Raw genomic sequence first — 91,002 nt, 5'->3', positions numbered from 1 at the left:
GTTCAATCTGAGCCATGATCAAACTCTTCAATTTAAGTTTGATGCTCGTGAATTAAACTTCGTAATGAATTACGCATGTTCACTCAGAGACTTGGCATTCATTTTTCGTCCGAGGACGTTAAGAATCCATGTCACTTTGAGTGCCCACACAGATTGTCTGATAAATTGTTAAAGAGCAGTGCCGCTTCGTTTTCGCTACGGCGCGGGGTATGCATATTACGCTTTCCCGCTTCAGAGTCAAGCGTTTATTTTCGCTATTCCCTGCTGACCCGGCGGCGTGTGTGCCGTTGTTCCGTGTCAGTGGAGGCGCATTATAGGGAGTAATTCTGATGTGACAAGAGGAAATTTAAAAAAAGTTTCCATCCGCGTTTTTTTTCACCAATAGAGGTGAAATCAAGCTACAAATTGTTCTATTTGATGTATCTGCAACCACAATCACATTCGCGGTGGCATAATTATCAGCATGAATCTTTAAGGAATAAAAGCGATGCCATTAAGCGCGCAACAGCTGGCCGCCCAAAAAAACCTGTCTTATGTGCTGGCCGAAAAGCTGGCTCAGCGGATTTTAGCGGGTAAATATGCCCCGGGAAGCATCCTGCCGGGTGAAATGGAGCTGGGTGAGCAGTTTGGGGTGAGCCGTACCGCCGTGCGCGAAGCGGTGAAAACCCTGACGGCAAAAGGTATGGTGCTTCCGCGCCCTCGTATTGGCACGCGCGTGATGCCACAAAGTAACTGGAATTTTCTCGATCAGGAGCTGCTCTCCTGGTGGATGACGGAAGACAACTTTCATCAGGTGATCGATCACTTTCTGGTAATGCGCAGTAGCCTTGAGCCTCAGGCATGTCTGCTTGCTGCCACGCTTGGAACAGCAGAGCAGAAAGCGCAGCTTAACGCGTTGATGGAAGAGATGGTGTTCCTGAAAAAACACTTCAACCGCGAACGCTGGGTTGAGGTCGATATGGCCTGGCATGAACATATCTATATGATGAGCGCCAATCCGTTCCTCACCTCTTTTGCCTCTTTATTCCATTCGGTGTACCACACTTACTTTACCTCTATTACACAAGACGACGTGGTAAAACTGGAATGGCACCAGGCGATAGTGGATGCCATTCAGGAAAGCGACGGGCAGCGAGCCCTGAGTGCGTGCCAGGCATTGCTGGCAGCGCCAACCCACCAGCAGGTAAATAAATGACAAAGAAAAAAGCGCGCAGCATGGCCGGATTGCCGTGGATTGCAGCCATGGCGTTTTTTATGCAGGCACTGGATGCCACCATCCTCAACACCGCGCTTCCCGCTATTGCGCAAAGCCTCAACCGTTCCCCGCTGGCGATGCAGTCCGCCATCATCAGCTATACCCTGACGGTCGCGATGCTGATCCCTGTTAGCGGCTGGCTGGCCGACCGCTTCGGCACCCGCAGAGTTTTCATGCTGGCCGTAACGCTCTTTACGCTCGGTTCACTGGCCTGTGCGCTCTCCTCGTCCTTAACGGAGCTGGTTATCTTCCGCGTATTACAGGGCATTGGCGGCGCGATGATGATGCCCGTGGCGCGCCTTGCCCTGCTGCGAGCCTACCCTCGAAGCGAACTGCTTCCCGTGCTCAACTTCGTCACCATGCCGGGTTTGGTAGGGCCGATACTTGGCCCGGTACTCGGTGGCGTGTTTGTCACCTGGGCAAGCTGGCACTGGATCTTCCTGATTAATATTCCGATTGGCGTAGCGGGGCTGCTGTATGCCCGCAAATATATGCCGAACTTCACCACGCCAAGGCGCAGCTTCGATATGGGCGGCTTCTTCCTGTTTGGCCTGAGCCTGGTGCTCTTCTCCAGCGGGATGGAGCTGTTTGGCGAGAAGATCGTCGCGACGTGGATGGCGCTCTCCGTTATCCTCGCCGGGATTCTGCTTTTCCTTCTTTATATACGTCACGCGCGCCGCCATCCGACGCCGTTAATCTCTCTTGGGCTCTTCAACACCCGAACGTTTTCCGTCGGGATCGCGGGAAACATTGCCTCGCGTCTGGGGACGGGCTGCGTACCGTTCCTGATGCCGCTGATGCTGCAGGTTGGTTTCGGCTATCCGGCACTGATTGCCGGCTGCATGATGGCGCCCACGGCGATGGGCTCGATTCTGGCAAAATCGACCGTGACGCAGGTGCTACGCTGGTTTGGCTATCGCAAAACGCTGGTTGGCGTGACGGTCTTTATCGGTCTGATGATTGCGCAGTTCTCGCTGCAGTCCGCCTCGCTTCCCGTCTGGATGCTGATCCTGCCGCTGTTTGTGCTGGGCATGGCGATGTCGACGCAGTTCACATCGATGAACACCATCACCCTTGCGGATCTGACCGACGAGAACGCCAGTAGCGGCAACAGCGTGCTGGCAGTCACACAGCAGCTGTCGATCAGTTTAGGGGTTGCCGTGAGCGCGGCGGTACTGCGGTTTTATGAAGGTTTCGACAGCGCGAACACCGTCGAGCAGTTCCACTATACCTTTATCACCATGGGCGCACTCACCGTCGTTTCAGCGCTGGTCTTTATGCTGTTAAAACCGAAAGACGGCCGAAACCTGATTAAAGAGCGTCACAAAGAGAAAGCTAAACCGAACCGCGTTCCATCAGAACAGGAGTAAGCTGCAGGCGCTGCTGCTGCAGCGTGGGCTGAGCCATTCGGTGGATCAACACATCGATGGCCAGCTCGCCCAGTTCATCTTTTGGCTGATGAATGGTGGTGAGCGGCGGCGTCATATAGCTGGCCAGCTCGATATCATCGTAGCCGATTACCGCCATATCATGGGGAACGCGCAAACCGGCCTGATATAACGCCTGATAGGCGCCAAACGCCATGGCGTCGTTGCCGATAAACACCGCCTGCGGACGCTGCGGTTGCGCCAGCAGCGTCTGCATCGCTTCAAAACCACCGTGAAACTCAAAATCACCGGTAATACGATACCCTTCCGGCACGGAAAGTCCCGCCCGCGCCATCGCGGCGAGATATCCTTCCAGACGCAAACGCGCCGGGGTTTTGTCCAGCGGACCGGTAATACAGGCAATGCGGGTATAGCCTTTATCGATCAGATACTGGGTGGCCATATCCCCCCCCAGCAGAGAATTATCCTGAATGAGGTCGCTGGTGCCGTCGAACGGCGCCCAGTCCATCATCACCGTAGGAATGGAGGGATAGCGCTGGATAATCTCTTTCGACGGCTGGTGCGTTTCGGTACACAGCAGCAGTAGCCCGTCGACGCGTTTTTGCATCAGCGTTTCCAGGTTTCGGTTCATGCGCTGCTCGTCCCCTTCGGTATTGCACAGCACCAGGCTGTAGCCACGCTCGAAGCAGCTGCGCTCCACGCCGCGAACCAGCTCAGAATAAAAGGGGTTGGTACTGGCGGTGATCAGCATACCGATCGTACGCGTCTGGTTGAGCTTAAGGCTGCGCGCCAGTGCAGACGGCGCATAGTTGAGATCTTTTACTGCCGCTTCGACTTTTTCCCGAATCGCCTCGCTGACGAAGCGATCGTTATTAATGACGTGAGACACCGTCGAGGTAGAAACGCCCGCCAGGCGGGCGACATCTTTCATTGTGGCCAAGCGTTACCCCTGCTGACTTAAGAATTCATCGATCTCTTTACGCCACGGAACGGAAGGCTGAGCGCCCTTGCGCGTCACCGCAATCGCGGCAGCGGCATGCGCGAAGCGGATCGCATCATCCATTTTCTTGCCTTCCAGCAGCGCGGTCACCAGCGCACCATTGAAGGTGTCTCCCGCTGCGATGGTATCAATCGCCTTCACCTTAAAGCCCGGCACGCGACGGCCTTCACCGTTTACGCTTGCCCATACCCCACGGCTGCCCAGGGTGATGATCACGGTTCCGATGCCTTTGTCGTGCAGCGCACGCGCGGCTCTCGCGGCATCGTCATCGTTTTCTACGCGAATGCCCGTCAGCTTTTCGGCTTCGGTTTCGTTCGGCGTGATGATATCCACCAGCGCCAGCAGCTCGTCTGATAATACACGGGCTGGGGCCGGGTTAAGTACGACAGTGGTATGATTTTCATGCGCAATTTTGGCCGCGGCCAGCACGCTTTCAACCGGCGACTCCAGCTGCATCAGCAGGGCCTCGGCGCCGCCAATGATTGCACGTTGCGCTTCCACGCGCTCCGTCGTCAGCGCTGCGTTAGCGCCAGCATGAATACCGATGACATTCTCACCTTCTGCGTTGACGAAAATCAGCGCCACGCCGGTAGATTCCCCTGCAACAACGCTGACCGGTGCGATATCGATGTTGTCGCTCGCCAGCTGCTTGCGTACGCGCTCGCCGGTATCGTCATCACCCGTGCAGGCGATAAACGCAATATTCGCCCCGCTGCGACCGGCAGCGACGGCCTGGTTTGCCCCTTTACCGCCGAATGCGACCTGATACTGGTTGCCCGTGACGGTTTCGCCCGGTGCAGGGAACGATTCAAGGTTAAGAATGTGATCGGCATTGATACTGCCAAGGACGACGAGGTTGCCTGCGGTTTTCATGGTTGGGTTGTCCATCTGAGAGCGCCACCGGTGTTACCCGGTGGCGTATGCCACACTTTTCTTTATTGGTGTCCCTCAGGCCGCCAGTGACGGCCTGATTCGCCTTTTACTGCTTGATAACCAGCTTCAGGTCAACAGGGTATTTAGCCTGAACTTTTTCGCCCTTCAGCACTTTGTCGGCAGTTTCAACGCCAGTCGCGCCAATCTGCTCAGGCAGCTGAGCGATGGTCGCAGCCAGTTTGCCATCGTTTACTGCTTTTTCACCATCCGGCGTGCCGTCAAATCCGACAACCATCACATCAGATTTACCTGCAGTCTGCAGAGCGCGCAGCGCACCCAGCGCCATTTCGTCGTTCTGCGCGAATACCGCCTGCACGTCAGGATGTGCGGTCAGCAGGTTCTGCATGACGTTCAGACCTTTAGTACGGTCGAAGTCTGCCGGCTGGCTAGCCAGCACGTTGAATTTGTGCGCTGCAACCGCCTGCTGGAAGCCTTCGCCACGCTCGCGGGCGGCAGACGTACCGGCAATCCCCTGCAGTTCGATGACTTTCGCGCCTTCGCCGGCTTTCTTCGCAATGTAGTCACCCGCGATTTTGCCGCCCAGCACGTTGTCAGATGCGATATGGCTCACCACGTCGCCTTTCGTTGCCTGACGGTCCAGAGTGATCACCGGGATCTTCGCCTGGTTTGCCATTTTCACGGCGTTGCCTACGGCATCGGAATCGGTTGGGTTGATCAGCAGAATTTTGGTGCCACGAACGGTTAAGTCCTGAACGTTAGCCAGCTCTTTCGCCGGGTTGTTCTGTGAATCCAGTACCACCAGGTTGTAGCCCAGTTTATCGGCTTCTTTCTGCGCTCCATCCTTCAGGGAGACGAAGAACGGGTTGTTCAGGGTAGAGACAACCAGCGCGATGGTATCTTTCGCCATGGCGTTAGCACTTACGGTTGCGCTCAGCGCGACAGCGGAAACCAGGGTAGCCAGTTTTTTCATGTTCATATCTAAGATGTCCTGTAGTGTCGTCAGTTACTGTTTTTTGTTGTCTACCAGTACCGCCAGCAAAATCACCACTGCCTTAACGATCATCTGGTAATAGGAGGAAACACCTAACAAATTCAAACCATTATTCAGGAAACCGAGAATCAGTGCGCCGATCAATGTCCCAACAATGCGACCTTTACCGCCCGCCAGACTCGTACCGCCCAGAACCACTGCTGCAATAGCATCCAGCTCATACCCCGTACCCGCCGTCGGCTGCGCGGAAGAGAGGCGCGCCACTTCGATGATGCCCGCCAGTGACGCCAGCAGACCGCACAGGGAGTACACGATAACTTTGACTTTATTAACGCTAATCCCGGACAAGCGCGTTGCCGCTTCGTTACCACCCAGCGCATAGATATAACGACCCAGACGGGTATGGTGCAGCATGTACCACGCCGCCAGGAAGACGATAGCCATGATCCAGACCGGGGTCGGGACACCCAGCGGGCGACCGATACCGAACCAGCCAAACAGATCGGCATTATCGGTGAAGCCGGTATTGACCGGGCTGCCGTTGGTATACACCATGGTCACACCGCGCAGCAGCAACATCATCACCAGCGTCGCGATGAACGCCTGAACGCGGCCTTTTGCCACAATCACGCCGGTGACGGCACCAATCGCCGCGCCTGCCGCCAGAGCCGCGGCCACGGCCACCAGCGCGTTGACTTCAATCCCGACCAGCGAAGCGGCGATCGCGCCGGTGAGGGCCAGCAGGGAACCGACGGACAGATCGATCCCTGAGGTCAAAATCACCAGCGTCATGCCGACCGCCATAATGGCGTTCACCGACGTCTGCTGCAGAATGTTGAACAGGTTATTTACGGTGAAGAAATTCGGGCTCATGGTCGACACAATCGCGATCAGCACCAGCAGGGCAATGAGCGATTTTTGTTCCATCAGCCACGCCTTTGTGAAATAGCGGCGACCAGAAACAGCCTGGGTAGTCATCTTCTTACTCCTGATTCACGCGATTAAGCTTGCCCACAGCGGCAGCCATCAGAACTTCCTGGGTGGCCTGCTCGCGAGTGAATTCACCGCCGAGATGCCCTTCATGCATGACGATAATGCGATCGCTCATGCCTAATACTTCTGGCATCTCGGAAGAGACCAGAATGATGCTCAGACCGTCGGCCTTGAACTGGTTAATCAGCTGATAGATCTCTTTCTTCGCCCCCACGTCTACGCCGCGGGTTGGCTCGTCGAGGATCAACACTTTCGGGCGCGTCATCAGCCCGCGCGCAATCGCCACTTTCTGCTGATTCCCGCCGGACAACAGGCCAATCGCCTGCTCCATCGACGGGGTTTTAACGTTAAAGAGACGGATGAAATCGCTGACCGCCTGCTGCTCGTCTTTATGCTTCAGGCTGCCGCCGCTGCGGCTGAAATAGCGCAGCGCAGTCAGGGACATGTTCTCTTTTACCGACATGCCCAGCACTAAGCCGTCGCGTTTGCGGTCTTCGGAGATATAGACGATGCCGTTCGCCAGACCATCCTGCGGGGAGCGGGTGACCACTTCATGGCCGTCGAGGGTGACATAACCGCTGGTGCGCGGCAGTGCGCCGTACAACACTTTCATCAGCTCGGTACGTCCCGCGCCCATCAGGCCCGCCACGCCCAGGATCTCGCCCTGGCGCAGGGTAAAGGTGACGTCGTTCACACCCGGACCGCAGAGGTTGTCCACCTTCAGGCGGATCTCACCCGGCGCTTTATCCAGATGCGGATACTGATCTTCCAGCTTACGTCCCACCATCATTTCGATGAGCGTATCTTCGGTCAGCGTGGCCACTTCGCGCTCGGCAATAAACTGCCCGTCGCGGAAGACGGTGACGTCATCGCAGATTTCAAAGATCTCTTTCATGCGGTGAGAAATATAGACAATCCCGCGCCCCTGCGATTTCAGCTCGCGGATAACGCGGAACAGGGATTCGGTTTCGGTATCGGTCAGGGCGTCGGTCGGTTCATCCATAATGATGACCTTCGACTCAAAGCTCAGCACCTTCGCGATTTCCACCATCTGCTGATCGCCGATGGAGAGATCGCCGACCAGGCGGTCGCTCTTAAAGCGCAGGTTCAGCTTCGCCAGCAGCTTGTCGGCTTCGGCATACATGGTTTTCCAGTCGATCTTGCCGAAGCGGTTAACGAATTCACGGCCGAGGAAGATGTTCTCCGCAATAGTGAGCTGCGGGATCAGGTTCAGCTCCTGGTGAATAATGCCGATACCCGCTTCCTGAGAAGATTTCGGGCCAGTGAAGGTGGTTTCTTTACCCAGCCAGAGGAGTGAACCGGCATCGCGTTGATAGATCCCGGTCAGCACTTTCATCATGGTGGATTTGCCGGCACCGTTTTCGCCCACCAGCGCCATTACACGCCCGGGATAAACGTTCAGCGCCGCGCCGGAGAGGGCTTTTACGCCCGGGAACGACTTATCGATCCCTTTGAGTTGCAGTAATGCGTCCATGATGGCCTCAGAAGGTGACGCCAGCACAGAGAATGATATTCGCATACGGGGAACACTCCCCGCTGCGAATCACCGCCTGACTGTCTGCGGTTTGTTGTTTGAACTGCTCGTGCGTTGTGTAACGAATTTCGATGGTGTTTCCCTGGTGTTGTTGCAGCTGCTCAAGATGGCTGAGCAACATTTCGTGGAGCTGCGGATTATGTTGTTTGATTTCCGCCGCGAGAATGGCCGTCTCAACCTGCATCTCCGCGGTCACCACGTCCAGTACCTGCATAAACGAAGGTACGCCCTGCGTTAACGCCATATCGATACGGGTTGTGCTGCGCGGAACCGGTAAGCCTGCATCGCAAACCACCAGCGTATCGGTATGCCCAAGACGGGAAATCACCGACGAGATTTCTGAGTTGAGTACAGTGCCTTTCTTCATTTTTTTGCTCCACTAGCGAAACGTTTCGCTAAATGAAGTGTAGCCTCAGAAATGTTCAGAAAACCACCATGACGTAACAGATTTGTGATCGACGTCGAAACGTTTCGCTAAGTGAAATATTGATGGGAGAAATTGCCCGGCGGCGCTTCGCTTGCGCGGGCCTACGGGTTTGGTAGGCCGGGTAAGCGCAGCGCCACCCGGCATTTTGGAAAGGACTTAAATCTCGACCTGCGTACCCAGCTCAATCACGCGGTTAGGCGGGATCTCAAACTGGTCAGGCGCACGCAGGGCGTTACGTTGCAGGATGAGATACAGCTTACCGCGCAGGCGCAGGTACCACGGGCGCTTGCCGATGATCAGCGACTCGTGGGACATAAAGAACGACGTCTCCATCATGCGGCAGCTTAAGCCTTCCAGACCGCAGCGGTGGAACACCTCTTCCACGTTCGGCGTTTCGCGCCAGCCGTAGCTTGCCACCACGCGCCAGAAGGTCGGGGAGAGCTGCTCAATCTGCACGCGGCGTACGTTGTGAACGTAAGGCGCATCTTCGGTGCGCAGCGTCAGCAGGATCACGCGCTCGTGCAGCACTTTGTTGTGCTTGAGGTTATGCATCAGCGCGAACGGGATCACGTTCAGGGCGCGAGACATGTACACCGCGGTGCCGGGCACGCGGACCGGCGGGGATTTCTCCAGCGAAGCGATCATCGCCTCCAGAGAATTCCCGTGCTCATGCATACGGCGCAGCAGGCGGAAGCGCTCGCTTTTCCAGGTGGTCATGACGATGAACATCACCAGCCCCAGCGTCAGCGGCAGCCAGCCGCCGGAGACAATCTTGTCGAGGTTCGCAGAGAACAGCGGCACGTCAATACACAGGAAGCCCACCAGAATCATCGCCACGAGGAATTTATTCCAGTGCCAGTTACGGTACGCCACCGTGGTGGAGAGAAGCGATGTCAGCACCATGGTGCCGGTTACCGCAATACCGTACGCCGCCGCCAGGTTGCTGGAGTGCTCGAAGCTGACAATCACAATCACAACAGCGAAGTAGAGCAGCCAGTTAACGAACGGGATGTAGATCTGGCCCGACTCCATCTCTGAGGTATGAATGATGCGCATCGGTGAGAGATACCCCAGACGCACGGCCTGGCGCGTCAGAGAAAACACGCCGGAAATCACCGCCTGAGAGGCAATGACGGTCGCCAGCGTCGCCAGGATCAGCATCGGCACCAGCGCCCAGTCAGGCGCCAGCAGGAAGAACGGGTTCTTTATCGCTTCCGGATTTTTGAGCAACAGCGCGCCCTGGCCAAAGTAGTTCAGCACCAGCGACGGCAGCACCACAATAAACCAGGCCACGCGGATAGGCAGTTTCCCGAAGTGACCCATGTCCGCATACAGCGCTTCCACACCGGTGATGGAGAGCACGACCGCCCCCAGCGCTACGAAGGAAACCACTTTGTATTCGAGGAAGAAATGCACGGCCCAGTAGGGGTTCAGCGCATGCAGCACTTCCGGGTTAGCAATAATGCTGCGCAAGCCAAGCGCGGCCAGGATCAGGAACCAGGCCAGCATAATTGGTGCAAACAGTTTACCCACCAGCCCGGTACCGTGCTTCTGGATCACAAACAGCAGCGTCAGCACGATTATCGCCAGCGGGACCACCCACGTATCAAGCTGCGGCGCAATGATCTCCAGCCCCTCTATCGCCGAGAGGACCGAAATCGCGGGCGTGATAACCACCTCGCCATAGAAGAAGCTGCCGCCAATCAGGCCGATAATCACCAGCACGGAGGTCATTCTGGCAGAGGTGTTGCGCCCTGCAAGGGACATCAGGGTCAGGATACCGCCTTCGCCCGCGTTATCAGCGCGCATAACGAAGGAGAGATATTTAACAGAAACCACCAGGATCAGCAGCCAGAAGATGAGGGACAGGAAGCCAAATACGGCATCGCGCTCAACACCAAAGCCAAACTGGCCGGACAGACATTCACGAAGCGTATAAAGCGGGCTGGTGCCAATATCACCGTAGACAACCCCGATCGCCGCAAGCGTTATTGCGGGTAATGATTGCTTATTATCAGTGCTCATAGACTAGTCTTTTCGTTTGAATAACAAATGTGTTCCTGGTCCCTTGGCCCACAAAAAGCGCACAGTATGCACGATTCAATGCAAAATCGTACCCCTAAATGCAACCGCATTAATGTAGCGCAAAGAAAATTGCGCCGCACTTCAGTCTATTACCAGCCCTGACTGAAACGTCTATACTCGCTTCAATTGGCCGCCACGACGGCGAAAGGATGCAAAACTATTATGGCTCACTCACATTTATTAGCAGAAAGAATTTCCCTCCTCAGCAGCGCGCTGGAGAAAGGCCTTTTCGAGCGTAGCCACGCCATTCGCCTCTGTTTACTGGCAGCATTGAGCGGTGAAAGCGTGTTTCTGCTTGGGCCGCCGGGCATCGCCAAAAGCCTGATTGCCCGCAGGCTTAAGTTTGCTTTTAAGAACGCCCGCGCGTTTGAATACCTGATGACCCGCTTTTCCACCCCGGAAGAAGTGTTTGGCCCCCTTTCCATTCAGGCGCTGAAAGATGAAGGGCGCTACGAGCGCCTGACAGCGGGGTATCTGCCTGAGGCAGAAATTGTCTTCCTTGATGAGATCTGGAAAGCCGGCCCGGCCATTCTGAACACCCTGCTCACGGCGATAAACGAACGTCGGTTCCGCAACGGCGCCAGTGAAGAGAAAATCCCGATGCGCCTGCTGGTGGCCGCCTCAAACGAACTGCCTGAAGCCGACAGCAGCCTGGAAGCGCTGTATGACCGTATGCTGATCCGCCTGTGGCTGGACAAAGTGCAGGATAAGTCCAATTTCCGTTCCATGCTGGTCAGCCAGCAGGATGAGAACGAGAACCCGGTAGCAGCGTCATTGCAGGTATCAGACGAGGAGTATTACCAGTGGCAGGAAGAGATCGGTAAAATTAAGCTGCCTGATTCCGTCTTCGAGCTGATCTTCATGCTGCGCCAGCAGCTTGATTTACTGCCCTCTGCCCCCTATGTCTCCGATCGCCGCTGGAAAAAAGCGATCCGCCTGCTGCAGGCCAGCGCCCTGTTCAGCGGTCGCGATGCCGTTGCGCCCATCGATCTGATCCTGCTGAAAGACTGCCTCTGGCACGACGCGGAAGGCATGAATCTGATGCAGCAGCAGCTCGACGTTTTGATGACCGGACACGCCTGGGGACAGCAGGCGATGCTCAATCAGCTGGGGGCGATTGCCCAGCGGCGCATCCAGCTTCAGCAGCAGCAAAGTGATAAAACCGCGCTGAAAGTGAATCGCCTGGGGGGGATGTTCGCCCGCAAACCGCACTATGAATTACCCGCCGAACTCACCAGCACGACGCTGACCCTGCTGCTCCAGCAGCCGCTCAAGCTGCATGACATGCAGGTGGTGCACGTGACGATTGAGCGCGAGGCGCTGGCGCAGTGGCTGGATAAGGGCGGAGAGATCCGCGGAAAGCTCAACGGCATCGGTTTTGCGCAGCCGCTGAATATGGAAGTAGACAGCAGCCAGCACCTGGTGATCCGCGACGTCAGCCTGCAGGGCTCGCGTCTTGCGCTTCCGGGAACCGCCTCTGAGAGCGTCCCTGAAGAGATTAAGCAGCAGCTGGACGCGCTGGACACCGAATGGCACCAGCAGCACACCCGCTTTAGCGAGCAGCAAAAATGCCTCTTTATCCATAGCGACTGGTTAGGCCGCATCGAAGCCAGCCTGCAGGACGTTAGCGCGCAGATCAAACAGGCGCGTCAATGCTAACCCTGGATACGCTTAACGTCATGCTGGCCGTCAGCGAGGAAGGGTTGATCGAAGAAGTGGTGATCACCCTTCTGGCTTCACCGCAGCTGGCGGCCTTCTTTGAAAAATTTCCGAAGCTCAAAAAGGCGATGACCGACGATCTTCCGCGCTGGCGGGATAACCTGCGTCAACGGTTTAAAGAGACCGAAGTCCCCCCTGAGTTAACGGAAGAAGTGGCCTGCTATCAGCAGTGCCAGCGACTTTCCACGTCGCAGTTTATCGTCCAGCTTCCGCAAACCCTGACGTTGCTCGACAAGGTCCACTCCCCGTTTGCCAGCCAGGCCCGAGGGCTGGTCACGGATAACGCCACGTTCACTCCCGCACTGCACACCCTCTTCTTACAGCGCTGGCGTCTCAGCCTGGTGGTGCAGGCCACGACGCTAAACCAGCAGCTGCTGGACGAAGAGCGCGAACAGCTGCTCAGTGAAGTTCAGGAACGCATGACCTTAAGCGGCCAGCTTGAGCAGGTGCTGGTGGAAAATGAGAACGCGGCAGGGCGTCTCTGGGATATGAGCGCCGGCCAGCTCCGGCGCGGGGACTATCAGCTGATCGTCAAGTACGGCGATTTTCTGGCGCAGCAACCCGAGCTGATGAAGCTTGCAGAACAGCTGGGACGTTCAAGGGAGGCAAAGTCGGTTCCAAAGAAAGACGCCCCGATGGAAACCTTCCGCACCCTGGTGCGTGAGCCGGCCACCGTTCCAGAGCAGGTCGACGGGCTCCAGCAGAGCGATGATATTCTGCGCCTGCTGCCCACGGAGCTGAGCACGCTCGGGATGACCGAGCTGGAGTACGAGTTTTACCGTCGGCTGGTGGAAAAACAGCTCCTCACCTACCGGCTGCACGGCGAAGCCTGGCGCGAGAAAGTCAGCCAGCGGCCGGTCATTCATCAGGATTTTGACGAGCAGCCGCGCGGGCCATTTATTGTCTGCGTGGATACGTCCGGCTCCATGGGCGGGTTTAACGAGCAGTGTGCAAAGGCGTTCTGTCTGGCGCTGATGCGCGTGGCGCTCGCCGATCGCCGCCGCTGCTTCATCATGCTGTTCTCCAGCGAAGTCGTGGGCTATGAGCTGACGAACCAGCAGGGGATCGAGCAGGCAATCCGCTTCCTGAGCCAGCGCTTTCGCGGCGGAACCGATCTGGCCAGCTGTTTTCGCAGCATCGTAGAGCGGATGCAGGGCGGCGACTGGTATGACGCTGACGCGGTAGTGATATCCGATTTTATTGCCCAGCGGCTGCCGGATGACGTGGTCAATAAAGTGAAGGAATTACAGCGTGTGCATCAGCACCGTTTTCATGCGGTGGCGATGTCCGCCCATGGAAAACCCGGCATCATGCGCATCTTCGATCATATCTGGCGCTTTGATACCGGGTTGCGTAGCCGCCTGCTCAGACGCTGGCAGCGTTAATTACAGAAGAGAACCGACGCTTTCACGCACCTGCTGCGGCCAGACGCCACACTGCACCTGACCAATATGGGGCAGCTGAAGCAGCAGCATGGTCAGACGGGACTGGCCGATACCGCCGCCAATCGTCTGCGGCATTTCCCCACGCAGCAGCGCCTGGTGCCACTCCAGTTTGAGACGATCTTCATCTCCGGTCACCGCCAGCTGGCGCTTCAGCGCCTCAGCATCCACGCGGATCCCCATAGAAGAAAGCTCGAATGCGTCTTCCAGCACCGGGTTCCAGACCAGAATATCGCCGTTCAGCCCGGCAAATTCGCCCTCACCGGTGGTGCTCCAGTCATCATAATCCGGCGCACGAACGTCGTGGCGTTTGCCATTAGACAGTTTGCCGCCGATCCCAATCAGGAATACCGCCCCGAGCTCTTTGGCGATCGCCCGCTCGCGGCCTTTGGCATCCAGATCCGGGAAACGGGTCAGCAATTCCTGGCTGTGTACAAAGTGGATCGTTTCCGGCAGGAACGGCGGCAGACCAAACGCTTTGCTTACGGCCGCTTCGGTCGCTTTGATCCCGGCGTAGATCGCCTCAACGGTAGACTTCAGCGTGCCAACGTGGCGCTCACCATCGCCCATCACGCGCTCCCAGTCCCACTGGTCAACGTAAACGGAATGAATGGGAGACAGGCGGTCTTCATCCGGGCGAAGGGCTTTCATGTGCGTGTAGAGCCCTTCGCCCGCGCTGAAGTCATGTTGTCCCAGGGTCTGACGCTTCCACTTCGCCAGTGAATGAACCACTTCGAACTGGGCGTCTGGCAGCGTTTTCACTTTTACCTGTACCGCTTTTTCGCATCCAGAGAGGTTATCCTGCGTCCCGTCACCCACGCGGCTGAGGATCGGGGCCTGGACTTCAATCAGCCCAAGCTTCTCTTCCAGCTGGCGGGAAAAATGGGATTTTACGAAACTGATCTGGCGTTGTTTTGCGATGTAAGCGGTTTTCATTATTTATACTCCTGCGTCCTGTTGATATTGATTAAGCAATAGAAATGGCACCTTATTCAATAACCCATCAACAAAAAGCCGCCTTCACTTTTGATTCGATAAAATAAGGCGCTAGAATAGAGTGATTCATTAATCTTCATAAGAAAAAGCTATGGAAAATTATCAGATCGACAATCTCGACCGCGGCATTCTGGAGGCGTTAATGGCCAATGCCCGTACCGCCTACGCCGAACTGGCGAAGCAGTTTGGCGTCAGCCCGGGAACCATTCACGTTCGCGTAGAGAAGATGAAGCAGGCGGGGATCATTACCGGCGCGCGCATTGACGTCAGCCCGAAGCAGCTGGGTTACGACGTCTGCTGCTTCATCGGCATCATTCTTAAAAGCGCCAAAGACTACCCTTCCGCCCTGGCGAAACTGAACGCGCTGGATGAAGTCACCGAGGCGTACTACACCACCGGGCACTACAGCATCTTTATTAAGGTCATGTGCCGATCCATCGACGCCCTCCAGCAGGTACTTATCAACAAGATCCAAACAATCGATGAAATTCAGTCCACCGAGACACTGATCTCCCTGCAAAACCCGATCATGCGTACCATCCGCCCGTGATCGGGCAAATCCATTCCCACATTTTCCACAGGTAGATCCCAGCTCGTTCACAGCGTACAATGGCCGTCTCTTTATCTGAGCGAGCGATCAATGGCGGACATCACCCTTATCAGCGGCAGTACCCTTGGCGGTGCGGAATACGTAGCGGAACATCTGGCTGAAAAGCTGGAAGAGGCGGGCTTTTCTACGGAAACCCTGCACGGCCCGTTGCTGGAAGATCTCCCGACTGACGGGGTCTGGCTGCTGATCACCTCCACGCACGGCGCGGGCGATCTGCCGGACAACCTGCAACCTTTATATGACGAACTGCTGGAACAGCAGCCCGACCTGTCAAACGTCCGTTTTGGCGCAGTGGGGATCGGCAGTCGTGAATATGACACCTTTTGCGGGGCAATAGAGAAAGTCGAAGCCGCTGTGACCTCCTGCGGAGCAAAACAGCTGGGCGAAACACTCAAGATCAACATCCTCGATCATGACATTCCGGAGGATCCAGCCGAGATCTGGCTCGCGGAATGGAAAAATTTACTCAAAAACGATTAAAGATCGCGCGAACAGATGTGGATAACTCTGGTTAAAAGCTCGTATTAACCCGTAGTTATCCAAAGAACAACCGTAGCGCCGTTTTTGGCCTGTGTATAAAGTCGCGATCTGATCCCAGCTTATACGGTCCAGGATCACCGATCATTCACAGCAAACGATCCTTTCTAACTGCATGATCTTCTTTATGAGATCGGACTTATCCACACGGGTTCGCGATCCTAATAAGAGATCACAATAGAACAGATCTCTAAATAAAAAGATCTTCTTTTTAATAGCCCAGGATCCCAATGCTTTCTCGAAAGACTAAAGTTGAGTAGAATCCACGGCCCGGGCTTCAATCCATTTTCTTACCGCTTTACGCGAGGCAGACCACCATGTTTTATCAGGATCCTTTTGACGTCATCATCATTGGCGGGGGTCACGCAGGCACTGAGGCCGCAATGGCCGCAGCGCGAATGGGTCAGCAGACCCTGCTTTTGACACACAATATCGACACGCTGGGACAAATGTCCTGTAATCCGGCGATTGGCGGCATTGGGAAAGGACACCTGGTAAAAGAAGTGGATGCACTTGGCGGCCTGATGGCGAAGGCGATCGATCACGCAGGCATTCAGTTTAGGATACTAAACGCCAGTAAAGGCCCCGCTGTGCGTGCGACCCGTGCTCAGGCAGACCGCGTACTTTATCGCCAGGCGGTACGTACCGCGCTGGAGAATCAGCCGAACCTGATGATCTTCCAGCAGGCGGTTGAAGATCTTATCGTTGAGAACGATCGCGTCGTGGGCGCCGTGACCCAAATGGGCCTCAAATTCCGCGCCAAAGCCGTGGTGTTGACCGTGGGTACCTTCCTTGACGGTAAAATTCATATTGGTCTGGATAACTACAGCGGCGGCCGTGCTGGCGATCCGCCGTCTATCCCATTGTCTCGCCGTCTGCGCGAGCTGCCGCTGCGCGTCAGCCGCCTGAAAACCGGCACGCCGCCGCGTATTGATGCGCGCACCATTGATTTCAGCGTGCTGGCGCAACAGCACGGTGATAACCCAATGCCGGTCTTCTCGTTTATGGGCAATGCGGCACAGCATCCGCAGCAGGTGCCGTGCTACATCACGCACACCAACGAGAAAACCCATGATGTGATCCGCAATAACCTCGATCGCAGCCCGATGTACGCCGGCGTGATCGAAGGGATCGGTCCACGCTACTGCCCGTCGATCGAAGACAAAGTGATGCGCTTTGCCGATCGCAACCAGCACCAGATCTTCCTGGAGCCGGAAGGGTTGACCTCAAACGAAATTTACCCGAACGGCATCTCCACCAGCCTGCCGTTCGACGTACAGATGCAAATTGTTCGCTCAATGCAGGGTATGGAGAACGCAAAAATCGTTCGCCCTGGCTACGCTATTGAGTACGATTTCTTCGATCCGCGTGACCTGAAGCCGACCCTGGAGAGCAAATTCATCCACGGTCTGTTCTTCGCGGGTCAGATTAACGGCACCACCGGCTACGAAGAAGCGGCTGCACAGGGCCTGCTTGCCGGTCTGAACGCCGCGCGCTTCTCTGCTGAGAAAGAGGGCTGGGCTCCGGCGCGTTCTCAGGCTTATCTGGGCGTGCTGGTTGACGATCTCTGCACGCTGGGTACCAAAGAACCGTACCGTATGTTTACCTCTCGCGCGGAATATCGCCTGATGCTGCGTGAAGATAACGCCGACCTGCGTCTGACCGAAATGGGCCGCGAGCTGGGTCTGGTCGATGACGAGCGCTGGGCGCGCTTCAACGAGAAGCTGGAGCGCATTGAGCAGGAACGTCAGCGTCTGAAAACCACATGGGTGAATCCGCAGGCGGAAACCGCTGCTGAAGTGAACGCTCACTTAACCGCGCCGCTGTCACGCGAAGCCAGCGGTGAAGATCTGCTGCGCCGTCCAGAAGTCACCTACGAGAACCTGGTCAAACTGACCGCGTTCGCGCCGGGCCTGGAAGACGCTGAAGCGGCAGAGCAGGTCGAGATCCAAGTGAAGTACGAAGGTTACATCGCCCGTCAGCAGGATGAGATCGAAAAACAGCAGCGTAACGAAAACACGCTGCTGCCGGAAATGCTGGACTACCGCCAGGTGACGGGCCTTTCCAACGAAGTGATCGCCAAGCTGAACGACCACAAACCGGTGTCGATCGGTCAGGCATCCCGCATCTCGGGCGTGACCCCGGCGGCGATTTCGATCCTGCTGGTGTGGCTGAAAAAGCAGGGCATGTTGCGCCGTAGCGCGTAATTGACATTGCTTTTGGCGGGTGGCGCTTCGCTGACCCGCCCTACTTATTCGTAGGCCCGGTAAGCGGCAGCGCCACCGGGCAAAAAAACTCTCAACAGGTATTCACCGTGCTCAACAAACTCTCTCGTCTGCTGGATCAGGCAGGTATTTCGCTCACCGATCACCAGAAAAATCAGCTGGTGGCCTATGTCGATATGCTGAACAAATGGAACAAAGCGTACAACCTGACGTCTGTTCGCGACCCCAACGAGATGCTCGTTCGCCACATTCTCGACAGCATCGTGGTTGCTCCCTGGCTGAAAGGTGAACGCTTTATCGACGTGGGGACGGGCCCTGGTCTGCCGGGTATTCCGCTGTCGATTGTTCGCCCTGAGAGCCATTTCACGCTGCTGGACAGCCTTGGCAAACGCGTGCGCTTTTTACGCCAGGTACAGCATGAGCTGAAGCTTGAAAACATCACGCCCGTGCAGAGCAGGGTAGAGGAGTTCCCGGCAGAGCCGCCGTTTGACGGGGTTATCAGCCGCGCATTTGCGTCGCTCAACGATATGGTGAGCTGGTGCAAGCACTTACCTGCAGAGAATGGCCGCTTTTATGCACTGAAAGGGCAGTTGCCAGGCGATGAGATTGAACAGCTTCCGGACGGTTTTGCTGTCGAGTCTATTGAGAAATTACAGATTCCTCAGCTCGAAGGCGAACGACACCTGGTGATAATTAAGCCAAACAATTTTTAAAAAATTAATAAAAAATGTGGAATTCGTGCTGTTCTTATCATGTTAAAAAACAGCACAACTACCGGGGATTTACCGAGGAGCTTTTAACCTCTGCTTCACTAAGGTTTTTCTTCCGGTTAACGAAGCAATCGTTATTCACCGAGAAGATAGTCATCTTTGAAAATATAAGTCTGCTAAAAGTGGAAGGCAGTAACCAGAACGCAATGTTAATTATTTATTAAGAATGTCAATAAAAGGTTTTTATTGTGTACTGGGCTGTTTTGAAAATAGTTGCGACATTTTGCGTTTAATTTCATAAAGATAAATTTCTGCGATTTGCGCCTTTGATAAATACAACCTTATCGCAAATGTGTGTTTTGTGATCTCGTGCACGCTTTATCGACAACGTTTTCGCGCTGTTTGCAGTTTTGGTCGAAGGTTGACGCTTTCAGCGAAAGTTAAAAAATAGCGGTGGGGAAAAATATTTAAACATTTATTCACCTTTTCGCTACTTAATGTTTGAAATCACGGGTGCGCACCGTATAATTTGACCGCTTTTTGATGCTTGACTCTGAGCCTTAAAGGACGTTTTATACGACACGCGGCATACCTCGAAGGGAGCAGGAGTAAAAACGTGATGTCTGTGTCGCTCTTGAGTAGAAACGTTGCTCGTAAGCTTCTGTTCATTCAGTTTCTGGCTGTGATAGCAAGTGGACTGCTGTTTAGCCTCAAAGACCCCTTCTGGGGCATCTCCGCCGTGTGCGGGGGTTTGGCGGTTGTGCTGCCAAACGTGTTGTTTATGATTTTTGCCTGGCGTCATCAGGCGCATACACCTGCCAAAGGCCGCGTGGCCTGGTCCTTCGCCCTCGGCGAAGTGTGTAAGGTGTTGCTGACCTTTGCTCTACTGGTGATGGCGCTGGCGGTTTTGAAAGTGGTCTTCATGCCGCTGATAGCAACGTGGGTTTTGGTGCTGGTGGTACAAGTTCTGGCTCCAGCTGTAATCAATAACAAAGGGTAAAAGGCATCATGGCTTCAGAAAATATGACGCCGCAGGATTACATAGGTCACCATCTGAATAACCTTCAGCTGGACCTGCGTACATTCTCGCTGGTGGATCCACATAACCCCCCGGCCACCTTCTGGACGATCAACATCGACTCCATGTTCTTCTCGGTGGTTTTGGGTCTTCTGTTCCTGGCCATGTTCCGCGGTGTTGCTAAACGAGCGACCAGCGGTGTACCAGGGAAATTCCAGACCTTCATCGAAATGATCATCGGCTTCGTCCATGGCAGCGTCAAAGACATGTACCATGGCAAGAGCAAGCTGATTGCTCCGCTGGCGCTGACCGTGTTCGTTTGGGTCTTCCTGATGAACCTGATGGACCTGCTGCCAATCGATCTGCTGCCGTTTATTGGCGAGCACATCTTCGGCCTGCCAGCACTGCGCGTGGTTCCGTCTGCGGACGTGAACATCACCCTGTCGATGGCGCTGGGCGTGTTTATCCTGATTCTTTTCTACAGCATCAAAATGAAAGGCGTAAGCGGCTTTGTGAAAGAGCTTACCTTGCAGCCGTTCAACCACTGGGCGTTTATTCCGGTCAACCTGATCCTGGAAGGCGTTAGCCTGCTGTCCAAACCTGTTTCACTGGGTCTGCGACTGTTCGGCAACATGTATGCGGGTGAGCTGATTTTCATTCTGATCGCGGGTCTTCTGCCGTGGTGGTCACAGTGGGTTCTGAATGTGCCGTGGGCCATTTTCCACATCCTGATCATTACGCTGCAAGCCTTTATCTTCATGGTTCTGACGATCGTCTATCTGTCGATGGCGTCTGAAGAGCACTGATTTTTTACCAACACTACTACGTTTTAATTGAAACAAACTGGAGACTGTCATGGAAAACCTGAATATGGATCTGCTGTACATGGCTGCCGCTGTGATGATGGGTCTGGCGGCTATCGGTGCTGCGATCGGTATCGGCATCCTCGGGGGCAAATTCCTGGAAGGCGCTGCGCGTCAACCTGATCTGATTCCTCTGCTGCGTACTCAGTTCTTTATCGTTATGGGTCTGGTGGATGCTATCCCAATGATCGCTGTAGGTCTGGGTCTGTACGTGATGTTTGCTGTCGCGTAGTAGTAGTTTTAAAACCCTAAGCCACAGATATTAAAGAGGTATTGTGCTGTGAACATGAACGCAACAATCCTCGGCCAGGCCATCGCGTTTATTCTCTTTGTCTGGTTCTGCATGAAGTATGTATGGCCGCCTTTAATGGCAGCCATCGAAAAACGTCAGAAAGAAATTGCTGACGGTCTGGCTTCTGCAGAACGCGCTAAGAAAGATTTGGACCTTGCACAGGCCAACGCGACAGACCAGCTGAAAAAAGCGAAAGCGGAAGCTCAGGTTATCATCGAACAGGCTAACAAACGCCGTTCGCAGATCCTGGACGAAGCGAAAGCTGAAGCAGAACAGGAACGTACTAAGATCGTGTCACAGGCTCAGGCTGAAATTGAAGCTGAGCGTAAACGTGCTCGTGAAGAACTGCGTAAGCAGGTTGCGATTCTGGCTGTTGCTGGCGCCGAGAAGATCATCGAACGTTCCGTGGATGAAGCTGCTAACAGCGACATCGTGGACAAACTTGTCGCTGAACTGTAAGGAGGGAGGGGCTGATGTCTGAATTTGTTACGGTAGCTCGCCCCTACGCCAAAGCAGCTTTTGACTTTGCTATCGAACACCAAAATGTCGATCGCTGGCAGAATATGCTGGCGTTTGCCGCTGAGGTGACGAAAAACGAACAAATGGCCGAGTTGCTTTCCGGTGCGTTAGCACCTGAAACCCTCGCCGCGTCGTTTATCGCCGTGTGCGGAGAGCAACTGGATGCCAACGGCCAGAACCTGATTAAGGTGATGGCAGAAAATGGTCGTCTCCGTGTGCTCCCGGATGTTCTCGAGCAGTTTGAGCACTTACGTGCCCTTAGTGAAGCTACCGCTGAAGTCGAAGTGACTTCTGCGACTGAACTGAGTGACGAACAGCTTGCGAAAATTACCGCCGCGATGGAAAAACGTCTGTCACGCAAAGTTAAGCTGAATTGCAAAATCGATAAGTCTGTAATGGCAGGCGTAATCATCCGCTCGGGTGATATGGTCATTGATGGCAGCGTACGCGGTCGTCTTGAGCGCCTTGCAGACGTCTTGCAGTCTTAAGGGGACTGGAGCATGCAACTGAATTCCACCGAAATCAGCGAACTGATCAAGCAGCGCATTGCTCAGTTCAATGTTGTGAGTGAAGCTCACAACGAAGGTACTATTGTTTCTGTAAGTGACGGTGTTATCCGCATCCACGGCCTGGCCGATTGTATGCAGGGTGAGATGATTTCCCTGCCGGGTAACCGTTACGCTATCGCACTGAACCTGGAGCGCGACTCCGTTGGTGCAGTTGTGATGGGTCCATATGCTGACCTCGCCGAAGGCATGAAGGTTAAGTGTACTGGCCGTATTCTGGAAGTACCGGTTGGCCGTGGCCTGCTGGGTCGCGTTGTTAACACCCTGGGTGCGCCAATCGACGGTAAAGGTCCGGTTGAGCACGATGGCTTCTCCCCAATCGAAGTTATCGCACCAGGCGTTATCGACCGTCAGTCCGTAGATCAGCCTGTTCAGACAGGTTATAAGTCCGTTGACGCCATGATCCCAATCGGTCGTGGTCAGCGTGAACTGATCATCGGTGACCGTCAGACCGGTAAAACCGCGATGGCAATCGACGCCATCATCAACCAGCGTGACTCCGGCATCAAATGTGTGTACGTGGCTATCGGCCAGAAAGCGTCCACCATTTCTAACGTGGTTCGTAAACTGGAAGAGCACGGCGCGCTGTCTAACACCATTGTTGTTGTGGCGACCGCTTCTGAATCTGCTGCACTGCAATACCTGGCACCATACGCCGGTTGCGCAATGGGCGAATACTTCCGTGACCGCGGTGAAGATGCGCTGATCGTATACGATGACCTGTCTAAACAGGCTGTTGCTTATCGTCAGGTTTCCCTGCTGCTCCGTCGTCCACCTGGACGTGAAGCGTTCCCTGGCGACGTATTCTACCTCCACTCTCGTCTGCTGGAGCGTGCTTCCCGCGTTAACGCGGAATACGTCGAGAACTTCACCAAAGGTGAAGTGAAGGGTAAAACGGGCTCTCTGACCGCGCTGCCGATCATTGAAACCCAGGCGGGTGACGTTTCTGCGTTCGTTCCGACCAACGTAATCTCCATTACCGATGGTCAGATCTTCCTGGAAACCAACCTGTTTAACTCCGGTATTCGTCCGGCGGTTAACCCGGGTATCTCCGTATCCCGTGTGGGTGGTGCTGCTCAGACCAAGATCATCAAGAAACTGTCCGGTGGTATCCGTACCGCGCTGGCACAGTATCGCGAACTGGCTGCGTTCTCTCAGTTCGCATCCGATCTGGACGAAGCAACCCGTAAACAGCTGAGCCACGGTCAGAAAGTGACCGAGCTGCTGAAGCAGAAACAGTACGCACCAATGTCTGTTGCTCAGCAGGGCCTGGTACTGTTCGCGGCTGAACGCGGTTACCTCGAAGATGTGGAACTGGCGAAAATCGGTAGCTTCGAAGCCGCTCTGCTGGCTTACGTCGACCGTGATCACGCTCCGCTGATGCAAGAGATCAACCAGACCGGTGGCTATAACGACGAAATCGAAGGCAAGCTGAAAGCTATCCTCGATTCCTTCAAAGCAACCCAATCCTGGTAATCGTCCGGCGGCTTGTCTCAGGACAAGCCGCCTGGCATTGAGGAGAAGCTCATGGCCGGCGCAAAAGAGATACGTAGTAAGATCGCAAGCGTCCAGAACACGCAAAAGATCACTAAAGCGATGGAGATGGTCGCCGCTTCCAAAATGCGTAAATCGCAGGATCGCATGGCGGCCAGCCGTCCTTATGCAGAAACCATGCGCAAAGTGATTGGTCACCTTGCAAACGGTAATCTGGAATATAAGCACCCTTACCTGGAAGAACGCGACGTTAAGCGCGTGGGCTACCTGGTGGTGTCGACCGACCGTGGTCTGTGTGGCGGGTTGAACATTAACCTGTTCAAAAAACTGCTGGCGGATATGAAAGCATGGTCTGAAAAAGGCGTTCAGTGCGATATCGCAATGATCGGCTCTAAAGGCGTCTCTTTCTTTAACTCCGTTGGTGGCAACATTGTCGCTCAGGTGACCGGTATGGGTGATAACCCGTCCCTGTCCGAACTGATCGGCCCGGTTAAAGTGATGTTGCAGGCCTATGATGAAGGCCGTCTGGACAGACTGTACGTTGTCAGCAACAAATTCATTAACACCATGTCTCAGGTTCCAACGCTCACTCAGATGCTGCCGTTACCGGCATCAGAAGATGACGAGCTGAAGCAAAAAGCCTGGGATTACCTGTATGAACCCGATCCGAAACCGCTGCTGGATACCCTGCTGCGTCGTTACGTTGAATCTCAGGTTTATCAGGGCGTTGTAGAAAACCTGGCCAGCGAGCAGGCCGCACGAATGGTGGCGATGAAAGCCGCGACCGATAATGGCGGCAGCCTGATTAAAGAGCTGCAGTTGGTTTACAACAAAGCTCGTCAGGCCAGCATTACTCAGGAACTCACCGAGATCGTCTCGGGGGCCGCCGCGGTTTAACCAGGTTTACGAATTACGTAGAGGATTCAAGATGGCTACTGGAAAGATTGTCCAGGTAATCGGCGCCGTGGTGGACGTCGAGTTCCCTCAGGACGCCGTACCACGCGTGTACGACGCGCTTGAGGTACAGAATGGTAACGAGAGCCTGGTGCTGGAAGTTCAGCAGCAGCTCGGCGGCGGTATCGTGCGTACCATCGCGATGGGTTCTTCCGACGGTCTGCGTCGTGGTCTGGAAGTCAAAGACCTTGAGCACCCGATCGAAGTCCCGGTAGGTAAAGCAACACTGGGTCGTATCATGAACGTATTGGGTCAGCCAATCGACATGAAAGGCGACATCGGTGAAGAAGAGCGTTGGGCTATCCACCGCGCGGCACCTTCCTACGAAGAGCTGTCCAGCTCTCAGGAACTGCTGGAAACCGGTATCAAAGTTATCGACCTGATGTGTCCGTTTGCGAAGGGCGGTAAAGTTGGTCTGTTCGGTGGTGCGGGTGTAGGTAAAACCGTAAACATGATGGAGCTGATCCGTAACATCGCGATCGAGCACTCCGGTTACTCCGTATTTGCGGGCGTAGGTGAACGTACTCGTGAGGGTAACGACTTCTACCACGAAATGACTGACTCCAACGTTCTGGACAAAGTATCCCTGGTTTACGGCCAGATGAACGAGCCACCTGGAAACCGTCTGCGCGTTGCGCTGACCGGCCTGACGATGGCTGAGAAGTTCCGTGACGAAGGCCGTGACGTTCTGCTGTTCGTTGATAACATCTATCGTTACACCCTGGCCGGTACTGAAGTATCTGCACTGCTGGGTCGTATGCCTTCAGCGGTAGGTTATCAACCAACGCTGGCGGAAGAGATGGGTGTTCTTCAGGAACGTATCACCTCTACCAAAACCGGTTCTATCACCTCCGTTCAGGCGGTATACGTACCTGCGGATGACTTGACTGACCCATCTCCAGCCACCACCTTTGCGCACTTAGATGCAACCGTGGTACTGAGCCGTCAGATCGCGTCTCTGGGTATCTACCCAGCCGTTGACCCGCTGGACTCCACCAGCCGTCAGCTGGATCCACTGGTTGTTGGTCAGGAACACTACGACACCGCGCGTGGCGTACAGTCCCTGCTGCAGCGTTACCAGGAACTGAAAGACATCATCGCCATCCTGGGTATGGATGAACTGTCTGAAGAAGACAAACTGGTGGTAGCACGTGCGCGTAAGATCCAGCGCTTCCTGTCCCAGCCGTTCTTCGTTGCGGAAGTATTCACCGGTTCTCCGGGTAAATACGTTTCCCTGAAAGACACCATCCGTGGCTTTAAAGGCATCATGGAAGGCGAATACGATCACCTGCCAGAGCAGGCGTTCTACATGGTTGGTTCCATCGAAGAAGCTGTGGAAAAAGCCAAAAAACTTTAACGCCTTAATCGGAGGGTGATATGGCAATGACTTACCACCTGGACGTCGTCAGCGCAGAGCAACAAATGTTCTCTGGTCTGGTCGAGAAAATCCAGGTAACGGGTAGTGAAGGTGAGCTGGGTATCTTCCCGGGTCACGCACCGCTGCTCACCGCCATTAAGCCTGGTATGATCCGCATCGTTAAACAGTTCGGTCACGAAGAGTTTATCTATCTGTCCGGCGGCATTCTTGAAGTGCAGCCTGGCAGTGTGACCGTTCTGGCCGATACCGCTATTCGTGGCCAGGATCTCGACGAAGCGCGAGCCCTGGAGTCGAAGCGTAAGGCTGAAGAGCACATTAGCAGCTCTCATGGCGACGTGGATTACGCTCAGGCGTCTGCGGAGCTGGCCAAAGCGATCGCGAAACTGCGCGTTATCGAGTTGACCAAAAAAGCGATGTAACACCGGCTTGAAAAGCACAAAAGCCAGTCTGGATACCAGGCTGGCTTTTTTTTTCGGCCTTAATTCATGATGAAAAAGATGTAGAATTTTAAGCATCAAACGTTTTTACTTCTCACTCAAACTACCGTCAGGATGCGTATGTCAAACAGTGCGATGAGCGTGGTGATCCTTGCCGCAGGCAAAGGGACCCGCATGTATTCCGACCTGCCTAAAGTGCTTCACACGCTTGCAGGAAAGCCAATGGTGCAGCACGTCATTGATGCAGCGAATGAATTGGGCGCCAGTCAGGTCCACCTGGTCTACGGCCACGGCGGCGATCTGCTTAAAAAGACGCTGAGCGACGACAAGCTCAACTGGGTGCTTCAGGCTGAACAGTTGGGTACAGGCCATGCCATGCAGCAGGCAGCGCCCTTCTTTGCGGATGACGAAGACATTTTGATGCTCTACGGCGATGTCCCGCTGATCTCCGTTGAAACGCTGACTCGCCTGCGTGAAGCCAAACCGCAGGGCGGCATCGGTTTATTAACCGTCGTGCTGGACGATCCAACCGGTTATGGCCGTATCACCCGTGAAAACGGCAACGTTACGGGTATTGTTGAGCATAAAGATGCCAGCGAGGCGCAGCGTCAGATTCAGGAGATCAACACCGGTATCCTGATTGCCAATGGCGCGGATATGAAGCGCTGGCTGTCGAAGCTCGACAACAATAACGCGCAGGGTGAATACTACATCACCGACATCATTGCGATGGCATACCAGGAAGGGCGCGAGATTGCGGCGGTCCATCCGGCGCGCATCAGCGAAACCGAAGGGGTGAACAACCGCCTTCAACTCTCCCGTCTTGAGCGCGTTTATCAGTCCGAACAGGCCGAGAAACTCCTTCTGGCTGGCGTGATGCTGCGCGATCCGGCGCGTTTCGATCTGCGTGGCACGTTATCTCACGGGCGCGACGTTGAAATCGATACTAACGTCATCCTCGAGGGTAACGTTACGCTGGGCAACCGCGTCAAAATTGGCGCTGGCTGCGTGATCAAAAACAGCGTCATTGGTGACGACTGTGAAATCAGCCCGTACAGCGTGGTGGAAAATGCCCGTCTGGATGTGGCCTGTACCATCGGCCCGTTTGCGCGTTTGCGCCCGGGCGCTGAGCTGCTGGAAGGCGCTCACGTGGGCAACTTCGTTGAGATGAAAAAAGCGCGTCTGGGTAAAGGCTCTAAAGCCGGTCATTTAACCTATCTGGGCGACGCGGAAATTGGTGACAACGTCAACATTGGCGCAGGCACAATCACCTGTAACTATGACGGCGCCAATAAGTTTAAAACCATCATCGGTGATGATGTGTTTGTCGGTTCCGACACCCAGCTGGTGGCGCCTGTTACCGTGGGTAACGGCGTAACGATTGCCGCCGGGACAACCGTTACGCGCGATATCGCCGATAACGAACTGGTATTAAGCCGTGTGCCGCAGGTGCACAAGCAGGGCTGGAAACGTCCTGTGAAGAAGAAGTAACAACAAGGCGGGTGGCGCTACGCTTACCCGCCCTACGATTGAGTAAGCCTGATAAGGCGTAGCCGTCATCAGGCAAACCCGGGTGAGGAGATAAATATATATCTCCCCCCACAAGCAGTACCCATAAAAATAACCCCACTCTCTACAAGGCTCGGGGCGCCCGGAAAGGGCAAATACAGGTCAGCGACAACGCAGGCATTATGCCTAAATTCGGAATCTAAAATTATGTGTGGAATTGTTGGCGCAGTTGCGCAGCGTGATATTGCTGAAATCCTTCTCGAAGGTTTACGTCGTCTGGAATACCGTGGTTACGACTCTGCCGGTCTGGCTGTTGTCGATGCAGAAGGTCATATGACCCGTCTGCGCCGTCTCGGTAAAGTGCAGATGCTGGCCCAGGCCGCGGAAGAACATCCGCTGCACGGGGGAACCGGTATTGCGCACACCCGCTGGGCGACGCACGGTGAACCGTCTGAAGGCAACGCGCACCCGCATGTGTCTGAACACATCGTGGTCGTGCACAATGGCATTATCGAAAACCACGAACCGCTGCGTGAAGCACTGAAAGCGCGCGGCTACACCTTCGTCTCTGAAACTGACACCGAAGTGATTGCTCACCTGGTGCACTGGGAACTTGAGCAGGGCGGTACGCTGCGTGATGCGGTGCTGCGTGCTATTCCTCAGCTGCGCGGTGCGTACGGTACGGTGATCATGGATTCCCGCGACCCGTCCACGCTGCTGGCCGCGCGTTCCGGTAGCCCGATGGTTATCGGTCTGGGCATGGGTGAAAACTTTATCGCTTCCGATCAGCTGGCACTTCTGCCGGTCACCCGTCGCTTTATCTTCCTCGAAGAGGGGGATATCGCCGAAGTGACTCGCCGTAGCGTGACCGTGTTCGATACCAAAGGCGAGCAGGTGAAACGTCAGGAGATCGAATCGAATCTGCAGTACGACGCGGGCGACAAAGGCGCTTACCGTCACTACATGCAGAAAGAGATCTACGAGCAGCCAAACGCCATCAAAAACACCCTGACCGGGCGCATCAGCCATGGTGAAGTGGATCTGAGCGAGCTGGGCGCAAACGCGAACGAACTGCTCAGCAAGGTTGAGCATATTCAGATCGTAGCCTGCGGTACCTCCTACAACTCCGGTATGGTCTCTCGCTACTGGTTTGAATCTCTGGCGGGCGTGCCGTGCGACGTGGAAATTGCGTCTGAGTTCCGCTATCGCAAATCTGCCGTACGTCGTAACAGCCTGATGATCACCCTTTCCCAGTCAGGTGAAACGGCAGATACCCTGGCGGCGCTGCGTCTCTCTAAAGAGCTGGGTTATCTGGGTTCTCTGGCCATCTGTAACGTCCCGGGCTCATCGCTGGTGCGTGAATCCGATCTGGCGCTGATGACCAAAGCGGGTACCGAAATCGGCGTGGCCTCCACCAAGGCGTTTACCACTCAGCTGACGGTTCTGCTGATGCTGGTGGCGAAACTGGCGCGTCTGAAAGGTGAAGATGCCTCTGTTGAGCATGACATCGTTCACGGTCTGCAGGCGCTGCCGAGCCGTATTGAGCAGATGCTGTCTCAGGACAAACGCATTGAAGCTCTGGCGGAAGATTTCTCTGACAAACATCACGCCCTGTTCCTGGGCCGTGGCGATCAGTATCCGATTGCGCTGGAAGGCGCGCTGAAGCTGAAAGAGATCTCTTACATTCACGCTGAAGCCTATGCGGCAGGCGAGCTGAAACACGGTCCGTTGGCGCTGATTGACGCGGATATGCCGGTTATCGTCGTGGCACCGAACAACGAACTGCTGGAAAAACTGAAGTCCAACATCGAAGAAGTCCGCGCCCGTGGCGGCGTGCTGTACGTCTTTGCTGATAAAGATGCCGGTTTCGCCAGCAGCGACAACATGCACATCATCGAGATGCCGCATGTGGAAGAGGTGATTGCGCCGATCTTCTACACCGTTCCGCTGCAGCTGCTGGCCTATCACGTGGCGCTGATCAAAGGCACCGACGTTGACCAGCCGCGTAACCTGGCGAAGTCCGTTACCGTAGAATAATCTCCAGCCTACCCGAGGCTGCCAGTATTCTGGCAGCCTCATAGTCCTCCCCTCAGCAATTACTTCTTTTTATCGCAGCCTGTTTCTTTTTTCATGTTTCCTTACATTATTGCGTCATCTGATTGTCTCGCCGATTTCTGCTTAAAAAATAATCTTATTTAGCGGTGGCAAAGAAAAGATATTGATAAATTCTCAAAAAAATAGAAAAGAGACATCAATAGCATTTTTTAATTATTTTTTATTCTTATTTGTAAGGGGTTTTTTATTTTTCGTTTTTATTATTTTATTTTAAAGATATTTCATGAGAGAAAACGTGTTTGTCATAGGGCAGGAATGAATTGTACTATCGCCACGCTTTAAAGGATGGTGTGTTTTATTTGAATGTGTAAATGAAACGCATACAAATAATATAAATTATGGAGAGTTTCATGAAATTAAACGTTATAGCCACTTCGCTGGTTTTATCTTCTGCCCTGTTTTCAGGTGCGACATTAGCGGCTGACGGTACTGTTCATTTCCGTGGCGAGGTGATTGATTCTACCTGTACAGTCACGACTGATACCAGCAACCAGACTGTTAATATTGGTCGTGTGGCGGCCACTACTTTCGCAGGTATTGATTCCACCGCGTCTGTTAAAGATTTCCACATCCGTCTGGAAGGCTGCCCGGCAACCTATACTCAGGCGGCAGTACGCTTTGACGGGACGGAAGATAAAGATACCATCGGTAAAGGTTATCTCTCAATCGGTACGCCGGTGAACGGCGAAAGCGGTACGGATGGCGAGTTCACTGGCAGCGGCGATGCCATTGCGGCGACGGGCGTGGCGATTAAACTGTTCAACCTGAGCGATGATACCGCGATCCCGTTGTATAACAATTCTAAATACGTTGCCATTGCTGATGGTAAAGCGGATATGGGATTCAAGGCGAAATTCGTCCAGACTCTGGCAACAGTGACGCCGGGTACTGCGAATGCTGACTCTCAGTTTACTATTGAATATCTGAAATAATCAGCGATTATGGATTCGGAGCCTGTTAAGAACTTATTAACAGGCTCCTTTATATATAAGGACATTGGATTATGCCAGGGCGTATAGTGAATGTATTAATAGCGTGTTGTCTTACGGGTATTTCTACACTGGCATCGGCAGGTGTGGTTATTGGTGGCACACGAGTGATTTATTTGAGTGATAAATCCGACACAACCATTACTGTCAAAAATAACGAAGCGGCTATCCCTTATCTTATTCAAACATGGGTTGATCCCTTCAATAATACAGGAACCGCGAAAAAACCACCGTTTACCGTCATTCCACCGGTATCTCGTCTGGAGGCTGGGCAGGAAAAAATTCTGCGCATTATGAAAACCGAGGGCAATTTACCGCAGGATCGGGAGTCGGTGTTCTGGCTGAACATCAAAAATATTCCCCCGGCGAGCAATAAGCCGAACGCGATGGAAATCGCCATTAAGACGCGTATCAAGCTGTTCTGGCGTCCGGCCTCGTTGAACATCACCCCGGAGCACGCCGCCACGCAGGTGAAGTGGCACAGAGAAAATCGGCAGTTGGTAGTTGAAAATCCCACGCCGCTAAATATCAACGTTATGAATGTGACAGTGGACGGCAAAGATGTGCCACTCAATATCGTCCATCCCTTTGAAACCCTGCGTTTACCCTTACCGGAAGGCGTGAATGGCCATGCGCTGGTGTGGCGGTATGTGAATGATTTCGGTGCGATTAGTCAGGATTTAAAAGCAGCGCTTTAAGCAAAGGATGGTTTATTTATGGAGTGTTCCCGTATTTTCATCGCGTTTGCTTCCGGGGTGGTGCTTGGTTTATCCGCCGAGACGGCAGCGAGGGATATGTTTAACCCTGCGTTGCTTGAAATCGATCATCCTGTGGACGTTGATATCCACCAGTTTAACCGCGCGAACAATCTACCTGCCGGGAACTATAAGGTCAGTATTCATGTTAACGGCGAATATGTTGACCGCCGGGAGGTAACCTTTGTCGAAGATACTGCCACCAGCAACCTTCATCCTTGCTTCTCAGACGTCAAAACCGTGCTCGCTGAGCTTGGGGTAAAAGTGGCGGCTATCAAGGCCCTTAACGACATAGATGACAAAGCCTGTCTGAACCCCGCGCCGCTCGTTCCCGGCTCAACCTGGACGTTTGATACGGATAAACTCCAGCTTAACGTTACGTTGCCGCAAATCTATATTGATGTATCGGCGCGCGGCTATATCAGTCCCTCACGCTGGGATGAGGGCATCAATGCGCTTATGGTGAACTACGATTTTTCCGGCTCCAGCACGGTGCATTCGAACGAGGATGTTAACGGCGATTTTTATTATCTGAACCTGCGCAACGGTGCCAACCTGGGGGCATGGCGTTTACGTAACTACAGTACGCTAAACGTGACCGATGGCGAGTCTTCGTATCATTCGATCAATACCTATTTACAGCGCGATATCGCCGCGTTACGCAGCCAAATCATGCTGGGGGATACGTGGACCGCAAGCGACGTGTTTGACAGCACGCAACTGCGTGGTATGCGTCTCTACACGGATGATGACATGCTGCCTTCGAGCCTGACGGGGTTTGCGCCAGTGGTTCGCGGCGTGGCGAAAAGCAATGCGACCGTGATTGTGCGGCAAAACGGTTACATCATTTACCAGTCTGCCGTACCGCAGGGAGCGTTTGCGCTCAAGGATTTAAACACTACCAATTCGGGTGGCGATCTGGATGTTACCATCAAAGAAGAGGATGGCAGCGAACAACATTTTACCCAGCCTTACGCCTCACTGGCGATCCTGAAGCGTGAAGATCAAACCGATGTCGATATCAGCGCGGGTGAACTGCGCGATCAAAACGATTTTCAGCCGACCGTTTTTCAGGCGCAGGTGTTACACGGTTTTCCTGCGGGTATTACCCTCTACGGGGGCGTGCAGGGAACCAGCGATTACACCTCCGCCGCGCTTGGCGTGGGGAAAGATATGGGTTCGCTGGGCGCCATTTCGCTGGACGTAACGCATGCCCGCGCGCGGTTTGAGAACGATGACGAAAGCGGGCAATCTTACCGTTTTCTCTATTCCAAACGTTTTGATGAAACTAACACAACGTTTCGGCTGGTGGGCTACCGCTACTCCACAGAGGGCTACTACACCCTGAACGAATGGGCGTCCCGGCAGAATAACGAGAGCGACTTCTGGACGACAGGTAACCGCCGTAGCCGTCTGGAGGGAACATGGACGCAGACCTTTGGCGACGGGATGGGAAATATTTATCTTACCCTTAGCCGCCAGCAGTACTGGAAGACGAATGAAGTCGAGCGGCTGGTGCAGCTGGGCTACAGCAATAGCTGGCGCTCTATTTCCTGGAACGTCTCCTGGAACTACACCGATTCACTCACCTCGGCCCAAAATAGCACCGACACTGACATCAGCGACAGCCAGGGCAGCGAACAGATTTTTATGCTCTCTCTCTCCATACCGTTGTCAGGCTGGCTGCATGATAGCTACGTCAACTATGGGTACACCCAAAACAACCATGGAAAAGGGATGCACCAGGTGGGGCTGAGCGGTAACGCGCTGGATGCGCACAACCTCTCATGGAACGTTCAGCAGTCTTACGATGCGGATAACGAAGATTACAACAACAGCGCAGGGGTGGGCTATGACGGCACATATGGTTCGGTAAACGCCAGTTACGACTATACCCAGGACAACCAGCGCCTCAACTATGGAATGAAGGGCGGGATTCTGGCCCACAGCGATGGCATAACTTTCTCTCAGGAGCTGGGGGAAACCGTCGCGCTGGTTAAAGCCCCGGGAGCTTCCGGCCTGGCGCTGGAGAATGGTACGGGTAAGGCGACGGACTGGCGCGGCTATACGGTACAGACGCAGCTCAATGCCTACGATGAAAACAGAGTGGAAATCGACAGCGATTACTTTGCGAAGGCCAACGTCGAAATCGACAACAGTATCCTCAGCGTTATCCCGACGCGCGGCGCGGTGGTACGGGCGGAGTTTGTCACTCACGTGGGCTATCGCGTCCTGTTCAATGTGCGGCAGAAGAGTGGCAAACCGGTGCCGTTTGGCGCAATGGCCTCGGCTGATTTACCCCACGGCAGCGTAACCGGCATTGTGGGCGAAAATGGCGAGCTTTATCTGTCCGGCATGCCGGAAGAGGGGGCGTTTGTCCTGAAGTGGGGTGCAGATAACACGGTGACCTGCCCGGTTAACTACCATTTTACCCCGCCAGAAGGCGTTGAACTGATACAAATATCGGCAGTATGCCAATAGGGAAATAAGATGAAATTCAGGACACCTCTGTTTTTAAGCGCGTTGATAATATTTATGACGCCAGTATGCAAGGCGTACACCACGGGCGACGGGATTTGTCACTCCGAAGGTGGCGCTTATATCTATAACCTTAATCTGAACGGGCAGTCGATCCCGGCGGATAAAAATAAAGCAGGTACAGAGATCAGGGATCTGGAAACGCTCAGTTCATCTACGAGTTACAAAGCGCAATGCAACTGTCTTACGCACTACTCTACGGGCTTTCGCCAAATCTACTACACCGCACGATCGCCGTTAAGTGAAGATGTGGTAAAGAACGGGTATACCTATTTTACCCTTAATAACAACCTCAGCATCGCCACGTCGATACTTGTGCTTGGCAGAGAATATATACCGGTACCTTTCAGCGCAGAACCAAACGTAATGTCTCATAGCTCCTATTGTTATGCGCCTGGCGAGGAAGGGAGCGAACCAACACTCAATACCGGTTCACAAATAAAAATATCATTCTTAATTAACAAGCCGTTTATTGGCCGGGTGAGTGTGCCAGGTACGATAGTCGCCGATCTTTATGGAGGGCTGGATGCGGCCTCCTCGACCTCCAGCACCGAAAAAATGGCAGAGATCAAAATCGCTGGCGATATCGTCGTGCCGCAAAACTGCGAGATAGCGCCCGGGCAGACGCTTGAGATAGATTTTGGCAAAATCCCGGCCCCGGAATTTTCCGCTACCAAAGGCACCGCCGTGACGAGTCACAAGGTAAAAAAGACGATTCAGGTACAGTGCACAGGCATGCTGGATGAGAATATTGTCTACTCCACTTTCCATGGAGACCCTGTTGACGCCGATGCCACGATGATGAAAGTCAACGGCAATGATGATGTAGGCATTGTGGTATACGACAAGTGGGATCGTCAGGTCAGCGTCAACGGCGGCAGGATGGACATGGATAGGGGCGAAAACAATAACGGCGCCGAAAACAATTCGCTTACCTTTTCCGCTGCGCCTGCAAGCGCAACGGGGGCTCAGCCAAAACCTGGAACGTTTGAAGCGTACGCGACGGTCACGCTGGAAATTGAACATTAATCACCCGACGGCTGTTTATGACAGCCGTTGTCATTTTCCCCCTTTTGTACCAGGCTTATCCCTTTCTGTATGACAACTCTATGACGCCATCCTGAATAAATATCATTTATTATCAGTGACTTATTTTTAACACCTGCATTGTCATAAAACTGTCATAATTCGTACATTTATCTGTCACCTGTTTGTCCTATTTTGCTCATCGTAGCCACTAAACAACGATTTACGAAAATCTTGCAGGAGACATTATGAAAGTTATGCGTACCACTGTCGCAACTGTTGTCGCCGCGACCTTATCTCTGAGCGCGTTCTCTGTATTTGCAGAAGCAAGCCTGACTGGCGCTGGTGCAACCTTCCCTGCGCCGGTGTATGCCAAATGGGCGGATACCTACCAGAAAGAAACCGGTAACAAGGTTAACTATCAGGGTATCGGCTCCTCCGGTGGCGTAAAACAAATTACCGCGAACACGGTTGATTTCGGCGCATCAGATGCTCCGCTGTCTGATGACAAACTGTCTCAGGAAGGCCTCTTCCAGTTCCCTACCGTGATCGGTGGCGTGGTTCTGGCGATCAACCTGCCGGGCGTGAAGTCGGGTGAGCTGGTGCTGGACGGCAAAACCCTGGGTGACATCTACCTGGGCAAAATCAAAAAATGGGATGACGAAGCGATCGCCAAACTCAACCCAGGCCTGAAGCTGCCTTCTCAGAACATCGCCGTGGTTCGCCGCGCGGATGGTTCTGGTACCTCTTTCGTGTTCACCAGCTACCTGGCGAAAGTGAACGAAGAGTGGAAATCTAAAGTCGGCTCCGGCTCTACCGTTAACTGGCCTACCGGTCTGGGCGGTAAAGGTAATGACGGTATCGCCGCGTTCGTACAGCGTCTGCCTGGCTCCATCGGCTACGTAGAGTATGCGTACGCGAAGCAGAACAACCTGTCCTACACCAAACTGGTGTCTGCCGACGGCAAACCGGTTAGCCCGACCGAAGAGAACTTTGCTAATGCCGCCAAAGGCGCTGACTGGAGCAAATCCTTCGCGCAGGATCTGACTAACCAGAAGGGCGAAGGGGCGTGGCCAATCACCTCTACCACCTTCATCCTGGTGCACAAAGAGCAGAAGAAACCTGAACAGGGCGCTGAAGTGCTGAAGTTCTTCGACTGGGCATACAAAAACGGCGGCAAACAGGCTAACGCTCTGGATTACGCCACCCTGCCAGACAACGTGGTTGAGCAGATTCGCGCTGCATGGAAAACCAACGTAAAAGACAGCAGCGGTAAAGCATTGTATTAATTTAGCATTCTGACGAAAATGGCGGGTGGCGCTTGCGCTTACCCGCCCTACGGTTCCGACTGTAGGCCGGGTAAGCGCAAGCGCCACCCGGCGATTTCGTAAACGCGTTTAACAGAAGAGTAATTTATGGCTGCAACCAAGCCTGCATTTAACCCTCCGGGTAAAAAAGGTGACATGATTTTCAGCGCGCTGGTCAAACTGGCTGCGCTGATTGTGCTATTGCTGCTGGGCGGCATTATCGTGTCTCTGATTTTCTCCTCCTGGCCGAGCATTCAGAAATTCGGTTTCTCCTTCCTGTGGAGTAAAGAGTGGGATGCGCCGAACGATATCTACGGTGCACTGGTGCCGATTTACGGCACGCTGGTGACCTCGTTCATCGCCCTGCTGATTGCGGTTCCGGTAAGTTTCGGTATCGCCCTGTTCCTGACGGAGCTGGCGCCGGGCTGGCTGCGTCGCCCATTGGGTATCGCCATCGAACTGCTGGCGGCCATCCCAAGTATCGTCTACGGCATGTGGGGCCTGTTTATCTTTGCGCCGCTGTTCGCCACGTACTTCCAGGAACCGGTGGGTAACGTCCTCTCTGCCATTCCGTTTGTGGGGGCCCTGTTCTCTGGCCCGGCTTTCGGTATCGGCATTCTGGCGGCGGGTGTGATCCTCGCCATCATGATTATTCCGTACATTGCGGCGGTGATGCGCGATGTGTTCGAACAAACGCCGGTGATGATGAAAGAGTCGGCCTACGGTATCGGCTGCACCACCTGGGAAGTGATCTGGCGCATTGTTCTTCCGTTCACCAAAAATGGGGTGATCGGGGGCGTGATGCTGGGCTTAGGTCGTGCGCTGGGTGAAACCATGGCGGTTACCTTTATCATCGGTAACACCTACCAGCTCGACAGCGCGTCGCTCTATATGCCGGGTAACAGTATTACCTCTGCGCTGGCGAATGAATTTGCGGAAGCGGAATCCGGTCTGCACGTCGCGGCGCTGATGGAGCTGGGTCTGATTCTGTTCGTAATTACCTTCATTGTTCTGGCGATTTCCAAGCTGATGATTATGCGTCTCGCTAAAAATGAGGGAGCACGCTAATGGCCACTCTCGAAATGCAAGCAACTGCTGAACTGGCGGAATCCCGCCGCAAAATGCAGGCCAGACGCCGCATGAAAAACCGCATTGCCCTGACGCTCTCTATGGCGACGATGGCATTCGGTCTGTTCTGGCTGGTCTGGATCCTCTTCTCAACGGTCGTTCGCGGGATTGACGGAATGTCACTCTCGCTGTTCACCGAAATGACGCCGCCGCCGAACACGGCGGGTGGTGGCCTGGCGAATGCTTTGGCGGGCAGCGGACTGCTGATCCTCTGGGCCACGGTCTTCGGCACGCCGCTGGGCATCATGGCGGGCATCTACCTGGCAGAATACGGTCGTAAATCCTGGCTGGCGGAAGTGATTCGTTTCATTAACGACATTTTGTTGTCAGCCCCGTCTATCGTCGTGGGTCTGTTCGTTTACACCGTGGTGGTGGCGCAGATGGAACACTTCTCCGGCTGGGCGGGCGTCATTGCGCTGGCGCTGCTGCAGGTGCCGATTGTGATTCGAACCACCGAGAACATGCTGAAACTGGTGCCGGACAGCCTGCGTGAAGCGGCTTACGCGCTGGGTACGCCAAAATGGAAGATGATCTCTGCGATTACGCTGAAGGCGTCGGTCTCCGGGATCATGACCGGTATCCTGCTGGCGGTGGCGCGTATCGCGGGTGAAACGGCACCGCTGCTGTTTACGTCCCTCTCCAACCAGTTCTGGAGCACGGACATGATGCAGCCGATCGCCAACCTGCCGGTGACGATCTTTAAATTTGCGATGAGCCCCTTCGCGGAATGGCAGCAGCTGGCCTGGGCCGGGGTGCTGATCATTACCCTTTGCGTACTGTTGCTGAACATTCTGGCGCGCGTCATTTTCGCGAAGAAGAAACACGGTTAATTTTTTACGGCGCGGCAGCTCGCGGCGCCGAATGAGGAAATGAGTCAATGAGTATGGTTGATACTGCCCCGGGTAAGATTCAGGTTCGTGATTTGAACTTCTACTACGGCAAATTCCATGCCCTGAAGAACATCAACCTGGATATCGCGAAGAACCAGGTCACGGCATTTATCGGTCCGTCCGGCTGTGGGAAATCCACGCTGCTGCGTACCTTTAACAAAATGTATTCGCTCTATCCGGAGCAGCGCGCTGAAGGGGAAATCATCCTCGACGGCGAAAACATTCTGACCCAGGCTCAGGATATCGCCCTGCTGCGCGCGAAAGTGGGGATGGTGTTCCAGAAACCCACGCCGTTCCCGATGTCCATTTATGACAACATCGCCTTTGGCGTTCGCCTGTTTGAAAAGCTCTCCCGTGCCGATATGGACGAGCGCGTGCAGTGGGCTTTGACCAAGGCCGCATTATGGAACGAAACCAAAGATAAGTTGCACCAGAGCGGGTACTCTCTCTCCGGTGGTCAGCAGCAGCGTCTGTGCATTGCGCGCGGTATTGCGATTCGCCCGGAAGTGTTGCTGCTGGATGAGCCGTGTTCAGCGCTGGACCCGATTTCAACCGGTCGTATTGAAGAACTGATCACCGAGCTGAAGCAGGATTACACCGTGGTTATCGTGACCCACAACATGCAGCAGGCTGCGCGTTGCTCCGATCACACGGCGTTTATGTACCTGGGTGAATTGATTGAGTTCAGTAACACGGACGATCTGTTCACTAAGCCCGCGAAGAAACAAACCGAAGATTATATTACTGGCCGCTACGGTTGATTTGCCTTAGTGCATGTGGAGAAACCATGGACAACCTCAATCTTAATAAACACATTTCCGGCCAGTTCAACGCAGAGCTGGAAAGCATTCGCACCCAGGTGATGACCATGGGCGGCATGGTCGAGCAGCAGCTTTCTGATGCGATTACGGCGATGCACAACCAGGACAGCGAGCTGGCGAAGCGCGTCATTGAAGGCGATAAAAACGTCAACATGATGGAAGTGGCTATCGACGAAGCCTGCGTGCGCATTATCGCGAAACGTCAGCCGACGGCGAGCGACCTGCGTCTGGTGATGGCGATCATCAAAACCATCGCCGAGCTGGAACGTATCGGTGACGTCGCCGATAAAATCTGCCGCACCGCGCTGGAGAAGTTTTCGCAGCAGCATCAGCCGCTGCTGGTGAGCCTCGAGTCGCTGGGCCGCCACACCGTGCAGATGCTGCACGACGTGCTGGATGCCTTTGCGCGGATGGATCTGGACGAAGCGGTGCGTATCTACCGTGAAGACAAGAAGGTCGATCAGGAGTATGAAGGCATCGTGCGCCAGCTGATGACCTACATGATGGAAGATTCCCGTACGATCCCGAGCGTGCTGACGGCCCTGTTCTGCGCGCGTTCTATCGAGCGTATCGGTGACCGCTGCCAGAATATTTGCGAATACATTTTCTACTTCGTGAAGGGTCAGGACTTCCGTCACGTGGGCGGCGACGAGCTGGACAAGCTGCTGGCGGGTAAAGATCCGAAAGAGTAATCCTGTCATCTGATAACAACGCCGGTACTCACCGGCGTTGTTATTTCTAGTGTAATCACAATTTTCCCCTTCATCCGTTGCCTGACGTTCGAAACGCGCTAACGTGAGACGAAAAAACAGCAAAGGATGGTATATGAAAAATTCATTAGCGTGCCTGGCGATGGCCATCAGCATCGGGATCGGTACTGGAACAGACGTGATTGCCGCACCGTTGCCGGTCACACCTGACCAGACTACCCCGGTCAGCCGCTATGTGACCCAGGTTAATGCGGATAAAAGCATTACGTTTCGCCTGTTTGCACCCGGCGCAACGCGAGTCTCCGTGGTGACGGGGTCAATGCCTGAAAGCCAGGTTTCCCATGATATGACGAAAGAGAAAAATGGCGTCTGGTCATGGAAAAGCGAGCCGATGGCCCCGAATCTCTACGAATATTATTTCGACATCGATGGTTTCCGTTCAGTTGACACGGGAAGCCGCTATCAAAAACCCCAGCGGCAGGTGAACACCAGCCTGATTCTGGTTCCGGGCAGTATTCTCGACGATCGTCCTGTACCGCATGGCGATCTGACGACCTTGACCTGGCACTCGCCGTCGCTCAAGTCAGAGCGCCGCGTCTATGTATGGACTCCCCCTGGCTACAACGGCACAGGGGAACCCTTACCGGTGCTCTACTTCTACCATGGTTTTGGGGATACCGGGCTTTCGGCCATCGACCAGGGCCGTCTGCCGCAAATCATGGATAACCTGATGGCCGAAGGGAAAATCAAACCGATGCTGGTGGTGGTACCCGACACCGAGACGGAGAGCACTGAGGCCATCCCCGAGAACTTCCCACCGGTAGAACGACGGAAGTCTTTCTATCCGCTCAATGCGAAAGCCGCAGACCGTGAACTGATGAGCGAGATTATTCCGCTGGTGGATACACGCTTCAACGTGCGTAAAGATGCGGCAGGCCGGGCACTGGCGGGATTGTCACAGGGCGGTTATCAGGCGCTGGTCTCCGGGATGAATCATCTGGAGAGCTTCGGCTGGCTGGGAACGTTCAGCGGCGTTACCACGACAACCGTGCCTGACGAAGGCGTGGCCGCACGCTTTAAGCAGCCTGAGGCCATTAACCGGCAGCTGCATAACTTCACCGTCGTTGTGGGAGAGCGCGATTCGGTGACCGGCAAAGATATCGCCGGTCTGAAAGCGGAGCTGGAAAAGCAGGGCATCAAATTCGACTATAAAATGTACCCCGGTCTGAACCACGAAATGGACGTCTGGCGTCCGGCGTATGCTGAGTTTGTTCAAAAGCTCTTCAGATAAACCTGTCGCCCTCCCTGCAGGGAGGGGCGGCTTAACGCGTAATATTCCAACCGCGGGCCTTCCACAGCGCGGGTAGCTGCGCCAGATCGGTGAAGGTCGTGACTTTTGGATGAACGATCGGCTTGTTGTGCGGGTCGGCGCAGAAGTAAAACACCTCCATTCCCGCATCAATCCCCGACTGCGCGCCCGCAGACGAGTCATCCACCAGAATGCAGTTCTCTACGTTAACGTTCATCGCCTTTGCCGCATGGAACATCAGTGCCGGGTCCGGCTTCCAGCGCTGGATATCGTAGCCGCTGAACAGTTTTTCCGGGAAGTGGTGCAGCATCTCAAGCTTGCCGAGCGAGTGCTGCATTTTGCTGACCGGTCCGTTGGAGACCACGCAGATCGGCACCGTCATGGCATCCAGCAGCGCGTTTGCGCCCGGAATCACCTCCAGCTCCGAATCGAACAGGCGCGCAACCTCGGCGCGGTACACCGGTTCCAGAGCCGCTTTATCCAGAACGACGCCGTGTTCTTCGTTAATGATGTCGATGATCTCGTAGAGCTTCACGCCCTTAAAGCGTTTAAACACCTCGTCGAGTTCCAGCGTAATGCCAAATTCCTGGAACATGGCCACATACGCGCGGGAACAAATGACCTCACTGTCGACCAGCGTACCGTCGCAGTCGAAAAATACCGCTTCAATTCCGGACATGCCTTTCCTTTTTAACCAGTTTAACGTTTACGTACGGCAGTTCACCGGAACGCAATCGTTGCCGTATAAGCAAATTCAATGAAAAAAGTATCACGTAACCGCCACTATTGTCGCATTTTGGTATAGGATAGCGACGAATTTTCCCTCCTTGTTCGGAAATTGATGATGAGTCAACAACACACTACCCAGACATCTGGTCAGGGTCTGCTTGAGCGCGTGTTTAAACTGCGCGAGCACGGCACGACGGCACGCACCGAAGTGATCGCCGGTTTCACCACCTTCCTGACGATGGTCTATATCGTTTTTGTTAACCCTCAAATTCTGGGCGTTGCTGGCATGGATACCAGCGCCGTCTTCGTGACTACCTGTCTGATCGCGGCCCTCGGCAGCATTCTGATGGGTGTGTTCGCTAACCTGCCGGTCGCGCTGGCCCCGGCGATGGGTCTGAATGCGTTCTTTGCCTTCGTGGTGGTTCAGGCGATGGGGCTGCCGTGGCAGGTGGGTATGGGCGCCATCTTCTGGGGTGCGATTGGCCTGCTGCTGCTGACCATTTTCCGCGTGCGTTACTGGATGATTGCGAACATTCCCGTGAGCCTGCGCGTGGGCATCACCAGCGGTATCGGTCTGTTTATCGGGATGATGGGGCTGAAAAACGCCGGTGTCATCGTGGCGAACCCGGATACGCTGGTGAGCATCGGTCACCTGACCTCGCATAACGTGCTGCTGGGCGTGCTGGGCTTCTTTATCATCGCCATCCTGGCTTCCCGCAATATTCATGCGGCGGTGCTGGTCTCCATCGTGGTGACCACGCTGCTGGGCTGGATGCTGGGCGACGTTCACTATAACGGTATCGTCTCCGCGCCACCGAGCGTCTCTACCGTTGTTGGTCATGTTGATCTGGCCGGTTCCCTGAACCTGGGCCTGGCGGGCGTGATTTTCTCCTTCATGCTGGTGAACCTGTTCGACTCCTCCGGTACGCTGATCGGCGTGACCGACAAAGCGGGTCTGGCAGATGAGAAAGGCAAATTCCCGCGCATGAAGCAGGCGCTGTTTGTGGACAGTATCTCCTCTGTGACCGGTTCATTTATCGGGACCTCGTCTGTGACCGCTTACATCGAATCCTCTTCCGGGGTTTCTGTGGGTGGCCGTACCGGTCTGACGGCGGTTGTAGTGGGTATTCTGTTCCTGCTGGTGATCTTCCTCTCTCCGCTGGCGGGCATGGTGCCTCCGTACGCTGCAGCGGGTGCGCTGATCTACGTGGGTGTGCTGATGACCTCCAGCCTGTCGCGCGTGAAGTGGGATGATTTAACCGAAGCGGTGCCGGCGTTTATTACCGCCGTGATGATGCCGTTCAGCTTCTCGATTACCGAAGGTATCGCGCTGGGCTTTATCTCTTACTGCGTAATGAAGATCGGTACCGGCCGCTTCCGCGACCTCAGCCCGTGCGTCATCGTTGTGGCGCTGCTGTTTGTGCTGAAGATTGTGTTTATTGACGCGCACTAAGGTGCGGTTTGTGGTGTCAGGTGGCGCTTCGCTTACCTGACCTACTGACGAGTGTAGGCCCGGTAAGCGCTAGCGCCACCGGGCTTTTTTATCAGGCTTTAACCCGCTTAATATAATCCCCGAACGCCGTCAGCTGGCCAGAGAGATGGTCGCGCGTGCTCTGATCCACCACTTCACCCGTTTGCGGGTCGACCTTGTTCTGAATCACTCCGCCCATAAATTCCGGCTTGTTCATCACCATCGCATCGAGGAAGACCAGGATCTGACGCAGGTGATACTGGCAGCGCGCGCCGCCAATCGCGCCCATGGAGCTGGTCTGGATCAGCACCGGTTTGCCTGACAGCGGCTGCTCAGGTAAACGGGACAGCCAGTCGATGGCATTCTTCAGACCACCGGGTACAGAGTAGTTGTACTCTGGCGTGACGATGACCACGCCGTCAGCCTGGCGAATCTGCTCTGCCAGCGCCTCAACGCTCTGCGGGAACCCTTCTTCCTGCTGTACGTTGGCATCATAAAGCGGAATATCGCCAATAGACGGCAGGGCGCTAATTTCCATACCTGCAGGTGCCAGCTGTGGCAGCGTGCGGGCTACCATCCCGTTAAATGAACCTTTGCGCAGGCTTCCCAGTAACGTAACAACTTTCAACGTATCAGACATGATTACTCCTGTTTCATCATGATGACCCTGATTGGATCAGCTAAGGGTGAATGCTTTTTCTGCCGGTAAACTGGTTAATCGCATCAGACGTGCGGCGGGCTCGTTGGCGCGCTCGGGCACATCAGGAAGGCTACGCCATCCCTGTTGACTGTCAAATTCCCAGATTTTCATGCGTTCGATGGCGGGGGTCACCGCGATGGACCAGATGAGCACATCCTCCGCGTCGCAGAGCGCTTCTACCAGCGTGGCCTGGGTGGCGCGCAGACGTCCGGAGCCAGGCAACAGTTGCAGCAGGCTGGCGTCGTCTGAGGCGCATCCGCAGAGCTTGCGAATGCTCTGGCGCAGGGTAATGAGCTGGGCTCTGGCTTCAACAGGATCGTTCTGGTTGCGTACCCACAGCTTCTCATTGCTGGAGAGCGGATAGTCTTCATGCGCGTTACCACCGTGGAAGCTGCGCGTCGCGCGCTGAAGCTCCATATCGAGCCCACAGTCCCCTTCGGTGGTCAGCGCGACCCCAATGATATTGCCCGTGTAGGCAATGGAAAAACGAGGGAGATCCGGGTCCGCAAAGACCGGGCGGCCTTCTGGCTGGGTAATGATGTCCGGCAGCTCGCTGGTGCCGTACAGCATAAACATCAGTTCTGCGAGAAGCGCTCGGGACGCTAAAAACCGCGACCTGCGATGCTCCGGAAGAGTGAGTGCTTCACGGTGACAGGCTGAAGAAATTCTTGCCGATACGAGACGTCCTTCTGTAAGTATCCCTCTTGCAAAGTGCGTAGCCATTTTTCGCTCCTTGATAATGGTCGTAATCGGTTAAACGGTTACATGATTATCGCTTAACTTGCCTCCTGTTTTAATCAGTAAATGGAAGTAAGAGAAGCCTTAGGACCGAACTTTACATTTTCTTAGGCAAAAATTGGATCGCTCGCACCGTACAGCGCCTTGATGGTCTCCCGCAGCCAGAGAATTTTGGGATTATGGCTGTTCCGTTTATGCCAGATCAGCGTGAAGGGCACGGTCAATTTATCCGCCTGCTCCTCATCAATGGGGATCGGAAGCGCGATCAGCTTACGCTGGTGGAGTTCATTGTAGTGGTGACAGTAGTGCGGGGCGGTGGCGATATAGTGATGGCCGGGCTGCGCCGCCATAAACATCGCCTGTTCGAAGCCCGGCAGGCTCATGGCGATAGTGCGATCGCGTCCCATCTCCTTTAACACCTCATCAAGCGCCCAGGTATCGCTGCGTTCCCAGAAGATGCTGATGTGGGGATAGCGCAGGAAGGTCTCCAGATTCCACTCTTGCTGAAGCGCTGGATGATCCTCGCGCAGATAGACGCAGGGGCGGTCGCTGAACAGGATTTCGTAGTCGATAAACCACGGCATCAGCTTAAGCAGCTCGCGGGATCGCGGATGCGTTTCACGCCCGGTGAAGCCCAAATCCACCTCGCCACGCGTAATCGCGTCCAGCGAGTCGTAATCCCACTGGCGCATTTTCACCGTCGCCTGCGGATAGCGCTGGTTCACCTGCTCCAGCAGGGTATTGAAGCGGATCAGCATCAGCGGCGTTTCCGCGGCCAGCACGAACGTCAGCCCGCCCGGAGAATCATGATGGAATTTATCGAGGATCTGGTTGCCGATTTGCATCCAGTCAGCCAGATCTTGCTCCAGGCTCACCGTCAGCGGCGTCGGCAGCAGCCCTAGCGGCGTTTTGACAAACAGCGGGTCATCGAACCAGTCGCGCAGCTTGGCCAGCGATTTACTCACCGCCGACGGCGTCACGTTCATCCGCTTCGCCGCCTTGGTAACGCTGCGCTCCTGCAGCAAAAGCTGCAGGCACAGCAACAGGTTAAGATCGAGACTGCTGATGGGCTTCTTCATAGTGCGCCGCGGGCTGGATGACCATAAGTAAGGTAATGCAGACTATGCTACAGCCAATCAGAACCCCGATCAGCATATTCAGCGCGTTAAGCCCGATGACTGCCGCCAGCCAAATCCACAGCGACGAGCCGCAGACCTGCGCGATCCCCAGCACCGAACTCGCCACGCCTGCCCGCAGCGAGAAGGGACCAAGCGCCTGGCTCATCGCCACGCCAAAGCCAACCGAGAACCCGGCGCAAATGAGCGTAATGCCCACCAGCATCACCGCATGTGAGCTGGTGGTCGCCAGGATCGCGCCTGCGGCAAGGAATAAAACCTGTGAGGTCACCATCAGCGTGCGCTGGCGGAAGATATTCAGCGCAAACGGCGTCGAAAACGAAACGGCCATACTGACCATCGCGGTTAATGCCATCACCGTGGAATACTCACCGCGATCGAAGCCCATGGTCTCCATCAGCAACACCGGGGAAACGTTTACATAGGTCAGGATCACCGCCACGCTTAACGTGGTCACGGTCAGACGGCTGAGGAAAAAGCGGTTGAGAAGCTTCTCTGCCGGGTGAATGGTCGCGGTATGGCCGGTATTCTGCGAGCCCGGGTGGGTCTCTTTCAGCACGGCAATCGACAGGACAAACACCAGCGCGCCCATCGCCGCCATGGTCCAGAACAGGCTCTGCCACGGGAACTTCAGCATGATCAGATAGCCCACGACCGGGGCCAGCACCGGGATGATGCAGGTAATGCCGTTCAGCATCGACAGCACTTTGGCGCGACGCTGGGCGCTTAAGGTGTCGCGCAAAATGGCAAACGCCACCACGTAGCAACCGCCCGCACCGATGCCCTGGATAAAGCGCCCGGCCAGAAACACGGTGCTGTTTTGCGCCTGTGAGCAGAGAAGCGACGCCAGGGCAAAAACGATGGCACCGGCGATAGCGACAGGCTGACGGCCTGCTTTATCCGCGATCTTCCCGGCAAAGACCATCGACGACGCCATCCCCGCGAGGTAGGCCGAAAACGCAATATGCAGCTGCGCTTCGCTGGCGCCCAGATCGCGGGCGATATGCGGTAATCCCACCAGATACATATCAATACCGGACGGATAAAGCAGAACTAATGCGAAACTACAAAACAGAAAACGCGCCATAAACCCCCCATAGATGCAGGCATGCAGGATAGGGGGTGAAAAGGGATTAGGCGAGTTGCCATTTGGACAATGGTGATTTCCCAGGAGGAAATCACCATGGATTAGCGGGAATTACTTACCAATACAGAAGCTCGAGAAGATCCGTCCCAGCAGATCGTCCGACGTAAACTCCCCGGTGATCTCGCTCAGATTCTGCTGCGCCAGACGCAGCTCTTCCGCCAGCAGTTCACCTGCCCACGCGCCAATCAGCTGCGCTTTGCCCTGGTCAAGATGGCGTGCCGCCTCTTCCAGCGCCTGCAGGTGACGGCGACGCGCCAGGAAGCCGCCTTCCATGCTGGTATCAAAGCCCATGCTCTGCTTGAGATGGTTACGCAGGTCATCCACGCCTTCACCGGTCCGCGCCGACAGGCGAATCAGTGAGTGACCATTCACATCGCTGATACCGAGCGTTTCGCCGGTCACGTCCGCTTTGTTACGCACCACGGTGATCGGCAGTTTGGCCGGCAGACGGGCAATAAAGTCCGGCCAGATCTCTGCCGGGTCAACGGCGTCGGTCGTGGTGCCATCCACCATAAACAGCACGCGGTCGGCCTGCTCGATCTCCTGCCAGGCGCGTTCGATACCGATGCGCTCAACCTCGTCGCTGGCATCGCGCAGACCGGCGGTATCGATGATGTGCAGCGGCATGCCGTCGATGTGGATGTGCTCGCGCAGCACGTCGCGAGTGGTGCCGGCAATGTCGGTTACGATTGCCGCTTCACGGCCCGCCAGGGCGTTCAGCAGGCTCGATTTACCGGCGTTCGGGCGTCCGGCAATCACCACCTTCATCCCTTCACGCAGCAGGCTGCCCTGGCGCGCTTCTGCACGAACGGCGTCGAGATCGGCCATCACCTGGTTGAGCTGGGCTTCGATTTTGCCGTCAGAGAGGAAGTCGATCTCCTCGTCCGGGAAGTCGATAGCCGCTTCCACGTAGATCCTAAGGTGAGTAAGTGCGTCCACGAGGTGATTCACACGCGCGGAGAATGCGCCCTGCAGCGAGTTCAGAGCAGAGCGGGCCGCCTGTTCAGAACTGGCGTCGATCAGGTCAGCAATGGCCTCAGCCTGCGCCAGGTCGAGCTTGTCGTTGAGGAAGGCACGCTCGGAGAACTCGCCCGGCTTGGCAATGCGCAGGCCCGGCAGGGTCAGGATACGTTTTAACAGCAGGTCGAGGATAACCGGGCCGCCGTGGCCCTGAAGCTCCAGCACGTCTTCACCGGTAAAGGAGTTCGGGCCGGGGAACCACAGCGCAATGCCCTGGTCCAGCGGCGTGCCGTCGGCATCTTTAAACGGCAGGTAATCAGCGTAGCGCGGCTTTGGCAGTTTACCCAGCACCGCTTCGGCCACCTCGCGTGCCTTCAGGCCGGAGATACGCAGAATGCCTACACCACCGCGTCCCGGTGGGGTTGCCTGGGCGACGATAGTGTCGTTATGGCTCATGGTTGCTCTCGTTCAATACAAATAAAAAAGGCGGTCAATCGACCGCCCTTATTTTAGCGTTAACTTATCGGATCAGGACTTTTTCTTTTCGCGGCTATGCAGGCCACGTTTTTCCAGACCACGGTAAATCAGCTGCTGCTGGATGATGGTCACCAGGTTGCTGACGATATAGTACAGCACCAGACCTGACGGGAACCACAGGAAGAACACGGTGAAGATGACCGGCATAAAGGTCATGATCTTCTGCTGCATCGGGTCGGTCACGGTGGTCGGCGACATCTTCTGGATGAAGAACATCGTCACGCCCATCAGGATCGGCAGGATGTAGTATGGATCCTGTGCGGACAGGTCATGGATCCAGAGTGCGAACGGCGCGTGGCGCAGTTCAACGGAACCCATCAGCATGTAGTACAGCGCAAGGAAGATTGGCATCTGAATCAGCAGCGGGAAGCAGCCACCCAGTGGGTTCACTTTCTCTGCTTTATACAGGGCCATCATTTCCTGGCTCTGACGCTGTTTGTCATCGCCCAGACGCTCACGCATCGCCTGAATCTTCGGCTGCAGCATGCGCATCTTCGCCATGGAGGTGTACTGCGCTTTAGTCAGCGGGTACATGATGCCACGAACGATGAAGGTGATAACGATGATGGAGAAGCCCCAGTTACCCAGGAAGCTGTGGATGAACTTCAGCAGCTTAAACAGCGGCTGAGAGATGAACCACAACCAACCGTAATCCACGGTCAGATCCAGGTGCGGCGCAACAGCGGCCATTTTGTCCTGAATTTCCGGGCCAACCCACAGGGTGCTGGCGAGCTTACCGGTTTGACCCGGCTGTACCAGAACCGGCTGAGATTTGTAGCCGATGGCTGCAAGGCCGTTACCCAGGTTCGCGGTATAGAAGTTGTTGGTACCGTCGTTATTTGGCACCCACGCCGTCGCGAAATACTGCTGCAGCATCGCCACCCAACCGCCTTTAGCGCTGACGTTCAGGTTTTCGTTATCGGCAATGGTGTCGAATTTGTATTTCTCGTACTTCGCGTCAGGCGTGGAGTACGCCGCGCCACGGAAGGTGTGCAGCGCAAAGTTGCTGCTTCCGGTGTCACGGTGAGACGGCAGATTGATGGACTGCTTCAGCTGGCCAAAGGTCGACAGCTCCAGCGGTTTCGCACTGGCGTTCTGTACGCTGTAGCCCACGTTCACCGCATACTCACCGCGCTTCAGGGTGAAGGTTTTGGTGAAGGTGTTGCCTGCGGCGTCGGTATAGGTCATCGGGATAACGAGTTCGTTCTGGCCATCAGCCAGCACAAAGGTGTCGTTCTCGACGTTATACAGTGGACGCGCACCGTTAGCCGGGTTATCCGGGCCGTCACGACCGGTCAGGCCGCTCTGCGCCTGGTAGATAAACTCAGGCGTGGTTTCCAGTAACTGGAACGGTTCGTTAGACTTCAGCTCTTTCGGGTAGGTCAACAGCAGCGCCTGCTCAACATCACCACCACGGGTGTTGATTGTCAGCTCAAGCACATCGGTCTTAACCGTAATCTGTTTCCCCTGGCCACTGGCCGGTACGCCCTGGTCGGCGGCGCTACCCGCTGCGGTGGTCGTAGTCTGCGTGGTCTGCTGCTGGGGTTGAGGATTTTTATCCTGCTCCCATGCCTGCCAGATCATGAAAGACACGAACAACAAAGCGATGATAAGAAGATTGCGTTGCGAATCCATCGTTAGTGTTCTCTGGTATCAAAGGGTCCTGGGGGGACGGGGTCGTCTCCACCGGGGTGTAAAGGGTGGCATTTTAATACGCGTTTCACCGTCAACCAACTGCCTTTTATCACTCCAAACCTGCGCAATGCCTCAATTCCGTAGCTTGAGCATGTTGGTGTGAAACGGCAGTGCGGCCCGAGTAGCGGACTAATCAGGCGTTGATAGACCCGAATGAGGGCTATCAGGACCCGGGAGCCAGGCGACAGTGGCGGCGCCATAATTTTTCCAACGCTTCCGAGAGAGCACGGTTATCGAGGTCGGCAACCCCTTTCTTCGCCACCACCACGAAATCCATTGAAGGCAGTTCGTGCTGACGTAAACGGAAGCTTTCACGCGTCAGACGTTTAATCCGATTGCGTTCATGCGCACGCTTAACATTTTTCTTGGCGACTGTGAGACCGATGCGGGGATGCCCCAGCGAATTTTGGCGGCCGAGGATGGTGATTTGCGGCGTGCCAGCCCGTTGTGGCTGCTGGAAGACGAAAGTGAAATGAGCGGGAGTTAACAAACGTAACTCCCTGGGAAATGCTAGCTTAACCACTCAGGGGTTAGCTTTATTACTTGGAAACGGTCAGACGAGCGCGGCCTTTAGCACGACGACGTGCCAGAACCTGACGACCATTTTTAGTAGCCATACGAGCACGGAAGCCGTGAGAACGGTTGCGCTTCAGTACAGACGGTTGAAAAGTGCGTTTCATGGCGATTTCTACCTAAACTTGAATAAATTCACTGACTTTTGCGTATACCCGAACGAGTTTCGAACGACTAACGCCTCAGCGTGGGTGATTAAAGAGGCCGGATTGTAATAATTGTACACTCCGGAGTCAATTCTCTTTCCTTATTTCCCGCGTATTTCCGCACGTTTTCGCGTGGAAAATGAGCAACGGACGACGCAGGAAGATGAGCATCACGCGCCGGGTCGAGGATTATACGGGCTCACCGATAAAGCGCAAGGATCGTCCCGGATCTTCGTTAGATCATTTAAGCAATAAATTGGCTGTGCTCATTAATTTTTCCAATATGCGGGCTAAATCGTGGGGCACTCGCGCCAGGATCGTTTACACTTAACCGGTTTCTGATCTTCCTGTGGATAAATCGGGAAGAATCTGTGAGAAACAGAAGATCTCTGGCTCAGTTTAGGCTATGATCCGCGGTCCCGATCGGGATCCCAGGATCCTGGTCAGGATAAATTGCAGATAGCAATTCGCACGTCCCCCTTTACACAGGGTCATGCCGATGTGCGCCAACAATCATGAATATTCAATAGTTTTCTTTTATTGTTCGAGTGGAGTCCGCCGTGTCACTTTCGCTTTGGCAGCAGTGTCTTGCCCGATTGCAGGATGAGTTACCAGCCACAGAATTCAGTATGTGGATCCGCCCGTTGCAGGCGGAACTGAGCGATAACACGCTGGCTTTGTACGCGCCAAACCGTTTTGTGCTCGATTGGGTAAGGGACAAGTACCTTAATAACATCAATGGACTGCTGAACGATTTCTGCGGGTCTGATGCCCCACAGCTGCGCTTTGAAGTGGGCACAAAGCCGGTCACCCAAACCGTACGTGAAACCGTGAATGTGGCTGCGCCTGCTCAGGCCGCACCCGCGCCGGCCCCTCGCGTCGCTCCTGCTCGTCAGGGTTGGGATAATGTTCCTGCACCGGCTGAGCCAACCTACCGCTCTAACGTAAACGTCAAACACACGTTCGATAACTTCGTTGAAGGTAAGTCGAACCAGCTGGCGCGCGCGGCGGCTCGCCAGGTTGCTGATAACCCCGGTGGGGCCTACAACCCGCTGTTCCTGTATGGCGGCACGGGTCTCGGTAAAACGCACCTGCTGCACGCGGTGGGCAACGGCATTATGGCGCGCAAGCCCAATGCCAAAGTGGTGTATATGCACTCCGAACGCTTCGTTCAGGACATGGTAAAAGCCCTGCAAAACAATGCGATCGAAGAGTTTAAACGCTACTACCGTTCCGTTGACGCGCTGCTGATCGATGACATTCAGTTCTTTGCCAATAAAGAACGATCGCAGGAAGAATTTTTCCACACCTTCAATGCCCTGCTGGAAGGCAATCAGCAGATCATTTTGACCTCGGATCGTTATCCAAAAGAGATCAACGGCGTTGAAGATCGTCTGAAATCCCGCTTCGGCTGGGGCCTGACCGTGGCGATCGAGCCACCGGAGCTGGAAACCCGCGTCGCGATCCTGATGAAGAAAGCCGATGAAAATGACATTCGCCTGCCGGGTGAAGTGGCGTTCTTCATTGCCAAGCGTCTGCGCTCCAACGTGCGTGAGCTCGAAGGGGCACTGAACCGCGTTATCGCCAATGCCAACTTTACCGGTCGTGCGATCACCATCGATTTTGTGCGTGAAGCGCTGCGTGATTTGCTGGCATTGCAGGAAAAACTGGTCACTATCGACAATATTCAAAAGACGGTGGCTGAGTACTACAAGATCAAAGTGGCAGATTTACTGTCTAAACGTCGTTCCCGCTCGGTGGCGCGCCCGCGTCAGATGGCGATGGCGCTGGCAAAGGAGTTAACCAACCACAGTCTGCCGGAAATCGGGGATGCGTTTGGTGGCCGTGACCATACGACCGTGCTGCACGCCTGTCGCAAGATTGAGCAGTTACGCGAAGAAAGCCACGACATAAAAGAAGATTTTTCCAATCTAATCAGAACATTATCATCGTGACGCTATGAAATTTACCGTTGAACGTGAACATTTATTAAAACCGCTGCAACAGGTGAGTGGCCCATTAGGCGGCCGCCCAACGCTGCCTATTCTCGGAAACCTGCTGCTTCAGGTCGCGGACGGTACGCTGTCGCTGACCGGTACAGATCTGGAAATGGAAATGATCGCGCGCGTTACGCTGACGCAGCCGCACGACGCGGGCGCGACCACGGTTCCGGCACGTAAATTCTTTGATATCTGCCGCGGGCTGCCGGAAGGTGCTGAAATCGCCGTGCAGCTGGAAGGCGACCGTATGCTGGTGCGCTCTGGCCGCAGCCGTTTCTCGCTCTCCACGCTGCCTGCAGCGGACTTCCCGAACCTGGACGACTGGCAGAGCGAAGTGGAATTCACCCTGCCGCAGGCGACGATGAAGCGTCTGATTGAAGCCACCCAGTTCTCCATGGCGCATCAGGACGTGCGTTACTACTTAAACGGCATGCTGTTCGAAACCGAAGGTGAAGAGCTGCGTACCGTGGCGACCGACGGCCACCGTCTGGCGGTCTGTTCCATGCCGATTGGCGACTCGCTGCCAAACCATTCGGTCATCGTGCCGCGTAAAGGGGTGATTGAGCTGATGCGTATGCTCGACGGCGGCGACACGCCGCTGCGCGTGCAGATCGGCAGCAATAACATCCGCGCCCACGTGGGCGATTTTGTCTTCACATCGAAGCTGGTTGACGGCCGTTTCCCGGATTATCGCCGCGTATTGCCGAAGAACCCGGACAAAACGCTGGAAGCCGGTTGCGATAGCCTCAAGCAGGCCTTTGCCCGTGCGGCTATTCTCTCTAACGAGAAATTCCGCGGCGTGCGCCTGTACGTGAGTGAAAACCAGATCAAAATCACCGCCAACAACCCGGAGCAGGAAGAGGCAGAAGAGATTCTGGACGTCACCTACGCCGGGGCTGAGATGGAAATCGGCTTCAACGTTAGCTACGTGCTGGATGTGCTGAACGCGCTGAAATGCGAGAACGTGCGCATCCTGCTGACCGACTCCGTTTCGAGCGTACAGATTGAAGATGCCGCATCACAGTCGGCTGCCTATGTTGTCATGCCAATGAGACTGTAATGTCGCTCACCCGTCTGTTGATCCGCGACTTTCGCAACATCGAAAGCGCGGATCTCGCTTTATCCCCTGGCTTTAATTTCCTGGTTGGCGCGAACGGTAGCGGCAAAACCAGCGTGCTGGAAGCCATCTATACGCTCGGCCACGGCCGGGCGTTTCGCAGTTTGCAGATTGGTCGCGTGATTCGCCACGAGCAGGAATCTTTTGTTCTGCACGGGCGTTTACAGGGCGAGGAGCGGGAGACCGCCATCGGCCTGACCAAAGACAAGCAGGGCGACAGCAAGGTGCGCATCGACGGTACCGACGGCCACAAGGTGGCCGAGCTGGCACTGCTGATGCCGATGCAGCTGATCACGCCCGAGGGGTTTACTTTACTCAACGGCGGCCCCAAATACAGAAGAGCGTTCCTCGACTGGGGATGCTTTCACAACGAAGCCGGATTCTTTAACGCCTGGAGCAACCTGAAGCGTCTGCTCAAGCAGCGTAACGCCGCGTTGCGCCAGGTGACGCGCTACGCCCAGCTGCGTCCGTGGGACATGGAGTTAATCCCTCTTGCGGAACAAATCAGCAACTGGCGTGCCGAATACAGCGCAGGTATTGCCGAAGACATGGCCGACACCTGCAAACAGTTTTTACCCGAGTTCTCTCTCACCTTTTCCTTCCAGCGCGGCTGGGAGAAAGAGACGGACTATGCCGAGGTGTTAGAGAGAAGCTTCGAGCGCGACCGCATGTTGACCTACACCGCGCACGGCCCGCACAAGGCGGATTTCCGCATTCGTGCCGACGGTGCGCCGGTGGAAGACACGCTGTCGCGCGGGCAGCTCAAGCTCCTGATGTGTGCGTTGCGCCTGGCGCAGGGGGAGTTCCTCACCCGCGAGAGCGGGCGACGCTGCCTGTACCTGATAGATGATTTTGCCTCGGAACTTGACGACGCGCGGCGCGGGCTGCTTGCCAGCCGCTTAAAAGCCACGCAGTCGCAGGTTTTCGTCAGCGCCATTAGCGCTGAACACGTTATGGACATGTCGGACGAAAATTCGAAGATGTTTACCGTGGAAAAGGGTAAAATAACGGATTAACCCAAGTTGAAATGAGCGAGAAACGTTGATGTCGAATTCTTATGACTCCTCCAGTATCAAAGTCCTGAAAGGGCTGGATGCGGTGCGTAAGCGCCCGGGTATGTATATCGGCGACACGGATGACGGCACCGGTCTGCACCACATGGTATTCGAGGTGGTAGATAACGCTATCGACGAAGCGCTCGCGGGTCACTGTAAAGACATCGTGGTCACCATCCATGCGGATAACTCCGTCTCCGTCACCGATGACGGCCGTGGCATCCCAACCGGTATTCACCCGGAAGAGGGCGTCTCCGCGGCGGAAGTGATCATGACCGTCCTGCACGCAGGCGGTAAGTTCGACGATAACTCCTATAAAGTTTCCGGCGGCCTGCACGGCGTAGGTGTTTCGGTAGTAAATGCCCTGTCGCAGAAGCTGGAGCTGGTTATCCAGCGCGAAGGCAAAATTCACCGTCAGCTTTACACGCACGGCGTGCCGCAGGCACCGCTGGCCGTTACCGGCGACACCGACAAAACCGGTACCATGGTGCGTTTCTGGCCGAGCCTCGAAACCTTCACCAACGTCACCGAGTTCGAGTACGACATCCTGGCGAAACGCCTGCGTGAACTGTCGTTCCTGAACTCCGGCGTCTCGATTCGCCTGCGCGACAAACGCGACAACAAAGAAGACCACTTCCACTACGAAGGCGGTATCAAGGCGTTTGTTGAGTATCTGAACAAGAACAAAACGCCTATTCACCCGAATATCTTCTATTTCTCCACCGAAAAAGACGGCATCGGCGTTGAAGTGGCGCTGCAGTGGAACGACGGTTTCCAGGAAAACATCTACTGCTTTACCAACAACATTCCACAGCGTGACGGTGGTACCCACCTTGCAGGCTTCCGTGCGGCGATGACCCGTACCCTGAACGCCTACATGGACAAAGAAGGCTACAGCAAGAAAGCGAAAGTCAGCGCCACCGGTGACGATGCCCGTGAAGGCCTGATTGCCGTGGTTTCCGTGAAGGTGCCGGATCCGAAGTTCTCCTCACAGACCAAAGACAAGCTGGTCTCTTCCGAGGTGAAATCGGCGGTTGAGCAGCAGATGAACGAACTGCTGAGCGAATACCTGCTGGAAAACCCGTCCGACGCGAAAATCGTGGTGGGCAAAATTATTGATGCGGCGCGTGCCCGTGAAGCGGCGCGTAAAGCCCGTGAAATGACCCGTCGCAAAGGCGCGCTGGACTTAGCCGGCCTGCCGGGCAAGCTGGCTGACTGCCAGGAACGCGACCCGGCGCTGTCCGAACTGTACCTCGTGGAAGGGGACTCCGCGGGCGGTTCTGCGAAGCAGGGCCGTAACCGTAAGAACCAGGCGATTCTGCCGCTGAAGGGTAAAATCCTCAACGTTGAGAAAGCCCGTTTCGACAAGATGCTCTCTTCTCAGGAAGTGGCGACGCTCATCACCGCGCTGGGCTGCGGCATCGGCCGTGACGAGTACAACCCGGACAAACTGCGCTACCACAGCATCATCATCATGACCGATGCCGACGTCGACGGCTCGCACATTCGTACGCTGCTGTTGACCTTCTTCTATCGTCAGATGCCTGAAATCGTTGAGCGTGGCCACGTCTACATTGCCCAGCCGCCGCTGTACAAAGTGAAGAAAGGCAAGCAGGAACAGTACATCAAAGACGACGAAGCGATGGATCAGTACCAAATCGCAATCGCGCTTGATGGCGCGACCCTGCACGCGAACTCGCACGCCCCTGCACTGGCCGGTGAGCCGCTGGAGCGTCTGGTGTCCGAGTTCAACGCCACGCAGAAAATGATTACGCGTATGGAACGCCGTTATCCGAAAACGCTGCTGAAGGAGCTGGTTTATCAGCCAACCCTGACCGAAGCCGAACTGAGCAACGAGCAGACCGTCACCCGCTGGGTGAACGCTCTGGTGAGCGATCTGAACGAAAAAGAGCAGCATGGCAGCCAGTGGAAATGCGATGTTCAGCAGAACGCTGACGGGCAGTTCGAGCCGATCGTGCGCGTGCGTACCCACGGCGTCGACACCGACTACCCGCTGGAGCACGAGTTTGTCACCGGTCCGGAATACCGTCGTATCTGCACGCTCGGCGAGAAGCTGCGCGGCCTGATCGAAGACGATGCGTTCATCGAACGTGGCGAACGTCGTCAGCCGGTAGCCAGCTTCGAGCAGGCGCTGGACTGGCTGGTGAAAGAGTCCCGTCGCGGCCTCGCGATCCAGCGCTATAAAGGTCTGGGCGAAATGAACCCGGAGCAGCTGTGGGAAACCACCATGGATCCGGAAAGCCGTCGCATGCTGCGCGTGACAGTTAAGGACGCGATTGCTGCAGACCAGCTGTTCACGACCCTGATGGGCGATGCGGTTGAACCACGTCGTGCCTTCATCGAAGAGAACGCCCTGAAAGCGGCAAATATCGATATTTAATCGACGTGATACCGCACGATAACTGGCCGCGCGTTTAGCGCGGCTTTTTTATGGGCGCGGGCATATCCTGCGACAGCACTGACGGTAAGCGACTGGCGAGCGTATCGACGGCAATCCTCACTCTCAGCGGCAGGTGCGGCGTCTGCTGCCAGACGGCATGAACGTCAAAATGGACATCCGGCGCCTGCTTCAGGAGCGGGACGAGCTTTCCCTGATGAATTTCTTTAATGGCCATCCAGCAGGGGAGCCAGGCAATCCCGTGTCCGGCCAGCGCCGCGTCGCAGATGGCCTGCAAATCATCCATATTGAGCGATGAGCGGGGAGTAAAGGTGTGCGAGGTCCCTTCGTTATCCATCAGTTGCCAGGGTAACACTCTGCCTGCGCGCAGATAGTTAATCGCCGTATGATGGGGTAAGTCAGCCACGCTTTGCGGCTGGCCTTTGTTCTGCAGATAATCCGGCGCAGCGCACAGCACCATGCGGTGTTCGCCCAGCTTTCTGGCGACCAGCATGCTGCTGTCCTGCAGCGTGCCGTTACGCACCGCCATATCAAACCCTTCCTCCACCAGATCCACCACGCGGTCGCTGAACGACATCTCAAGCTCAAGCCCGGGATGTTCCTGCGCCAGTTCAATCAACAGCGGCGCGACGCACTGGCGGCCAAACAGTACCGGCATGGCAACGCGCAGGCGGCCGCTCACCTGCTGTTTCCCCGTTTCAAGCAGCGACTCTGCGCCCCGAATTTCCTCCAGCGCACGCAGGCACCGTTCATAAAAAAGGGCGCCGTTATCGGTCAGGCTCTGGCTGCGGGTGGTGCGCTGAAACAGCCGTACCCCCAGTCGCTCCTCGAGACGAGCGATGCTTTTTCCTACCGCCGAGCGTGACAAATGCAGACGAATGGCGGCCTGAGCGAAACTACCCGCCTCTACGGCAGCCACAAAAACAGGGATATCCTTCAGCGTGTCGGTCATGAATTGTATCTTTTTTGGCATCAATATAGAGAAAACTTATCGCCACTGGCGACCATGCGTCAACGGTAGACTGTCAGTACTAAAGCTTACTTGATGGCCGGAGAAAAAAATGACCGAGACAATGCAACGCTGGACGATGAGCGCCCTCGGGCGCGAGAGCCTCACGCTTATTCAGGAGCCCATTCCCCAGCCAGGTCCGGGTGAAGTGCGCGTAAGGGTGAATGCCGTTGCGCTCAACTATCGCGACAAAATGGTGATTGAAGGCACGATGCCGATTCCGCTTTCCTTCCCGTTTACCCCGGCGTCTGACATGGCGGGCGTCGTCGACAGCGTTGGTGAAGGCGTCACGCGTTTCCAGCCCGGTGCCCGCGTCATCTCAACCTTCTTTCCGGAGTGGATCGACGGTAAGCCGCAGGCGGACGCGCGCAATTTGCCCTATAAAACGTCCGGCGGCTATTTCCAGGGAATGCTGGCCGAGTACGTGATTGTGAAGGAAGACGCGCTGGCGGCATCGCCGGAAACCCTGGATGACGCAGAGGCCAGCACCTTACCCTGCGCGGGGCTTACCGCCTGGTTCGCACTGGTGGAACGCGGTCAGCTGCGCGCCGGGCAATCGGTGCTGGTACAGGGAACGGGCGGCGTGGCGATTTTCGCCCTGCAAATCGCAAAAGCGCACGGCGCAGAGGTCATTGTTACGTCCGGGAGCGATGAAAAGCTGGCGCTGGCCAAAAAGCTGGGGGCCAGCCAGGGCATCAACCGCCTGAAAGGCGACTGGGCTGAAGAGGCGCTGGCGCTGACGCAGGATCGCGGCATCGACCATATTATTGAAACCGTGGGGGGCGAGAACCTGAAGCACTCCCTGCGCGCCGTTGCCGTTCATGGACGTATCTCGGTCATTGGCGTGCTGGCCGGGTCTGACATTTCGCTCTCTGCTGGCGAACTGTTGCTGAAATCTCCCGTCATTCAGGGGATCGGCGTGGGGCACCGCCGGGCGCTGGAGGATTTCGTCCGCGCCGTGGATGTCACCGGGTTGAAACCCGTGATTGAGCATCGCTACCGTTTTAACGAGCTTGAACAGGCACTTGAGCATCTGGATCGCGGTGCGTTTGGTAAAATCGTTCTCACCCGCGAGTAGGTCTTTGTTCCTCGGGATAGGCGTAAAAGGGGGCTTTTGTTGCGCAAGGTAGCTCTATTTTTGTGTGCTTAATCGCGTTAGCATGAGGCAGCACTCATTTATCCCGGGGAACTCATGGCTATCAAACTTATTGCAATCGATATGGACGGCACGCTGTTGCTGCCAGACCACACTATCTCTCCAGCCGTTAAGAACGCGATCGCCGCGGCACGCGCAAAGGGCGTGAATGTGGTCCTCACCACGGGGCGTCCGTATGCGGGCGTGCACAGCTACCTGAAAGAGCTGCACATGAATCAGCCCGGCGACTACTGCATCACCTATAACGGCGCGCTGGTGCAGAAAGCCGCGGATGGCAGTACGGTTGCGCAAACCGCGCTAAGCTACGATGACTACCGGTTCCTGGAAAAACTGTCCCGTGAGGTGGGTTCCCACTTCCACGCTCTCGATCGCAATACGCTTTACACCGCCAACCGTGATATCAGCTACTACACGGTACATGAATCCTACGTGGCGACCATTCCGCTGGTGTTCTGTGAAGCCGAGAAGATGGATCCGGCCACCCAGTTCCTGAAAGTGATGATGATCGACGAGCCGGAGATCCTGGATAAAGCGATTGCGCGCATTCCGGCCGAAGTGAAAGAGAAATACACCGTGCTGAAAAGTGCGCCGTACTTCCTTGAAATCCTCGATAAACGCGTCAATAAAGGCACCGGCGTGAAATCGCTGGCCGACGCGCTGGGCATCAAGCCGGACGAAATCATGGCGCTGGGCGATCAGGAAAACGACATCGCGATGATTGAATTCGCGGGCATGGGCGTAGCGATGGATAACGCTATTCCGTCGGTGAAAGAAGTGGCTAATTTTGTCACCAAATCCAACCTCGAAGACGGCGTGGCTTACGCCATTGAGAAGTTTGTGCTGAACTAAACACCCGCTTGCGATACCCTGATGCGATAACTGCGCATCAGGGTATCCTCATGAAACAAATCACCTTCGCTTCCCGCAACCACCAGCTTACTAACATCAATACCTGGACGCCGGACAGCCAGTGGCTGGTCTATGACGTGCGCCCGTCAGGTGCATCGTTCACCGGTGAAACCATCGAGCGGGTTAATGTTGTTACGGGCGAGGTCGAGGTGATTTATCGCGCTACTGACGGTGCGCACGTTGGCGTGGTGACCGTTCATCCCGCGCAGGAGAAATACGTTTTTATCCACGGCCCGAAAAACCCGGATGCGGACTGGCACTACGATTTTCATCATCGCCAGGGGGTAATTGCGCATCACGGGCAGGTGAGCAATCTGGACGCAATGGATATCACTTCACCGTTCACCCCGGGCGCGCTGCGCGGCGGCAGCCACGTCCATGTCTTTAGCCCGAACGGCCAGCTTGTCAGCTTTACCTATAACGACCACGTGCTGCACGTGCGCGATGCGAAGCTTGATTTACGCAACGTCGGCGTGGCAGCGCCTTATGGCCCGGTGAATCCGCCGGGAAACCATCCTCGTGAATACCCGGGGACTTACTGGAGCGTGCTGGTCAGCCGCACGACGCCCAACCCGCAGCCGGGCAGCGACGAAATTAACCGCGCCTACGAAGAGGGCTGGGTGGGCAACGGCAGACTGGCGTTTATCGGCGATACCCTGTCTGCAACGGGTGAGAAAGTGCCTGAACTGTTTATTGTTAACCTGCCAGAAGATGAACAGAGCTGGAAACGGGTGGGCGATGCGCCGCTTCAGGGCACCGCAGAGACCCTGCCAGCCCCGCCTGCTGGGGTGAAGCAGCGTCGTTTGACCTTTACGCATCAAAGGGCCTATCCGGGCCTGGTGAACGTGCCGCGTCACTGGGTTCGCAGCAATCCGGAGGGGACACAGATCGCGTTTCTGATGCGCGACGATAACGGCATTGTGCAGCTGTGGCTGATCTCACCTGAAGGCGGCGAGCCGCGCCAGCTGACGCGTAACGGGAGCGATATTCAGTCTGCGTTTAACTGGCATCCGGCGGGTGATCGGCTGGGGTTTGTGCTCGAAAACCGGATCGCCTGCTGTGACGCGCAGACCGGAGCGGTGACGTTTTTGACGTCCGATCACGGCAATCCGCCGTCTGCGGATGCCGTCGTATTTTCCCCGGACGGGCGCTTTATTGCGTGGATGGAAGAGACGGACGGTTTCCGTCAGCTCTGGTTAGCGGAAACCGCGCAGAACTAGCGCGGCGGCATCTCTGCGGGCGGAATGACGGCGTTTGTCGCCAGATTTTCCTGCTCGCTTTTCTCTACCCGTGAGCGCACGGAGTCGTCCTTACGGAATAAATCCCACGGCAGCAGAAGCGTGTCCGCCACAGCCGTAAACGGCATATCCAGGATAACCAGGGATTTGGTGCCCCAGTTTGTATCGTCATCGGAGATCATCGCCGCGCTGGCGCGCGTCCCCGGATATGTTCCTTCTTTACCGCCGGTGTGAGACATCACGCTCGAACACCCGCAAAGTAAAACTACCCCGCTGAACGTCGTCAGCTTTATCAGAACATTTTTCATCATCACTCAGTCATCGTTAATGGCACTGCATAGACCTGCAACTCAGGGTTATAGCGAGCCTTATCCAAAATGGATAGCCCGATAACCCCGCACTGTGGCAGCCATCGCAATTTAACCCTTTGTGCTGTTGTCCCAGTCTATGCGAGATGCAGGAAAGTGCAAAAAAAAGTGCAGTTGTCATGCTTGAAAAGCCCGGTTGCAGACCCATTTTAAGAATACGACCCGATAACGAACTCGCCTGATGGGTGTTCGGGGGGCGTAAAGGCCTGTCCATGGTGGAAGGCTTAATTTTCTCGCTGATTTCAGGAGTTTTATTTATGCGTAACTTCGATCTTTCTCCGCTATACCGTTCTGCAATTGGTTTTGACCGCCTGTTTAACCATTTAGAAAATAACCAAAGCCAGAGCAACGGCTACCCTCCATACAATGTTGAGCTGGTTGACGAAAACCACTACCGCATCGCCATTGCCGTCGCCGGTTTTGCAGAAAACGAACTGGAGATCACCGCGCAGGACAACCTGCTGGTGGTGAAAGGTTCCCATACGGCCGAGCAGAAAGAACGTACCTACCTTTACCAGGGCATCGCTGAGCGCAACTTTGAACGCAAGTTCCAGTTAGCCGAGAACATTCACGTGAAAGGCGCGAACCTGGTCAACGGCCTGCTGTTTATCGAACTGGAACGTGTGATTCCGGAAGAGAAAAAACCGCGTCGTATCGAAATTAACTAATTATGCGGGTCGCGCGAGCGGCCCACCCAGACCTGCTTGCCGTAACGGGAGCATATGCGAATCCATCCGGATTTGCAGGAACAACTGCGCACAAAATTAAACTGTGCCGAACTCGCTTCTCAGAAGGAGATTTAGTATGCGTAACTACGATTTATCCCCCTTACTTCGTCAGTGGATTGGTTTTGACAAACTGGCTAATGCCCTGCAAAACACCGCTGAGCAACAGACGTTTCCGCCGTACAATATCGAAAAAAGCGACGATAACCACTATCGCATCACCCTGGCGCTGGCCGGCTTCCGTCAGGAGGATCTGGATATTCAGCTCGAAGGCACGCGTCTGACCGTGAAAGGTACGCCGGAGAAACAAGAGACCGAGACCAAATGGCTTCATCAGGGGCTGGTTAATCAGCCGTTTAGCCTGAGCTTTACCCTGGCAGACCATATGGACGTCTCCGGCGCAACGTTTACCAACGGGCTGCTGCATATTGACCTGACCCGTAACGTACCGGAAGCCATCGCACCGCAGCGTATCGCCATTAGCGACCGGCCGGCGTTGAATAGTTAATAAGCCCGCCGAACCTGTAGGTCGGGTAAGGCGCAGCCGCCACCCGACACTGCTCACAGACCGCACAAGGCCCTGCCCCGGCAGGGCTTTTTTGTGCGCCATCGCCCATACAACCGCCCACGGCTCTGAGAGAATCCTTAGCATAACTAAGGTTATGCCAAGGAAGTGGATCATGAGTGATATCGCGTTAACCGTCAGCGTGTTGGCCCTGGTCGCTGTTGTTGGCCTGTGGATAGGGAATATCAAAATCCGCGGCGTCGGGTTTGGGATAGGCGGGGTGCTATTTGGCGGCATTTTTGTCGGCCACTTTGCCGACCAGCTCGGGCTGGTGCTGAGCGCCGAAATGCTCCACTTTACCCAGGAGTTCGGCCTGATCCTGTTCGTTTATACCATCGGGATTCAGGTGGGACCGGGTTTTTTTGCCTCACTTCGGGTCTCCGGATTGCGGCTCAACCTGTTTGCCCTTGGCATTGTGGTGATGGGCGGGCTGGTCACCGCCATTCTGCATAAAATCTTTGCTATCCCGCTGCCCGTGGTGCTGGGCATTTTCTCCGGGGCGGTCACCAACACGCCCGCGCTCGGTGCCGGGCAGCAAATCCTGCGCGATTTGGGCATCGAACCCGGCATTGTCGACCAGATGGGGATGAGCTACGCCATGGCCTATCCGTTTGGCATTTGCGGCATTCTGCTCTCCATGTGGCTGGTCCGCGTCCTGTTTCGCATTAACGTCGATAAAGAGGCGAAGGACCACGAAACCACGCTTACCAACGGCCATATGCCGATCAAAACCATCAACATTCGGGTCGATAACCCCAACCTGAACAATATGGCGATTCAGGACGTGCCGATCCTGAACAGCGCCAATATTATCTGCTCCCGCCTTAAGCGCGACGATATGCTGATGGTGCCTGCCCCCGGCACCATTATTCAGCAAGGCGATCTGCTGCACCTGGTGGGCCAGCCTGGAGATTTGAACAATGCCCGTCTGGTGATTGGTCAGGAAGTGGATACCTCGCTCTCAACGCGCGGCACCGATATGCGCGTTGAACGCGTTGTGGTAACCAACGAGCACGTCCTTGGCAAAAAAATACGCGATCTGCAGGTAAAAGAGCGTTATGACGTCGTGATCTCCCGCCTTAACCGTGCGGGTGTCGAGCTGGTCGCCAGCCCGGAGGCCAGCCTGCAGTTCGGGGATATCCTCAACCTGGTGGGGCGCCCGTCTTCCATTGACGCCGTCGCGGATATGGTGGGTAACGCGCAGCAAAAACTGCAGCAGGTGCAGATGCTACCGGTGTTCATCGGTATCGGGCTCGGCGTGCTGCTCGGCTCCATCCCGCTGTACGTGCCGGGCTTCCCGGTGGCGCTCAAGCTGGGCCTGGCGGGCGGGCCGCTGATTATGGCGCTGATCCTCGGGCGTATCGGCTGCATCGGTAAGCTCTACTGGTTTATGCCGCCGAGCGCCAACCTGGCGCTGCGCGAGCTGGGCATCGTGCTGTTCCTGGCGGTGGTCGGGCTGAAGTCCGGCGGGGATTTCGTCGACACCCTGCTCAAGGGCGAAGGGATGAGCTGGGTCGGCTACGGCATCTTTATCACGGCGATCCCGCTGCTGACGGTGGGCATACTGGCGCGGATGTTCGCCAAAATGAACTACCTGACGCTGTGCGGCATGCTGGCGGGTTCCATGACCGATCCGCCCGCGCTGGCCTTTGCCAATAACCTGCACACCACCAGCGGCGCGGCCGCGCTCTCCTATGCCACCGTCTACCCGCTGGTGATGTTCCTGCGCATCATCACCCCGCAGCTACTGGCGGTGCTGTTCTGGGGGATGAGCTAGTAAATCTTCCGGGTGGATGCGCCGCAGATGGTAGTCCACCTGGTAATCACTGGTATTTCGGAACATCACGGAATAGTTGAGAAACTCGCCGCTGTCGCTGTAGGAAAGGGAGGTGATACGCAACAGCGGTGTCTGTTCCGGCAGGTTCATATAACCCGCCAGCTGCTTATCGGCCAGCACCGGCGTCAGGCTCTCGTAGTTGCCGCTGATGGTGATCCCGCACTCCTTCTCGATGTAATCAAACTTTGACCCTTCAAGATGCGCCAGCGACAGATTGCGAAACAGCTTCACCGGCATAAAACTGTCCTCCAGCATCAGCGGTTTTCCGTCCACGTAGCGCACCCGCCGGGAAAAGTAGATCCGCTCATCCACCTGAATTCGCAGCTGGCTGGCGATGGCGGGCGGGGCGGGCATCACTTCGAACTGCAGCACCTTGCTCTGCACCTCTTTTCCCTGCTGACGCAACACTTCCACCAGCCCGGTCAGGTTGGTGGTTTCGTGGTGAACGTCTTTGCGTGACACAAACGTGCCGCTGCCGTGCCGCCGTTCAACCAGCCCCCAGCTCACCAGCAGATCCAGCGCCTTGCGGATGGTCATTCGCGCCACGCCGAACTCCTGCGCCAGCGCTTTCTCGCCCGGCAGCGGACTGCCGATATTGTAGTCCGACGAATTCAGCCGCAGCCGCAATCTGTCAGCAATGGATTTGTAGATCACCAGTAGACCTCTCTGCCCTTATCAGGGCGTGGATAGCGTCCTGACATGTCCATATTTACCGTAAAAAGTAGACCTGATTGGTCAAAATAAAACCATGAATGCGATCACGAATCGCAGCGGCACGCCATGTTCGCGCATCAGTAAGTTCTTATGCTCACCTCAGGCCAGCAAAAAACCATAAAGGCCTCTACCCCTACAGGTTGTTTCATGAGGATTTAAAAATGCTCAGTCAAATACAACGTTTTGGCGGTGCCATGTTTACCCCGGTGTTGCTGTTTCCGTTCGCCGGGATCGTGGTGGGAATCGCCATCATGCTTCGCAACCCGCTGTTTGTCGGCGAAGCCTTAACGGCCCCCGATCATCTTTTCGCGCAGATTGTTCACATCATTGAAGAGGGCGGCTGGGCGGTGTTTCGCAATATGCCGCTGATTTTTGCCGTCGGCCTGCCGATTGGCCTGGCGAAGCAGGCCCAGGGCCGCGCCTGTCTGGCGGTGCTGATTAGCTTCCTGACCTGGAACTACTTCATCAACGCGATGGGGATGACCTGGGGCCACTTCTTCGGCGTCGACTTCTCCGCCGAACCGACGGCGGGAAGCGGGCTGGCGATGATTGCCGGGATCAAAACGCTCGATACCAGCATCATCGGCGCTATCGTGATTTCAGGCATCGTCACCGCCATCCACAACCGCTATTTTGACAAGCCGCTGCCGGTGTTTCTGGGGATTTTCCAGGGCAGCTCGTTTGTCGTTATCCTCGCGTTCTTCGTCATGATCCCCTGCGCCTGGCTGACGCTGCTGGGCTGGCCGAAAGTGCAGATGGGCATTGAGTCCCTGCAGGCGTTCCTGCGTTCTGCCGGTGCGCTGGGCGTATGGGTCTATACCTTCCTGGAACGCATTCTGATCCCAACCGGATTGCACCACTTCGTCTACGGTCCATTCATCTTCGGCCCGGCGGCGGTGGAAGGGGGAATTCAGGTCTACTGGGCGCAGCACCTGCAGGAATTCAGCCAGAGCACCCTGCCGCTGAAAACTCTTTTCCCGGAAGGCGGGTTCGCGCTGCACGGCAACTCCAAAGTGTTCGGCTCGGTCGGGATTGCGCTGGCGATCTGGTACACCGCGTCGCCGGAAAACCGCGTCAAGGTCGCGGGGCTGCTGGTCCCGGCCACGCTTACCGCGGTGCTGGTGGGTATTACCGAACCGCTCGAATTTACCTTCCTGTTTATCTCGCCGCTGCTGTTTGCCGTTCACGCCGTACTGGCGGCCACCATGGCAACGGTGATGTACACCTTCGGCGTGGTCGGGAACATGGGCGGCGGCCTGCTGGACCAGTTCCTGCCGCAAAACTGGATCCCGATGTTCCACAACCACGCCGCGACGGTGTTCACCCAGATCGGCATTGGCGTCTGCTTTACCGGAGTTTACTTCGTGGTCTTCAAAACGCTGATTGCGCGTCTGAACCTGAAAACCCCGGGCCGGGAAGAGAGCGAAATCAAGCTCTACAGCAAGGCCGACTATAAGGCGGCGCGCGGGCAAACCACCGCCCCGGCAGCGGCCAGCCAGCAGCTCGGGCAGGCCGCCGGATTCCTGCAGGCGCTGGGCGGCGCGGCCAACATCGACAGCATCAACAACTGCGCTACCCGCCTGCGCATCGCCCTGGTCGATATGGCGAAAACGCAAAGTGATGACGTCTTCAAAGCCCTCGGCGCCCACGGCGTGGTGCGACGCGGCAACGGCATTCAGGTGATTGTCGGCCTGCACGTTCCTCAGGTGCGCGACCAGCTGGAATCGCTGATGAAAACTTCCTTAACGAATGAACAAACCACCCTGACAGAGGCTATATCATGAAAAAATTCTCAGTTGTCATTGCAGGCGGCGGCAGCACCTTTACGCCTGGTATCGTCCTGATGCTGTTAGCCAACCGTGACCGTTTCCCGCTGCGCGCCCTGAAGTTCTATGACAACGACGGCGCGCGTCAGGAAACCATCGCCGAAGCGTGCAAAATCATCCTTAAGGAGCAGGCGCCGGAAATTGAATTCAGCTACACCACCGATCCGAAAGCGGCGTTTAGCGATGTGGATTTCGTGATGGCGCATATCCGCGTGGGTAAATACCCGATGCGTGAAAAAGATGAAAAAATCCCGCTGCGCCACGGCGTGCTGGGCCAGGAAACCTGTGGCCCGGGCGGGATTGCCTACGGGATGCGCTCTATCGGCGGCGTGCTGGAGCTGGTGGATTACATGGAGCAGTACTCCCCGAACGCGTGGATGCTGAACTACTCCAACCCGGCGGCGATTGTCGCGGAAGCCACGCGCCGCCTGCGTCCGAACGCTAAAATTCTCAACATCTGCGATATGCCGATCGGCATTGAAGGGCGCATGGCGCAGATTGTCGGCCTGAAGGACCGCAAAGAGATGCGCGTGCGCTACTACGGCCTGAACCACTTCGGCTGGTGGACGTCGATTGAAGACCTGAACGGCAACGATCTGATGCCGAAGCTGCGCGAATACGTGGCGAAACACGGCTATGTTCCGCCTTCGGAAGATGCGCACACCGAAGCGAGCTGGAACGATACGTTCGCGAAAGCAAAAGACGTGCAGGCGCTGGATCCGGACACCATGCCGAACACCTATCTGAAGTATTACCTGTTCCCGGACTACGTGGTCGCGCATTCCAACCCGGAACGCACCCGCGCCAATGAGGTCATGGACCACCGTGAGAAGCATGTATTCAGTTCATGCCGGGCGATTATCGAGGCGGGCAAGTCCTCCGCCGGTGAACTGGAAATCGACGAACACGCGTCGTACATCGTCGATCTGGCGACCGCGATTGCCTTTAATACCCAGGAACGCATGCTGCTGATTGTGCCAAACAACGGGGCCATCCATAACTTTGATGCCGATGCGATGGTGGAGATTCCTTGCCTGGTAGGCCATAACGGACCGGAGCCGCTCACGGTGGGCGATATTCCACACTTCCAGAAAGGGCTGATGAGCCAGCAGGTGGCGGTGGAAAAACTGGTGGTGGATGCCTGGGAGCAGCGCTCGTACCAGAAACTCTGGCAGGCGATTACCCTGTCGAAAACCGTGCCGAGCGCGTCCGTCGCGAAAGCGATTCTGGATGACCTGATCGAGGCCAACAAGGATTACTGGCCAGCGCTGCACTGATCGTCCTGACCGGCATCACCCGATGCCGGTCTCCTTGTCCTTGTCGATTTACGCTATGCTGAAGCCTGCCCGTAGCTCGACAAGGAACCTTCATGAAAATTTCCCGCCTCGGCGAAGCGCCGGACTACCGCTTCTCGCTGGCTAATGAACGCACGTATTTAGCGTGGATCCGCACCGCGCTGGGATTCCTTGCCGCCGGGGTGGGGCTCGACCAGCTCGCGCCTGATTTCGCCACGCCGCTGATTCGCGAGGTGCTGGCGCTGCTGCTGTGCCTGTTCGCGGGCGTGCTGGCGATTTATGGCTATCTGCGCTGGCTGCGTAATGAGAAGGCGATGCGTCTGAAGCAGGATCTGCCCTATACGCGTGGGTTACTCATCATCAGCGTGATTCTGCTGGCGGTGGCGGGCGTGGTGATGGGGCTGGTGTTCTATGGCGGATAGCCGCAAAGCGCGACGCGAAGCGGACCCCGGTCTGCAGCCGGAGCGGACGTCGCTGGCGTGGCTGCGCACGCTGCTGGGGTATGGCGCGCTGATTGCCCTGGCGATTAAGCACAACTGGCACCGCACCGGGGTGCCGTTCTGGATCTCGCTTGTTGTGCTGGCGCTGGTGGCAATCGTTTTATGGCGCTATACCCGCAGCCGTAACCTGATGGACGTAGCGCAGGACGACTTTGTGCAGCCAAAGGCGGTGCGGGATAAGTTCCTCATCGCCCTGGCCGTGCTGTCGCTGTCGTTACTCTTCGCAGTGACTCACATTCAGCAAATTGTGAGCTTTTAAAGCCGGGTGGCGGCTACGCCTTACCGGGCCTACAACTGCCGCGAACCGTAGGCCGGGTAAGGCGCAGCCGCCACCCGGCAGAATTACTGCCCTTTAGCCAGATACTTCTCCATCTCGTCTTCCGGCACCATGCCGCCGCCGGTCGCCCACACCAGGTGGGTAACACTGGCATCTGAAGGCACGCGCAGCGGCCCGGCCATCCCCGCCAGCGCGGACGGTTCCAGACGAATGCCTTCCTCCTGCGCCAGCCAGCCGAGCATGTCGTACATGCTCTGATCGGAAAGCGTATAGAACCCGTCGAGCAGGCGCTCCATCGCGCGGCCCACGAAGCCGGAGGCGCGTCCTACCGCCAGCCCGTCCGCCGCCGTCACGTTATCAATGCCCAGGTCCTGCACCGCGATCTCATCGTGCAGACCGGTGTAAACGCCCAGCAGCATGCACGGGGAGTGCGTGGGCTCCGCGAAGAAGCAGTGAACGTTATCGCCAAAGGCCAGCTTCAGGCCAAACGCCACGCCGCCGGGGCCGCCGCCGACGCCGCACGGCAGGTAGACGTACAGCGGATGATCGGCATCCACCACGCGGCCCTGAGCGGCAAACTGTGCCTTCAGGCGCTCGCCCGCCACCGCGTAGCCCAGGAACAGGGTGCGGGAGTTTTCATCGTCAATGAAGAAGCAGTTCGGATCGCTTTCCGCCGCTTTGCGTCCCTGCTCCACCGCCACGCCGTAATCCTGCTCATATTCCACGACGATGACGCCGTGGCTGCGCAGTTTGGCTTTCTTCCACTCGCGGGCGTCGGCGGACATATGTACCGTCACCTTAAAGCCGATGCGTGCGCTCATGATGCCGATGGACATCCCCAGGTTGCCGGTTGAGCCTACCGCAATGCTGTACTGGCTGAAGAAGTCCTTAAAGCGCGGCTCCAGCAGGATGCTGTAGTCGTCTTCAACGCTCAGCAACCCGGCGTCCAGCGCCAGTTTTTCCGCGTGGGTCAGCACCTCATAGATACCGCCGCGCGCTTTAATCGAGCCGGAGATCGGCAAATGGCTGTCTTTTTTCAGCAGCAGCGTGCCGGGAATGGATTTGCCAGATTCTTTCTCCAGCCGCGCCCGCATTGCCGGGATGGCGACCAGTTCGGATTCAATAATCCCACCCGTTGCGGCCGTCTCCGGGAAGGCTTTCGCCAGACATGGCGCGAAGCGTTTGAGGCGCGCATGCGCATCGTCCACGTCGGCTTTGGTCAGCCTGACATAGGGCAGCCCTTCTTCAAGCGTGGTGGTGTTCGGGTTAAGCCAGGTGGTTTCTTTCAGGGCAATCAGATCCTCAACCAGAGGAAACTGTGCGGTTAAAGTGGTGATAGTTGCGTTTTCCATAATACGTCTCTTCGCGCTCAGATAATGAAAGAAAGCAGGAATGTGCCGCCAAGTGCAAGCACCGAGGCGATAAACGTCGCCGTCGTATAGTATTTGAAGGTCTCATTCAGGGTCGCGCCGCAGTATTGCTTCACCAGCCAGAAGAGGGAATCGGTCACGATCGTGCAGCCAATGGCGCCGGAACCGATGGCAATGGTGATGATCTCCGGGCTGACGTTCGGGTAGAGCGGCAGCATCGGCGCGACGATGGCCGTGGCGCCCATCATCGCGACCGTGGCGGAGCCTACGGCGGCATGCAGCACCAGCGCCACCAGCCAGGCGAGCAGGATAGGGTGCATGTGCAGGTTCGAGAGAATTTGCGCCAGCGAGTCCGCCAGTCCGCTGGTTTTCAGGATGGCGTTGAACGCGCCGCCCGCGCCGATAATCAGCAAAATGTTGGCGATAGAGCCAAAGCCGTGCTCGGTGTGCGTCAGCATCGCGCCCATGCCCATGTGCTGGCGGATGCCCAGCAGGTAGTAGGCGACAAACACGGCGATGAACATGGCGGTGATCGGGTTGCCGATAAACTCCAGCAGCGTATACAGCGTGCCGTCTTTTGCCATATTCAGTTCAGCGATGGTCTTCACCAGCATCAGGGCAATCGGCAGCAGCACCGTAAACAGCGTGGCGCCCAGCGACGGCAGGGTATGCTCTTCCCGCACCTTCAGGTCTGAAAATTCCGCCGGAACCGGTTTAAACGGCAGACGATTGCCGAGCAGCTTCAGGAACAGCGGGCCGCCGACCAGAGAGGCCATCAGGCCGACCATCAAACCGTAGACAATGACCGTTCCAACGTCCGCTCCTAATTTATTTGTCACAAACAGCGCGGCCGGATGCGGCGGCACCACGCAGTGCACCGCCATCAGCGCGGTACAGAGCGGAATGGCCAGCTTAAGCAGCGACGTGTGGGTCTTTTTGGCGATGGAAAACGCCAGTGGGATCAGCAGGACCACGCCCACTTCCACGAACAGCGTAATGCCGCAGATCAGGCCCACCAGCACCATAATCACGTCTGCTGACAGCCAGCGGCAGCGCTGCAACGTAATCCCGATGCGCTCTGCCGCGCCGGAAACCTCCATCATCTTGCCGAGAATGGTGCCCAGACCAATCACGGCCGCCAGGAAGCCCAGCGTACCGCCAATCCCGCTCTCAATGGCGTTTACCATATCCAGCGGACTCATCCCCATCATCGCGCCGACGAAAAAGCTCGCCAGCAGCAGCGCGAGGAACGGGTGAAACTTCAGCTTAACGATGGTTAAAACAATCAACACAATGCTGACCAGCAGCGTTGCCACAACCCAGACCTGAGATCCCATATCTCACCTCACCCTTATGTCATCTGGGGGTATTGGACGAAAAAACGGCGTGGGCTGACAAACGATATAAATTGGCGTTCAGGTGAGCCAGATTGAATCAACTGAGTGACTGCGCTCTAAAAAACGCACTTAACCCGCATTAGGTTCACATAAATTCACCCTTAAACAGTATGCTGAGCGCAGAAACCACGCGTGAGAATTGTGATGACCGATGCAAATGAAGCCAGAAACCGGCTATTAAACGGCTGGCAGCTGTCGAAAATGTACACCTTTGAAGTGGCGGCTCGACATGAATCCTTCGCGCTGGCGGCGGAGGAGCTGTCGCTCAGCCCCAGCGCGGTGAGCCACCGCATCAACCTGCTCGAAGAAGAGCTCGGTATTCAGCTGTTTGTCCGCTCGCACCGTAAAGTCGAGCTGACGCAGGAGGGAAAGCGCGTTTACTGGACGCTAAAATCGTCCCTCGACACCCTGAATCAGGAGATCCTGGACATCAAAAACCAGGCGCTGTCCGGCACGCTGACGGTCTACTCCCGGCCGTCGATCGCCCAGTGCTGGCTGGTACCCATGCTGGGTGACTTTACCCGCCGCTATCCGTCGATTTCGCTCACCGTCCTGACCGGCAATGATTACGTCAATATGCAGCGAACGGGCGTCGATCTGGCGATCTATTTCGACGATACGCCGCCAAACCATCTGTCTCATCACTTCCTGATGGACGAAGAGATTTTGCCCGTCTGCTCGCCGCAGTATGCCCGCGAGCATGAGCTGTTGAAAAACCCCGATAACCTTAGCCACTGCACGCTGCTGCACGACCGTCAGGCCTGGAGCAATGATTCCGGTACGGATGAGTGGCTGAGCTGGGCGCAGCACTTTGCGGTGAATATGCCGCCATCGTCGGGTATTGGTTTCGATCGTTCCGACTTAGCGATTATTGCGGCCATCAACCACGTCGGCGTCGCGATGGGGAGAAAGCGGCTGGTGCAAAAACGGCTTGAACGGGGCGAACTGATCGCCCCGTTTGGTGACAAGACCCTGAAATGCCATCAGCACTACTATGTCTCGACGCTTTCTGGCCGTCAGTGGCCGAAAATAGACGCCTTTATCGGCTGGCTGAGAGAACTGGCAGGTTGAAGAATTATTACGCTTTCGCGCTACACCAAATGTGAAAAAGCGTGCTAAATACAGGTAATGCTTTCGATTTATCCAGGGTAAACCGTGTTAAAGCCTCTTATAGCGACCGCGTTACTGATCTCTTCCGGCTGGGCCATTGCCGCTGAGCCGCCGCTGACGGCTGCCCGTTATGCGCAGCAGCTTGGCGTCGGGATGGATGTGGACTGGGCGCGCACCGAGCGCGGCATACGCGAATTCGATCCGCTGGTGGTCCGCGATTTTCGGGCTAAAGGCATTACCCACGTGCGCATCCGCGTGGCCGACGAGCCGACGGAAGCGCGGCTGATCCACCTGCGCAAGCTGGTAGAAGCCTGTGAGCAGTATGGCGTGATCCCGATAGTCGCTTATCAGGCTGATGAATATAAAAACGACCCGAAAGCCGATAACGAGAAAGAGACGGTCAACTGGTGGATTGCCGTGGCGCACTATTTCGGTCAAAGCTACCCGCTGCTGGGTTTTGATCTCATTTATGAGCCCGCCGACAAGCTTAACCACAATCTGGCGTCGTTAAACCGCGTGTATGAAAAAACCGTTAAAGCGATCCACGACATCGACCCGCAGCGCATGATCTTCATTGCGCCACGCCTGCGTGCCGCGCCGGAGGAGTTATCCAGCCTGAAGCTGCCCGCGCACAGCCAAACCTATCTGCTGGCTGAGTGGCATATTTTCCCGTGGGGGCCGCTGAAAAATGGCGGCAAATACCCGTGGACGTCCGGCACGGCGGCGGAGAAAGCGGCTATCCGTAACCGCATTAATGCCGCGCTGCACTGGCAGCAAAAAACCGGGCACGTTAGCTGGGTCGGGGGTTGGGGCGTGGGGGAGTCAAGTCGCTTAACGCCAACCGCCTCGCAAATGGCCTTTGCCACCTATATGGCCTGCGAGCTGCAAAAGGCGAAAATTCCGTATGCGCTTAACGCGGACTTCCAGTTTTACGACGGGGAAGAGGGGGCCTGGCGGCCAGCGCCAGAGCCGTTATTGCAGGCGATGATTGCGCCCGTCTGTGAAAAGCCCGGCGAGAAGCCGGGCCATCATGCGGTTAAACCGGCTGCTCGTGATGCGGGACACGCGACGCCAGCGGCAGCCAGCACAGTAAAATCAGCAGCCCCATCAGCGTCATCAGCAGGCCCAAACTAGCCTGCCCGGTCTGCGGCATCATCGCCGAGAGCCAGGCCAGCGCGCCGGAACCGATGTTCTGCAAACCGCCCACCAGCGCGCCCGCCGTACCTGCAAGGAACGGGAACGGCTCCATCGCGCCGCTGGTGGCGAGCGGGAACAGCATCCCCGCGCCGAAGAAGAACAGCGCCGCCGGGATGAGCAGCGTCCAGACGGTCATCACGCCAAACAGCCCCGGGATCCACATCATCAGACCCGCCAGCAGACAGCTGATCACCGACTGCCACATCAGGGTGGAGAAGCGCTTGTTTGGTCGTCCGGCAAACCACGCGCCGAAGAACGCCGCCGGGATCGGCAGAATAAACAGAATGCTCACCACCATGCTGCTCAGGCCCAGCCCCGCGCCCAGCAGCACGCCGGAGCAGGCTTCGAACACCGCGATGCCCGCCAGGCCGCCAATCAGCATCAGCAGGTAGCAGGTGAACGCGCCGTTGCCGAACAGCGTTTTATAGCTGGCGATCAGCTTCGTGCGCGGCGCGTCCTGCGGGCGCGTTTCCGGCATCCAGCGCGCCATGCTGAAGGTGACAATGATGCACAGCACCAGCAGGAAGGCGTAGCAGGCGCGCCAGGACCACATCGTGTCCAGCAGGCCGCCGATCAGCGGGGCCAGCAGCGGGCTGACCAGAATGCCCATATTCAACAGGCTGTTAGCATGACGGAGCTGGGTGCCCTGATACATATCGCGCGGTAAGGTTCGCGCCATCACCCCGCCGACGCCGGTCCCAACGCCCTGCAGGGCGCTGGCGGCAATCAGTACGGTCAGGCTATGGGTGGTAATGGCAATTACCGTCGCCACCATGAAAATACTCATGCCCACCAGGATCACCGGGCGACGCCCGACGCGGTCGGAGAGCGGGCCGTAGAAGAGCTGCGAAACGCCATAGGTCAGCAGGTAGGCCGCCATTACGCTCTGTACCGCGCCCTCGCGGACGTTCAATTCCTTTGCCATGTCGGCAATCGCCGGAATGTAGATGGTTTGCGCCATCTGACCGACGGCCACCAGTAACACCAGCATCAACAATAAGTTAACGTTCCGTTGCTTTTTCATGTCGCTGAATACTTTTGCCAAAAGATAAAAATGAAGAATAAGTGACTGTGCATTCCCATAAATGCGCGAGGAATCTACCACAGAGAGATGACAATTTAAGCATTGTCGCGGTGAATGAAAAAACCGGTAAAGGCAGGATTTGTAAACAATAACGGCAACTAATGTTGCCAGTGCTTTACGCCAGGCGCAGCAGAATAGCGCCGCCGGCGATACCCAGCGCTGCTGCAATGCGCAGGCCCGCAACCTTCTCTTTTAAAAGCAGAAATGCGATCAGCGCGCCAAAGAGTATGGAGGTTTCACGCAGCGCCGCAACCACCGCCAGCGGCGCCTGCGTCATCGCCCACAGCGCCAGACCGTAAGAGCCCATGGTCCCCACCCCGCCAAGCAGCCCCTTTTTCCAGTGCAGACGCAGGTAGCCGGACGCCTCGCGCCGACGCGCGACCATCGCCCAGCTCAGCAGGCAGAAGCCGTTCATAAAGAAGGTCCACAGCGTATAGCCCAGCGCGGTCTCCGACAGCCGCACGCCGGTGCCGTCCACCAGCGTATATCCCGCAATAAAGCAGGCGTTCAGCAGCGCCAGCCAGATCCCCTTGCGTGACTGCATGCGCCCGTTCATTGCCATCGCCAGAATCGACAGGCAAATTACCCCGATGCCGGACCAGGCGAGCCAGGAGAGACGATCGCCGAGCGCCAGCACGCTGATCAGCGCCACCAGCAGCGGGGCGGTGCCGCGCATCAGCGGGTAGGTCTGGCTCATATCGGAAACCTGATAGGTCTTCGCGACCAGCACGGTGTACACCACCTGTAAGGCACAGGAGACAATCAAAAACGGCCAGCTTGCGGCAGAGGGCTGGGGAGAGAAGGGGAGCAGCACCAGAGCAATCAGCGTGGCGGACCCGCTGACGCTAATCGCGGAATAGAGCTTGTCCGTTCCGGCTTTGACGATGGCGTTCCAGCTGGCATGCAGCAGGGCGGCAAACAGCAAAATACAGAATACGGTGAGGGTCATGGCGTGTCGGGTGGTGAATTGTCACTCAACTGTAACATTCACGTCCTGAAGCTGCCAGCCGGTTACACCGCACAAAAAAGGCGGTGCGTCACCCGCGGTTCGTCCGAGACCAGCGTAAACCCTGCCTGGCGATAAAATCCGTAGGCAGCGTCCGGCGCATGGGTATTGAGGAAATCGAACCAGATGCTGGCATCGGCCATCACCACGGTCAAAAGCTGCCTGCCAATTCCCAGCCCGCGACACTTCTCGCTGACGTAGAGATGGCGAATACGCCCGGCGCGCGGCTGCTGGCTGAACGGATCGCGATTCAGACCGCACACGCCAACCAGCTTGCCGTTGAGAAACGCCCCCAGCAGCTTTTCACCCGGCGCGTTAAAGCGGTTCTCACCCCGCTGCCAGCTCTCTTCCAGCCTGCGCAGCATGTTGAAATTCGATGCGATACTTTCCGCCTTCAGGGCGATATACCCCGGCTCGTCGGGCGTGACAGGCTCAATTAACAGACGCGACATAGCATTCCCTCGTTATTAAAGAGGGGCGGTTGCCCGCCCCTCTCAGGTGCGACTTGAACCTGAATTACCGAACGAATTTCAGGACAGCATCAAGCAGTTGCAGTACTGCAACAATGAGTTTGAGGATAAGTATCACAATATCCACTACGCTCATACGCGTCTCCTTTTGGTTAAAAGGAGCACGATGCTGGCGTACCTTTCCGCCGCCTGTTGCCAGCACCTGGATTGACGTAACACAGTGTGCTCACTTCAGGGGTTAAGGCACTGACGGCACCACCCGTTTCAGCCAGGACTTCGTTGCGCCGGTAGAACTGCGGCCCCCTCGCTCACTGCGAACACCCTCAGTATAGATAAATACTGTACGTATGAACAGTATTTTGTGGACAAAATCTGGAAGGCGATCCATATTCAAAAACGTCAAAATCCGTGCCGGAATTGCGCGTTCGTCTTCGATCGCGTATACTTTTTGCGTTGACGTAACACAGTGTGTTCTGCGGCGACCAACCGCAAAATCCTGATAAAAACCTCGCTCCGGCGGGGTTTTTTGTTTTCATCCCCCAACAAACGAAACGTGATCCCTGACGCATTTTTGCGCAGATGAAAATTTTTCCATTGTCACGCCCGAAAACCTGTGTTTGTATAAATTCCATCAATGATTCCAAACACAGGTCCCCAATGACTTCATCCATCTTCACTTCGACCCTACTAAAAACTGCGCAACCAGCCGCAGTGGTCGTCGTGCGTGTGGTGGTGGTCGTCGGCAATGCGCCGTAGGGACTGGATCAACACACGAATCCAAAACCCCGCCGGCGCAAACCGGGCGGGGTTTTTCGTTTAGGACCCTCCCCGGAAAGTCGGCTCAGAAGAAAAGGACTGGAGCATGGCAAGTTCGGGCACAACATCCACCAAGACGCGTTTTACCGGCGCGCAGCTGATCGTTCATCTGCTGGAGCGACAGGGCATCACCACAGTCGCGGGCATCCCCGGCGGCACGGTGCTGCCGCTGTACGATGCGTTAAGTCAAAGCACGCAGATCCGTCACGTGCTGGCGCGTCACGAGCAGGGTGCAGGCTTTATCGCTCAGGGCATGGCGCGCACGCAGGGTAAACCGGCGGTCTGTATGGCCTGCAGCGGCCCGGGCGCAACCAACCTGGTCACCGCCATCGCCGACGCGCGCCTCGACTCCATTCCGTTGATCTGCATTACCGGCCAGGTGCCGTCCTCGATGATCGGTACCGATGCGTTCCAGGAAGTGGATACCTACGGCATCTCTATCCCCATCACCAAACATAACTATTTAGTTCGCGACATCGCCGAGCTTCCTCAGGTTATCAGCGATGCGTTCCGCATTGCGCAGTCCGGCCGCCCGGGCCCGGTGTGGATAGACATTCCTAAGGATGTCCAGACCGCAGAGATCGAGATCGACGTTCTGCCGGAGCCGGGCAAGCGTGCCCCCGCGCCGGAATTCAGCGCTGAGAGCGTGCGCGACGCCGCCGCCATGATTAACGCCGCCAAACGCCCGGTGCTCTATCTGGGCGGCGGGGCGATTAACGCCGCGGATGAAATCCGCCAGTTTGCGGAAAAAGCCAACCTGCCGACCACCATGACCCTGATGGCGCTGGGTATGCTGCCAAAAGCGCACCCGCTGTCCCTGGGGATGCTGGGCATGCACGGCGCGCGCAGCACCAACTACATCCTGCAAGAGGCGGATTTGCTGATTGTGATGGGCGCGCGTTTTGATGACCGGGCAATTGGCAAAACCGAGGAGTTCTGCCCGAATGCCAAAATCATTCACGTGGATATCGACCGCGCCGAGCTGGGTAAAATCAAGCAGCCGCACGTGGCGATCCAGGGCGACGTGGCCGAGGTGCTGGCGCAGCTGATCCCGCAGACGGTGGCAACCGACCGCGCCGACTGGCGCCAGCTGGTGGCCGACCTGCAGCGCGAGTTCCCGGGCGCTATCCCAACCGAGGGCGACCCGCTGAGCCACTATGGTCTTATCAACGCTGTTGCCGCCTGCGTGGATGACAGCGCGATTATCACCACCGACGTCGGCCAGCATCAGATGTGGACTGCCCAGGCGTATCCGCTGAACCGCCCGCGCCAGTGGCTGACCTCCGGCGGCCTTGGCACCATGGGCTTCGGCCTGCCCGCAGCTGTAGGCGCGGCGCTGGCGAATCCGGACCGCAAGGTCATCTGCTTCTCCGGTGACGGCAGCCTGATGATGAACATTCAGGAGATGGCGACCGCGGCGGAAAACCAGTTAGACGTGAAAATCATCCTGATGAACAACGAGGCGCTGGGGCTGGTGCACCAGCAGCAGAGCCTGTTCTACAAGCAGGGCGTGTTTGCGGCGACCTATCCGGGGATGATTAACTTTATGCAGATTGCCGCCGGCTTTGGCCTGCACACCTGCGATCTGAACGCGGAAGAGGATGCCCACGCGGCGCTGCAGGCGGCGCTCTCGCGTCCGGGCCCGGCGCTGATCCACGTGCGTATCGACCCTGAACAAAAAGTGTATCCGATGGTGCCGCCGGGTGCGGCAAATACTGAGATGGTGGGAGAATAAGCCATGCAGAAACAACATGATAACGTCATTCTGGAACTCACCGTCCGCAACCACCCTGGCGTCATGACCCACGTCTGCGGGCTGTTTGCCCGCCGGGCGTTTAACGTGGAAGGCATTCTCTGTCTGCCGATTCAGGGCAGCGAGCACAGCCGCATCTGGCTACTGGTCAACGATGACCAGCGTCTGGAGCAGATGATGGCGCAGATCGACAAGCTGGAGGACGTCACCAACGTGGCGCGCAACCAGTCCGATCCCACCATGTTTAACAAAATTGCGGTGTTCTTCGAATAGATCGCTTAAGGTAAGCGTCTTTCGCTCTTGTAGGCCGGATAAGCGCAGCGCCATCCGGCTTTTTCAGACCGCAGGAACACACATGACCACCATCGCCCTTATCGACGACCACCTTATCGTCCGCTCTGGCTTTGCCCAGCTTCTCAACCTCGAACCGGATTTCCAGGTCGTGGCCGAGTTTGGCTCCGGTCGCGAGGCGCTGGCGGGCCTGCCGGGGCGCGGGGTGCAGGTCTGTATCTGCGACATTTCGATGCCGGATCTCTCCGGGCTGGAGCTGTTAAGCCAGCTGCCGAAAGGAATGGCGACCATTATGCTCTCGGTCCACGACAGCCCGGCGCTGGTCGAGCAGGCGCTCAACGCGGGCGCGCGGGGGTTCCTCTCCAAACGCTGCAGCCCGGACGAGCTGATCGCCGCCGTGCGCACCGTCTCCACCGGCGGCTGCTACCTGACGCCGGAAATCGCCATCAAGCTGGCGGCCGGACGACAGGATCCGCTCACCCGGCGCGAGCGTCAGGTGGCTGAGAAGCTCGCGCAGGGGATGTCGGTAAAAGAGATTGCCGCCGAGCTGGATCTGTCGCCGAAGACCGTGCACGTCCATCGCGCCAACCTGATGGAAAAACTCAACGTCAGCAACGACGTCGAGCTGGCGCGCTGCATGTTCGACAGCTGGCAATGAGTCCCGTCTTTTCGCGGCTGATCGCCGTCGTTGCCAGCTTTTTCATCTTCTCCGCCGCGTGGTTCTGCCTGTGGAGCATCAGCCTGCATCTGGTGGAGCGCCCGGAGCTGGCGGTGCTGCTGTTTCCCTTCGGCCTGCGTTTGGGGCTGATGCTGCAATGCCCGCGCGGCTACTGGCCCGTTTTGCTCGGGGCAGAGTGGCTGCTGCTGGTCTGGCTGGCGCAGGAAGTGGCCCTCGCGCATCTGCCCTTATTGATGACCGGAAGCCTGCTCACGCTTCTCCCGGTTGCCCTCATTTCCCGCTATCGTCACCAGCGCGACTGGCGCACCCTGCTGCGGCAGGGGGCGGCGCTGATTGCCGCCGCGCTGCTGCAGTCCCTGCCGTGGGTTGGCGACAAGGAGATGCTCAACGCTCTGCTGCTGACCCTCACCGGCGGCTTGACGCTGGCACCCACCTGCCTCGTGATCTGGCACTACCTCACCAGCACCGTCTGGCAGCCGCTTGGTCCGGGGCTGGTTTCCCAACCGGTGAACTGGCGCGCCCGGCACCTCATCTGGTATCTGCTGCTGTTCGTGGTGAGCCTCTGGCTACAGCTTGGCCTGCCCGCCGAACTTTCACGCTTCACGCCGTTTTGCCTGGCGCTGCCGATTATCGCCCTGGCCTGGCACTACGGCTGGCAGGGGGCGCTGATCGCCACCCTGATGAACGCCATCGCGCTGATCGCCAGCCAGACCTGGCACGACCATCCGGTGGATCTGCTGCTCTCGCTGCTGGCCCAGAGCCTGACCGGGCTGCTGCTGGGGGCGGGCATTCAGCGCCTGCGCGAGCTGAACCAGTCCCTGCAGACCGAGCTGGCGCGCAACCGGCGTCTGGCTGAACGCCTGCTGGAGACGGAAGAGAGCGTGCGGCAGGAGGTCGCCCGCGAGCTGCACGATGACATCGGCCAGACGATCACCGCCATCCGCACCCAGGCGGGCATTGTCCAGCGCCTGGCGGCAGAAAACGCAGGCGTGAAGCAGGGCGGGGCGCATATTGAACAGCTTTCGCTGGGCGTGTATGACTCGGTGCGACGCCTGCTCGGCAGGCTGCGGCCGCGCCAGCTTGACGACCTGTCGCTGGAGCAGGCGGTACGCTCCCTGATGCGCGAGATGGAGCTGGAAAGCCGCGGCATTGTCAGCCATCTCGACTGGCGCATTAGCGAACCTGCGCTGAGCGAAGGCCAGCGCGTAACCCTGTTCCGCGTCTGTCAGGAAGGGCTGAACAATATCGTCAAACACGCCAGCGCCAGCGCGGTCACGATCCAGGGCTGGCAGCAGGACGAGCGCCTGATGCTGGTAATTGAAGACGACGGCTGCGGCCTGCCGCCGGGCTCCGGCCAGCAGGGCTTTGGCCTGGCGGGCATGCGCGAGCGGGTGAAGGCGCTTGGCGGCACGCTGAGCCTCTCCTGCACCCACGGGACGCGCGTCAGCGTCAGCCTGCCGTTAAGGACGCACCATGTTTAAAACCCCAGCCAGCGCCGCCCCGCTAAGCAACAAAGCGGAAATCGACGCCCGCTACCGCTACTGGCGTCGCCATATCCTGATTACCATCTGGCTCGGCTACGCGCTGTTCTACTTCACCCGCAAAAGCTTCAACGCCGCCGCGCCGGAGATCCTCGCGAGCGGCGTGATGACCCGCACCGATATCGGCCTGCTGGCGACGCTGTTTTATATCACCTACGGCCTGTCGAAGTTCTTCTCCGGCATCGTCAGCGATCGCTCAAATGCCCGTTATTTCATGGGCGTTGGGCTGATCGCCACCGGCGTGGTGAATATTCTGTTTGGCTTCTCCACCTCGCTGTGGGCCTTTGCCCTGCTGTGGGCGCTGAACGCCTTTTTCCAGGGCTGGGGCGCGCCGGTCTGCGCGCGTCTGCTCACCGCCTGGTACTCGCGCAACGAGCGTGGCGGCTGGTGGGCGATATGGAACACCGCACATAACGTCGGCGGGGCGCTGATCCCGATGGTGGTGGGTGCCGCGGCGCTGCACTACGGCTGGCGCGCGGGGATGATGATTGCCGGTGGCCTGGCGATTGTCGCCGGGCTGTTCCTCTGCTGGCGCCTGCGCGACAGGCCGCAGACCGTGGGCCTGCCTGCGGTGGGCGACTGGCGGCACGACGAGATGGAGATTGCCCAGCAGCAGGAGGGCGCGGGGCTGACCCGCAGGGAGATCCTCACCAAATACGTGCTGAAAAACCCCTACATCTGGCTGCTGTCGCTCTGCTACGTGCTGGTCTACGTGGTGCGCGCGGCTATCAACGACTGGGGCAATCTGTACATGTCCGAGACGCTCGGCGTGGACCTGGTGACCGCCAACTCGGCGGTGACCATGTTTGAACTGGGCGGGTTTATCGGCGCGCTGGTGGCGGGCTGGGGCTCGGATAAGCTGTTCAACGGCAACCGCGGCCCGATGAACCTGATTTTTGCCGCCGGGATTTTGCTCTCTGTTGGCTCGCTGTGGCTGATGCCGTTCGCCAGCTACGTCATGCAGGCGGCGTGCTTCTTCACCACCGGCTTCTTCGTCTTTGGCCCGCAGATGCTGATCGGCATGGCGGCGGCAGAGTGCTCCCACAAAGAGGCGGCAGGCGCGGCGACGGGCTTTGTCGGGCTGTTTGCCTACCTGGGCGCATCGCTCTCCGGCTGGCCGCTGGCGCGGGTCATCGACATCTGGCACTGGAGTGGCTTCTTCGCGGTGATCGCCATCGCGGCGGGCATTTCCGCCCTGCTGCTGCTGCCGTTTTTACATGCGCAGGCCCCGCGTGAAGCCAGCGTGATGTGATGCGCCTCACCTTTTCACCCCGAGTGGCGCAAAACTAGGAAATTTTCCCGGTTTTACCTGGACGCTGTCTCAGGCATCTCTCCCGGCTGATTTTTACAATGCCGCAAAAATCAGCTCAGGAGTAAACCAACCATGCTGGCCTTCTTAAACCAGGTGCGCAAGCCGACTCTGGATCTGCCGCTCGACGTGCGGCGCAAGATGTGGTTCAAACCGTTCATGCAGTCCTATCTGGTGGTCTTCATCGGCTACCTGACCATGTATCTGATCCGCAAAAACTTTAACATCGCGCAGAACGACATGATCTCGACCTACGGGCTGAGCATGACGCAGCTGGGGATGATTGGCCTGGGCTTCTCCATCACCTACGGCGTGGGGAAAACCGTTGTCTCGTACTATGCAGACGGCAAAAACACCAAGCAATTCCTGCCGTTTATGCTGATCCTCTCCGCCATCTGTATGCTCGGCTTCAGCGCCAGCATGGGCGCGGGCTCCGTCAGCCTGTTCCTGATGATCGCCTTCTACGCCCTGAGCGGTTTCTTCCAGAGCACCGGCGGGTCGTGCAGCTACTCCACCATCACCAAATGGACCCCGCGCCGCAAGCGGGGTTCGTACCTCGGCATGTGGAACATCTCCCACAACCTCGGCGGGGCGGGCGCGGCTGGCGTGGCGCTGTTTGGCGCAAACTATCTGTTCGACGGCCACGTCATCGGGATGTTTATCTTCCCGTCGATTATCGCCCTGATTGTCGGCTTTATCGGCCTGCGCTACGGCAGCGACTCCCCGGAATCGTACGGCCTCGGCAAAGCGGAAGAGCTGTTCGGCGAGGAGATCAGCGAAGAGGACAAAGAGACCGAAGAGAACGAGATGACCAAATGGCAGATCTTTGTTGAGTACGTGCTGAAAAACAAAGTGATCTGGCTGCTCTGCTTCTCAAACATCTTCCTCTACGTGGTGCGTATCGGCATTGACCAGTGGTCAACCGTGTATGCTTTCCAGGAGCTGAAGCTTTCTAAAGAGGTGGCGATTCAGGGCTTCACCCTGTTCGAAGTGGGCGCGCTGGTCGGCACGCTGCTGTGGGGCTGGCTCTCCGACCTCGCCAACGGCCGTCGCGCGCTGGTGGCCTGCATCGCGCTGGCGTTGATTATCGCCACCCTCGGCGTCTACCAGCACGCCAGCAACCAGTACGTTTACCTGGCGTCCCTGTTCGCGCTCGGCTTCCTGGTGTTTGGTCCACAGCTGCTGATCGGCGTGGCGGCAGTGGGCTTCGTACCGAAAAAAGCGATCGGCGCCGCCGATGGGATTAAAGGCACTTTCGCCTACCTGATCGGCGACAGCTTCGCCAAGCTGGGTCTGGGGATGATCGCCGACGGCACGCCGATTTTCGGCCTCACCGGCTGGGCGGGCACCTTCGCGGCGCTGGATGCGGCAGCGATCGGCTGTATCGTCCTGATGGCGATGGTCGCGGTGCTGGAAGAACGTAAAATTCGCCGTGAAAATCGCGCGCAGAAATTAAAAACAGCCTGAGTGTGCAGGTAACTTCTTTGCCCGGTGTGTGATGCCGGGCTTTTTTATTTGCGCCGACGGCGTTAATACCTGATCCCCCATTCCGCAACGTCTTTTCAGAGCACTATTCTGGTTATGCCCGCTGTTGACGCCGTGCGTTTCCCGCTATGATGAGCGGCTAGTCTAAGGAGAACGCATGGTCTGGATAATGCTGGCAACGCTTGCCGTGGTCTTTGTGGTGGGATTTCGCGTCCTGACCTCAGATTCCCGCCGCGCCATCAAACGTTTAAGCGAGCGTCTTGGCATCACCCCGATGCCGGTTGAGTCGATGATCGATCAGTTCGGTAAAACGCCGGGCAATGAGTTTATCCGCTACCTTGAACGGCCGGACGAGGCGCATCTGCAAAACGCCGCGCAGGTGCTGCTGATCTGGCAGGTCTGCATTGTCGACGGCAGCGAGGAGAACCTGCACGCCTGGCACCGCATGCTGCGTAAAGCCCGCCTTGCCGCACCCATTACCGATGCGCAAATTCGTCTGGCGCTTGGCTTTATGCGCGAGATGGAGCCCGATCCGCAGGAGCTGAACGCCTTCCAGCTACGCTATAACCAGCTCTTCCTGCCGGAAGAGGGCGTGTTTTACCTGCACTGATCCCCTGTAAAAACGACAAAAGTTGTCTAAACGTTAAATTCGTCACACTTTTGATGATAAACTGCGCGACTTTTCCGCACGTTTTTATCTTCAGGTGACGCCATGACAGAACATATCCAGCCCACGACCCGACCGCAGACCAAAGAGGTTACTCGCCCCAACTGGTCGGCGGTTTTCTCCGTGGCGTTCTGCGTCGCCTGCCTGATTACCGTTGAGTTTCTGCCGGTGAGCCTGCTGACGCCGATGGCGCAGGACCTGGGCATTTCCGAAGGCGTGGCGGGGCAGTCCGTTACCGTCACCGCCTTCGTGGCGATGTTCGCCAGCCTGTTTATCACCCAGGTGATTGGCACCATCGACCGCCGCAAGGTGGTCATTCTGTTCAGCGTGCTGCTGACGCTCTCCTGCCTGCTGGTCTCCTTCGCGGAAAGCTTCACCCTGCTGCTGCTCGGTCGCGCCTGCCTGGGGCTGGGGCTCGGCGGCTTCTGGGCGATGTCGGCCTCGCTCACCATGCGCCTGGTGCCCGCGCGGACGGTGCCAAAAGCGCTTTCCGTTATCTTCGGTGCGGTCTCTATCGCACTGGTGATTGCCGCGCCGCTGGGCAGCTTCCTCGGTGGGATTATCGGCTGGCGTAACGTCTTCAACGCCGCGGCGGTGATGGGCCTGCTCTGCATCATTTGGGTGTGGAAAGCGCTGCCGTCCCTGCCGGGCGAAGCGGCGCACCATAAACAGAACATGTTCGCGCTGCTCAAGCGCCCCGGCGTGCTGGCGGGGATGACCGCCATCTTTATGGCCTTTGCCGGGCAGTTTGCCTTCTTTACCTATATCCGCCCGGTGTTTATGACCATGGCGGGCTTTGACGTAGACGGCCTGACGCTGGTGCTGCTGAGCTTCGGTATCGCCAGCTTTGTCGGTACCTCGCTGTCGTCGCAGTTCCTGAAACGCTCCCTGAAGGTGGCGCTGGCGGGTGCGCCGCTGGTGCTGGCGGCGAGCGCCACGGTGCTGGTGCTGTGGGGCAGCGATAAGTGGGTCGCGTCTGCCATTGCGATTATCTGGGGCTTTGCCTTTGCGCTGGTGCCGGTGGGCTGGTCGACGTGGATCACCCGCTCGCTTGCCGATCAGGCGGAAAAAGCCGGGTCGATTCAGGTGGCGGTGATCCAGCTGGCGAACACCTGCGGCGCGGCCATTGGCGGCGTGGCGCTCGACCATCTGGGGCTGACGTCACCGCTGGTGATTTCCGGTACGCTGATGCTGCTGACGGCGCTGCTGGTGGCAGGGAAGGTTAAAGCGAAGTAGTGTTTTTCTCCCTCTCCCGTGGGAGAGGGTTGGGGTGAGGGCATCAGGCTACGCCGATGCCTTAACCCTTATACGCGAATCCATCGAAATCAGCACCACCGACGACACGATCAGCAGCGTCCCCAGCCAGTCCGGCAGGGTGAACGCCACGCCCAGCAACACCACCGACAGCAGCGCGCTGCTCAGCGGCTCGGCGCAGCTCAGGATGCTCGCCTTCGGCCCGCCGATCATCTGTGCGCCTTTCAGATACAGGCTGAACGTCAGCGCGGTGCCGATCACCACCAGGTAGAAAAACGCCAGCAGCAGGCCGCCGTCGATCACGAAGGTGGTGCCACGTCCGGCGTAGAACGGCGTCAGCATTAATCCGGCAATTAACATACTCCAGCCGACAATCGGCAATGTGCCGTAGCGGGCAATCAGCGTTGACGGATAGGTGGTGTAAAACGCGGCGGCAAACGCCGAGGCGATGCCGAAGAACAGGGCGGCAGGCGAGATGGAGAGCGAGGTTGGGTCGCCGTGGGTGACCAGCAGGAACGTCCCGACAAGCGAGGTCACAATCGCGGACAAAACAAACACGCCGGGGCGCTTTTTCCGCGCCAGCGCGAACCACGCCACGATAATCGTTGGCGACAGAAACTGCAGCACGGTGGCCGTCGCGGCGTTGGATTTTTCAATCGTCAGCAGGAAGGTGAGCTGCACGGTGAGCGCGCCGACCAGCGAGAAAAACAGCAGGCTGAGGGCGTCTTTGCGATGTTTGATGACCGAGAAAATCTTGTCGCCGTGAACGAAGGAGAGCGTCAGCAGGATCACGCCGGTAAACAGCAGGCGAACCATGGTCAGGTAAGGCGAAGAAATGTGGCTTTTCTCCATGATGTACTGCGCGCAAACGCCGGAACTGCCCCATAAAACGGCGGCGATCAGGACGTTCAGCATCCCTTTACGTGTGGAACCCATTTTCTCCCCTGTTATGTTGGTTTTTTTGTAGCATAACATGGGATCTTGCCGGGTGGCGCTACGCTTACCCGGCCTACAAAACCTTGTAGGCCCGTGCAAGCGCAGCGCCGCCGGGCGAAACAAACGACGCTTTACTAGAACCACGCCTCCCACATCGCGCCGACGTTGAAGTCGTCGAGCGTCTCGTCTTTGGTGTTGTTCACGCGCGCGGTGCGTGCGTTATCCACTTTGCCGCCGGTCACGTAGAAGCGCAGCATCGGACGGAACTCTGGCCCCATGGCGATAGACATGTTCTGCGACAGGGTCAGCTTCCAGCCTTTGTTGTCGCCGCCGTTGTCGTAATCCACGTGCTGCCAGCCCGCTTCCAGCCAGGTGGAGTGAACGTCGTTCCACCAGTGCATCGGGCGCACGATGGCGTTGTAGTTCTTACGGTTGTCGGTCTTATCACGGCTGTTGTCGTAGTCGTGGAAGGCGAGGATGTACTCCACCTGCGTGGCCTGGGTGAATTTGTACAGCCCTTCGAAGCTGGCGTAGACCGTGGTCAGGTCTTCGGTTTTATTGAACACGCTGTTGTCCGAGTTATCGGAGTAGCGGGCAATCACCTTGTTCACGCCGCTGTCGTTGGTGTGGCTCAGCACCACGCCGCCCTGCCAGGCGTTCAGACGCTCGTCGCTCTCCACCGCTTTTGAATCAAAGCCGTAGTTGGCGTACAGCTCCAGATCCAGCGGACCGAGCTTCATACCGTGGATTTTAGAGGTGGCCGCGTAGTTACCTTTGTCGCCCGTGCCGGACCCGCCGGTACAGGTGATGCGTGACGGGTTCGCTTCGTCTTCCATCACTTCCGGGCTACAGGATTCCACTGCCGCCACGGCAGCGACGTCAAACTGCACGCCGCCGATATCGAAGTTCTTCACCCCGGCGCCCTGGCCGTCGTGGTTCATCCAGAAGTAATCGTTGATGCCCTGCTGCGGACGCTGGTGGAAGTCGCGACCGGCCCAGAAATAGGCGTTCGGGTTGGAGGCCATAATGTTGGTCACCCCCGCGTAGGCCTTTTTCAGGTTAACTTCGTCGCCCCAGTGGTCGATCATCACGTTGATGTCCCAGATGGCGCCGTTTTCGCCCTTGAAGGCTTTAGAAAGCTGGAACTCGCCGCCGTTGCCTTCGTTACCCAGACGACCGATCGCGGACGCGCCGTTGTAGGAGCCATCCACCGCCACATATTTCTGATCGGCGGCCTGGAAGTGCGCGCCGTAGCGGGCGTAGCCGGTAAATTTAATGCCGAACGGAATCGCCATGTCCGGGGATTGCGCCGCGCTTTGCGGCTCGGTCACCACGTCCGCTTTTTTCGCGACGGCGGCATCCATTTTGGCCTGACGTTCGGCCAGGGCTTTATCCACCGCTTTCGCCACAATGGCGTCGATTTGCTCCTGCGTGAATTCCTGGGCGAGCACGGAAATTGGGCAAAGCGCGGCGATAACCGCCATGGTTAATGGAAGTTTTTTAATCGTATTCATGGTTATCTCAATATAGTTTAATTTTATTCAGACAATAACCATCCCGCTCCGATCTGACAGAATATGTCGCTATCATCAGAACAAGTGGATTTCTAGTTTTAGGTACAGAGGTATTACATTAATTTATTTCGCCATAGACTATCTCTGATATAAATGAATAATTTCTTCGGATAATTCACGCGCTAATAAGGAGTTCATTAAATGATCCTGCGCGTGCACCATGATTAACGTCATCAGCTGGCGGCCTTCGCCCGCATCCTGCTCGATCAGTTTGGTCTGCATCTTGTGCGCCTGGCGCGCGTAGCCGTCGGCTTCGCGCAGCAGGCTTTTGGCCTCGTCAATGTTGCCCTGACGCGCCGCGTGCAGCGCTTCAAAGCACAGGCTGCGGGACTGCCCGGCATTGACGATAATTTCCATTACGGCTTCTTCTAGTGCGATCATCATCATTACTCTTTATCAAAGCTATTATTTAAGGCGGTGGCGGCAAACCACTCCCCGCTTTTCTTAATGGTGCGCTGCTGCGTCTTTAAATCGAGCTGGATAAATCCGTAGCGATTTTTATACGCGTTACACCACGACCAGTTATCAATAAACGTCCACATATGGTAACCAAGACAATTGCACCCTTCGCTAATACCCTTATGCAGCCAGGCTAAATGTTCGGAAATAAACTCGATGCGGTATTGATCGTTAATCTGGCCATTTTCAATAAAACGTTGTTCGTTTTCGACGCCCATGCCGTTGGTAATGACTCCAACTTACTGATAGTGTTTTATGTTCAGATAATGCCCGATGACTTTGTCATGCAGCTCCACCGATTTTGAGAACGACAGTGA

General features: G+C 56.5%; 86 protein-coding genes, 1 pseudogene and 1 other annotated feature. Of the genes and pseudogenes, 55 read left to right on the top strand and 32 right to left on the bottom strand.

The features are described from left to right. The first annotated feature begins 487 nt into the window (after positions 1–487). Positions 488–1,195 carry a FadR/GntR family transcriptional regulator gene (locus ACOTXF_RS15425; RefSeq protein ID WP_021242652.1) on the top strand — a complete coding sequence of 236 codons (708 nt, stop codon included), beginning with the start codon at positions 488–490 and terminating at the stop codon, positions 1,193–1,195. Continuing rightward, a complete protein-coding gene (gene mdtD, locus ACOTXF_RS15420) occupies positions 1,192–2,625 on the top strand; it encodes a multidrug transporter subunit MdtD (RefSeq protein WP_021242653.1) in 1,434 nt (477 codons plus the stop codon). The genes ACOTXF_RS15425 and mdtD overlap by 4 nt, the downstream gene beginning before the upstream one ends. On the opposite strand, the gene rbsR is transcribed toward mdtD, so the two are convergent. The 7 genes from rbsR to kup form a co-directional block, all read right to left on the bottom strand. Further along, complete coding sequence (gene rbsR / locus ACOTXF_RS15415) at positions 2,591–3,583, bottom strand: ribose operon transcriptional repressor RbsR (RefSeq protein ID WP_021242654.1); 993 nt, start codon at positions 3,581–3,583, stop codon at positions 2,591–2,593. The genes mdtD and rbsR overlap by 35 nt on opposite strands. Positions 3,584–3,586: 3 nt before the next feature. Next, a complete protein-coding gene (rbsK, locus tag ACOTXF_RS15410) occupies positions 3,587–4,516 on the bottom strand; it encodes a ribokinase (protein WP_023293678.1) in 930 nt (309 codons plus the stop codon). Between the two features lie 106 nt (positions 4,517–4,622). After that, entirely contained in the window at positions 4,623–5,513 is an 891-nt protein-coding gene (rbsB, locus tag ACOTXF_RS15405) for a ribose ABC transporter substrate-binding protein RbsB (protein WP_008503498.1), read from the bottom strand. A 27-nt stretch (positions 5,514–5,540) separates the two neighbouring features. After that, positions 5,541–6,506, bottom strand: a complete 966-nt coding sequence (gene rbsC / locus ACOTXF_RS15400; RefSeq protein ID WP_021242657.1) for a ribose ABC transporter permease — start codon at positions 6,504–6,506, stop codon at positions 5,541–5,543. Between the two features lie 4 nt (positions 6,507–6,510). After that, positions 6,511–8,016: a ribose ABC transporter ATP-binding protein RbsA gene (gene rbsA, locus ACOTXF_RS15395; protein ID WP_047745077.1), complete on the bottom strand. Its 1,506-nt coding sequence runs from the start codon at positions 8,014–8,016 to the stop codon at positions 6,511–6,513. Positions 8,017–8,023: 7 nt separating this feature from the next. Further along, positions 8,024–8,443, bottom strand: coding sequence for a D-ribose pyranase (gene rbsD, locus ACOTXF_RS15390; protein WP_045418101.1), 420 nt, complete (start codon positions 8,441–8,443; stop codon positions 8,024–8,026). Between the two features lie 216 nt (positions 8,444–8,659). Then, positions 8,660–10,528, bottom strand: coding sequence for a low affinity potassium transporter Kup (gene kup, locus ACOTXF_RS15385; protein WP_008500202.1), 1,869 nt, complete (start codon positions 10,526–10,528; stop codon positions 8,660–8,662). A gap of 222 nt (positions 10,529–10,750) precedes the next feature. On the opposite strand from kup, the gene ravA reads away from it, so the two are divergent. Next, complete coding sequence (ravA, locus tag ACOTXF_RS15380; RefSeq protein WP_047745076.1) at positions 10,751–12,247, top strand: ATPase RavA; 1,497 nt, start codon at positions 10,751–10,753, stop codon at positions 12,245–12,247. Next, the gene (viaA, locus tag ACOTXF_RS15375; RefSeq protein ID WP_008500200.1) at positions 12,241–13,692 is read left to right on the top strand and encodes an ATPase RavA stimulator ViaA; all 1,452 of its coding nucleotides are present in this window, start codon (positions 12,241–12,243) and stop codon (positions 13,690–13,692) included. The genes ravA and viaA overlap by 7 nt, the downstream gene beginning before the upstream one ends. Here the strand turns inward: viaA and asnA are convergent, their stop codons facing one another. Continuing rightward, positions 13,693–14,685, bottom strand: coding sequence for an aspartate--ammonia ligase (asnA, locus tag ACOTXF_RS15370; RefSeq protein ID WP_025910785.1), 993 nt, complete (start codon positions 14,683–14,685; stop codon positions 13,693–13,695). 151 nt (positions 14,686–14,836) lie between these two features. On the opposite strand from asnA, the gene asnC reads away from it, so the two are divergent. The 25 genes from asnC to ACOTXF_RS15245 all read left to right on the top strand — a co-directional run bounded on the left by asnC (position 14,837) and on the right by ACOTXF_RS15245 (position 41,427). Beyond that, the gene (gene asnC / locus ACOTXF_RS15365; RefSeq protein WP_008500198.1) at positions 14,837–15,295 is read left to right on the top strand and encodes a transcriptional regulator AsnC; all 459 of its coding nucleotides are present in this window, start codon (positions 14,837–14,839) and stop codon (positions 15,293–15,295) included. A gap of 90 nt (positions 15,296–15,385) precedes the next feature. After that, positions 15,386–15,835 carry an FMN-binding protein MioC gene (gene mioC, locus ACOTXF_RS15360; protein WP_008500197.1) on the top strand — a complete coding sequence of 150 codons (450 nt, stop codon included), beginning with the start codon at positions 15,386–15,388 and terminating at the stop codon, positions 15,833–15,835. 374 nt (positions 15,836–16,209) lie between these two features. After that, a complete protein-coding gene (mnmG, locus tag ACOTXF_RS15355; RefSeq protein WP_008500196.1) occupies positions 16,210–18,099 on the top strand; it encodes a tRNA uridine-5-carboxymethylaminomethyl(34) synthesis enzyme MnmG in 1,890 nt (629 codons plus the stop codon). A gap of 107 nt (positions 18,100–18,206) precedes the next feature. Beyond that, positions 18,207–18,830, top strand: coding sequence for a 16S rRNA (guanine(527)-N(7))-methyltransferase RsmG (rsmG, locus tag ACOTXF_RS15350; protein ID WP_008500195.1), 624 nt, complete (start codon positions 18,207–18,209; stop codon positions 18,828–18,830). 616 nt (positions 18,831–19,446) lie between these two features. After that, a complete protein-coding gene (gene atpI, locus ACOTXF_RS15345; RefSeq protein WP_008500194.1) occupies positions 19,447–19,827 on the top strand; it encodes a F0F1 ATP synthase subunit I in 381 nt (126 codons plus the stop codon). A gap of 8 nt (positions 19,828–19,835) precedes the next feature. Next, positions 19,836–20,651, top strand: a complete 816-nt coding sequence (gene atpB / locus ACOTXF_RS15340) for a F0F1 ATP synthase subunit A (protein WP_008500193.1) — start codon at positions 19,836–19,838, stop codon at positions 20,649–20,651. A 49-nt stretch (positions 20,652–20,700) separates the two neighbouring features. Then, a complete protein-coding gene (gene atpE, locus ACOTXF_RS15335) occupies positions 20,701–20,940 on the top strand; it encodes a F0F1 ATP synthase subunit C (RefSeq protein WP_000429386.1) in 240 nt (79 codons plus the stop codon). A gap of 48 nt (positions 20,941–20,988) precedes the next feature. Next, positions 20,989–21,459: a F0F1 ATP synthase subunit B gene (atpF, locus tag ACOTXF_RS15330; RefSeq protein ID WP_048962853.1), complete on the top strand. Its 471-nt coding sequence runs from the start codon at positions 20,989–20,991 to the stop codon at positions 21,457–21,459. Between the two features lie 14 nt (positions 21,460–21,473). After that, a complete protein-coding gene (gene atpH, locus ACOTXF_RS15325; protein WP_008500192.1) occupies positions 21,474–22,007 on the top strand; it encodes a F0F1 ATP synthase subunit delta in 534 nt (177 codons plus the stop codon). Positions 22,008–22,019: 12 nt separating this feature from the next. Continuing rightward, positions 22,020–23,561 (top strand): F0F1 ATP synthase subunit alpha, encoded by a 1,542-nt coding sequence (gene atpA, locus ACOTXF_RS15320; protein ID WP_003862367.1) that lies wholly within the window; start codon positions 22,020–22,022, stop codon positions 23,559–23,561. Positions 23,562–23,612: 51 nt separating this feature from the next. Beyond that, a complete protein-coding gene (gene atpG, locus ACOTXF_RS15315; protein WP_008500191.1) occupies positions 23,613–24,476 on the top strand; it encodes a F0F1 ATP synthase subunit gamma in 864 nt (287 codons plus the stop codon). Positions 24,477–24,507: 31 nt separating this feature from the next. After that, complete coding sequence (gene atpD, locus ACOTXF_RS15310) at positions 24,508–25,890, top strand: F0F1 ATP synthase subunit beta (protein ID WP_003862362.1); 1,383 nt, start codon at positions 24,508–24,510, stop codon at positions 25,888–25,890. A gap of 20 nt (positions 25,891–25,910) precedes the next feature. Next, a complete protein-coding gene (locus ACOTXF_RS15305; RefSeq protein WP_006177560.1) occupies positions 25,911–26,330 on the top strand; it encodes a F0F1 ATP synthase subunit epsilon in 420 nt (139 codons plus the stop codon). 138 nt (positions 26,331–26,468) lie between these two features. Then, positions 26,469–27,839, top strand: a complete 1,371-nt coding sequence (glmU, locus tag ACOTXF_RS15300; RefSeq protein ID WP_047745074.1) for a bifunctional UDP-N-acetylglucosamine diphosphorylase/glucosamine-1-phosphate N-acetyltransferase GlmU — start codon at positions 26,469–26,471, stop codon at positions 27,837–27,839. A 225-nt stretch (positions 27,840–28,064) separates the two neighbouring features. Next, positions 28,065–29,894, top strand: a complete 1,830-nt coding sequence (glmS, locus tag ACOTXF_RS15295) for a glutamine--fructose-6-phosphate transaminase (isomerizing) (RefSeq protein WP_008500188.1) — start codon at positions 28,065–28,067, stop codon at positions 29,892–29,894. A 428-nt stretch (positions 29,895–30,322) separates the two neighbouring features. Further along, positions 30,323–30,904, top strand: a complete 582-nt coding sequence (locus ACOTXF_RS15290) for a chaperone-usher fimbrial major subunit (protein ID WP_045353382.1) — start codon at positions 30,323–30,325, stop codon at positions 30,902–30,904. Positions 30,905–30,975: 71 nt separating this feature from the next. Next, on the top strand, positions 30,976–31,659 hold the full coding sequence (locus ACOTXF_RS15285) for a fimbrial chaperone (RefSeq protein WP_045353381.1): 684 nt from the start codon (positions 30,976–30,978) through the stop codon (positions 31,657–31,659). Positions 31,660–31,677: 18 nt separating this feature from the next. Next, positions 31,678–34,197, top strand: a complete 2,520-nt coding sequence (locus ACOTXF_RS15280) for a fimbria/pilus outer membrane usher protein (RefSeq protein WP_048962854.1) — start codon at positions 31,678–31,680, stop codon at positions 34,195–34,197. A 9-nt stretch (positions 34,198–34,206) separates the two neighbouring features. Further along, on the top strand, positions 34,207–35,283 hold the full coding sequence (gene stgD / locus ACOTXF_RS15275) for a fimbrial protein StgD (protein ID WP_023326365.1): 1,077 nt from the start codon (positions 34,207–34,209) through the stop codon (positions 35,281–35,283). A gap of 245 nt (positions 35,284–35,528) precedes the next feature. Next, the gene (gene pstS, locus ACOTXF_RS15270; RefSeq protein ID WP_048962855.1) at positions 35,529–36,569 is read left to right on the top strand and encodes a phosphate ABC transporter substrate-binding protein PstS; all 1,041 of its coding nucleotides are present in this window, start codon (positions 35,529–35,531) and stop codon (positions 36,567–36,569) included. Between the two features lie 126 nt (positions 36,570–36,695). Continuing rightward, positions 36,696–37,655 (top strand): phosphate ABC transporter permease PstC, encoded by a 960-nt coding sequence (gene pstC / locus ACOTXF_RS15265; protein ID WP_008500185.1) that lies wholly within the window; start codon positions 36,696–36,698, stop codon positions 37,653–37,655. Further along, the gene (gene pstA, locus ACOTXF_RS15260) at positions 37,655–38,545 is read left to right on the top strand and encodes a phosphate ABC transporter permease PstA (protein WP_024907882.1); all 891 of its coding nucleotides are present in this window, start codon (positions 37,655–37,657) and stop codon (positions 38,543–38,545) included. Before pstC ends, pstA begins: the two co-directional genes overlap by 1 nt. Before the next feature lie 47 nt (positions 38,546–38,592). Beyond that, entirely contained in the window at positions 38,593–39,366 is a 774-nt protein-coding gene (gene pstB, locus ACOTXF_RS15255; protein ID WP_008500183.1) for a phosphate ABC transporter ATP-binding protein PstB, read from the top strand. 26 nt (positions 39,367–39,392) lie between these two features. Further along, the gene (gene phoU / locus ACOTXF_RS15250) at positions 39,393–40,118 is read left to right on the top strand and encodes a phosphate signaling complex protein PhoU (protein WP_008500182.1); all 726 of its coding nucleotides are present in this window, start codon (positions 39,393–39,395) and stop codon (positions 40,116–40,118) included. A gap of 160 nt (positions 40,119–40,278) precedes the next feature. Continuing rightward, positions 40,279–41,427 carry an esterase gene (locus ACOTXF_RS15245; protein WP_115415098.1) on the top strand — a complete coding sequence of 383 codons (1,149 nt, stop codon included), beginning with the start codon at positions 40,279–40,281 and terminating at the stop codon, positions 41,425–41,427. A gap of 31 nt (positions 41,428–41,458) precedes the next feature. Here the strand turns inward: ACOTXF_RS15245 and yieH are convergent, their stop codons facing one another. Beyond that, positions 41,459–42,124: a 6-phosphogluconate phosphatase gene (gene yieH / locus ACOTXF_RS15240; protein WP_048962856.1), complete on the bottom strand. Its 666-nt coding sequence runs from the start codon at positions 42,122–42,124 to the stop codon at positions 41,459–41,461. A gap of 165 nt (positions 42,125–42,289) precedes the next feature. On the opposite strand from yieH, the gene adeP reads away from it, so the two are divergent. Beyond that, entirely contained in the window at positions 42,290–43,627 is a 1,338-nt protein-coding gene (gene adeP, locus ACOTXF_RS15235) for an adenine permease AdeP (protein WP_139152656.1), read from the top strand. Positions 43,628–43,718: 91 nt separating this feature from the next. On the opposite strand, the gene ACOTXF_RS15230 is transcribed toward adeP, so the two are convergent. The 9 genes from ACOTXF_RS15230 to rpmH form a co-directional block, all read right to left on the bottom strand. Further along, positions 43,719–44,285 (bottom strand): NADPH-dependent FMN reductase, encoded by a 567-nt coding sequence (locus ACOTXF_RS15230; RefSeq protein WP_232927004.1) that lies wholly within the window; start codon positions 44,283–44,285, stop codon positions 43,719–43,721. Between the two features lie 36 nt (positions 44,286–44,321). Further along, positions 44,322–45,068 (bottom strand): 4'-phosphopantetheinyl transferase family protein, encoded by a 747-nt coding sequence (locus ACOTXF_RS15225; protein WP_023293689.1) that lies wholly within the window; start codon positions 45,066–45,068, stop codon positions 44,322–44,324. A 122-nt stretch (positions 45,069–45,190) separates the two neighbouring features. Beyond that, complete coding sequence (gene yidZ, locus ACOTXF_RS15220; protein ID WP_008500176.1) at positions 45,191–46,162, bottom strand: HTH-type transcriptional regulator YidZ; 972 nt, start codon at positions 46,160–46,162, stop codon at positions 45,191–45,193. Continuing rightward, positions 46,131–47,306 carry an MFS transporter gene (locus tag ACOTXF_RS15215; RefSeq protein WP_048963182.1) on the bottom strand — a complete coding sequence of 392 codons (1,176 nt, stop codon included), beginning with the start codon at positions 47,304–47,306 and terminating at the stop codon, positions 46,131–46,133. Before ACOTXF_RS15215 ends, yidZ begins: the two co-directional genes overlap by 32 nt. A gap of 111 nt (positions 47,307–47,417) precedes the next feature. Then, on the bottom strand, positions 47,418–48,782 hold the full coding sequence (gene mnmE / locus ACOTXF_RS15210; protein ID WP_045414777.1) for a tRNA uridine-5-carboxymethylaminomethyl(34) synthesis GTPase MnmE: 1,365 nt from the start codon (positions 48,780–48,782) through the stop codon (positions 47,418–47,420). Between the two features lie 72 nt (positions 48,783–48,854). Further along, entirely contained in the window at positions 48,855–50,498 is a 1,644-nt protein-coding gene (yidC, locus tag ACOTXF_RS15205) for a membrane protein insertase YidC (RefSeq protein WP_008500173.1), read from the bottom strand. Between the two features lie 2 nt (positions 50,499–50,500). Beyond that, positions 50,501–50,758: a membrane protein insertion efficiency factor YidD gene (yidD, locus tag ACOTXF_RS15200; protein ID WP_001307474.1), complete on the bottom strand. Its 258-nt coding sequence runs from the start codon at positions 50,756–50,758 to the stop codon at positions 50,501–50,503. After that, complete coding sequence (rnpA, locus tag ACOTXF_RS15195) at positions 50,722–51,081, bottom strand: ribonuclease P protein component (protein ID WP_021242673.1); 360 nt, start codon at positions 51,079–51,081, stop codon at positions 50,722–50,724. Before rnpA ends, yidD begins: the two co-directional genes overlap by 37 nt. A 16-nt stretch (positions 51,082–51,097) precedes the next feature. Next, a complete protein-coding gene (rpmH, locus tag ACOTXF_RS15190; protein ID WP_000831330.1) occupies positions 51,098–51,238 on the bottom strand; it encodes a 50S ribosomal protein L34 in 141 nt (46 codons plus the stop codon). A 599-nt stretch (positions 51,239–51,837) separates the two neighbouring features. Between rpmH and dnaA the strand changes: the two genes are divergently transcribed. The 4 genes from dnaA to gyrB are packed head-to-tail and all read left to right on the top strand — an operon-like array spanning position 51,838 to position 57,850. Further along, positions 51,838–53,232 (top strand): chromosomal replication initiator protein DnaA, encoded by a 1,395-nt coding sequence (dnaA, locus tag ACOTXF_RS15185; RefSeq protein WP_010426558.1) that lies wholly within the window; start codon positions 51,838–51,840, stop codon positions 53,230–53,232. A gap of 4 nt (positions 53,233–53,236) precedes the next feature. Further along, entirely contained in the window at positions 53,237–54,337 is a 1,101-nt protein-coding gene (gene dnaN, locus ACOTXF_RS15180; RefSeq protein WP_008500170.1) for a DNA polymerase III subunit beta, read from the top strand. Next, positions 54,337–55,410 (top strand): DNA replication/repair protein RecF, encoded by a 1,074-nt coding sequence (gene recF, locus ACOTXF_RS15175; protein ID WP_008500169.1) that lies wholly within the window; start codon positions 54,337–54,339, stop codon positions 55,408–55,410. Before dnaN ends, recF begins: the two co-directional genes overlap by 1 nt. 28 nt (positions 55,411–55,438) lie before the next feature. Then, positions 55,439–57,850 (top strand): DNA topoisomerase (ATP-hydrolyzing) subunit B, encoded by a 2,412-nt coding sequence (gene gyrB / locus ACOTXF_RS15170; protein WP_045414779.1) that lies wholly within the window; start codon positions 55,439–55,441, stop codon positions 57,848–57,850. Positions 57,851–57,884: 34 nt separating this feature from the next. Here the strand turns inward: gyrB and ACOTXF_RS15165 are convergent, their stop codons facing one another. After that, on the bottom strand, positions 57,885–58,820 hold the full coding sequence (locus tag ACOTXF_RS15165) for a LysR family transcriptional regulator (protein ID WP_032654294.1): 936 nt from the start codon (positions 58,818–58,820) through the stop codon (positions 57,885–57,887). A gap of 109 nt (positions 58,821–58,929) precedes the next feature. Here ACOTXF_RS15165 and ACOTXF_RS15160 point away from each other — a divergent pair, with 109 nt between their 5' ends. The 3 genes from ACOTXF_RS15160 to ACOTXF_RS15150 all read left to right on the top strand — a co-directional run bounded on the left by ACOTXF_RS15160 (position 58,930) and on the right by ACOTXF_RS15150 (position 62,162). Continuing rightward, entirely contained in the window at positions 58,930–59,955 is a 1,026-nt protein-coding gene (locus ACOTXF_RS15160) for a zinc-dependent alcohol dehydrogenase family protein (protein WP_023326373.1), read from the top strand. A gap of 114 nt (positions 59,956–60,069) precedes the next feature. Further along, entirely contained in the window at positions 60,070–60,882 is an 813-nt protein-coding gene (yidA, locus tag ACOTXF_RS15155; protein WP_008500165.1) for a sugar-phosphatase, read from the top strand. Between the two features lie 50 nt (positions 60,883–60,932). Next, on the top strand, positions 60,933–62,162 hold the full coding sequence (locus ACOTXF_RS15150) for a DUF3748 domain-containing protein (RefSeq protein WP_047745063.1): 1,230 nt from the start codon (positions 60,933–60,935) through the stop codon (positions 62,160–62,162). Here the strand turns inward: ACOTXF_RS15150 and ACOTXF_RS15145 are convergent. Beyond that, the gene (locus ACOTXF_RS15145) at positions 62,159–62,491 is read right to left on the bottom strand and encodes a YceK/YidQ family lipoprotein (protein ID WP_021242679.1); all 333 of its coding nucleotides are present in this window, start codon (positions 62,489–62,491) and stop codon (positions 62,159–62,161) included. The genes ACOTXF_RS15150 and ACOTXF_RS15145 overlap by 4 nt on opposite strands. Before the next feature lie 249 nt (positions 62,492–62,740). Continuing rightward, positions 62,741–62,812: a sequence feature (ROSE (Repression Of Heat Shock gene Expression) occurs in the 5'-region of heat shock genes and acts as an RNA thermometer to modulate expression.), on the top strand. Here ACOTXF_RS15145 and ibpA point away from each other — a divergent pair. The 3 genes from ibpA (at position 62,806) to ACOTXF_RS15130 (ending at position 65,615) form a co-directional block, all read left to right on the top strand. Then, positions 62,806–63,216, top strand: a complete 411-nt coding sequence (gene ibpA, locus ACOTXF_RS15140; RefSeq protein ID WP_008500162.1) for a small heat shock chaperone IbpA — start codon at positions 62,806–62,808, stop codon at positions 63,214–63,216. (Overlaps the previous feature by 7 nt.) 136 nt (positions 63,217–63,352) lie before the next feature. Beyond that, positions 63,353–63,781, top strand: coding sequence for a small heat shock chaperone IbpB (ibpB, locus tag ACOTXF_RS15135; protein WP_008500161.1), 429 nt, complete (start codon positions 63,353–63,355; stop codon positions 63,779–63,781). A 172-nt stretch (positions 63,782–63,953) separates the two neighbouring features. Continuing rightward, complete coding sequence (locus ACOTXF_RS15130) at positions 63,954–65,615, top strand: putative transporter (protein ID WP_025910734.1); 1,662 nt, start codon at positions 63,954–63,956, stop codon at positions 65,613–65,615. Here the strand turns inward: ACOTXF_RS15130 and ACOTXF_RS15125 are convergent. Beyond that, a complete protein-coding gene (locus ACOTXF_RS15125) occupies positions 65,583–66,329 on the bottom strand; it encodes a GntR family transcriptional regulator (protein WP_008500159.1) in 747 nt (248 codons plus the stop codon). The genes ACOTXF_RS15130 and ACOTXF_RS15125 overlap by 33 nt on opposite strands. A 221-nt stretch (positions 66,330–66,550) precedes the next feature. Between ACOTXF_RS15125 and ACOTXF_RS15120 the strand changes: the two genes are divergently transcribed. From ACOTXF_RS15120 to ACOTXF_RS15105, 4 genes are all read left to right on the top strand, one after another. Next, positions 66,551–68,173 carry an alpha-glucoside-specific PTS transporter subunit IIBC gene (locus ACOTXF_RS15120; RefSeq protein ID WP_021242682.1) on the top strand — a complete coding sequence of 541 codons (1,623 nt, stop codon included), beginning with the start codon at positions 66,551–66,553 and terminating at the stop codon, positions 68,171–68,173. Further along, entirely contained in the window at positions 68,170–69,492 is a 1,323-nt protein-coding gene (locus ACOTXF_RS15115) for a 6-phospho-alpha-glucosidase (protein WP_045353356.1), read from the top strand. Before ACOTXF_RS15120 ends, ACOTXF_RS15115 begins: the two co-directional genes overlap by 4 nt. 92 nt (positions 69,493–69,584) lie before the next feature. After that, positions 69,585–69,932 (top strand): YidH family protein, encoded by a 348-nt coding sequence (locus tag ACOTXF_RS15110; RefSeq protein ID WP_025910728.1) that lies wholly within the window; start codon positions 69,585–69,587, stop codon positions 69,930–69,932. Then, positions 69,922–70,269 (top strand): DUF202 domain-containing protein, encoded by a 348-nt coding sequence (locus tag ACOTXF_RS15105; RefSeq protein ID WP_021242685.1) that lies wholly within the window; start codon positions 69,922–69,924, stop codon positions 70,267–70,269. Before ACOTXF_RS15110 ends, ACOTXF_RS15105 begins: the two co-directional genes overlap by 11 nt. Positions 70,270–70,352: 83 nt before the next feature. Here the strand turns inward: ACOTXF_RS15105 and dsdA are convergent, their stop codons facing one another. Together dsdA and dsdX are read right to left on the bottom strand one after the other, a co-directional pair. Further along, a complete protein-coding gene (gene dsdA / locus ACOTXF_RS15100) occupies positions 70,353–71,639 on the bottom strand; it encodes a D-serine ammonia-lyase (RefSeq protein ID WP_232926998.1) in 1,287 nt (428 codons plus the stop codon). A 17-nt stretch (positions 71,640–71,656) separates the two neighbouring features. Continuing rightward, positions 71,657–72,994: a D-serine transporter DsdX gene (gene dsdX / locus ACOTXF_RS15095; RefSeq protein ID WP_028014951.1), complete on the bottom strand. Its 1,338-nt coding sequence runs from the start codon at positions 72,992–72,994 to the stop codon at positions 71,657–71,659. Positions 72,995–73,198: 204 nt separating this feature from the next. Here dsdX and dsdC point away from each other — a divergent pair, with 204 nt between their 5' ends. Further along, the gene (gene dsdC / locus ACOTXF_RS15090) at positions 73,199–74,125 is read left to right on the top strand and encodes a DNA-binding transcriptional regulator DsdC (protein ID WP_048963184.1); all 927 of its coding nucleotides are present in this window, start codon (positions 73,199–73,201) and stop codon (positions 74,123–74,125) included. Between the two features lie 84 nt (positions 74,126–74,209). Further along, on the top strand, positions 74,210–75,298 hold the full coding sequence (locus ACOTXF_RS15085; protein ID WP_045372109.1) for a cellulase family glycosylhydrolase: 1,089 nt from the start codon (positions 74,210–74,212) through the stop codon (positions 75,296–75,298). Here ACOTXF_RS15085 and emrD read toward each other — a convergent pair. From emrD to tisB, 4 genes are all read right to left on the bottom strand, one after another. Further along, on the bottom strand, positions 75,201–76,385 hold the full coding sequence (emrD, locus tag ACOTXF_RS15080) for a multidrug efflux MFS transporter EmrD (protein ID WP_023293703.1): 1,185 nt from the start codon (positions 76,383–76,385) through the stop codon (positions 75,201–75,203). The two genes, ACOTXF_RS15085 and emrD, sit on opposite strands and share 98 nt — an antisense overlap. A 175-nt stretch (positions 76,386–76,560) precedes the next feature. Continuing rightward, positions 76,561–77,394 (bottom strand): EamA family transporter, encoded by an 834-nt coding sequence (locus ACOTXF_RS15075; RefSeq protein ID WP_045414798.1) that lies wholly within the window; start codon positions 77,392–77,394, stop codon positions 76,561–76,563. A gap of 62 nt (positions 77,395–77,456) precedes the next feature. Next, positions 77,457–77,903 (bottom strand): GNAT family N-acetyltransferase, encoded by a 447-nt coding sequence (locus ACOTXF_RS15070; protein ID WP_008500147.1) that lies wholly within the window; start codon positions 77,901–77,903, stop codon positions 77,457–77,459. A gap of 64 nt (positions 77,904–77,967) precedes the next feature. Next, positions 77,968–78,057, bottom strand: a complete 90-nt coding sequence (gene tisB, locus ACOTXF_RS15065; RefSeq protein WP_074172868.1) for a type I toxin-antitoxin system toxin TisB — start codon at positions 78,055–78,057, stop codon at positions 77,968–77,970. Positions 78,058–78,578: 521 nt separating this feature from the next. On the opposite strand from tisB, the gene ivbL reads away from it, so the two are divergent. The 9 genes from ivbL (at position 78,579) to nepI (ending at position 87,698) form a co-directional block, all read left to right on the top strand. Next, positions 78,579–78,677, top strand: coding sequence for an ilvB operon leader peptide IvbL (ivbL, locus tag ACOTXF_RS15060; RefSeq protein ID WP_057979964.1), 99 nt, complete (start codon positions 78,579–78,581; stop codon positions 78,675–78,677). A gap of 106 nt (positions 78,678–78,783) precedes the next feature. Continuing rightward, entirely contained in the window at positions 78,784–80,472 is a 1,689-nt protein-coding gene (gene ilvB, locus ACOTXF_RS15055) for an acetolactate synthase large subunit (protein ID WP_048963188.1), read from the top strand. 3 nt (positions 80,473–80,475) lie between these two features. Beyond that, positions 80,476–80,763, top strand: a complete 288-nt coding sequence (ilvN, locus tag ACOTXF_RS15050) for an acetolactate synthase small subunit (RefSeq protein WP_008500144.1) — start codon at positions 80,476–80,478, stop codon at positions 80,761–80,763. A gap of 82 nt (positions 80,764–80,845) precedes the next feature. Then, positions 80,846–81,439: a transcriptional regulator UhpA gene (uhpA, locus tag ACOTXF_RS15045; protein ID WP_008500143.1), complete on the top strand. Its 594-nt coding sequence runs from the start codon at positions 80,846–80,848 to the stop codon at positions 81,437–81,439. Next, a complete protein-coding gene (uhpB, locus tag ACOTXF_RS15040; RefSeq protein WP_065102783.1) occupies positions 81,436–82,941 on the top strand; it encodes a signal transduction histidine-protein kinase/phosphatase UhpB in 1,506 nt (501 codons plus the stop codon). The genes uhpA and uhpB overlap by 4 nt, the downstream gene beginning before the upstream one ends. Next, positions 82,934–84,253: an MFS transporter gene (locus ACOTXF_RS15035; protein ID WP_046091932.1), complete on the top strand. Its 1,320-nt coding sequence runs from the start codon at positions 82,934–82,936 to the stop codon at positions 84,251–84,253. Before uhpB ends, ACOTXF_RS15035 begins: the two co-directional genes overlap by 8 nt. A gap of 132 nt (positions 84,254–84,385) precedes the next feature. Beyond that, positions 84,386–85,777 (top strand): hexose-6-phosphate:phosphate antiporter, encoded by a 1,392-nt coding sequence (gene uhpT / locus ACOTXF_RS15030; RefSeq protein ID WP_003861048.1) that lies wholly within the window; start codon positions 84,386–84,388, stop codon positions 85,775–85,777. Positions 85,778–85,952: 175 nt separating this feature from the next. Beyond that, on the top strand, positions 85,953–86,405 hold the full coding sequence (locus ACOTXF_RS15025) for a DUF1198 domain-containing protein (RefSeq protein ID WP_021242696.1): 453 nt from the start codon (positions 85,953–85,955) through the stop codon (positions 86,403–86,405). Between the two features lie 102 nt (positions 86,406–86,507). Further along, complete coding sequence (gene nepI, locus ACOTXF_RS15020) at positions 86,508–87,698, top strand: purine ribonucleoside efflux pump NepI (protein ID WP_025910692.1); 1,191 nt, start codon at positions 86,508–86,510, stop codon at positions 87,696–87,698. 48 nt (positions 87,699–87,746) lie between these two features. Here the strand turns inward: nepI and ACOTXF_RS15015 are convergent, their stop codons facing one another. The 5 genes and pseudogenes from ACOTXF_RS15015 to ACOTXF_RS14995 all read right to left on the bottom strand — a co-directional run. Beyond that, positions 87,747–88,652 carry an EamA family transporter gene (locus ACOTXF_RS15015; RefSeq protein ID WP_232926996.1) on the bottom strand — a complete coding sequence of 302 codons (906 nt, stop codon included), beginning with the start codon at positions 88,650–88,652 and terminating at the stop codon, positions 87,747–87,749. 134 nt (positions 88,653–88,786) lie between these two features. Then, positions 88,787–90,166: a carbohydrate porin gene (locus ACOTXF_RS15010; protein ID WP_023326394.1), complete on the bottom strand. Its 1,380-nt coding sequence runs from the start codon at positions 90,164–90,166 to the stop codon at positions 88,787–88,789. Between the two features lie 138 nt (positions 90,167–90,304). Next, a complete protein-coding gene (locus tag ACOTXF_RS15005; protein WP_186438134.1) occupies positions 90,305–90,607 on the bottom strand; it encodes a PTS lactose/cellobiose transporter subunit IIA in 303 nt (100 codons plus the stop codon). Positions 90,608–90,612: 5 nt separating this feature from the next. Beyond that, a pseudogene (locus ACOTXF_RS15000) lies at positions 90,613–90,909 on the bottom strand (family 1 glycosylhydrolase); the annotation flags it as partial. A gap of 15 nt (positions 90,910–90,924) precedes the next feature. Next, on the bottom strand, positions 90,925–91,002 hold a 78-nt coding region (locus ACOTXF_RS14995; RefSeq protein ID WP_001401901.1), incomplete at its 5' end, for an IS1 family transposase.

Origin of the sequence: Enterobacter cloacae complex sp. IR53041 (assembly GCF_049238285.1) — a bacterium.
Classification (GTDB): domain Bacteria; phylum Pseudomonadota; class Gammaproteobacteria; order Enterobacterales; family Enterobacteriaceae; genus Enterobacter; species Enterobacter roggenkampii.
This window is presented reverse-complemented; position numbering and strand designations above follow the sequence as displayed.

Coding starts and splice junctions, on each gene's coding strand:
- ACOTXF_RS15425 (WP_021242652.1), top strand. CDS start 488: ATGCCATTAAGCGCGCAACAGCTGGCCGCCCAAAAAAACCTGTCTTAT.
- mdtD (WP_021242653.1), top strand. CDS start 1,192: ATGACAAAGAAAAAAGCGCGCAGCATGGCCGGATTGCCGTGGATTGCA.
- rbsK (WP_023293678.1), bottom strand. CDS start 4,516: ATGAAAACCGCAGGCAACCTCGTCGTCCTTGGCAGTATCAATGCCGAT.
- rbsB (WP_008503498.1), bottom strand. CDS start 5,513: ATGAACATGAAAAAACTGGCTACCCTGGTTTCCGCTGTCGCGCTGAGC.
- rbsC (WP_021242657.1), bottom strand. CDS start 6,506: ATGACTACCCAGGCTGTTTCTGGTCGCCGCTATTTCACAAAGGCGTGG.
- rbsA (WP_047745077.1), bottom strand. CDS start 8,016: ATGGACGCATTACTGCAACTCAAAGGGATCGATAAGTCGTTCCCGGGC.
- rbsD (WP_045418101.1), bottom strand. CDS start 8,443: ATGAAGAAAGGCACTGTACTCAACTCAGAAATCTCGTCGGTGATTTCC.
- kup (WP_008500202.1), bottom strand. CDS start 10,528: ATGAGCACTGATAATAAGCAATCATTACCCGCAATAACGCTTGCGGCG.
- ravA (WP_047745076.1), top strand. CDS start 10,751: ATGGCTCACTCACATTTATTAGCAGAAAGAATTTCCCTCCTCAGCAGC.
- viaA (WP_008500200.1), top strand. CDS start 12,241: ATGCTAACCCTGGATACGCTTAACGTCATGCTGGCCGTCAGCGAGGAA.
- asnA (WP_025910785.1), bottom strand. CDS start 14,685: ATGAAAACCGCTTACATCGCAAAACAACGCCAGATCAGTTTCGTAAAA.
- asnC (WP_008500198.1), top strand. CDS start 14,837: ATGGAAAATTATCAGATCGACAATCTCGACCGCGGCATTCTGGAGGCG.
- mioC (WP_008500197.1), top strand. CDS start 15,386: ATGGCGGACATCACCCTTATCAGCGGCAGTACCCTTGGCGGTGCGGAA.
- mnmG (WP_008500196.1), top strand. CDS start 16,210: ATGTTTTATCAGGATCCTTTTGACGTCATCATCATTGGCGGGGGTCAC.
- atpI (WP_008500194.1), top strand. CDS start 19,447: ATGTCTGTGTCGCTCTTGAGTAGAAACGTTGCTCGTAAGCTTCTGTTC.
- atpB (WP_008500193.1), top strand. CDS start 19,836: ATGGCTTCAGAAAATATGACGCCGCAGGATTACATAGGTCACCATCTG.
- atpE (WP_000429386.1), top strand. CDS start 20,701: ATGGAAAACCTGAATATGGATCTGCTGTACATGGCTGCCGCTGTGATG.
- atpH (WP_008500192.1), top strand. CDS start 21,474: ATGTCTGAATTTGTTACGGTAGCTCGCCCCTACGCCAAAGCAGCTTTT.
- atpA (WP_003862367.1), top strand. CDS start 22,020: ATGCAACTGAATTCCACCGAAATCAGCGAACTGATCAAGCAGCGCATT.
- atpG (WP_008500191.1), top strand. CDS start 23,613: ATGGCCGGCGCAAAAGAGATACGTAGTAAGATCGCAAGCGTCCAGAAC.
- atpD (WP_003862362.1), top strand. CDS start 24,508: ATGGCTACTGGAAAGATTGTCCAGGTAATCGGCGCCGTGGTGGACGTC.
- ACOTXF_RS15305 (WP_006177560.1), top strand. CDS start 25,911: ATGGCAATGACTTACCACCTGGACGTCGTCAGCGCAGAGCAACAAATG.
- glmU (WP_047745074.1), top strand. CDS start 26,469: ATGTCAAACAGTGCGATGAGCGTGGTGATCCTTGCCGCAGGCAAAGGG.
- glmS (WP_008500188.1), top strand. CDS start 28,065: ATGTGTGGAATTGTTGGCGCAGTTGCGCAGCGTGATATTGCTGAAATC.
- ACOTXF_RS15290 (WP_045353382.1), top strand. CDS start 30,323: ATGAAATTAAACGTTATAGCCACTTCGCTGGTTTTATCTTCTGCCCTG.
- ACOTXF_RS15285 (WP_045353381.1), top strand. CDS start 30,976: ATGCCAGGGCGTATAGTGAATGTATTAATAGCGTGTTGTCTTACGGGT.
- ACOTXF_RS15280 (WP_048962854.1), top strand. CDS start 31,678: ATGGAGTGTTCCCGTATTTTCATCGCGTTTGCTTCCGGGGTGGTGCTT.
- stgD (WP_023326365.1), top strand. CDS start 34,207: ATGAAATTCAGGACACCTCTGTTTTTAAGCGCGTTGATAATATTTATG.
- pstS (WP_048962855.1), top strand. CDS start 35,529: ATGAAAGTTATGCGTACCACTGTCGCAACTGTTGTCGCCGCGACCTTA.
- pstC (WP_008500185.1), top strand. CDS start 36,696: ATGGCTGCAACCAAGCCTGCATTTAACCCTCCGGGTAAAAAAGGTGAC.
- pstA (WP_024907882.1), top strand. CDS start 37,655: ATGGCCACTCTCGAAATGCAAGCAACTGCTGAACTGGCGGAATCCCGC.
- pstB (WP_008500183.1), top strand. CDS start 38,593: ATGAGTATGGTTGATACTGCCCCGGGTAAGATTCAGGTTCGTGATTTG.
- phoU (WP_008500182.1), top strand. CDS start 39,393: ATGGACAACCTCAATCTTAATAAACACATTTCCGGCCAGTTCAACGCA.
- ACOTXF_RS15245 (WP_115415098.1), top strand. CDS start 40,279: ATGGCCATCAGCATCGGGATCGGTACTGGAACAGACGTGATTGCCGCA.
- yieH (WP_048962856.1), bottom strand. CDS start 42,124: ATGTCCGGAATTGAAGCGGTATTTTTCGACTGCGACGGTACGCTGGTC.
- adeP (WP_139152656.1), top strand. CDS start 42,290: ATGAGTCAACAACACACTACCCAGACATCTGGTCAGGGTCTGCTTGAG.
- ACOTXF_RS15230 (WP_232927004.1), bottom strand. CDS start 44,285: ATGTCTGATACGTTGAAAGTTGTTACGTTACTGGGAAGCCTGCGCAAA.
- ACOTXF_RS15225 (WP_023293689.1), bottom strand. CDS start 45,068: ATGGCTACGCACTTTGCAAGAGGGATACTTACAGAAGGACGTCTCGTA.
- yidZ (WP_008500176.1), bottom strand. CDS start 46,162: ATGAAGAAGCCCATCAGCAGTCTCGATCTTAACCTGTTGCTGTGCCTG.
- ACOTXF_RS15215 (WP_048963182.1), bottom strand. CDS start 47,306: ATGGCGCGTTTTCTGTTTTGTAGTTTCGCATTAGTTCTGCTTTATCCG.
- mnmE (WP_045414777.1), bottom strand. CDS start 48,782: ATGAGCCATAACGACACTATCGTCGCCCAGGCAACCCCACCGGGACGC.
- yidC (WP_008500173.1), bottom strand. CDS start 50,498: ATGGATTCGCAACGCAATCTTCTTATCATCGCTTTGTTGTTCGTGTCT.
- yidD (WP_001307474.1), bottom strand. CDS start 50,758: ATGGCGCCGCCACTGTCGCCTGGCTCCCGGGTCCTGATAGCCCTCATT.
- rpmH (WP_000831330.1), bottom strand. CDS start 51,238: ATGAAACGCACTTTTCAACCGTCTGTACTGAAGCGCAACCGTTCTCAC.
- dnaN (WP_008500170.1), top strand. CDS start 53,237: ATGAAATTTACCGTTGAACGTGAACATTTATTAAAACCGCTGCAACAG.
- recF (WP_008500169.1), top strand. CDS start 54,337: ATGTCGCTCACCCGTCTGTTGATCCGCGACTTTCGCAACATCGAAAGC.
- gyrB (WP_045414779.1), top strand. CDS start 55,439: ATGTCGAATTCTTATGACTCCTCCAGTATCAAAGTCCTGAAAGGGCTG.
- ACOTXF_RS15165 (WP_032654294.1), bottom strand. CDS start 58,820: ATGACCGACACGCTGAAGGATATCCCTGTTTTTGTGGCTGCCGTAGAG.
- ACOTXF_RS15160 (WP_023326373.1), top strand. CDS start 58,930: ATGACCGAGACAATGCAACGCTGGACGATGAGCGCCCTCGGGCGCGAG.
- yidA (WP_008500165.1), top strand. CDS start 60,070: ATGGCTATCAAACTTATTGCAATCGATATGGACGGCACGCTGTTGCTG.
- ACOTXF_RS15150 (WP_047745063.1), top strand. CDS start 60,933: ATGAAACAAATCACCTTCGCTTCCCGCAACCACCAGCTTACTAACATC.
- ACOTXF_RS15145 (WP_021242679.1), bottom strand. CDS start 62,491: ATGATGAAAAATGTTCTGATAAAGCTGACGACGTTCAGCGGGGTAGTT.
- ibpA (WP_008500162.1), top strand. CDS start 62,806: ATGCGTAACTTCGATCTTTCTCCGCTATACCGTTCTGCAATTGGTTTT.
- ibpB (WP_008500161.1), top strand. CDS start 63,353: ATGCGTAACTACGATTTATCCCCCTTACTTCGTCAGTGGATTGGTTTT.
- ACOTXF_RS15130 (WP_025910734.1), top strand. CDS start 63,954: ATGAGTGATATCGCGTTAACCGTCAGCGTGTTGGCCCTGGTCGCTGTT.
- ACOTXF_RS15120 (WP_021242682.1), top strand. CDS start 66,551: ATGCTCAGTCAAATACAACGTTTTGGCGGTGCCATGTTTACCCCGGTG.
- ACOTXF_RS15115 (WP_045353356.1), top strand. CDS start 68,170: ATGAAAAAATTCTCAGTTGTCATTGCAGGCGGCGGCAGCACCTTTACG.
- ACOTXF_RS15110 (WP_025910728.1), top strand. CDS start 69,585: ATGAAAATTTCCCGCCTCGGCGAAGCGCCGGACTACCGCTTCTCGCTG.
- ACOTXF_RS15105 (WP_021242685.1), top strand. CDS start 69,922: ATGGCGGATAGCCGCAAAGCGCGACGCGAAGCGGACCCCGGTCTGCAG.
- dsdA (WP_232926998.1), bottom strand. CDS start 71,639: ATGGAAAACGCAACTATCACCACTTTAACCGCACAGTTTCCTCTGGTT.
- dsdX (WP_028014951.1), bottom strand. CDS start 72,994: ATGGGATCTCAGGTCTGGGTTGTGGCAACGCTGCTGGTCAGCATTGTG.
- dsdC (WP_048963184.1), top strand. CDS start 73,199: ATGACCGATGCAAATGAAGCCAGAAACCGGCTATTAAACGGCTGGCAG.
- emrD (WP_023293703.1), bottom strand. CDS start 76,385: ATGAAAAAGCAACGGAACGTTAACTTATTGTTGATGCTGGTGTTACTG.
- ACOTXF_RS15075 (WP_045414798.1), bottom strand. CDS start 77,394: ATGACCCTCACCGTATTCTGTATTTTGCTGTTTGCCGCCCTGCTGCAT.
- ACOTXF_RS15070 (WP_008500147.1), bottom strand. CDS start 77,903: ATGTCGCGTCTGTTAATTGAGCCTGTCACGCCCGACGAGCCGGGGTAT.
- tisB (WP_074172868.1), bottom strand. CDS start 78,057: ATGAGCGTAGTGGATATTGTGATACTTATCCTCAAACTCATTGTTGCA.
- ivbL (WP_057979964.1), top strand. CDS start 78,579: ATGACTTCATCCATCTTCACTTCGACCCTACTAAAAACTGCGCAACCA.
- ilvB (WP_048963188.1), top strand. CDS start 78,784: ATGGCAAGTTCGGGCACAACATCCACCAAGACGCGTTTTACCGGCGCG.
- ilvN (WP_008500144.1), top strand. CDS start 80,476: ATGCAGAAACAACATGATAACGTCATTCTGGAACTCACCGTCCGCAAC.
- uhpA (WP_008500143.1), top strand. CDS start 80,846: ATGACCACCATCGCCCTTATCGACGACCACCTTATCGTCCGCTCTGGC.
- uhpB (WP_065102783.1), top strand. CDS start 81,436: ATGAGTCCCGTCTTTTCGCGGCTGATCGCCGTCGTTGCCAGCTTTTTC.
- ACOTXF_RS15035 (WP_046091932.1), top strand. CDS start 82,934: ATGTTTAAAACCCCAGCCAGCGCCGCCCCGCTAAGCAACAAAGCGGAA.
- uhpT (WP_003861048.1), top strand. CDS start 84,386: ATGCTGGCCTTCTTAAACCAGGTGCGCAAGCCGACTCTGGATCTGCCG.
- ACOTXF_RS15025 (WP_021242696.1), top strand. CDS start 85,953: ATGGTCTGGATAATGCTGGCAACGCTTGCCGTGGTCTTTGTGGTGGGA.
- nepI (WP_025910692.1), top strand. CDS start 86,508: ATGACAGAACATATCCAGCCCACGACCCGACCGCAGACCAAAGAGGTT.
- ACOTXF_RS15015 (WP_232926996.1), bottom strand. CDS start 88,652: ATGGGTTCCACACGTAAAGGGATGCTGAACGTCCTGATCGCCGCCGTT.
- ACOTXF_RS15010 (WP_023326394.1), bottom strand. CDS start 90,166: ATGAATACGATTAAAAAACTTCCATTAACCATGGCGGTTATCGCCGCG.
- ACOTXF_RS15005 (WP_186438134.1), bottom strand. CDS start 90,607: ATGATCGCACTAGAAGAAGCCGTAATGGAAATTATCGTCAATGCCGGG.